This is a genomic window from Priestia sp. D3YE.R1 (assembly GCF_049199565.1).
GTDB classification, from domain to species: domain Bacteria; phylum Bacillota; class Bacilli; order Bacillales; family Bacillaceae_H; genus Priestia; species Priestia aryabhattai.
In genome coordinates, this window is sequence record NZ_JBLTHW010000001.1 from 575,382 (window position 1) to 690,724 (window position 115,343).

Sequence of the window (115,343 nt, forward strand, 5' to 3'; positions counted from 1 at the left end):
GAATTTAAACAAAAAAGGAATGTAGTGTACATTCCTTTTTTTTATTTTACTTGGCCTTAGCAAACGAATAGGCAGCGATGAGGTTATTGCATTGGCGGAATAAAGCGGTTCATTCGCAAAATGCCAATAAGGTGCTGATAGTATAGTGCTGTTTCTGGAAAAGTAGTAGATGGTTTGACATCGAGTACCACAATTTCTTTTCCCGCTTCCTCAGCAGCTCGTTTAAATAACTCAACGCGCTTGCTGTCGTTTTGTTTTAAAACAATTCCTTCTCGGCAAACGTAAAGCGGTTGGAAATTCCCTTCAGCTGTTGGATGCAAGACAGCGACAAAAGAAGCTACTTGTCGATCTTCTTTTACTGTTCGTAGCATAATAAGATGAGCAAGACGATGTTTGTTGCTTTTGACAATCTCTAACAGCTCATAAATATCTGAATACCCTTCTCCGAGCTCAATAAAACGCTGAATCATATGTATTTCCCCCTCTATGTATTAAAAAAGCAAACTCACGTAGTTTAATGTATCACTGAATATTTTAGGAGTAAATAAAAAAATCCCTACAACTACTCATTGTAGGGCCCTTCAACAAAGGGATGTAATCACCTCTGCGATTACAAGCACCTTGATGAAGGCAAAGGGAGAGGAGAAACCGGAGGAAGAACTTATGGGGAAACGTAAGTCTTCTCCGCGGTTGGCAACAACATCGGTTAGATGATGTTGTTACTAGTCAGTATGTCCGTTTTAAACGTTCATATACCTGTCTTGTGAAATTCACTTTTGAAACATAAAAGACTGATAATATGACAGAGAAAAAGGGTAAATTTACGTTTATGATGACATATTAAAGTAAAGGGAATCTGCTATGAACGAAATGCCGAATGATCTGCATAGGTGTATCTTTTAGAAAAGAATCAGTGTATCTAAGGACACGGTCGTAAAAGTCCAGCATAAAAGCAAGCTTCTGGGTTATTGCACAGAATGCATACAGCATTGAATAAATTGAGGATTTTTGCTAGTCTTTGTAATTCAAAATATGTTAGGATAATGAAGAATAAGGAAGTAAAAGTAAGGTAGTGATAAGGATGAGAGTAGTAGCAGGTTTATATAAAGGCCATGCGTTAAAGGCGGTTCCAGGATACTCAACCCGCCCTACAACAGATAAGGTGAAAGAAGCTATTTTTAATATGATTGGACCGTTTTTTGAAGGTGGAACAGCTCTTGATTTGTTCGGTGGAAGCGGTGGCTTGGGAATTGAAGCTCTAAGTCGAGGAATAGATAAAGTCATTTTTGTGGATCGGGATGGCAAAGCGATTCAGACGATTAAAGCAAACTTAGCATCCTGCCGCTTAGAAGACCGCGCTGAAGTGTATAGAAATGATGCAGAGCGTGCACTGAAAGCGATAAAGAAAAGGGAGCTGACTGTCGATTTACTTTTGCTTGATCCACCGTATAAAGCACAAAAGTTGAAAGCGCTTATCGAAACGGTAAGTGAAGAAAATCTTCTAGCAAAAACAGGAATTATTGTAGCGGAGCATTCTCATGATGTACATTTAGATAATGAGATTGGTTTATTTGAAAAAATAAAAAGCGAAACGTACGGTATCATTGGTGTTTCTATTTATACATACAAAAAAGAAGAATCAGTTGAATAAATCAATGAGCTGTTAGATGTAGAAAGGGGATACGTATGGGCAGTATAGCTGTTTGTCCAGGAAGCTTTGATCCAGTTACAAATGGACATTTTGATATTATTAAAAGAGGCGCAAATGTATTTGATACGATTTATGTGGTTGTTTTAAATAACTCCTCAAAAAGTCCTCTATTTACAGGGGAAGAGCGAGTAGCTTTGCTGAAAGAAGTAACAAAATCACTTCCTAATGTGGTAGTAGAGTCGTACAGTGGATTATTAATGGAATATGCAAAAGAAAAGCAGGCAAAGACCATTTTAAGAGGTTTGCGTGCAGTATCGGACTTTGAGTACGAAATGCAAATCACATCTGTAAATCGCGTATTAGATAAAGAAATCGAAACATTATTTATGATGACAAATAATCAATACTCGTTTTTGAGTTCTAGTATTGTAAAAGAGGTAGCTAAATATGGCGGGAATATTTCTGAATTAGTTCCTCCCCCTGTTAGAGAAGCGCTTGCGGAAAAATTTGAACAGCTGTCTCAAAAATAAGATAAAAAAAGAACGTGACGTTTTCTTTGCCGATAAGAAAACGTCACGTTCTTTTTTACTAGGAACGATGAAGAAACGCTCGTTTTGAATATATATAAATATAGCAGCACAGCGTAAAAATCGTTAAGAGCGGACCGTACACGTTTAGCCACTGCGATAGAATCGTAACGGACTCCAAGTGAGAAAAAACCGGCAGTGCTCCTTCAGATGCTTGAAAAGTAGTAATGGATTCTCGAAGAGGACCCCATAGAAAGATAGTGAATACTACCGCAAAACACCCGTGGAAAATGCGTGCAATAAAAAACGGGAAAAATCGAATATCTGTTTCGGCGAGTATGCTAGCCACTTGTGCTTGAACGGAGAAACCGCTAAAGCCTAATACAAAGCTAACGATAATAATTTGATGAAACAGCAGCGTGTCCGGTGCTTCGCTTGCTAGGCGGCTTCCTAGCGTGATTTCAAAAAGTCCCGAAATAAAGGGCAGGCTCAGTTCAGTCCCTATATGACAAAGGGAAAATAAATAAGCTAGACCACTGCTTAAAACGGCCGTGATATGAGTAACATATAAAAGTTTGTTTAATACAGAAAATAAAATGATAAAACCGCCAATCATTAAGAGAGATTGAACTGCAGAAGTAACCGCATCTCCTAAAAGCTTCCCGATAGGACGCTTATCTTTTAATCGCGTTTTATGCATTTCATGAAAAGCTAACGATAAAGAAGGTTTTTGAATTACTTGTCCTTTAGGTTTTGCTGATCCATAAAAACGCATCACCAGTCCTACACAAATATTCCCTATGTAATGAGAGAGAGCTAATATGATACCGACAGCTGGATTGTGAAAAAAGCCAACTGCCACAGCTCCAAAAATAAAAATAGGGTTAGATGAGTTAGTAAATGATACGAGTCTTTCAGCTTCAGTAGCTGTTAGCTGCTTTTCTTGGCGCAGCCGGGAAGTGATTTTTGCACCGGAAGGAAACCCAGAAGCCATGCCCATGGCTAAAGCAAAACCCCCTACTCCAGGTACTCGGAATAAAGGCCTCATAAACGGCTCTAATAAGATCCCAATGAACTTCACTACGCCAAACCCAATAAGCATTTCTGAAACAATAAAAAAGGGCAGGAGAGAAGGAAAGACGACCTTCCACCATGTGTTGAGACCTCTTACTGAACCTTCTAGCGCTTCTTTTGGATATACGATAAGCGCAATAGCGAGAAGTGTTACGCTCGTCCCGAGCAGAAGTGTTTTCACCATCGATTTATTCAACGAACGATTCATCTCCTTTTCTAAGCTCACGTCATTTTGATATGAATGAAATGAGGAGTTTTAGGCAAATGTACAAGTTCTTCTATATATCAATATACGAAGCTATGCATCGACTTTATGCCTATGTGTAAGGAGAAAATAAATTCATACTGAATAAAAAGGCGTCTTGTCACATTTGGAAATACAATTCATATACATAAATCAATGCACCTCTAGGATAGTCAAGGAGTAAAAAAACGTATACGCAGCAAGAGAAGAGTAAGAATTTCTTAAAACAACCTTCAGTATAGTATAATGCTTAATAACCACCGTGGATTGAGCAAAACATATCTTTAGCTTCATACCAAATGAACAAATAGAAAATGAAGAATAGTCCTACTGAAGACAGGGCAACAATGATAGAGAAGCTCATCAAATGTTTTTACATTTTTAGAAGTCTATAAGGTAAAACGAGGGGGCAGGTAAAGTGGAAAGCCCAAAAATAGGAGTTGCGTTAGGCTCAGGTGGAGCTAGAGGTTTTGCACATTTAGGAGTAATCAAAACGCTAACAGAAAATAACATTCCTATTGATTTTCTAGCTGGCAGCAGCATGGGAGCTTTAGTTGGTGCACTATATGCGTCAGGTATTGAACTGGCAACTCTTTATAAAATGGCGCTAACGTTCAAACGAAAGTATTATTTGGATTTTACCGTGCCCAAAATGGGATTTATTACGGGCAACAGAGTAAAGTCGTTGGTTCGCACCTTTACGCAAAATAGAAACATTGAACAGTTATCTATACCGTTTGCCATCGTAGCGACAGATTTGAAAACAGGAGAGAAAGTGGTGTTTAAAAAAGGACCTATCGCTGAAGCAGTGAGAGCAAGTATTTCAATTCCAGGAATCTTTGCTCCCGAAGTAATTGATGGGCGATTGCTTGTAGACGGCGGGGTAGTGGACCGTATTCCTGTATCGGTTGTAAAAGAGATGGGATCTGATATTGTCATTGGAGTCGATGTATCAAAAGCGAAAGTGAATGCAGAAATCAGCTCCATTTTTGATGTCATTATGCAAAGTTTAGATATTTTGCAAGATGAGCTAGTAGCTCATCGGACCATTGCTTCAGACATTATGATTCGCCCTAATCTCGATACCTTTAGTTCCAGGGCGTTTACAAACATTCAAGAAATGATTTCAATTGGTGAACAAGCAGCGCATGAGCAGTTGCCTTCTATTCTACAAGCAATTGATCATTGGAAGGAGAACAAAAAAAGTGAAATCTAGAATTAGAATTTTGGTATATTTGGCTGTTATTGCAGTGGTGGCAATGCTTTGTTTTTATCCATTGCCGTACTACATTACAAAGCCTGGAATGGCAGAAGAACTTGCGCCTATTATTAAGGTAGAAGATGGATACCATGAAAAAGGGACGTTTATGCTTACAACTGTAAGAATGGGCAGAGCAACTCCTCTTTCATATGGTCTTGCGAAAATACAGGACTTTCATGAAATTTTCCCTACAAAGCAAATTTTGCAGCAGGGTGAAAGCGATGAAGATTACTCGACAAGGCAATTACATATGATGGATACGTCAAAAAATGCCGCTATTTCAGTAGCATATGAAGCAGCTGGAAAGAGCGTTTCCTATCACAATAAAGGCGTATATGTTACATATGTTGTAGAAAATATGCCTGCACATGGAAAACTTCATGTTGGAGATGTAGTGACGAAAGTAGACGAGAAAAAAATTCAAACTGCTGAGGACTTAATCAACTATGTATCGACTAAAAAAGCAGGAGATTCAGTATCAATTTATGTAAAAAGAAATGGCAAAGAAAGCAAACATACTTTAAAAGTTAAAGCATTTCCTGACGAGCCGAAACGAGTAGGCCTAGGAATTGCCTTAGAAACGAACCAAGAATTAAAAGTCAAGCCAGGTATACATATTGATACTGAAAAAATAGGAGGGCCTTCAGCAGGACTGATGTTCTCGCTTGAAATCTATAATCAGCTTGTTAAAGAGGACATGACAAAAGGCCACCGCGTTGCAGGTACAGGGACGATCAATGATAAAGGAGAGGTAGGACCAATCGGAGGTATTTCGCAAAAGATTGTAGCCGCAGATAAAGAAGGAGCAGAGATTTTCTTTGCACCAAATGAAAAAGGAGCTGCTGGCTCTAACTACCGAGAAGCGGTGAAGACAGCTAAAAAAATAAACAGTGATATGAAAATTGTACCCGTAGATTCATTTTCGGATGCCGTAACATATTTAGAAAAGATGAAACCATAAAAAAATCGTCTCTTGCAGACGATTTTTTTATGGCCAAATGATAGGAGGCTGCGTATATTCTTGTTTCATAAACTGAGAGCGCAGAGGCTCTTGAAACGGCATACTATAAACATGTGTGGCTTTAATATCGGTATCAATTTCTTTTAGTTTACATTGCGATACAGTGGATACAATAGGAAGGGACAGCTTTTTCTTAATTGTTTTTAAATAGGCTTGTCCTGTCTTTGACATTCCCAATAAGCGAATATAAGGGTCAGCTTGCTGCATCTCACTTTTTGTTGTATTGGTTAAAAGGTGAACGCACATGCGCTGTAAACGGGTTCTCGTATATCGCTTCGTTTTAACATTTGTTAAAAAATCTTCAAATGAAGTAGATGAAGAAATATAAGATAGCAGCCGGTGTTCAATACCTTCTTCTATTTCATAAATACGCTGTAAGTCATAAAGTGGAGTAGTTAATAATTTGTATTTCAAAAATGGGAAATAGTGCTCCCAATGATGAAACTGTCCGTGTGCTTGTTTGTAAGCTGCTAATTCGTTTGCTGTACTAACTGGCATATGCTTGCTCAGGTCCCCATGGCTGCTGGTGTCAAAAATAGCTTTACGTATGCTTGTGGCACTTGAAATAAAAGAGGAAGACAGTGAATCATCGTGATAATGTGATTGAATTCGAGTGATTGTATATGGTTTAATAGATGCATGCTGTTTTTTAATGGCAGCTACATAGCTCATTCCAAGCACATTATTTGGCTGAGATAGATCAATAGGAGCCTCCGTAAAAAGCTGTGAGAAAGCATTGGAAGCTGCTTTTGGATAACTGTTTCCTTTTTTCATCTCTTGTTGAATTAAAGCGGATAGTTCTGATTCATGAGCTTCGAGCAAATCAGAGGTGCGGGTAAATGAGTCAATATTGCCATTTTCGCTCCCAAAGCATACAAAGTCAGCGTGAAGAGATTCTAAAATAGAAATAGCGCCGCTTGCGAATGTTTCAGCTTTTTGAGTAGAAAAAGCATAAGGTAATTCAACGACTAAGTCTGCACCAGCGGCTAAAGCCATTCTTGTGCGGGACCATTTCGATACAAGAGCAGGTTCTCCGCGCTGCAAAAAATGCCCGCTCATCACAGCAATCACACAATCTGCTCCGGTTTGTTGTTTCGCTTGCTGCAAATGATAAGCATGTCCGTTATGAAAAGGATTATATTCGACAATTATTCCAACTGCTTGCATAATGTCTCCTTTTAATTTATTATTTTTAGTCTAGCTCTTTGTTTTAAAAACATTTTTTTATGAAAGTAAGAAATTTTTACAAAAAAGCATATTTAAGTACATTATAGTGTAAAGAAAAAATATTGACAAATAATCTTGTGAAAGCTATAATAACCTTTGTTGCCTTGAGGTGATTAACAATGAAATGGACAATACATCAATTGTATCAGTTGCAAAATAAAGGTCTAACATTTGACGAAGTGATTGACGGCAAGGAGTTTATGAATGCTGATCCTCAAATTCGTAGAATGTCAGATGTAAACGTGAAAGGAAGAGCCGACATTAGCTCTTCGAAAGTAACGTTTCACCTTAAAATTTCAGGAGAAATGACGTTACCTTGTGCTCGTACATTAGTTGACGTTCCGTATCCGTTTGAAATTAACGCAACCGAAACGTTTTTATTGAATGTGAATGCTGATTATGAAGAAGATGCTGAAGTACGTGTTGTAGAGGGAGAAACGGTTGATTTACAACCTTTGATTCAAGAGTTAATTATTGTTGAAATTCCTCTGCAGGTATTTAGTGAAAATCAGCAAGCGGCAGGAGCAGCTCCACAGTCAGGAAAAGACTGGGAAGTTGTTACCGAAAAAGAACAGCAGGAAAAAGTAGATCCCCGCTTAGCCGTACTCGAAAATTTCTTTAAAGACAAAAAGAAATAAAAATGCGAAGATCCGGCTTTCGGGCCTTCATATGATTTTAAAATTCTTTTAAGGAGGTGGGAATAATGGCTGTACCTTTTAGAAGAACATCTAAAATGAAGAAAAGAACGCGTCGTACGCACTTTAAATTACAAGTTCCTGGTATGGTAGAGTGCCCAAATTGTGGTGAAATGAAACTATCACACCGCGTATGTAAAGCTTGTGGTACTTACAAAGGAAATGACGTAGTAAGCAAATAATTGCTTATTTAAATAAAAGACCCTTTTAAAGGGTCTTTTATTTTTTTGCCTTTTTTCCTTCTCTGCCCTTTGGAAGAGAAGGATTTTTCTTATAGAACAAGAACTCTTTTTAAATAAACAATTACTGTTATAAAAGGATTCATACCTTGTCTATAAGGAGGAAAAAGCATGAAAAAAAGCGAGCTGTTTACTACAAGCCAAGGCATTGCTACATTTGTGATTAATCGTCCTGAAAAGCGTAATGCTATTGATTATGATGTGATGAATGAACTGCAGCAAGCTGTAGAGTATGTGAAACATAATCAGTTAGTAAAAGCTTTTGTAATTACAGGTGCTGGTTCAGACGCATTTTGCAGTGGAGGAGATTTAAGCGTATTTCATGAGCTAAAGACTTCGAAAGAGGCGTCTCAAATGTTAACGAAAATGGGGAAAATTCTTTATGAGATCTTAACGCTCCCAAAACCAACAGTTGCCCTTTTGAATGGAACATCGGTTGGGGGAGGATGTGAGCTTGCGATTGCATGTGATTTCCGTATAAGTGCAACACATAGTGAAATGGGCTTTATTCAAGGGAATTTAGGAATTACAACAGGCTGGGGAGGAGGAACCATTCTTCTGGAAAAGCTGCGTTATCAAGAAGCGATGGAAATGATCTACAGTGCTCAGCTGTATGGAGTAGAACGAGCAAAGCAAATTGGGTTTCTTTCCTATGTCACGTCGTTTAAAGAGCTAACTATGAGGTGTGAGGAGTGGTTAGCGCCTATTACTCATAAATCGACCCAAGTATTGCAAGCTTACAAAGAAATCGCTATTGAAAAATGGGAGCAAAGCCGGGTTTGGAATCGAATGGAACAAGAAATTCATCGCTGTTCGATTTTGTGGGAGTCTCCTGAACATGAAGAAGCGGTTCAAAAGGTCATCGTTAAAAAAACATAGTTATGAACTGCATTTCCATAGCAATATAGTTAATAAGCGAAAGATGAAAGAATCACGGGTTTCCCATTTTGCTTCGAAGTATATGAAAGATTTTCTTGATTGAGAAGAGGAACAATAGTCTATCTTATCTAGTAGGTGCATATTCATTTAATAAGTACGGATAAGGAGGGATAGAAAAATGACTTCTTCTCGTCAAGATGCATGGACTCATGATGAAGATTTATTACTCGCAGAAATTGTACTGCGTCATATACGTGAAGGTGGCACTCAGCTAGCTGCATTTGAAGAAGTGGGGAAGAAACTTACACGAACATCAGCAGCTTGTGGCTTCCGCTGGAATTCTTTTGTGCGCAAACAATACAAAACTGGTATTGACCTTGCGAAAAAACAGAGAAAAGAATTAAAAGCAAGAACTGTTTCAAAAGACGACGAGCAGCCTGCACGCTTATCATATATGGAAGCAGAGAAACATATTTCGCTTAATGAAGTAATTAAGTATTTAGAAAATGTAGATCAAGGGCAAAAACACTCGTCGGAGCTTCTCGAAGCTAATGAAGAACTGCAGCAAAAGATTGAACGTTTACAAGAGAAAGTAACGATTTTGGAAAAAGAAAAAAAAGCTTTGCAAAACAACTTGTTAATTGTGGAAGATGATTATAAAGCTCTTATTGAAATTATGGAGAGGGCTCGTAAAATGGTTGTATTAAAAGAGGATGAAAAAAGTAGAAAAGTGAAATTTCAAGTGGATAAAAATTTAAATTTAGAAAAAGTTCAAAAGTAAAGCGATAGCTTGAATGCTTCCTACTTCATGTTAATTATATATACCACATAGATATAAAATAAACAGCTGAAAATCAGCTGTTTATTTTTGTTCGCTTACACCGTTTGGTAGCCAAATAAGAGGGTTTTCTCCCAAATCGCGATCGATATCATACGTTACAGGTACGAACCCCATTTTTGACCAAAAATCACTCGATTTTACTCGCGGGCTTGTTTTGATAGGTAATTGAAAGGACTTGGCATATTCAACGAGCGTTTGGCCTAATCCTTTGCGCTGAAAATCGCTGAGCACTTCAAGTTTCCACACTTCAATATACGTTTGAGGCGGCTCGAAATATTGATCGTACTGTTTGTTTCGCTTATAGAGACTCATGCGAGCCACTAAGCTATTTCCAAAATAAATGCCGTAAAACGGAGAATTTATTTCATTATCGGAAATCTTAGCATGTAATTCTTCTAGCATTGAAAGTTCTTGAATGCCATATTCTTTGAATTTCTTGAACTCTTCTAGCGTTTTAAAATTAATTTTTAAATGCTTCACTTCGTAATTCATCCCATATCCCCCTTGTTATGTCTCCTTGCTAGATGAACGAACCAAGCCAGTTCGTTCATCTAATATTATATAACAAAAATACAAAATATTCTGTTTTCAGGATTGGTGAACGAATAGTCAATGCGTATAAAGAAAAATGAATTCTTTCGGTTAAATATGAAGAATACATTACTATAAGCATCACTTTTTAGAAAGGAAGCAAAAGGGAAGCAGAATTCAGATAGAAAGCGTTTTCAAAAAATGTAGAGGAGTTTTAAAATTATTGTAGAATTATATGGGGGAAAGTAGAAATTTGAGGAAAGGGGAGAGAAAGGTGAAAAAAATACTGATTGCAAATCGAGGAGAAATTGCTCTTCGTATTATTCATACATGCAAACAAATGGGCATTGAAACGGTGGCTGTCTATTCTGATGCAGATGCAGAGCTTCCGTATGTTCAAGCGGCTACGAAGGCACGTCGAATTGGAGAACCTCCTGTGCAAAAGTCATATTTGAATGTAGAAGAGCTGCTGCGAATTAGTCATGAAGAAAAAGTAGACGCCATTCATCCTGGATATGGATTTTTATCGGAAAATAGTGCATTTGCTAAAAGAGCGATTGATGAAGGCTTTTGCTTTATCGGTCCTTCTCCCGAAATCATTTCGATAATGGGCGACAAAATTGCTGCCCGCGCTGCGATGAAAGAAGCGGGTGTACCGGTTGTCCCCGGCAGCGAAGGCGATGTGGCGTCAGTTGAAGAGGCTTGTAAAGTAGCGGGAGTAATTGGATATCCAGTTATGTTAAAAGCGAGCGGAGGCGGCGGAGGAATTGGGATGGTGCGCTGCGATAACGAAGAAGCAGTCAAACAAGTATATGCCTCAACAAAAGCAAGAGCAAAAGCATATTTTGGTCATGAAGGAATGTTTATTGAAAAGCTTATCACAAACGCAAAACATATCGAGGTACAGGTGTTTGGAGATCAGCATGGTAATGTCGTTCATCTTTTTGAACGCGATTGTTCCGTACAAAGAAGAAATCAAAAAGTGATTGAAGAAGCCCCGGCGCTTTCTTTAAAAGAAAATACGCGACAAGCTATGCAAAATCAAGCCGTTCAAGCGGCTAAAGCAATCGGCTATTATAACGCAGGTACGGTAGAGTTTATCGTGGACGAAGAAGAAAATTTTTATTTTCTTGAAATGAACACGCGGCTTCAAGTTGAGCATCCGATCACCGAGCAAATTGCAGGAGTCGATTTAGTTAAGTGGCAAATCTTAGCGGCTCGCGGTGAGAAGCTTCCCCGTGTACAAGAGGAAATAGCAGCTAATAACTACGCGATCGAATTTCGAATTTATGCAGAAGATCCGTTTACTTTTTTACCGGCTCCCGGAAAAATTACGGGTTATCACTTACCCGAACGAACTTATGCACGAGTAGATAGCGGTTACAGAAATATGAATGCGGTTACACCTTTTTATGATCCAATGATTGCAAAAGTTATCATTACTGGTCGTACGCGTTCAAATGCAATTGAACTAGCTAAATCATATTTTACAGAAGCTGTCGTAGAGGGAATCAAAACGAATATTCCTCTATTTAAGCAGTTGTTAAATGAAGAGTTATATGAAAAAGGCGCCTATAACACATCGTTATTATCAACCGTATTAAATAAAGGAGGAGCACCGCAATGAGTGAAATCAAAGCGACAATGGCAGGCATGGTATTTAATGTGTTTGTTCAGCAAGGTGCAAGTGTAGCTAAAGGAGAAGTTGTTGTTGTATTAGAATCTATGAAAATGGAAATTCCTATTGAAAGCGATCAAGCCGGTATTGCAGAGACTGTCCATATAGCGGTGGGGGATTTTGTGAACGAAGGCGACGTTTTGGTGACTATTTCATAACTCATAAAGGAGAGATATCATGATACATACAGGTGAATCTCAGAAAAAATATGATGAAAATCGTCAAAAAGTAGAGCGTGGCAACGCGGAAAAATATAAAGAGAAACTTGCAAAACAACAGAAGCTTTTTGTAAGAGATCGTCTAGCCCTTTTATTTGATGACGGGAAATATGAAGAAGACGGCATGTTTGCAAATAATAAAGCCGAAGGGTTGCCGGCAGACGGTGTTGTAACCGCAATTGGAAAAGTAAACGGTGAAACGGTTTGTGTAATGGCTAATGACTCTACTGTAAAAGCAGGGTCTTGGGGGGCCAGAACAGTAGAGAAAATTATTCGGATTCAAGAAGTAGCGGAAAAACTGCATGTGCCTTTGCTGTACCTAGTGGATTCTGCTGGAGCACGTATTACGGATCAATTAGATATGTTTCCAAACCGCAGAGGAGCTGGACGGATCTTTCACAATCAAGTAAAACTTTCCGGCGTCATTCCTCAAATTTGTTTGCTTTTCGGTCCGTCAGCAGCTGGAGGGGCTTATATCCCTGCATTTTGTGATATTGTTGTGATGGTAGATGGAAACGCTTCTATGTACTTAGGTTCGCCGCGTATGGCCGAAGCCGTTATTGGAGAAAAAGTTACGCTAGAGGAAATGGGAGGAGCACATATGCACTGCAGCGTTAGCGGGTGCGGGGATGTGTTAGCTTATTCAGAAGAAGAAGCTATTTCGTATGCCAAATCTTATTTAACGTACTTTCCGAAAAACTATCAAGAGAAGCCTAAAGTACAAAAAGCTAAAGAGCCTAAGCAGACAAAAGCGTTAGTAGAACTCATTCCGGAGAATCAAAATGTTCCGTTTGATATCTATGAAGCAATTGATACCCTTATTGACGAAGGGAGCTTCTTTGAAGTGAAAAAACTGTTTGCCGCCGAACTGGTAACAGGGCTTGCACGAATAGATGGAAAAGTAGTAGGGATTATTGCCAATCAGCCGAAGGTCAAAGGAGGAGTGCTGTTTGTAGATTCAGCAGATAAAGGCGCAAAATTTATTCAACTGTGCGATGCCTTCCATATTCCTTTGCTATTTTTAGCAGACGTACCTGGATTTATGATTGGAACCAAAGTAGAAAGAGCAGGCATCATTAGACATGGAGCAAAATTGATTGCAGCGATGAGTTCAGCTACAGTTCCTAAAATTTCCGTAGTCATGCGTAAAGCTTATGGCGCAGGGCTTTACGCTATGGCTGGTCCAGCTTTTGAACCGGATTGCTGCCTTGCATTGCCTACTGCTCAAATTGCCGTAATGGGTCCTGAAGCAGCAGTAAATGCCGTCTATTCTAATAAAATTAATGAAATTGAAGATCCGAAAGAGCGGTTTATGTTTGTTAAACAGAAACAGCAAGAGTATAAAGAACACATCGATATCTATACGCTGGCGTCTGAACTTATTATTGATGACATCGTTCCTGCTAACGAACTGCGTCGAACTTTAATTGACCGCTTTCGATTATATGAAACGAAGAATGTGACCTTTAGCCGTCGTAAGCATCCGGTGTATCCCGTATAATAGAAAAAAACGGGATCACTCTAAATAATTTACAATAAGCCCGGTGATTTTTAATCACGCGGGCTATATGAATAGGTAAAATTTAAAGAATGCATTTAATTCAAAGCATTTTTTTGCTAAAATGAAACTCAATAATAGAAAGAGGAACAAAAAATACGATGAAAACTATAGGTATTATTGGAGGCGGATCATTAGGTCTGTTGTTTAGCGCGTATTTATCAGATTGTTATGATGTAACCTTGTACACGAAAACACAAGCTCAAGCAAAGTGTATTAACGAAAATGGAATTACCTTACATAGACAAGGGGAACATCACACGAAAAAAGTCAGTGCTATCCCTCTGGAAAAAAACATAAAAGAAGCAGATTTAATCATTATCACTGTAAAACAGTATCATTTAAAAGAGATGATCCCTTTTATTAAAACCCTTACTATACATACTCCCCTTTTGTTTATCCAAAACGGTATGAGCCATATTGAAATTCTCAAAAACCTCCCGCAACTTACTCTTTATTTGGGTACAGTTGAACATGGGGCAATGCGTACAAATATGGATAGCGTCCATCATACAGGAATAGGAGCAACCCGTATTGCTTCGTACAGAGGAGAAATGGAGTCTATCTTACCAATTGTGAATTTTCCTTGGATGATTGAAACAGATTGGTATGCGATGCTGGTGAAGAAATTAGTTGTAAATGCGCTCATCAATCCTCTTACAGCGCTGTATCGCGTGAAAAATGGGCAGCTGATTCACAACAGCTATTTTTATAAAATGATGCGTCTATTGTTTGAAGAGATTGCGGATGTATTAAAGCTAGATTCAGCTTTTAATTATTGGGAAAATGCGCTGGGGGTTTGTTCCCGCACGAGTACAAATCAATCTTCTATGCTAAAAGATATACAGGAGGGGCGGCAAACCGAGATTGATGCTATCTTAGGTTATATCCAAACACAAGCTGCTGAAAAAAGAACGTCGACGCCTATTGTTGACTTTTTATATGGGTCAATAAAAGGAATCGAAGAAGAAAAGGGTGAGTAACATGGGAAGTTTTATTGCTGGAGTTTTTGCGACGTTTGTCACTCTGCCGCTCGTCGGTTTTTTTATTCTATACATGCTTTTACGCAAACTGACGAAAAATAAAAGGAAATCTGTCCACATAGCAACGTACATTACTACGGTTTTTCTTATTTTGTCCGTGCATTATGCAGCTGTGGAAATTTTCGGGCACTCTTTTTTGTGGTTGATTGCGTTAGTCCTTTTAGTTGTAGCAATGATTATGATGTTTGTACATTGGAAAGTCAAACATGACTTAGAAATGAAGCTTATTGCGAAAGGGTTCTTTCGGATGAATTTTGTTTTGTTTCTTATTGCACATATTGTATTAAATATAGGTGGAATCGCTTTTCGTATTTCCTCTCTGTAAAGCATGTTACTAGACGTGAGCAGTTACATTATGGATAATGAAGCTATATGTAGAGAATATAAGTATTAGGAAAAGAAAGGAAGTTCTTTCATGGAGATTACAGACGTCTCTTTAAAGGCGGGAAACAAACTAACGAACGATTACATAAAAGGTGAAAAGCAAGCACTTTCCTTTTTTCATTATAATATACACGAAAAAGACGTATATGAAAAACGTTTAGCGGATGTTCAAAAGCAGTCTTATCCAAGAGAACAGCTTGCTGAGTATCTGCTTGATTTTAATAAGCGCTACGGAGCATCTTCTAAGACGATTGAAAATATTGAAAAGCTAAAAGATCCTAACAGCGTAGTAGTCGTTGGCGGTCAGCAAGCGGGGCTGCTTACAGGTCCTTTGTACACCATTCATAAAGTGATTTCAATTGTGCTGCTAGCTAAACAACAAGAGGAAGCTTTAAACGTGCCCGTGCTTCCGGTATTTTGGATTGCTGGAGAAGATCATGATTTTGCTGAGATCAACCATGTATACACAGAGCATAAAAACCAGCTTTTAAAGAAAACGTTAAAGCATTCTTTAAAGAAAAAGCAAATGGTTTCTCAAATTGAGCTAGACCATGAAGCCTGTAGAAGCTGGGTTCGTGATGTTTTTCAAACGTTTAACGAAACGGCGCATACAAATCAGGTGTTACGCTTTGTTTTAGAGGCGTTAGATAAATCACGTACCTATGTCGATTTCTTTGCTCATTTGGTTACCACAATGTTTGCAGAGTCAGGTCTTATTTTAATGGATGCAGCTTCTAGAGAAGTGCGCAGCATTGAATCTTCTTTCTTTGTGACGTTAATTGAACAAAATGACAAATTATCGTCAGCCGTTATGGAACAGCAAACAGAGATTCAAAAACAGTACAAACGAATGATTGAAGTGGGAGAAGAAACGGCCCATCTCTTTTATTCACACAACGAAAACAGAGTACTTTTAGAAAGAGATGCAGAGCAAGAGCAGTTTGTTGGAAAGCTAAATGAACTCGCGCTGTCTAAAGAAGAGCTGGTTCAAATTGCTAAACAAACGCCAGAGCTTCTTAGTAATAACGTTGTGACTAGACCCCTTATGCAGGAGTACTTACTTCCTACCCTTGCGTTTATTGCAGGTCCCGGGGAAGTAGCGTATTGGGCAGAGCTTGAAAAAGCATTTTCTTTATTTAGCTTTAAAATGCCTCCCGTGGTTCCGAGGTTATCCTATGCAATCGTAGAAAGACATATCGAGAAGTATATGGATGAACTTCAGTTAGACCTTTCCAACGTAATGAACGAAGGCGTAGATGCAGAGAGGGAGCACTGGCTTAAGACAGAAGTTCACAACCCGTACGAAATGTATTTTGAAAAAGCGAAAGAAGATTTTGAAAAAATTCATAAAACTCTTCGTGAAAATATTCAAAAAGAAGACAAAACATTTGATGAAGTCATGCTTAAAAATCGAGCGATTATTCAAAAGCAGTTTGAAACCATTCAAAAGATTGTCGAATCCAAACAGCTAACGAAGCACGATGTGAAGCATTCAAAATATGCTCAAATTGAACTTGCTCTTCGCCCCTACAATGCTCCACAAGAACGTATGTGGAATATTATGTATTATTTAAATGGCTATGGTATGCAATTTGTGTCAGATTTACTAAGTGCTGAAGTCGAATTAAATCACCAGTTAAAAGTCTGCTATGTCTAATAAAATCCTGCTGAAAAGCAGGATTTTTATTTTGGAAAAGAGAACAAGTTTACAAGGTGAATGTCAACCAATTGGATCCTTATAAGGTATTTATTTCTAATCACACAAAAAACCTTATATTCCTTACATTTTATTCTACGAATATGTCCTACTTTTAACAAAATGACACTATTTGTGACAAAAAGACAAAATTCTACTTAATTCTTATATAAATAGCTGAAATAATGTTGAACTTTGATATATAATATAAACGTGTATATATATCAAAGAAAAACACCGTTTTTTGCTTTTTGTATACATAACTAAGTAGTTTAGAAAGAAGTAGGTGTCATAATGTTTAATCACACAACTGTTTTGCTTAAAGAAGCAGCGGAAGGCTTAAATATTAAGCCGGATGGAGTATATGTCGACTGCACGCTTGGCGGAGCAGGTCATAGTGAATATATCGTAAAACAGCTATCAGAAAAAGGGAAATTAATTGCGTTTGATCAAGACGATGTTGCTCTTGAAAATGCAAAAGAAAAATTAGCCCCGTATCTAGACAGAGTTATTCTAATCAAAAGTAATTTTCGCTATTTAAAAGAGCAGCTAATGAAACATGGAATTGAAGAAGTAGATGGAGTATTGTTTGACCTAGGCGTCTCGTCTCCTCAGTTGGATACACCAGAGCGAGGGTTCAGCTTTCATCATGAGGCCCCGCTTGATATGCGCATGGATCAAAACTCAAAGTTTTCTGCGTACAACGTAGTAAATGAATGGCCTTATGAAAAACTTGTGAAAATCTTTTTCCAATACGGAGAAGAAAAGTTTTCGAAACAAATTGCCCGCAAAATTGAGGCATATCGAGAGTCTAAACCAATTGAAACAACGCTAGAGCTGGTTGATCTTATTAAAGATGGTATTCCAGCGCCAGCTAGACGAACGGGTGGACATCCGGCAAAACGGATTTTCCAGGCTATTCGAATTGCTGTAAATGATGAGCTGCAAGTATTTGAAGATGCAATTGAACAGGCTATGGATGTGATCAAAAAAGGTGGACGTGTAAGTGTTATTACCTTCCATTCACTTGAAGACCGGATTTGTAAAGTAGCGTTTAAAAATGCAAGCACGGTTCCGCAGCTTCCTCATGGACTGCCGGTTATTCCAGAAGAATTTAAGCCTAAAATGAAAGTCATTACAAGAAAACCTATTTTACCTTCAGAAGAAGAGGTAGAAGAAAATAAGCGAGCGCGTTCGGCAAAGCTTCGAATTGTTGAGAAATTAGTCTAATAAAAGGGTTTAAACAAAGAGGAGGGGACGAGAATGAACAATGTAGCATACAAAGTAAGAGAGCAAGATCAGCAGCAGAAGCAGCAAAAGACGGTACGTCAAGTTGTTCGAAAGACAAAAAGAAAAATCACGGTTGGTGAAAAAATTGTGTATTCTGGGTTTGTCGCACTCATGCTGTTTGGGTCTGTGCAAATCATTTCAAATCAATCTTCGCTTTATAGCATCAGTGAAGAAGTGCAATCACTCGATGGAAAGATTGACAAGCAAGAAGCAAAAAACAATGAGTTAAAATTACAGGTAACAGAGTTAAGTGCATACGATCGTATTTGGACAAAAGCAAAAGAACTTGGACTAAAATTGAATGAAAATAACGTAAAAGTCGTTAACGATTAATTGCGATGACTACGCCAAGAAAAAATAGCAATATTAGTACAGGAGCAGCAATATTAATTTTAATATTTGCATTGCTCTTTTTTGTATTAGCCATCAGGTTCTTTTACATCCAAGCGACGGGCAAAGCAGACGGAGAAGCTTTAGCCGAAATTGCACAAAAACAGCATACGCGAACGTCTAAAATTGAAGGACAGCGCGGTACGATTTACGATCGAAATGGAGAAGCAATCGCCCAAGACACGGGTGCTTATACGGTTGTGGCGATTTTAGATAAAAAACAAACAAAAGACAAAGATCACCCGCAACACGTGGTAGACCCAGAAAAGACGGCTCAAAAATTAGCCCCATTGTTGAAGATGGATGAGTCTAAACTTGAAAAAATGATGTCTAAAGACGTCTTCCAAGTCGAACTTGGCCCAGGCGGACGTGACATTGATAACGTGCTAAAGCAAAAAATTGAGAAACTAAATCTCCCGGGCATCACGTTTTTACGCGATTCGAAGCGCTTCTATCCAAACGGTGTCTTCGCCTCAAGTATTTTAGGATACGCACAAAAAGATGATACGGGTAAAATCGTAGGGAAAATGGGAATTGAAAAAGTATTTGATAAGCAGCTTTCTGAAGAAGATGGATATGTAAAATACGAAGCTGCTAAAAATGGAATTAAGCTTCCGGATCCAAAAGAGTCAATTGTAGCTCCTAAAAACGGAGACAGCGTTACGCTTACGATTGATGAAAAAATTCAAACGTTTTTAGAGGATGCGATGACAGCTGCTGCTAAAGAATATAAACCAGAAGAGCTAATGGCAACAGTAGTGAATCCGAAAACCGGTGAAATTTTGGCCATGTCAAACCGCCCTTCATTTGACCCGAATATTCGCGATATCACTTCTTATCGTAATCCGTTTGTTGAAAACAGCTATGAACTTGGTTCAACGATGAAAATCTTTACGCTAGCAGCCGCGATTGATGCAGGCGTCTATAACGGTGAAGACCGCTATCAGTCGGGATCTTATAAAGTAACGAAAAACAGCGTTCCAATTAACGATCATAACGGCGGAGTCGGCTGGGGAGCTATTACATTTAATGAAGGAATTCAAAGGTCTTCAAATGTAGCGGTTGCCATTTTAGCCAACGAAAAATTAGGTACCGATCGTTTGTATAAATACTTAGACAAGTTTGGTTTTATGGATAAGACGGGAATTGACTTGCCGAACGAAGCTTCTAGCAAGTTAGTGACGAAGTACCCGAGAGACCGCGTAACCACTGCGTTTGGACAAGCGTCTGCTTTTACGCCTATTCAAGAAATTCAGGCGGCTACGGCAATTGCAAATGACGGCAAGATGATGAAGCCTTACGTGATTAAACAAGTAGTCGATGAAACAAATAAAAAAACGATTAAGAAAACAAAACCTACCGTAGTAGGCCAGCCTATTTCTAAAAAAGCAGCGAACGAAACGCTAGGTATTTTAGAAACCGTTGTTTCTTCTGATGACGGAACAGGAAAACCTTACGCGATTGAAGGATACGATGTCGCTGGAAAGACGGGAACAGCTCAAATTCCTGGTCCTAACGGAGGTTACCTGCATGGACACGGGAAAAATTTCATTTCCTTTATGGGCTTTGCACCTGCTAAAGATCCAAAGCTGCTTGTCTATGTAGCTGTTAAAAATCCAACTCTCACGCCTCAAGAAACGGGTACTGCGCCGCTTACGGCCGTATTTAATCCGGTGATGAAAAACAGCCTGCAGTATTTAGGAGTGGAGCCTCAAAAAACGGATGAAGACGGAAAAGAAACGAAAGAAAAGAAAGTGGATTCAGAAATCACGCTTAAATCTTACGTTAATGAATCAGTTAATAGTGCCGTGAAAGACTTAAAACAAAAAGGGCTTGTTCCTGTTGTAATAGGTAAAGGAGATACGGTAGAAAGCCAATCACCGACTTCTGATACCATTGTCGCTGGTCAACGCGTGTTCATTAAGACAAACGGAAAAGCCACAATGCCTGATCTAACAGGTTTTTCACATCGTGACGTTATTCGCTTTAGTGAATTTGTCAACGTTCGACCTAGCGCACTTGAAAATGGTTATGTTGTAAGTCAAAGTATTAAAGCAGGAGATCCGTTAAAAGCAGGAACGTACCTGAAAGTGGAACTTGAAACGCCTAAAGAATTTTCAAGCACGTTAAATAAGTTAAAAGAAACAGAAAAAAGTGAATCTGACAGTAAAAAAGACGATAAGCAACTTGACTAGAAAATAAGTTCTAGTGAATCCTGTACAAGCATATATTGGAACGAGCCGATTCAGAGGAGGTTCTAATATATGCGGGTATCAGGAGTCACAGTTCGTAAAAGGCTAGCCATTGTTTTGTTTGTCGGTTTTATTGTGTTTTTGATTATTGATACAAGGCTTGGATATGTACAGTTGCTGACTGGGGATACGCTAACTGAAAAAGCCAAAGACTTATGGAGTCGGAATATTCCTTTTGAACCAGAAAGAGGAAAGATACTAGATCGCAATGATGTGGCACTTGCTACAAATAAAAGTGCACCGACCGTTTTAGTTATGCCAAGACAAGTTGAGAATCCAGCTGTTACGGCTGAAAAGTTAGCAAAAGTGCTGGGAGCATCAAAAGAAAAAGTATATGAACAAATAACAAAAGCTTCTTCTAGCGTATATTTGCGTCCTGAAGGAAGAAAAATTTCACATGCGAAAGCAAATGAAGTGCGAAATTTAAATTTAAAAGGCGTATATATAGCTGAGGATTCGAAGCGGTACTATCCGTTTGGGAGTTATTTGTCGCATGTATTAGGCTTTGCGGGAGTAGATAATCAAGGGTTAACGGGCCTTGAATTATATTATGATAAAGAGCTAAAAGGACAAAAAGGTTCAGTTAAATTGTATTCTGATGCTAAAGGTAAAAAGATGCCTAATATAGCCGATGACTACACAGCCCCTGTGGACGGGCTCGATTTGAGATTGACCATTGATTCACGTGTGCAAACGATTATGGAGCGTGAGTTGGATAATGCTCAGACAGCTTATAATCCAGATGGTATGATTGCCATTGCCATGAATCCTAAAAACGGTGAAATTTTAGGTATGTCAAGCCGTCCGGGCTTTGATCCGACGGATTTTAAAAATGTGAAGCCAGAGGTGTATAATCGCAATCTTCCAATCTGGAGCGTATATGAGCCCGGATCAACGTTTAAGATTATTACACTGGCAGCTGCTCTTGAAGAAAAGAAAGTGGATTTACTAAAAGATCAATTTTACGATGATGGAGCCGCGGAAGTTGGAGGAGCGAGACTTCGCTGCTGGAAAAAAGGCGGACATGGACAGCAGTCTTTTTTAGAAGTTGTACAGAACTCATGTAACCCTGGTTTTGTGGAGCTTGGGGAACGTTTAGGAAAAGAGAAGTTGTTCAAATACATTAAAGAATTTGGCTTTGGTCAAAAAACAGGTATTGATTTACAAGGGGAAGCAAAAGGAATTTTGTTCCCGCTTGAGCGCGTAGGTCCGGTTGAACAAGCTACAACAGCTTTTGGGCAAGGGGTTGCTGTTACGCCTATTCAACAGGTAGCTGCTGTTTCCGCAGCCGTAAACGGTGGAACGCTTTATGAACCTTATATTGCAAAAGAGTGGGTGGATCCAACTACCGGAAAAGTTGTAAGCAGTCATAAGCCGGTTGCTAAGCGAAAAGTTATTTCCGAGGAAACGTCTAAGCAAGTGCGTTTTGCGCTTGAAAGTGTAGTAGCACAAGGAAGCGGAAAAGGAGCTTTTGTGGAAGGGTACCGCGTTGGTGGAAAGACGGGTACTGCGCAGAAAGCTCAAAATGGAAAGTATTTAAAAAACAATCACATCGTTTCTTTTATCGGTGTTGCACCAGCAGATAACCCTGAAATTGTCGTGTATGTTGCGGTTGATAATCCAAAAGGCACCATTCAGTTTGGTGGAGTTGTAGCAGCTCCGATTGTAGGTAAAATGATTGAAGACAGTTTGCGTGTGATGGACGTTAAACCGCGTAAAGGCCAAATCGAAAAAGAGTTAACGTGGCTGGACACACCAATGATAAAAGTACCAAATGTCGTAGGAATGTCAAAAAAAGAGTTACAAGAACAGCTACTTAATTTAAAATTAGATGTGAGTGGCGAAGGAGATAAAGTGGTCAAGCAGTCTCCTGCAGCCGGAACGAAAGTTAAAGAAGGCGAAACGGTTAGAATTTATATGGGAAAATAAAAAATCTCTATAAACCACTATTCTTCCTTGCATGATAATCAGCAGGTTACTCTGTGTGTGAACATGAAATCAACAAATAAGCCTAGGGGGTGTTCCCTCCGGGCTTCTTTTTCTGTAAAATGTAATAGGTTGGGTGCTAGAAAAAGAAGAATAGTTGCCATAGCGTCTTATAACAAACGTTTCACTTTACAAATAGAGAGGACATGGTAGGAATGGATTTACGAGAACTACTAACACATTTACATGATTTTGTTCAGCTTCCTGAACAGAATATTGATATTACGTCAATTGAAATGGATTCAAGAGAAGTTAAGCCCGGAGCATTGTTCATTTGTATAGACGGCTATACGGTTGATGGTCATAGCTTTGCACACATGGCTGTGGAAAAAGGGGCAGTAGCAATCTTAGCAGAAAAGCCTGTGGATGTAGACGTGCCCGTTGTACGCGTGAAGAGTACAAAGCGAGCGATGGCAGTGCTAGCGGATGCTTTCTACAATCAGCCCACACAAAAAATGCATTTAATTGGTGTAACAGGCACAAACGGAAAAACAACCATTACACATTTGATTGAGCATATCTTTAAATCACAACATAAAAAGACGGGTTTAATTGGAACGATTGAAATTCGTATTGGTGATACGTCTTATGATGTGAAAAACACAACGCCTGAATCGCTGACTCTTCAAAAAACATTTAATCAAATGGTGGAGGAGAATGTAGAAGTAGCGATGATGGAAGTGTCCTCTCACGCGCTTGACTTAGGACGCGTACACGGGTGCGACTTTGATGTGGCGGTATTTAGTAACTTAACGCAAGATCACCTGGACTATCATCATACAATGGAAGATTATCGTCGTGCGAAAGGGTTGCTATTTGCACAGTTAGGAAACGCTTATAACCATACTCGTCCTAAATTTGCTGTTCTCAATGCCGATGATGCGGCAACCGAGGAATATATTAAAAACACGGCTGCTACAGTGATTACGTATGGTATTGACCGTGAAAGTGATATTCGTGCAACAAATATTCAAATTACAAACAGCGGCACAACGTTTGACTTGACAACACCCACAGAAACGGTTCGTGTAGAAATGAAGCTTATTGGTAAATTCAGCGTCTACAACGTATTAGCGGCTACAGCTGCATGTTTAGTATCTGGTATCCCTCTGTCAGTTATTGTCGAGGAAATAAAAGTGTTAGAAGGTGTGTCTGGGCGTTTTGAAGTGGTTGATGCGGAGCAAGATTTTACGGTTATCGTTGATTATGCCCACACGCCGGACAGCTTAGAGAACGTGTTAAAAACTGTAAAAGAATTCGCAAAACGCAATATATATGTTATTGTTGGTTGTGGCGGAGATCGAGATCGTACAAAACGACCAATCATGGCTCGGATTGCAGCTGAATACAGTACACAAGCTATTTTGACATCTGATAATCCACGAAGTGAAGATCCATTGGCTATTTTGAAAGATATGGAAGAGGGTTTGGATACAGATAACTATGTGACGATTGCTGATCGTGCAGAAGCGATTCGCTATGCAGTGGAAGCAGCGCATGCAGATGATGTTATTGTCATTGCTGGAAAAGGGCATGAGACCTATCAAATTATTGGTAAAAAAGTATTCGATTTTGACGATCGAGAAGTAGCACGCAAAATGATTGAGGAGCGAAAGTAGTAATGAAATGGGTAGAGAACAAAATGAGTCGGAATGAGTTGGAAGTTAAGGAGGGGACATCGTGCTAGAACAATCAATTTTATTGACAATCGGCGTAGCCTTTTTGATTACGGTTGTATTGTCGCCGATTTTTATTCCCTTCTTAAGAAGATTAAAGTTTGGTCAAAGTATTCGTGATGAAGGCCCGAAATCTCACCAGAAAAAATCAGGTACACCTACAATGGGCGGTATCATGATTTTATTATCTATTATTGTGGCAACTCTTATTATGGTCAATCAGTATGCAGAACTTACATATAAGACGTTTCTATTATTATTTGTCACAATCGGATTTGGTTTATTAGGATTTTTAGATGATTTTATAAAAGTAGTGTTAAAGCGTAACCTTGGATTAACATCTAAACAAAAGTTTTTAGGTCAGGTTGTCATTTCAATTATTTTTTACTTTATTGCAAGACAGTTTGAGTTTTCAACTGAAGTGACGATTCCAGGAATTAAAGACCCAATCGATTTAGGTTGGTTTTATGTTGTTTTCCTTATCATCTGGCTTGTTGGTTTTTCAAATGCGGTTAACTTAACGGATGGATTAGACGGACTTGTATCTGGTACAAGTGCGATTGCTTTTGGTGCATTTGCAGTTCTTGCCTGGAATGCAGAGCAGTTTGAACTATCTATTTTCTCAGTTGCTGTAGTAGGAGCTGTGTTAGGATTTTTAGTTTTTAATGCCCATCCTGCAAAAGTATTTATGGGAGATACGGGTTCTTTAGCGCTAGGAGGAGCTATCGCTACGGTGGCTGTCTTAATGAAAATGGAATTCTTGCTTGTTATTATCGGTGGTGTGTTTGTCATTGAAACACTATCGGTTATTATTCAAGTCGCATCTTTCAAAACAACAGGAAAACGTGTGTTTAAAATGAGCCCGCTTCATCACCATTACGAGCTAAGCGGCTGGTCGGAATGGCGCGTAGTTATGACTTTTTGGGCTGTAGGACTATTATTTGCAATGCTTGGAATTTATATCGAGGTGTGGATTTAAATGAAATCAGTCAATACGTATCAAGGTAAACAAGTACTTATTTTAGGATTAGCCAAGAGCGGTTTCGCAGCCGCTCAGCTAGTTAAACAGCTTGGTGCTAAAGTAGTCGTTAATGATCAAAAACCGTACGAAGAGAACACAGCAGCACAGGAATTAGAAAAAACGGGCATTGAAGTTGTCTGTGGGCATCATCCGCTTGAACTTTTAGACAAAGCGGATGTTATTGTAAAAAACCCTGGCATTCCGTATTCAAATGTTCTATTGCAAGAAGCATTAAAGCGAAATATTCCGATTTTAACAGAGGTAGAATTAGCTTATGAAATTAGCGAAGCTCCTTTTATCGGAATTACGGGAAGCAATGGGAAGACAACAACAACAACGCTAATTTATAAAATGTTAGAAGAAGATCAAAAGCAGCCGTTGATTGCTGGAAATATTGGAACAGTAGCTTGTGAAGTGGCGCAAAAAGCAACAAAGGACAATGTCATTGTCACGGAGCTTTCTTCTTTTCAGCTGATGGGAATTGAAAAATTCCGTCCGAAAATCTCTTTATTATTGAATTTGTTTGATGCTCACTTAGACTATCATGGCACAAAAGAGGAATATATCAAAGCGAAAGCAAATCTCTTTAACAATCAAACAAGTGAAGATTTTGCCGTTATTAATGCAGATGATGAGCTAGTGATGAAAGCTAGTGCAGATATTAAAGCCACAAAAGTACCTTTTTCGGTTACAGCTCAAACGACAGAAGGAGCGTACATTAAAAACGAAACGATTTTCTTTAAAGATGAAGAAGTGATGTCGTTAAAAGATGTGGTGCTGCCAGGCAAACATAATCAAGAAAACATTTTAGCAGCTGTGTCCGTTGTGAAGCTGTACGGCTGTTCAAATGAAGCTATCTACCGCGTGCTCACAACGTTTGCTGGTGTTAAACACCGCGTTCAATACGTTACGACAATCAACAAACGCAAGTTTTATAATGACTCTAAAGCTACGAATATGCTTGCTACAAAAGTAGCTCTTTCCGCTTTTTCGCAGCCGACGATTCTACTTGCAGGCGGACTCGATCGCGGCAATGAGTTTGATGATTTAAAAGAAGAGTTTAAGAATGTGAAAGCTGTTATTACGTTTGGGGAAACGGCTCCTAAAATTGAACGCGTAGCCAAAGAAGAGGGAATACAAATTGTAAAACGTGTCGATAATGTTAAACAAGCAGTTTCAGAAGCATATGCTTGTTCAGATGAAGAAGATGTTATTTTATTATCTCCTGCTTGTGCAAGCTGGGATCAATTTAAAACTTTTGAAGAACGTGGTGACATCTTTATTGAATCTGTGCATAAACTGAAATAAGGGCTTGTCTAAACACCTAGAAAATACACTAGCCCTAATCTATTTTTAGAGGTGTGTGACAGTGTCGACAAAAAGGTCTACCCCAGATTTTTTTCTCATAATCGTTACGCTTTCCTTGCTAACCATCGGCCTTATCATGGTATACAGCGCAAGTGCGGTATGGGCTACATACAAGTTTAATGATTCTTTTTTCTTTGCTAAACGCCAGCTCTTATTTGCAGGGCTTGGAGTATGCGCGATGTTTGTCATCATGAATATTGATTATTGGATGTGGCGTACGTGGGCAAAGCCAATTGTAATCATTTGCTTTGTTATGCTGGTACTTGTATTGATTCCGGGAGTAGGGCTAGTACGGAATGGGTCGCAAAGTTGGATAGGAGTTGGAGCGTTTTCGATTCAGCCTTCAGAATTTATGAAGTTTGCTATGATTATATTTTTAGCGAAATATTTATCAGAAAACCAGAAGAAAATTACATCCTTTAGAAAAGGAATGTTACCGGCGTTATTACTGGTTTTCTTACCGTTTGGCATTATTATGATGCAGCCGGATTTAGGAACTGGAACGGTGCTTGTTGGAACTTGTTTAGTCATGATTTTTGTTTCAGGAGCAAAAGTAAGTCACTTTGCAGGTCTTGGGTTGCTTGGCGTTGCCGGTTTTGTAGGGCTTGTTTTATCAGCTCCTTATCGGATTAAACGCATCACCTCATTTTTAAATCCTTGGGAAGATCCGCTTGGAAGCGGGTTTCAAATCATTCAATCTCTTTATGCAATTGGGCCCGGGGGATTGCTTGGATTAGGGTTAGGGCAAAGTAGACAAAAGTTCTTTTATCTGCCGGAGCCTCAAACTGATTTTATTTTTGCTATTCTAGCAGAAGAGCTCGGTTTCATTGGCGGAACGCTTGTTCTGATTTTGTTTAGCTTATTGCTTTGGAGAGGAATTAAAGTAGCGCTCGGAGCACCTGATCTTTACGGAACGTTTTTAGCCTTAGGAATTATTTCAATGGTGGCGATTCAAGTCATGATTAATATAGGCGTGGTAACAGGTCTTATGCCTGTTACGGGAATTACGCTTCCATTTTTGAGTTACGGCGGATCGTCGCTCACGCTCATGCTGGCAGCAGTTGGAGTTTTGTTAAATGTTAGTAGATATTCTCGCTATTAATTGAAAAAAATTGTATAATGTCAAGTAGGCAATGGTCTACTGAAGTAAACCGTCATCTTAAATCCAAGTGCACGCCGGATTTTGTTGGCGGTTTATTTTCGATTTTTTACAGGTAGATGATATTTTTGTATGAAATGTTTTTAAAATGTAATGTTGTGATAACCAATTTTGAGTCCAACTATGGTATGATGTGTAAGGTTAAATATTTTATCTTAGTGATTAGGTGAACGTATGTGCACTTATGAGCGTAGCGTTTTTTTATGACTGTCAGCATGTGTTTAACTTCTAAATGAAAAACGATAAAAAAACAATCAAAATTACTTTATATAGCAGATGAACGTACATTCTATGGGTGAATGTCATACGATAAATAAAAATGATGAAATTGACAACAGAATAGAGTGCCTTCGTAGAAAAAAGGTATCTTACAAGGTGCTGCTGCTTAGTTATGAATCTGTTCTTATTATTCTTATGCATTAGAAGTAAGGGCGCATTGACATGAAAGTTTTATAACAGCAAAGAGGGTTTTAGGAGGTTCTTATGGAAGCGTTAGTAAAAGAGTTAGTCGAAGCGAATATTGGAAAGGTTCGTGAAAATGAACCGCTAGCAAAACATACAACAATGAAAATTGGTGGTCCAGCAGATGTGCTTGTAGAACCTGATTCTGTTGATCACTTAAAAGTTACAATGGATATTATTAAAAAACACGGCGTGAAATGGAGAGCGATTGGTCGGGGGTCTAATCTTCTGGTTTCTGATAAGGGAATTGAAGGTGTGGTCATTAAGCTCGGAGCCGGATTAGATGATTTAACAGTAGATGGAGAGACGGTTACTGTAGGTGGGGGATACCCTAGCATCAAGCTTGCAACAGTTATTACAAAACAAGGTCTGTCAGGCTTGGAGTTTTCAAGTGGAATTCCTGGATCTGTCGGAGGCGCTGTTTATATGAATGCAGGTGCCCATGGTTCTGATATGTCTCATGTAGTCGAAAAAGCGCTGATTTTATTTGAAGATGGCACTCTGGAGTGGCTGACAAATGAAGAGCTTCAATTTTCGTATCGTCATTCAATTCTACAAAAAGACCGTCCTGGAGTATGTGTAGAAGCCGTGCTGCGTTTGAAAAAGGGAACGAAAGATGATATTGTGGCGGTCATGCAGAAAAATAAAGACTATCGCCGCGAAACACAGCCTTGGAATTTCCCTTGTGCAGGAAGTATTTTTAGAAATCCGCTTCCAAATTATGCAGGAGACTTAATTGAAAAGTCCAACTTAAAAGGTTTTTCAGTAGGCGGTGCGCAAATTAGTGAGCAGCATGCGAACTTCATTGTCAATACAGGAGATGCAACGGCTTCAGACGTGCTGAATTTAATTGCTCATGTCAAGAAAACAATTAAAGAGAAATTCGATATTGATATTCATACAGAAGTTGAGATTATCGGTCGCTAATTACTCAGCCCGTCGCTGTATGGTTATGCGTGAAAAGGTAGCTTTTATGTGTTTATTCTATGCTATAATGGGGATATTCTCATGAAGCAAAGATTGGAAATAAATAGATGGTAATTCCTCGTTTATTTTCTCAAATGGATAAGGGTGAAAAAAATGGAAAAAGGTAAGTTAATTGTTTTAGAAGATCGTGTACCGAAACTGCAAGAACAGCGAAAGCAAAAAGCAAATAGACGGCTTATTTTGTATTTATCACTCTTTTTCATCCTTATTTTATTTATTGTATATTCTCAATCTTCTCTGAGTAATGTTTCTAACATTGAAGTACAAGGGAATAAACATGTAAGTGATAAGGATATTGTCAAAGCGAGTGGTCTGTCCAAAAAAACCAGCTACTGGAAAGCTGATGCTGATCAAATTCAAGAAAAAGTCGAAAAAAACCCTGAGGTAAAGGAAGCTGTCATTCACAAAACATTTCCTAATAAGGTCGTAATCGACGTAAAAGAGTACGCAAGAATTGCATATGTAACCTCGGGGAATAAATATTTCCCTGTGAATGAAAATGGAAAAGTTTTAAAAGAAGTAAGTGCTAAGAAAGTGTCATCCGACGCTCCGCTGCTAATTGACTGGAAAGACGGAGACGCTATACAAAGCATGGTTCAAGAATTAGCTAAAACGCCTAAGAGCATAAAAGGGGCTATTTCTGAGATTTACTATGCGCCGACAAAATCAGAACCTCTTCACATCGAGGTATTTATGAATGATACGCGTGAAGTAAGCGGGAAAATTAGCAACTTCTCTGATAAAATTGTTCATTACCCAGCTATTGCAAGTAAATTGAGTGATGATCAAAAAGGCATTATTGATTTAGAAGAAGGATATGCATTTAAACCTTATAAAAAGAGCAAGCAGTAATTATTTTTTATAAGTGTTAATTAAAGGAAATAGATGAGTTGAGACTGGCAAACTAGCCCTTGTACATTGTATAATCACATGCAAGTATTCTGCATACATATGATTTTCTTCTCCGGTGCTGTGAAATGGAAATGTAATATTTGTTCTAGGTAAGTTTCGCTTTTCTCAGTGTACATCTTAGTGTAGACTTGTAGTTAAATAGCTTTTTTTCAGTGAATTTTAGGCTTAAATCTAAAAAAAAGTCAAAACAAGAACGTTTTGTTCTTTGAAAGAGATAAAGTCTGTGAAAAACTTGAAAAAAATTGATTTTACAAAAGGGAAACAGATGTATTTGTTGAATATTTTCATATAATAAAAAATTAATATTGTTGTTCTTCTTAATTTATTTAAGATGACATGTGCAGAAAGAAAAAGGAGGTGCCAAAGAATGAACAGCAATGAAATATACGTTAGTTTAGACATCGGTACATCCAGTGTGAAAGTAATCATCGGAGAGATGAGTAACGATTCATTGAATATCATTGGTGTAGGGAATGTTAAATCACACGGACTAAAAAAAGGTTCTATCGTTGATATAGATGCAACAGTTCAATCTATTAGAAAAGCAGTAGAACAAGCTGAACGAATGGTAGGCATTACAATTAAAAAGGTTGTAGTGGGCATAAGCGGAAATCATGTATTTTTACAGGATTGTCACGGGGTAGTAGCCGTGTCAAGCGAAAATCGTGAAATTACAAACGAAGATATTCATCGAGTAATTGATGCTGCTCAAGTCATGTCTATCCCGCCAGATCGTGAAATCATTGATGTTATTCCAAAGCAATTTATTGTAGATGGCTTAGAAGGTATTAACGATCCTAGAGGTATGATTGGGGTACGTTTAGAAATGGAAGGCACAATCATAACAGGATCTAGAACGGTTTTACATAACTTATTACGCTGTGTAGAAAGAGCTGGTTTAGAAATCAGTGATATTTGTTTACAGCCTCTAGCCGCTGGTTCAATTGCATTATCTCGTGATGAAAAAAACTTAGGTGTCGCACTGGTAGATATCGGCGGAGGTTCAACAACGGTTGCGATCTTTGACCAAGGACATTTGAAAGTAACAAATGTACTAGCTGTTGGCGGAGAGCACATTACCAAAGATTTATCGATTGGCCTTCGCACATCGACTGAAGACGCGGAAAATATTAAGATAAAGCATGGACATGCTTTCTACGATCATGCTTCTGAAGAAGAAGTATTTAGTGTACCGATCATTGGAAGCGATCAGCATCAGCAGTTTAATCAGCTCGAAATCTCTGATATTATTGAAGCTAGATTAGAAGAGATTTTAGATATGATTACGCAGGAGGTAAATCGCCTAGGATACAAAGATATTCCAGGAGGATTTGTTTTAACAGGCGGAGTAGTAGCGATGCCTGGTATTCTTGAGCTAGCTCAAGTGATTTTAAAGAATAACGTGCGCATAGCAGTGCCTGATTATATTGGAGTACGTGAGCCGCATTATACAACAGGCGTAGGATTAATAAAATTTGCATACAAAAATGCTAAAATACAAGGCCGGGAAATTGGAGCGCCAGTTGTGGAAGAAGAGCCGATTGAGCAAGAAATGATCAAACCTAGCCCGAAACCACAGCAGCCGCAACAATCAGCTGAGCAGCCGAAAAAGAAAAATGACCAAAATTTAATGAAGAAGTTTTTTGGATACTTCTTTGATTAACGTTACGGATTGGTAATTTCGAAGAATTAGGAGGAACTATCATGTTGGAGTTTGATACAAGTGTAGACCAATTAGCGACGATTAAAGTAATCGGTGTCGGAGGCGGCGGTAACAACGCGGTTAACCGAATGATTGAACATGGCGTCCAAGGTGTAGAATTTATTGCAGTTAATACAGATGCACAAGCATTAAATTTATCAAAAGCTGAAACAAAAATGCAAATCGGCGCTAAATTAACAAGAGGATTAGGTGCAGGTGCTAATCCAGAAGTTGGTAAAAAAGCAGCTGAAGAAAGTAAGGAACAAATCCAAGAAGCACTAAAAGGTGCAGATATGGTTTTCGTAACAGCTGGTATGGGTGGAGGAACTGGAACTGGTGCAGCTCCAGTCATTGCCCAAATTGCTCGTGAGCTAGGAGCACTAACGGTAGGCGTTGTTACTCGTCCGTTTACGTTTGAAGGCCGTAAGCGTTCTACTCAAGCGGCAGGCGGCATTGCGTCAATGAAAGAAGCAGTAGATACGCTGATTGTTATTCCAAATGATCGCTTATTAGAAATCGTTGATAAAAACACGCCAATGCTAGAAGCGTTCCGTGAAGCGGATAACGTATTACGACAAGGTGTGCAAGGTATTTCAGATTTAATCGCAGTTCCTGGATTAATTAACTTAGACTTCGCTGACGTAAAAACAATTATGTCTAACAAAGGATCTGCACTTATGGGTATCGGTATTGCGACTGGTGAAAACCGCGCTGCTGAAGCAGCTAAAAAAGCTATTTCAAGTCCACTTCTTGAAACATCTATCGACGGAGCTCAAGGTGTATTAATGAACATTACAGGCGGTACGAACCTAAGTCTTTACGAAGTACAAGAAGCTGCAGATATCGTTGCTTCTGCTTCTGACCAAGAAGTGAACATGATCTTTGGATCTGTTATTAACGAAAACCTAAAAGACGAGATTGTTGTTACAGTTATTGCAACTGGCTTTAGTGACCAAGATTTATCACAGCCAAAACCAGGTCGTCCTTCGTTATCGGCGAATCGCATGCAGCAATCGACACAGCAACCGGCTCCGCAGCCGAAGCGTGAAGTAAAGCGTGAAGAACCTGTACAGCAAGAATATACGCGTCCATCTCAGCCACAGTCTGAAGATGCGCTAGATATTCCAACATTCTTACGAAACCGTAATCGTAGACGCTAAGAAAATAAAAAGCTAAGACCTCTGTTTTATACAGAGGTCTTTTTTTATGCAATGAATCTAGAAAACTCAAAAAGAATACAAAAAACATTCGACATGGTCAATATGATGCCTTCAAAGGGTTTGTGTTTTCTTCCTAAAAGTGGTGTGACAAATATCGAATGATTTCCTCAAAAATACTGCTTGTTTCTCGGCATGAACTGACAGACTTTCTAATAGGATGTACTATATACTAATTTTTAACAGAAAAATTCAGAAAGAATGGAGAGGTTATAAACATTGCCAATCTATTTAGATTTAATATGGATGCTGAATTTTGGGTTAGATACGATCTTACTAATGTTATGTGCTGTTGTACTTAAGCGGAATTACAAGTGGTGGCGGCTTTTGCTTGGCGGCTTTATCGGTTCACTGATTGTCCTTCTTATGTTTACGCCTTTTTCTCATCTTATGGTTCACCCTGCTATTAAAATTTTATTCTCTTTTTTTATGGTATTGATGACGTTTGGTTATAAACGACTGCGCTTTTTCTTTGAGAATTTATTAACGTTTTATTTTGCAACCTTTGTTGTTGGCGGAGGGTTAATGGGCGTTCACTTTTTATTTCAAGATCAGTTTCTTGTTCTTAATCAAATGGTTGATACGAAATCTCCACAGTTTGGTGATCCTATTAGCTGGATATTTGTTCTTATTGGCTTTCCGCTATTATCTTATTTTTCAAAAGCACGAGTTGATGATTTGCGAATGAAAAATATTACATTTGATCAGCTGGTAGATGTAGAAGTTATTTTAAACGAACAGATGCTGTCGATGAAAGGACTTATTGATAGTGGAAATCAGCTTGTAGATCCGCTGACGAAAACCCCGGTTATGATTGTTACAGCAGATTCTTTAAAAGAAATATTGCCTGAAGGCTTAATGGAATTAAGCAAAAATGTCCAATCCTTTTCACACAGCGAAGATATTGATCAAGAGTGGTATTCAAAAGTCCGCTTTGTCCCTTATCGAAGCGTGGGCCAAGCCAATCAGCTGCTGCTTGCTCTAAAGCCAGATATGGTAAGGCTGGTGCATCAGTCCAACACGATTGAAGTCACTAAAGTATTAGTAGGTATTAGTCATACAACGCTTTCAGTGGAGAAGCAATATGAATGTATTGTTCATCCGAAGCTTATCGTTATTGGAGAAGTAAGTTCCGCATCGTAAAAGGTGTGAACAAATAAAGGAGGATACAGAATGGCTACATATCGAATTCGATTTCAATTATGGTGGTACAAATTATTAATTAAACTTAAGCTGAAAACAGATGAAGTGTACTATATAGGAGGAAGTGAGGCTCTTCCACCACCTTTAACAAAAGATGAAGAAGAAGTGCTCTTGAAAAAACTTCCATCAGGAGATGAAGCAGCACGTTCACTGTTGATTGAGCGTAATTTGCGACTTGTTGTTTATATTGCCCGAAAGTTTGAAAATACGGGAATCAATATTGAGGATTTAATTAGCATCGGCACCATCGGTTTAATTAAAGCAGTAAACACGTTTAATCCTGAAAAGAAAATTAAGCTAGCGACGTACGCCTCTCGCTGTATTGAAAATGAAATTTTAATGTATTTGCGCCGCAACAATAAAATTCGATCTGAAGTTTCATTTGATGAGCCGTTAAATATTGATTGGGATGGAAACGAATTGTTATTATCTGACGTGATGGGAACCGAAGAAGATATCATTACAAAAGACCTAGAAGCGAATGTAGATCGAAAACTTTTGTTGAAAGCACTGCACCAATTAAATGATCGTGAAAAGCAAATTATGGAGCTGCGCTTTGGGCTAGCCGGCGGAGAAGAAAAAACGCAAAAAGATGTAGCTGATATGCTAGGCATTTCTCAGTCTTATATTTCAAGGCTCGAAAAACGAATTATTAAACGGCTACGAAAAGAATTTAATAAAATGGTTTAAGTAAAAAAGCTGATAGCATAAGGGCTGAGAAGCACCTTATACTATCAGCTTTTTTAGTGGAGAATTGTCAGAATTGTAAAAGTGCATATTTTTTCCTCCGGAGGAGATACTGAATTCAGAACATCATCTCCTGTTAGGAGGGAAAGAGTTGACAAGAAATAAAGTAGAAATTTGTGGAGTAGATACTTCGAAACTTCCCGTATTAAAAAATGAAGAAATGCGAAAGTTGTTTAAACAAATGCAGGCTGGAGATGGAACAGCAAGAGAAAAGCTAGTAAGCGGAAATTTACGTCTCGTACTCAGCGTGATTCAACGTTTTAACAATCGTGGAGAATTTGTTGATGACTTATTTCAGGTTGGGTGTATTGGATTAATGAAATCCATTGACAATTTTGATTTAAGTCAAAACGTGAAGTTTTCTACATATGCTGTCCCAATGATTATAGGGGAAATTCGCCGCTATTTACGTGACAATAATCCAATCCGTGTTTCTCGTTCCCTTCGTGATATTGCTTATAAAGCTCTTCAAGTTCGTGAAAGGCTTATGAGTGAAACATCCAAGGAACCTACAGCTGAGGAAATTTCAAAAGTCCTAGAAGTGCCGCATGAAGAAATTGTGTTTGCTTTAGATGCTATCCAAGATCCGGTTTCTCTATTTGAACCTATTTACAATGATGGTGGAGACCCAATCTATGTCATGGATCAGCTAAGCGATGAACGAAACCGTGATTCAACTTGGATTGAAGAAATTGCTTTGCAAGAAGGTATGAGAAGATTGAACGAGCGAGAAAAACTCATTTTACGAAAGCGCTTCTTTCAAGGTAAAACACAGATGGAAGTTGCTGAAGAAATTGGTATTTCTCAAGCGCAGGTTTCACGTTTAGAAAAAGCTGCTATTAAACAGATGAATAAAAATATTCAAAGTTAACAAAAGCTCTCTAGACTGGCAGCCGCTCGCGTTCATACTATCAATACCATTCACTTTATTTGATGTTCAACTTAATAAGCATCGTGTCTATAAAAACGGACACGGTGCTTATTTTGTATGTATCAATGAATACATGACCAAAAGATATTCATATCAGATTTCCTATTGCTGTAAGGACCTCTAGCTACTTGTTGAGAATGTCTCTTGATGAAAAGCTGTGTAATTGGTGAACAAAATGCTTATAGAAAGAGAATGGGAGAGAAAAAATAAGCTTTTCCTTCATGAAATGAAAATTTGAAAATATATATAGGCTAAGCAATAAAGTTGGCTATAGGAGGAGAGAGCATGTTAAAGATTTCAGAATTTCAGCTGAAAGATGTAGTAAATGTAGCTGATGGCAAAAAACTTGGAAATGTAGGGGATATTGATATTGACTTAACAACGGGAAAAATACAGGCCGTCATTATCGGAGGCTCTCGTGTATTGGGCTTCTTTGGAAAAGATGATGAAATTGTGATACCGTGGAAAAATATTGTGAAAATTGGTTCTGACGTCATTTTAGTACGTTATAAAGACGCATTTCAGCCTGAAGAGAATTAGTTTTTTGTCAACAGCACCTAGCAATCTGTGGTACAATATGTGAGAACAAATGAAACAAGGGATGTGTCACATACATGAATCCTGAGCCATTAAAAAAAAGCCATCACGAGTCGTTTATGTGGCTGAGCCCTTGGGTAGAAAAGAATGATATACTTGTTGCTGGTTTCACCACAAAAAATGGTGGCGTGAGTAAACCTCCATTTGCTTCTTTTAACCTAGGGCTTCACGTAAACGATAACGTAGAAGATGTTATTACAAATAGAAAAATTTTAGCAGCCGAACTAGACATGTCTTTTGAAAGCTTTGTATGTGCTGAACAAGTACATGAAGCAACTGTTCAAAAAGTAACAAAAGCCGACTGTACAAAAGGACTCTACAAGTATGAAGAGGGCATAAAAGCAGCGGATGGCATTTATACAAATGAATCTAATATTTTGTTAGCTTTATGTTATGCAGATTGTGTTCCGCTGTACTTCTATGCGCCTGATTACCATTTAGTTGGTCTTGCTCATGCTGGGTGGAAGGGAACAGTAAAAGATATTGCAGGAAATATGATTCGACGGTGGGTAGAGCAAGAAAATGTTCCGGTTGAAGATATTTACGTGGCGATTGGCCCTTCGATTGAAGATTGCTGTTATGTTGTCGATAACCGCGTCATTACACAAGTAAACGAAGTAGTGGGCCAAAATGGATATCAAGAAGTAAGCCCTGGACAATACGCGCTTAATTTAAAAAAAGTCAATAAGCTGCTGATTCAAAACGCAGGCGTATTGCCCGAACGAATTTTAACATCGTCGTATTGTACAAGCTGTGAAGATGACCTGTTCTTCTCACATCGCCGCGACCAAGGGAAAACAGGACGCATGTTTAACTTCATAGGCTTTAAGGAGGAGTAATTACATAGTGACAGCTAGCGTAAGTGAAAATCTAGAAGCAGTTCAACAAACAATTGCTGAAGCGTGTAAAAAAGTTAATCGAAATCGAGAAGATGTAGAGCTGATTGCTGTAACCAAATATGTTTCCACAAAACGAGCAGCAGAAGCAGTGGATGCAGGCATTTTACATCTTGGAGAAAACAGGGATGAAGGTCTTCTAGAAAAGTATGAATCAATCGGTGAGAAAGCGACCTGGCATTTTATCGGAAGCTTACAAACAAGAAAAGTAAAAAATGTGATTGATAAAGTTGACTATATTCATTCACTAGACCGATTATCTTTAGCAAAAGAAATTGATAAACGTGCAGGACATCGTATAAAATGTTTTGTACAAGTTAATGTTGCCGAAGAACAATCAAAGCATGGCCTTGCTGTGGAAGAGGTAATTCCATTTATTCAATCTCTTGAAACATTTACAAATATCCAAGTAGTTGGATTAATGACTATGGCTCCTCACACAGATGACGAGTCCTTGCTTCGCAGCTGTTTTCAAGGTCTAAAGAAATTGCAGAATCGCATACAAGAACTAAACCTCCCGTATGCACCTTGCACGGAGCTATCAATGGGAATGTCAAACGATTATGCAATTGCAATTGAAGAAGGAGCAACATTCATTCGACTAGGAACCACGTTAGTTGGGAATGAACGTTAAGGAGGTGTAGTTCAAGATGAGTATGAAAAATCGCTTTAGAAGTTTTTTTGCTCTTGATGACGATACTGAATATGTAGAAGAACACTACGAACAAGAAGAGTCGGTAGAAGAGCCTGTACAGCAGTCGAGACCAGCGAAAGCTAGTCAGCAGCCAAATCAGCAGCAAAACGTGATTAGCTTGCAAAGCGTTCAAAAATCATCAAAAATGATGCTTTGCGAACCTCGCGTCTATGCCGAAGCACAAGAAATTACGGATCATTTAAAGAATCGTAAAGTCGTAGTTGTTAATTTACAGCGCATTCAACGAGATCAAGCAGTAAGAATTGTCGACTTTTTAAGTGGTACAGTTTATGCTTTAGGCGGGGACATTCAAAAAATTGGAACCGACATCTTTTTATGTACACCTGATAATGTAGACGTAAGCGGAAGCATTTCAGATATGATGGGAGAACATGATACAACAAACGTAAAGAGGTGGTAGTTTTTGGACATCGTTTTTGGGATTCTCGCAAAATTGATTGGGCTTTACTCATGGGCACTGATTATTTACATTTTGATGTCTTGGGTACCCGATGTAAGAGCATCTAAGTTTGGTCAGCTGCTTGGCAGTATTTGTGAGCCTTACTTAGAGCCTTTTCGTAAAATCATTCCGCCTATTGGCATGATTGATATTTCACCTCTTGTTGCAATCTTTTTACTACGATTTGCAGAAAGAGGCGTGTATTCACTTAATAATGTGATGGGGTTTATTTAAAAAAGGAATCGCTGGATTCCTTTTTTACATACCGATAGTAGGAGTAATAATATGTCTATTTATGAACATTTTAGGCAAGAAGAACATGGGTTTATTGATCAAGTTCTTCAGTGGAAAGAAGATGTCCTACATCAATACAGCCCAAAATTAACGGACTTTTTAGATCCAAGAGAGCAGCAGATTGTGACGGCTATTGTCGGGACTGAAGGAGAGGTTCAAGTTTCATTTGATGGTGGACAACCGTTTGCTGAACGCAAGCGTGCGCTGCTATATCCGGATTACTATGTGCCTGGAAGCGAAGATTTTCAGTTGCATATGTACGAACTGAATTATCCTAAAAAGTTTGTGACGATTGAACATCCTCAAGTTCTTGGTTCGGCGATGTCTTTAGGACTGCGCCGTTCAAAATTTGGCGATATTTTGGTCGCGGGAGACGATATTCAGCTTGTAGCCGCAGAGGAAATTTCTTCTTATATTGAGATGAATTTAACATCAATTGGAAAAGCCAAAGTTTCACTTTCTTCTATTCAAAGAGAGCAGCTGCATGTGGTAAAAGAAGAGCTGATTGAACACGTTTATACAGTTTCTTCAATGAGGCTTGATGTTTTGCTGTCGACCATTCACAATTTATCAAGACAAAAAGTCCAGCCGTTTATTGCAAATGGAGCGGTAAAAGTAAATTTTAAAGTCATTGAACAGCCTTCTTTTGAATGTCATGAAGGTGATATTTTGTCGCTTCGTGGTCACGGCAGAAGTCGTATCGTTTCACTTGAAGGCAAAACCAAAAAAGAAAAATGGCGAATTGTTGTAGGAAAGCAGAAATAAAGAAATCTACTAGCAGGAAATTTTAAAAATATGTCGAATAAACCATTACTAATGATGTAATGAGACAACACGGAGGTGGCCTAGATGCCTTTAACCCCTTTGGATATTCATAACAAAGAGTTTAATCGCGGGTTTCGCGGATATGATGAAGATGAAGTGAATGAGTTTCTTGACCAAGTAATTAAAGACTATGAGCTGGTAATGCGTGATAAAAAGGAGTTAGAAGGAAGAGTATCTGAATTAACAGATCGTCTTGGACATTTTACTAACATCGAGGAAACGTTAAATAAATCAATTTTAATTGCTCAAGAAGCAGCCGAAGATGTGAAGCGAAACGCTGAAAAAGAAGCGAAGCTTATTATAAAAGAAGCAGAAAAAAATGCGGACCGTATTATTAATGAAGCACTGTCTAAGTCTCGTAAAATTGCGATGGACATTGAGGAGACGAAAAAGCAGTCTAAAGTATTTAGAACTCGTTTCAAAATGTTAATCGAAGCGCAGCTTGAAATGTTAAACAGCGATGACTGGGATCAGCTGATGGATTATGAGATGCCAGCGCTAGAAGAAAAAATTGACTAGTCAAGACATCATCTTGACTTCTCACGTTTTGTTGTCATATAATTTGGTAACAGATGAAATTTCATATCAAACAGTACGGAGACAGGGACAGTAGCTTTTTTAGTTTGTCAAAGCGAATCGAGGATGGTGAGAGCTCGATAACAAACAAAGAAGTGAAAATCACCCTAGAGTACCATTGCTGAACCGATGATAGTAAGCAATGGCGGTTTATTCACGTTACGAATGCAAAGAGGATTTGCGTGCAGCAAATCTACTAGGGTGGTACCGCGGGAGGCCTTCTCGTCCCTTTTTGGGATGAGGAGGTCTTTTTGTTATGGTGCAAAAAGATATGAAATTTACGTTTTTTTTGGAGGGTAAAACATGGAATATAAAGATACATTATTGATGCCAAAAACTGAATTTCCAATGCGTGGAAATTTACCGAACCGCGAGCCTAAAATGCAAGAACAGTGGGCTGAAATGAACATTTATGAAAAAGTACAAAAACGTACGGAAGGCCGTCCGCTATTCGTCCTGCATGATGGACCTCCATATGCGAATGGCGATATTCACATGGGACATGCCTTAAATAAAATTTTAAAAGATTTTATCGTTCGCTATAAGTCGATGTCAGGCTTCTGCGCACCTTATGTGCCAGGCTGGGATACACACGGTTTGCCAATTGAAACAGCTTTAACAAAAAATAAAAAAGTAAACCGCAAAGAAATGACGGTAGCTGAGTTCCGTAAGCTTTGCGAACAGTATGCTTGGGAACAAGTAAACGGCCAGCGTGAGCAGTTCAAGCGTTTGGGTGTACGCGGAGATTGGGATAATCCATATGTAACGCTTCAGCCACAGTACGAAGCTCAGCAAATCAAAGTATTTGGCGATATGGCGAAAAAAGGCTATATCTACAAAGGATTAAAACCTGTGTACTGGTCCCCTTCAAGTGAATCTGCTTTAGCGGAAGCGGAAATTGAATACTATGACAAGCGTTCAGCTTCTATTTACGTAGCGTTCAATGTGAAAGATGGTAAAGGTGTGCTTGAACAAGATGAAAAATTCATCATTTGGACGACAACACCATGGACAATGCCAGCTAACCAAGGGATTGCTGTTAATCCTGAGCTTCAGTACAGCGTAGTTGAAGCAGATGGAGCAAAATATGTAGTGGCAACTGAACTTATTGAAACAGTTGCTAAAGAAATTGAATGGGCTGACTATAAGACAATTCGTACAGTAAAAGGTTCAGAACTTGAACGCGTGGTAGCTGAACATCCAATCTACAAGCGTGATTCTTTAGTTGTTCTTGGCGATCACGTAACAACTGATGCTGGTACTGGCTGTGTTCATACAGCACCGGGACACGGGGAAGACGACTTTATCGTTGGTCAAAAATACGGTTTGGAAGTTCTTTGTCCAGTTGATAGTAAGGGTCATATGACGAATGAAGCACCAGGATTTGAAGGATTATTCTATGATAAAGCGAATAAGCCGATTACAGACAAACTAGAAGAAGAAGGCGCGCTGTTAAAATTAAGTTTCATTACCCACTCATATCCACATGACTGGCGTACAAAGAAACCAACAATTTTCCGTGCAACAGCACAGTGGTTTGCGTCTATTAAAGATTTCCGTGAAGATTTATTAAAAGCAGTAGAAAAAACAGAATGGGTGCCTACTTGGGGTGAAACGCGACTTTATAACATGGTGCGTGACCGCGGAGACTGGTGTATTTCCCGTCAACGTGCATGGGGCGTTCCGATTCCAGTATTTTATGCTGAAAATGATGAGCCAATCATTACGGACGAGACAATTGAACACGTATCAAATCTATTTAGAGAACATGGATCAAACGTATGGTTTGAGCGTGAAGCAAAAGACTTGCTTCCAGAAGGCTTTACTCATGAAGGAAGCCCAAATGGCCGTTTCACAAAAGAAACAGACATCATGGACGTATGGTTTGACTCTGGTTCTTCACATCAAGCTGTTCTTGAAGAGCGTGAAGACTTACAGCGTCCGGCTGATTTGTATTTAGAAGGTTCTGACCAATACCGCGGCTGGTTTAATTCAAGTCTTTCTACAAGTGTAGCTGTAACAGGTGAAGCACCTTATAAAGGCGTACTTAGCCACGGATTTGCTTTAGACGGTGAAGGGCGCAAAATGAGTAAGTCATTAGGAAATGTTGTAATTCCAGAAAAAGTAATGAAACAACTAGGTGCAGATATTTTACGTCTATGGGTAGCTTCTGTAGATTACCAAGCTGATGTTCGTGTATCTGATAACATTTTAAAACAAGTAGCAGAAGTATACCGTAAAATCCGCAACACGTTCCGTTTCTTACTAGGAAACCTAGCGGACTTTAATCCAACAACTGACGCTGTAGCCGTTGAAGACCTTCGTGAAGTAGACCGCTACATGCTTGTGAAGCTGAACAAATTAATTGATAAAGTGAAGAAATCTTATGATTCATATGAATTCTCAAGCATTTATCACGCAGTGCATAATTTCTGTACAATTGATATGAGTTCATTCTACTTAGACTTTGCAAAAGATGTATTGTACATTGAAGCAGAAAATAATGTAGAGCGTCGCAGCATTCAAACGGTCCTTTATGAAACGTTATTATCGTTAACGAAATTAGTGTCTCCAATTCTTTCTCATACAGCAGACGAAGTATGGGTTCACATTCCAAATGTAACGGAAGAAAGCGCGCAGCTAGTTGATATGCCAGAGGTTCAAGAAATTGAAGGAGCAGATCAATTAGTAGAGAAATGGGATGCGTTCATGGAGCTTCGCGATGAAGTCTTAAAAGCGCTAGAACAAGCTCGTAATGAAAAAGTAATCGGTAAGTCTTTAGAAGCAAAATTAACGCTGTATCCAACAGCAGATACGAAAGAGCTGTTAGCATCTATTTCTGAAAATGTAGGTCAACTCTTCATCGTTTCAGATCTCGAGGTAGCAGAAGGTGAAGCGCCTGCTGAAGCACAAAAATTCAGCTATGCTTCAATTGTTGTAAGTAAAGCTGAAGGTGAGAAGTGTGAGCGCTGCTGGGTAGTATCACCAACAGTTGGCGAAGATCAAGATCATCCGACTTTATGTACACGCTGTGCGGATGTTGTAAAAAATCACTACGTTCAGCAGTAAGTAACAAAAGCACGTCCTTTTTGGGCGTGTTTTTTGCTGTACGAAATTCCCAAATACAATGGTATAAAGCATTTAAAGCCTTAGGAAAAACTTGTGTTGTAGATTCGATGGAAAACTCGGTAAACCTAACATCATTAATACTTCATCTTATCAGCACAGGAGGCGTTTGCATGTATGAAAATTATCTTTCCATTGGACAGGAATTAGCTCTTATCAAAGAAGAATTACAAGATCGCCTAGTGAGATATGCTACAGAACAATCTGGTTATATAGATGAAAAGGAACGTTACGTAATAGAAATGATTAAAGCGGATTTAAAAGATGTAGAACACGCGTTAGCAAAGCTTGACGTTGGTGCGTTTGGAATTGATGAACTAACTGGCGAAGTGATGTCTATTCATAAATTAAAAGTAATGCCTACAGCCCGCACAAATGAAGATTTATTTGTTTTATGGTGAGAAGCGAGAAAAAAAATGAATTATGTGCTAAAATGCTTTAGTATGGATTCGTTTGATTTTATTGCGGGAGGAAAACGTTTGTGTTTTATTATCTTATCGCTTTAGCTGTTATACTTATTGATCAGGTAACAAAATGGATGATTGTAAAAGAAATGTATTATGGACAAAGCATCACCGTAATTGAAAACTTTCTTTACATTACCTCTCATCGTAACAGAGGAGCCGCGTGGGGGATCTTACAAGGACAGATGTGGTTCTTTTATCTTATTACGGTGGTTGTGGTAGTCGGTTTAATAATTTATATTCAAAAGCTCAAAAAACAAGATAAATGGTTCGGTGTTGCGCTAGCATTAATGTTAGGTGGCGCCATTGGAAACTTTATTGATCGAGTGGTCCGTAAAGAAGTAGTTGATTTTGTAAATACATACATCTTTACGTATGATTTTCCGATTTTTAACGTAGCTGATTCGGCACTTGTCGTCGGAGTAATCATCATGTTTATTATGACGCTGTTTGAAGGGAAAATGAAGAAGGAGCACAAAGAATGAATGTAATTGAAACAGTTATAAATGAAGAACAAGCGGGAGAACGTATTGATAAAGTACTTTCGACTGTAAATGCAGAATGGTCACGTTCACAAGTGCAGCAGTGGATCAAAGAAGGTCATGCAAAAGTGAACGATAAAACCGTTAAAGGAAACTATAAATGTAAAACAGGAGACGCTATTATTATTGAAGTGCCTGAACTAGAAGAGCTTGATGTGGTAGCGGAAGAAATGGACTTAGATATTTATTATGAAGATCAAGATGTGCTTGTTGTAAATAAACCTCGCGGCATGGTTGTACATCCAGCTCCAGGTCATCATAGCGGCACGCTTGTAAACGGCCTAATGGCTCACTGTAAAGATTTATCCGGTATTAACGGCGTTATGCGCCCTGGTATCGTTCATCGAATTGATAAAGATACGTCAGGTTTACTTATGGTTGCAAAAAATGATTTAGCTCATGAATCACTAGTTAGTCAGCTTGTAGCTAAAACAGTGACGCGTCGTTATAAAGCTATCGTTCACGGAGTAATTGCGCACGATCACGGTACAATTGATGCGCCAATCGGCCGAGATAAGCAAGATCGTCAAAGCATGACGGTGACTGATGAAAACAGCCGTGATGCAGTGACGCACTTTACTGTATTGCAGCGTTTTAAAGATTTTTCACTAGTCGAATGTAAGCTAGAAACGGGGCGAACACACCAAATTCGCGTTCATATGAAGTATATTGGCTTTCCGCTTGCTGGAGATCCGAAGTACGGACCGAAAAAAACGCTTCCGATTGACGGACAAGCGCTTCATGCAGGTGTATTAGGCTTTATTCACCCTCGTACAAATGAATATATGGAATTTGAAGCACCGGCTCCAAAAGAGTTTAATGAGATGCTAGAGCTTATTGAAAAAAGAAGTTGACAACTGCCATAAGTGATGGCATACTTGTATTAACTTAATAAGAACCTTTAAGAACAGTCCAGAGAGGCTGAGAAGGAAACGGTGCAGAAAAGGCATGTTTATAGCCTTTTTGAAGAAATATGTCTAAAACCAAATCCTCTTGCCTCAAGGCAAGAGGATTTTTTTATGTCAACAACTTGAGGTGAAAAACAGTGAACGTAAAAGCTACCGTACTTGACGAACAGGCTATCCGCCGCGCTTTAACTCGAATTGCACATGAGATTATTGAAAAGAATAAAGGAATCGAAAATTGTGTGCTAGTGGGGATTAAAACGCGAGGTATTTATATCGCAAAACGTTTAGCAGAACGAATTGCACAAATTGAAGGAAACACATTGCCAGTCGGAGAACTAGACATCACGCTTTACCGGGATGATTTATCGAAAGTGACAAGCAATGACGAGCCTCTCGTAAAAGGATCAGATATTCCGACAGATATTGCAAATAAGAACGTCATCTTAGTAGACGATGTGTTATATACGGGCCGTACGGTTCGAGCAGCACTTGATGCACTGATTGATATCGGTCGACCGGAACTCATTCAGCTGGCTGTTTTAGTGGATAGAGGACACCGCGAGCTGCCGATTCGAGCAGACTATGTTGGTAAAAACGTACCGACAGCTAAAAGTGAAAAAATTGCGGTGCATTTGATGGAAGTAGACGAAAAAGACCACGTGTCTATTTACGAAAAATAAATTATATACCCTTTTAAATAGTAGTCCCGTGAGGCTGCAAAAGGGGGGTCACTATACAAGGAAAACTATACTGCGGTATAGCGTCTTCCTTGTATGCTGAAAACCTCTTTGCCTCTGCGTAAAGAGGTTTTTTAATAGTGATAGGAGGAAAAACATATGAGTCAACAACGAGATTTTGTACTTGATATACATGATAAACCAAAAGCAGTAAATTGGTTAACATTGAGTCTGCAGCATTTGTTTGCAATGTTTGGGTCGACGGTGCTAGTGCCGTTCCTAGTGGGATTCAGCCCGGCAATTGCTTTGATTTCAAGCGGGGTAGGAACGCTTGCTTTCCTGCTCATTACAAGAGGTCAAATTCCTTCTTACCTTGGTTCATCGTTCGCGTTCATCACGCCAATCATTTTCGCAAAAGCTTCGTTTGGACCTGAAGAAACGATGGTTGGCTGTTTCTTAGCCGGACTTGTGTATGGAATCGTTGCTTTGATTATAAAAGGAACAGGAATTAATTGGATTATGAAGCTGCTTCCTCCGGTTGTAGTAGGACCAGTTATTATGGTTATAGGCTTAGGATTAGCTAATACAGCAGTAGGCATGGCTATGAACGATGCAAAAGGAAATTACAGCTTAACTTACCTGATGGTTGCGCTTGTGACACTAGCGATAACAGTGGCTTGCTCAATCTTCTTTAAAAACATTATCAGTCTGATTCCGGTACTGATGGGAATTATCGGCGGATACATCTTCGCTTATACACAAGGATTGGTAGACTTTTCAAAGGTAGTGAAAGCAGAGTGGATTGAAATACCTCACTTCTACGTGCCGTTCGTCACATACACGCCCTCCATTTCATTAGGGATTGTGCTTATCATGGTACCTGTAGCAGTCGTAACACTCTCAGAACATATCGGACACATTCTTGTCTTAAATAAGATTGTGGATCGAAACTATATTGAAAAGCCAGGGCTGCACAGATCGATTTTAGGAGACGGAGTAGCCACTATGCTTGCTGCGCTGATCGGCGGACCTCCAAATACAACATACGGTGAGAACATCGGAGTGTTAGCCATCACAAAGGTGCTTAGCGTATTTGTAATAGCAGGAGCAGCAGTCTTCGCGATTTTGTTCGGGTTTGTCGGCAAAATTAACGCTCTTATTTCAAGTATACCAACGCCGGTCATGGGCGGGATTTCAATTCTCTTATTCGGAATCATTGCTTCATCAGGCTTGCGTATGATGGTGGATGCAAAGGTAGACCTTGGATCAAAACGAAACTTAATGATTGCTTCGATTATCTTAGTGTTAGGAATCGGAGGAGCACACTTAGATATCTCGGAACATGTAAAGATTGATAGCATGGCCCTGTCTGCTATCATGGGAGTTCTGCTGAATCTAGTTCTGCCGAAAGAGAAGATAAAAGAAGCAGAAAACGTTCAACAAACGTCAGCACGAAAAATTTCATAGAACGCCTTTTAATTGAAGTCCAGAGAGGTTTCTAAGGGTGTATAAAAAGCGCGTTATAGACGAAGCTTGTTTTCTTACACCCTTTCTAAGTTAGAAAGGGTGTTTTTTATAAAGAAATGCGAGGAAAGCAAAAATGGAGGGAATCGATATGAAACATTTAGTGACAGTCTCAACACTAGAAACAAATGAAATTCTAGAGATTTTAGACAGCGCTGAAAACTATCGAACGAATAAACAAGGATGGAAACCGGAAGAGAAAATGTTTGTTGCCAACTTATTTTTTGAAGCGAGCACGCGTACTCGATGCAGCTTTGAAATGGCAGAACAGCAGCTAGGATTAACAACAATTCCGTTTGAAGTAACAACTTCAAGCGTCCAAAAAGGAGAAACGCTTTATGACACGATTGAAACATTAGCTTCAATCGGCGTTCAGTCAGTTGTTATTCGCCACCCGCAAGATCGTTATTATGAAGCACTGCAGGAAAAAGTATCGATTCCCATCATTAATGCAGGAGACGGATGCGGTCAGCATCCAACTCAGTGTCTGCTTGATCTACTGACGATTCGCCAAGAGTTCGGCTCGTTTAAAGGATTAAAAGTCGCAATAGTCGGAGATTTGCGACATAGCCGCGTAGCGAGATCGAATGCTGAAATGCTGACAAAACTAGGGGCGACCGTATATTTTGCGGGACCTGAAGAATGGAAAGATGAAGAGAACAGACACGGTACATATCTTGATATCGATGAAGCAATCGAAACGGTCGATGTTGTGATGCTACTGCGTATTCAATTTGAAAGGCATGAAGAGAACACTTCAGAGCTTGCACAAAACTACCATAGCCGCTTCGGATTAACCGTTGAACGAGAGCGAAAAATGAAATCACATAGCATTATTCTTCATCCAGCTCCTGTGAACAGAGGAGTCGAAATTGCAGATGAGCTCGTTGAATGTGAACGCTCAAGAATTTTTAAACAAATGCAAAATGGCGTGTACATTCGCATGGCAGTATTAGCAAGAGCGCTACAACCAATTGAAAGGGGACTTAATAATGACAACAATTATCAAAAATGCTACATGGTTAAATGAAGGGAAAATTGAAAAAGTCGAACTGAAAATTGAAAATGGTGTAATTGCTGAAATAGCTTCACACATTGACGTACAGAATGAAGAAGTCATTGATGCAGGCGGGAACTTCTTATCACCGGGTTTAATCGATGTTCACGTTCACTTGCGTGAGCCAGGAGGAGAAAAGAAAGAAACGATTGAAACAGGTACTCTAGCAGCTGCAAAGGGCGGTTTTACAGCAATTGCTGCAATGCCCAATACTCGTCCAGTTCCTGATACTGTTGAACAAATGGAGTGGGTAAACAAGCGCATTGAAGAAACAGCACATGTGCGCGTATTGCCGTACGCATCAATTACTACTCGTCAATTGGGAAAAGAACTAACGGACTTTGAAGGCTTAAAAGAAGCGGGAGCATTTGCTTTTACAGATGATGGAGTAGGGGTTCAGTCGACAGGAATGATGCTAGAAGCGATGAAAAAAGCCGCTTCATTGAACAAAGCAATCGTTGCACACTGTGAAGATAATGATTTAATTAACAAAGGCTGCGTACACGACGGGAAATTCGCAAAAGAACATGGACTAAACGGTATCCCTTCTATCTGCGAAGCCGTTCAAATTGCACGAGATGTCCTGCTTGCTGAAGCAGCAAACTGTCACTATCATGTGTGTCACGTAAGTACAAAGGAATCCATTCGCGCCATTCGTGATGCGAAAAAAGCAGGGATTCGCGTAACCGCAGAAGTAACGCCTCATCATCTGTTACTAAATGAAGAAGATATCCCGGGACTTGATTCGAATTTCAAAATGAATCCGCCCCTTCGAGGAAAAGATGATCAACAGGCATTAATTGAAGCTTTATTAGACGGAACGCTTGATTTTATCGCCACTGATCACGCACCGCACACAGCGGACGAAAAAGCAGAAGGCATGGAGCTTGCGCCTTTTGGGATTGTGGGACTTGAAACAGCTTTCCCGCTTCTTTATACAAACTTGGTATTAAAAGAAGTAATGACGCTAGAGCAGCTAGTATCGTATTTAACAAACAAGCCGGCTGAAACATTCAATCTTCCTTATGGCACGATTGAAGCGGGGAAAACAGCGGATTTAACCATCATTGATCTTGAAACAGAAAAAGCAATTAATCCAGAAGAATTTGTATCCAAAGGTAAAAACACGCCGTTTGCTAACTGGGTATGCAAAGGTTGGCCGGTAATGACATTAGTAGAAGGTAAACGAGTATGGGAGGATGTTAAAGCATGCAACGTCAACTAATTTTAGAAGATGGAACAGTATTTATCGGAAAAGGATTCGGCAGCGACAAAGAAATGACAGGAGAAGTTGTTTTCAACACGGGAATGACAGGATATCAAGAAATTCTATCTGATCCATCATACTGTGCACAAATTGTGACATTAACATATCCTTTAATCGGAAACTACGGTATTAACCGCGATGACTTTGAGTCGATTGAACCAGCTGTACACGGTTTGATTGTAAAAGAAATTTGTGATGCTCCTTCAAACTTCAGAAGTGAACTATCAGTAGATGAATTTTTAAAACAAAAAGATATTCCAGGATTAGCTGGAATCGACACGCGAAAATTAACGCGAAAAATTCGTCAGCACGGTGCGCTTCGCGGACGCGTGTGCAGCATGGAAGTCAATGTAGAAGAAGTGGTAGCACAGCTTCAAAATCATGAACTTCCGACGGATTCAGTTAAAAAAGTATCAACGGTGAAGCCGTACCCAAGCCCAGGCAGAGGTAAAAAAGTGGTACTCGTTGACTTTGGAATGAAACACGGAATTTTACGTGAATTAACAGCTCGTCAATGCGACGTGATTGTGGTTCCTTATAACGTAACTGCGCAAGAAATTCTTCAATTAAATCCAGATGGAATCATGTTAAGCAACGGACCTGGAGACCCAAAAGATGTACCTGAAGCAATCGAGATGATTCAAGGGGTTTTAGGGAAGGTTCCGCTTTTTGGAATTTGTTTAGGACATCAGCTGTTTGCCCTAGCATGCGGAGCAGATACAGAAAAAATGAAATTTGGTCATCGTGGATCCAACCATCCTGTAAAGGATCTAAAAACTAATAAAGTAGCTCTTACATCTCAAAACCACGGCTATACAGTGTGTGAGCCATCTCTTGTCAACACGCCATTAGAAGTGACACACGTTGCGCTTAACGATGGAACAGTTGAAGGAGTAAAGCACAAAGAATATCCGGCATTTACGGTTCAATATCACCCTGAAGCATCACCGGGACCTGAAGATGCAAACGGATTGTTCAACGAATTTATGGATCTTATGAAAAACAATCAGAAAGTAGGTAATTGCTAATGCCAAAACGTCAAGATATTAACACAATTCTCGTAATCGGATCAGGACCAATCGTCATCGGACAGGCGGCAGAGTTTGACTATGCAGGAGCGCAAGCATGTATTGCGTTAAAAGAAGAAGGATACAAAGTTATTCTTGTAAACTCCAATCCTGCAACAATCATGACAGATTCAGAAATGGCAGACAAAGTATATATTGAACCTCTAACGGTTGAATTTGTAAGCTCAATTATTCGTAAAGAACGCCCGGATGCACTGCTTCCAACGCTTGGCGGTCAAACGGGGCTGAACTTAGCGGTAGAATTACATGAAACAGGCATTTTAGAAGAATTTAATGTAGAAATTCTCGGGACAAAATTATCGGCGATTGAACAAGCTGAAGACCGTGAGCAGTTCCGTTCATTAATGAATGAACTAAATCAGCCTGTCCCAGCAAGTGAAATCATTCATTCGCTAGACGAAGCATATGCGTTTGTTGAACAAGTAAACTATCCGGTAATTGTGCGTCCTGCTTATACGCTTGGCGGTACGGGAGGCGGAATTTGTGACAACGAGCAAGAGCTGATTGAAATTGTAACAAGTGGATTAAAACACAGTCCTGTAACACAGTGCTTACTTGAGAAAAGCATTGCAGGCTTTAAAGAAATTGAATATGAAGTAATGCGCGATGCAAACGATAATGCGATCGTAGTATGTAATATGGAAAACTTTGACCCGGTCGGTATTCATACGGGAGATTCAATTGTTGTAGCACCAAGCCAAACGCTAAGCGACCGTGAGTATCAGCTGCTTAGAAATGCGTCACTAACAATTATCCGAGCGCTTAAAATCGAAGGCGGATGTAACGTTCAGCTAGCACTAGACCCAGAAAGCTTCCAGTATTACGTAATTGAAGTAAACCCTCGTGTAAGCCGCTCGTCGGCTTTAGCATCAAAAGCAACAGGGTATCCAATTGCAAAATTAGCAGCAAAAATTGCGGTAGGCTTAACATTAGATGAAATGATGAACCCGGTAACTGGGAAGACATACGCATGTTTCGAACCGGCACTAGATTACATCGTATCTAAAATTCCACGCTGGCCGTTTGATAAATTTGAATCAGCTAACCGTAAACTAGGTACACAGATGAAGGCAACAGGGGAAGTAATGGCAATTGGCCGCACGTTCGAAGAGTCAATTTTAAAAGCCGTACGCTCACTTGAGTCAAACGTTCATCACTTAGAGCTGAAAGATGCGCATGAATTTGATGATGCCATTATTGAAAAACGTATTCGCAAGGCTGGCGATGAGCGATTATTCTACATCGCAGAAGCCATTCGCCGCGGCGTAACAATTCAGCAAATTCACGAGTGGAGCAAAATCGATCTTTTCTTCCTCGTAAAACTTGAAAAAGTGATTGCTTTTGAAAATGTGTTAAAAGAAGAGATTCATAACGTAGAAGTTTTACAGGAAGCAAAAGAAATGGGATTTGCAGACTGCACGATTGCTAAGCTATGGAAACAAACAGAGCGTGAAGTATATGACTTCCGCAAACAAAATGGCGTGATGCCAGTATACAAAACGGTAGATACATGTGCAGCAGAATTTGAATCTACAACACCATATTTCTACGGTACATTTGAAGATGAAAATGAATCGATTGTTACAGATCGTAAAAGCGTTGTAGTGTTAGGATCAGGTCCGATCCGCATCGGGCAAGGAATTGAGTTTGACTATGCAACGGTTCACTCGGTGTGGGCGATTAAAGAAGCTGGATACGAAGCGATTATTGTCAATAACAATCCAGAAACAGTATCAACTGACTTCAGTATTTCAGATAAATTATACTTCGAGCCGCTGACGATTGAAGATGTGATGCATATCATCGATTTAGAAAAACCAGAAGGTGTGGTTGTACAGTTCGGTGGTCAAACAGCAATCAACTTAGCGGATGAGCTAGAAGCAAGAGGGGTCAAGATCTTAGGTACGTCGCTTGAAAGCTTAGATGCAGCGGAAGACCGTAAAAAATTCGAAGCGACGCTAGCGCGTTTAGAAGTACCTCAGCCGCTTGGAAAGACGGTTACTTCAGTTGAAGAAGCAGTGGTTGTCGCAAAAGAAATTGGTTATCCGGTGCTTGTACGTCCTTCGTACGTACTGGGCGGACGCGCGATGGAAATTGTGTACAAAGAAGAAGAGCTGCTTCATTATATGAAACACGCGGTGAAAGTACACGCTGATCATCCTGTATTAATCGACCGCTACTTAACGGGAAAAGAAATTGAAGTCGATGCCATTTCAGACGGTGAAACAGTGGTTATCCCAGGGATCATGGAGCATGTAGAGCGCGCGGGTGTCCACTCAGGCGACTCCATCGCTGTATATCCACCGCAAACTCTGTCACAGGACGTAAAAGATACAATCATTGATTACACAACACGAATTGCAAAAGGCTTAAACATTATTGGACTGCTTAACATTCAGTTCGTCTTATCAAAAGGAGAAGTGTTTGTTCTTGAAGTAAATCCTCGTTCAAGCCGTACGGTGCCGTTCTTAAGTAAAATCACGCGTATTCCGATGGCGAATGTGGCAACAAAAGTCATTTTAGGAACAAGTTTAAAAGATCTTGGCTATGAATCAGGCATGCACCCTGAAGAAGAAGGCGTCTACGTAAAAGTGCCGGTCTTCTCATTTGCAAAGCTGCGCCGCGTAGATATTACGCTTGGACCTGAAATGAAATCTACTGGAGAAGTAATGGGGCAAGATTCAACGTACGAAAAAGCATTATATAAAGGACTAATTGCGTCAGGTATGTCCATTAAGCCGTACGGTTCAGTACTTATGACAGTAGCGGATAAAGATAAAGAAGAGGCAACAGCGTTAGCAAAGCGCTTTGCTAATATTGGCTACCAAGTGATTGCAACGGAAGGAACAGCTTCAACGTTTACAAAAGAAGACATTCGCGTAAAAATAGTAAATAAAATTCATCATGAAGATCACAATCTTTTAGATGTGATACGAAAAGGTGAAGCGCAGCTGGTCATCAACACGCTAACAAAAGGAAAACAGCCTGCGCGTGACGGATTTAAAATTCGCCGTGAAGCAGTTGAAAATGGCGTACCTTGCTTAACATCACTTGATACAGCAGAAGCAATTTTACGAGTGCTTGAAACGATCAGCTTCCATACAACGCCAATGAAAAAAGTTCGTCCAACCAAAGAGGTGACAACCGTATGATCAAACATGAAATGATGCAAGTCGTCAGTCAGCGACCGTTAACACACAATGTATATGAATTAACCCTTCAAGGCGAGCTTGTTCGTTTCATGAATGAGCCGGGGCAGTTTGTGCATATCCGCGTCAACAACGACTATTTGCCACTGCTTCGCAGACCAATCAGTATTGCAGAAATTGACCAAACGCACGAACAGTTTACGATGATTTACCGTGCAGAAGGGGCGGGAACATCGCTGCTCGCTGAAAAACAAGCCGGACAGTCGATTGACGTGTTAGGTCCCCTTGGCCACGGTTTTCCATTAGATGCGATAGAGTCGGGTCAAACGGCTTTATTAGTAGGGGGAGGCATTGGAGTGCCTCCGCTCTATGAGCTTTCAAAAAGACTTCGTGAAAAAGGCGTGCAGGTTATTCACGTCCTAGGTTTTCAATCAAAAGCAGACGTATTTTATGAACGAGAGTTTTTAGCTTTAGGAGAAACATATATTGCAACGGTAGACGGCTCTTACGGAACAAAAGGTTTTGTCACAACGGTGATTGACGAGCATCAATTTTCATATGACGTTATGTTTTCATGCGGTCCAACTCCGATGTTAAAAGCACTAGAAAATAATTATACAAACAAGCCGCTTTACATTTCTTTAGAAGAAAGAATGGGCTGTGGAATCGGCGCTTGCTTTGCATGTGTATGCAGGGAAAGTGAAGATTCTACGGCGTATAAAAAAATCTGCAGCGACGGTCCCGTCTTTCAAGCAGGGGAGGTGCTTCTATGAGTATGCTAAAAACGACATTGCCAGGGTTAGATTTGAAAAATCCAATTATGCCAGCATCCGGCTGCTTTGGATTTGGGCGTGAGTATGCTCAATTTTATTCACTTGATGCACTTGGAGCCATTATGATTAAAGCGACTACTGCTGAAACTCGTTTTGGCAATCCAACTCCTCGCGTAGCGGAAACATCTGCAGGAATGTTAAATGCGATTGGATTACAAAATCCTGGGCTAGAAAAAGTAATGAATGAAGAGCTCGTTTGGCTTCAGCAATATGATGTGCCGATTATCGCGAACGTAGCCGGCGCTTCAATTGAAGAATATGTGCACGTGGCAAAACAGATTTCAACCGTATCAAATGTGAAAGCACTTGAATTGAATATTTCATGTCCTAACGTAAAGGAAGGCGGAATTGCGTTTGGCGTAGATCCTGTCATCGCTGCTCGTTTAACAAAAGCAGTAAAAGATGTTTCAAATGTTCCAGTTTATGTTAAACTATCACCAAACGTATCCAATATTGTAGACATGGCAATGGCTGTTGAAGAAGCTGGAGCGGATGGCTTAACGATGATCAATACGCTTCTCGGGATGCGTCTGGATTTGAAAACAGCGCAGCCAGTTTTAGCGAACGGCACAGGCGGACTGTCAGGACCTTCAATTAAACCGGTAGCGATTCGAATGGTGTATGAAGTGAGCCAAAAAGTAAACATTCCAATTATCGGTATGGGCGGAGTGACGAATGCTGAAGATGCACTTGAATTCTTATATGCAGGTGCAAGTGCAGTAGCGGTTGGTACAGCAAACTTTGTTGATCCGTATGTATGCCCAACCATCATTGACGAACTGCCAAGGCTATTAGCATCATTAGGGTACGAGCATGTTTCAGAATGTATCGGAAGGAGCTGGAAAAAGCGTGAAGCAACCGTTAATCATTGCTCTTGATTTTTCATCAATTAACGATGTACAGCAGTTTTTAATGCCTTTTCAACAAGAGTCATTATTTGTGAAAGTAGGCATGGAACTGTTTTATAAAGAAGGGCTATCCATTATTTCTGCATTAAAAGAGCAAAACCACCAGATTTTCTTAGACTTAAAGCTTCATGATATTCCAAATACGGTAAAGCAAGGAATGAAGTCTTTGGCTTCTCTTGAAGTGGATTTGGTTAACGTTCACGCAGCCGGCGGAACGAATATGATGCAAGCAGCCGTTGAAGGACTTGACTTAGGAACCGCTGCTGGCAAAAAGCGTCCGGATTGTATTGCGGTTACTCAGCTAACGAGTACATCGGATGAAATGCTAAAAGAGCAGCAGCTCATTACCCACTCGATGCAAGAAGTGGTTACGCATTATGCAGCGCTTGCTAAAAAAAGCGGACTAGACGGCGTTGTATGTTCTACTCATGAAGTGCCTTCGATTCGAAAAGCAGCAGGAGAGGACTTTTTGACCGTAACGCCGGGTATTCGTATGGGCGCAGATTCAGTAGATGACCAAGTCCGCGTAGCAACGCCTCAGCTAGCGAGAGAATATGGCTCAAGTGCCATTGTGGTTGGACGTTCTATTACTAAAGCAAAAGACCCGCTTAAAGCATATTATGAGATGTTACAGCAGTGGAAAGGGGAGCGTATTACGCGATGACAAAACTACGAAAAGAAATTGCAAAACAATTAATTGATATTGAGGCAGTCAGCCTTCAACCGAACGATCCGTTTACGTGGGCCTCTGGAATTAAGTCGCCTATTTATTGTGACAACCGTCTAACGCTTAGCTACCCAAAAGTGCGAAAAGAAATTGCAAAAGGTCTGCAGCATTTAATTAAAACGTATTTTGCCAATGCAGAAGTGATTGCTGGTACAGCTACAGCTGGCATTCCTCATGCAGCATGGGTAAGTGAAGCGCTAGAGCTTCCAATGTGCTATGTGCGAAGCAAAGCAAAAGAACATGGTCAAGGAAACCAAATTGAAGGAAAAGTAACAAAAGGTCAAAAAGTAGTTGTGATTGAAGATTTGATTTCAACTGGCGGAAGTGTGTTTACCGCAGTCGACGCATTAAAAGCGCAGGGTTGTGAAGTACTGGGAGTTGTTTCTATCTTTACATATGAGCTGGAAAAAGCTCGTCAGCTGTTTAAAGAAAAAGAACTTCAAGTTTATTCTTTAACAGACTACTCTACGCTAGTAGAGGCGGCAAACGAAGCGGGATACATTGAAGAAGCAGCGATGGAAAAGCTATTTAAATGGCGTGAAAATCCTTCAGATCCTTCATGGATGAATTAAACTAAAAAAACCCCCTTTCTATATTTTATATAGAAAGGGGGTTTTTATTATGACTGACGCAGCTTCAGTACAAGTTCTTCGCTAGGCGTTACGTACACCGTTTGCTGATTATCGTACGTCACAAAACCAGGTTTAGCACCGCTTGGTTTTTTTACGTGGCGAATTTTTGTATAGTCCACTGGTACCGAACTTGAATTCTTGGCTTTACTAAAGTAAGCAGCAAGGTGAGCCGCTTCTAAAATTGTTTCTTCTGAAGGCTCTTGGCTGCGAATAACAACGTGAGAACCCGGTATATCTTTCGTATGAAACCAAACGTCATCACGAGCAGCAAGGCGATTTGTTAAATACTCATTTTGCTTATTGTTTTTTCCAACTAAAATCGTCGTGCCGTCGCTTGAAACATATTGTTCAAGTGAAGGAGTTGTGTTCTTTTGTTTTTTTGCTTGTTTTTGCTGACGGTTGCGCAAATATCCTTCTTCCACAAGCTCTTCGCGAATCTCTGCAATGTCTTTGTGAGAAGCGGTATCCATTTGCTGAATAAGCGATTCAAAATACTGTACTTCTTCGTTTGCTTTTTCAATTTGTTCGATTACAATCGAAACGGAATTTTTCGCTTTTTGATACTTTGTAAAATAGCTTTGAGCATTTTGAGACGGTGATTTTTGCGGATCTAATGAAATCGTAAGTGTACCGCTATTTTCATCATAATAATTAATAACATCCACTTTCGCATCTCCTTTTTTGACAAGGTGTAAATTTGCCGTAAGGAGTTCACCGGCTAGCTGATAATCAGATGCTTTTTCTGCATTTTGCAGCGTTTGCTCAAGTTTCTTTATTTTTTTCTCATTTTTCTTTTTCTCAGTGGAAATAAACTGTACTAAATCATGCGCTTGCTGCTTTACACGATCTCGTTCTGCTTTCCCGTAGTAATAGCGGTCAAGAAGCTCGCTGATGGTTGCATACGTTTTTTTCGTACCCTCTAAATGCGTTAATTCCAGTAAATAAAAATAGTCTTTTTGATTAACGGTTGTCAGAGTCGGTGTAAACTGACCTTCTTTGATCAGCGTCATGGTTTCGACAAATGATTTTGGAAGGGTAGAACGATTCGCTAAGCCAGAGCGAAACACCACTTCATTTGCAATTAAAGGAGAAAGCCCCGAGAAGGTCTGCACTAGCTGACTGGCTAACTTTCCGCTATTAAAATCGATTTTTTTAACCACCGTTTCTTCATCGGCTTCAAATGGATGAAGCTTATCTTGGCTAGGAGGCAGTACGTAAGGAGCTCCGGGTAGAAGCGTACGGTGCCTGTTCAAGGCCATTGGAACATGCTTAATACTGTCGATAATCGTTTGTTTTTCTTTATCTACCAGTACAACATTACTATGTCTTCCCATGATTTCAATAATAAGCTGCTTGTACGTCACGTCGCCGATTTCATTTCGTCCTTTTGTTTCAATGACTAAAATGCGGTCTAATCCAAGCTGATACACTTGTTCAATAATGCTTCCTTCTAAATGTTTGCGAAGAAGCATACAAAACATAGGAGGCTCAGATGGATTTTCATAGGGCTCATTTGTAAAATGAACGCGTGAATAGTTAGGGTGAGCTGAGATTAAAAGTTTGCGGTTTTCACCTTTAGCGCGTACTTGTAAAATCAACTCGTTTGGAAACGGCTGATATATTTTTGAAATTCGTCCTGAAACCAAGGTCTCAGATAATTCTTGTAAAATGCCATATGTAAAAATACCATCAAATGACATAGTGCTCACATCCTTAAGTAATTGAAAATTGTCCTATAGAAAAGTATAGCATTTTTTAGGACGAGTCTGAATAAGCATACGATATAAGATTGTAACAATCTAATAGGTGCATTTACAAATAAAAGGGTGTGAAAAGATGCAATGAAATGGTATGAATTAGGTGAAAAAGCAATAGTAGAAGTAACAAAAACAGACAGGCAGCATGGTCTTACACACAAAGAAGTAAAAGCACGTCAGCAGCAACAAGGGTTTAATGAATTGACTGAAGGAGAGAAAAAACCAGCCATTCTTGTGTTTCTAGAGCAGTTTAAAGATTTTATGGTACTGGTTTTACTAGCTGCCACGCTTATTTCAGGGCTTTTAGGAGAATACATCGATGCGATTGCTATTATTGCCATTGTGGTAATTAATGGATTTTTAGGGTTCTTCCAAGAAAGAAAAGCAGAGAAATCTCTTCATGCATTAAAAGAGCTTTCTGCTCCTCAAGTAGCAGCCATGCGTGAAGGGAAGTGGGTTAAGTTACCATCTAAAGAGCTGGTAGTAGGAGACATTGTAAAGTTTTCGAGCGGAGACCGTATCGGAGCTGACGTTCGGATTATGGAAGTCAAAAGTCTAGAAATTGAAGAATCAGCGCTTACGGGAGAGTCTTTGCCTGTTGCTAAGCAAATAAAAGCATTGTCAGGAGATGAAGTACCGCTTGGAGATCAGGACAATATGGCGTTCATGGGTACCCTTGTAACGCGAGGAAGCGGAACAGGTATCGTTGTAGGGATTGGAATGAAAACAGCAATGGGACAAATTGCTGATTTACTTCAAAATGCTGAAGCCATGATTACTCCTCTTCAACGGAAATTAGAGCAATTAGGCAAAATTTTAATCGTTGTAGCTCTTGCACTTACTGTATTAGTTGTCAGTATTGGTGTGCTGCAAGGCCATGATTTATACAGTATGTTCTTAGCGGGAGTGTCCTTAGCTGTTGCTGCCATACCCGAAGGTCTTCCTGCCATCGTAACCGTAGCGCTATCTCTTGGTGTACAGCGCATGATTAAGCAAAGATCCATTGTTCGCAAACTTCCTGCTGTTGAGACACTAGGGTGCGCGTCAGTCATTTGCTCAGACAAAACGGGCACATTAACGCAAAATAAAATGACGGTTACTCACCTCTGGTCGGGAGGGATGACGTGGAGAGTATCAGGGACAGGGTATGAACCTACTGGCATATTTTCACGAGAGGAAAGAGAAGTGGATACACGGAGTGAAAAACCGCTGCAGCAGCTTTTGGTGTTTGGTCTGCTTTGCAATCAAACGTCCATTTCGAGAAAAGATAAAGAATATGTTATCGACGGGGACCCTACTGAAGCGGCTTTGCTTGTTGCCGCGATGAAAGCAGGGCTGACAAAAGAAAATATTCAAAAACAGTTTACGATTATTGAAGAGTTTCCATTTGATTCAACGCGTAAAATGATGAGTGTAGTCATTGAAGACGCATCTCATAAGCGCTATGTTATAACAAAAGGTGCTCCGGATGTGCTGCTTATAAACAGCAAAAATGTTCTGTGGGAAAGCAGACAACAAACGCTGTCGGTAACGGTTCATAATGAAGTAAAAGGAGCGATTGATCAGTTAGCTAGCCAAGCGCTTCGAACCATTGCTATTGCTTATCGGCCGTTAGGAGACCATGAGAGTGTTCATACAGAGAAGGAAGCAGAAAAAGACCTGACTTTCCTCGGGCTTCAAGGAATGATTGATCCGCCAAGACCAGAGGTCAAGCAAGCGGTCAAAGAATGCCGAGACGCAGGCATCAAAACCGTTATGATTACAGGGGACCATGTTATTACAGCACAGGCGATTGCAAAACAGCTCGGAATTTTACCGAAAAACGGTCAAGTCTTGGAAGGAACGGATTTATCCAAAATGACGCAGGAAGAGCTAGAAGAAGTAGTAGATGATGTTTATGTATATGCGAGGGTATCACCTGAGCATAAGCTTAAAATTGTTAAAGCTCTTCAAGCAAAAGATCACATTGTAGCGATGACGGGCGACGGCGTAAATGACGCACCGGCTATTAAAGCAGCAGACATAGGCATTGCGATGGGCATCACCGGGACAGACGTAGCAAAAGAAGCGTCTTCGCTCGTTTTGCTTGATGATAATTTTGCCACTATTAAATCAGCGATCAAAGAAGGGCGAAATATCTATGAAAATATTCGGAAGTTTATCCGTTACTTGCTTGCATCAAATGTAGGAGAAATTTTAGTTATGCTCTTTGCGATGATTTTAGCACTTCCGCTTCCGCTAGTGCCGATTCAGATACTATGGGTAAACTTAGTAACAGACGGTTTGCCTGCGATGGCTCTTGGCTTAGACCAGCCAGAGGACAACGTGATGAAGCGCCATCCAAGGCATCCGCGCGAAGGTATCTTTGCAAGAGGATTAGGATGGAAAGTAGTCAGCCGTGGATTTTTAATTGGAGCTGCTACACTTGCTGCGTTCATGATTGTCTACGACAATGATCCAGATCGGCTGCAGTATGCTCAGACGATTGCATTTGCCACGCTTGTCATGGCACAGCTTATTCACGTATTTGACTGCCGAAGTGAAAAATCAATTTTTGATCGGAATCCATTTCAGAACTTATATCTTGTAGGAGCTGTTATTTCATCTATTATCCTTATGCTGGTGGCCATCTACTATCCGCCGCTGCAGCCTATTTTCCATACAATGGCCATTGCACCGCGGGAATGGCTCGTTATTTTAGGACTTGCAAGCCTTCCAACTTTTTTACTTGCTGGTTCACTTTTAACAAGAAAACCTTCATAAATTGTGCTATACTTTAATACAGGCTGTCCCAAATGAGAAAACTCATGAAGGCAGCCTTTACAGGTTGAATAAAGAAGAGAGATTTCTTTTTTTTGCTAACACTTTCTTTTATGATACTTTTTATGTAAGATGTACATAGTGGATGTGATGATAATGATAAAAAGTATGACTGGTTTTGGCCGCGGAAAAGCGGAAGTGGAAAATCGATCAGTAACAGTGGAAATGAAGTCTGTTAATCATCGTTTTTGTGAAATTGTTATCCGTATGCCAAGACAATTAATTGAAATTGAAGATAAAATAAAAAAAATCGTTCAAACATACATAAAACGTGGTAGAGTAGAAGTATTTGTTACTATTTCAGGTGAAGAAATGGCAAAAAAGAAACTGCAGACGGATTGGCAGCTGCTTGATGAATACATGAATGCATTGCAGCAAGTGAAAGAAAAGCACGGGCTATCACAATCTGTTCAAATTCGAGACATTTTACACATGCCTGAAGTGATGACAACTTATGAAGAAGAAGCTGATCAGACGAGTATTCATGGTGCAATCTTTGAAGCCGTTGAAGCTGCTGTTCATCAGTTAGTGGATATGCGGAAACGAGAGGGATCAGAGCTGTATCACGATTTAATGGGATACTTACAGGATATTCAAGACATTCGCGAAAAAATCACACAGCTTGCTCCTGAAGTTGCTGAACAATATCGCGAGCGTATTAAAAGAAAGCTGAGCGACTATTTAGAAGGTACTTTCGATGAGCAGCGAGTGCTGACTGAAGTAGCTATTTTTGCTGAAAAAGCAGATATTAGCGAAGAACTTACGCGAATTCAAAGTCATGTATCACAATTTATTCAAGCATTAAATACACCTGATTCAGTAGGACGCAAGCTGGATTTTCTTGTTCAAGAGCTGAATCGTGAAATGAATACAATCGGTGCGAAGGCAAACAATGGTACTATTGCTCAGTATGTTATTAGTATGAAAACACAATTAGAACGCATAAAAGAGCAAGTTCAAAATATTGAATAGCCTTCGTGGAAGATAAAGATTATATTGGTATAGCAGGAGGCTTCTTATGAGCGGTAAATTAGTGAACGTTGGATTTGGGAATTTTATTTCTTCTAATCGTATAATCTCTGTCGTTCATCCTGAATCAGCTCCAATCAAACGCATTATTCAAGATGCAAAAGATCGAGGCTCTTTAATAGATGCAACGCAAGGACGCAAAACACGATCTGTTATTGTTATGGATAGCGATCATGTTATTTTAGCTCCTGTACAGCCAGAAACTGTGTCGCAGCGACTTATAAACAAAGAAGAATTATTAGAAGGGTAGGTCACTTGAACCGATGATTGAAAGAGGTTTATTAATTGTTCTTTCCGGACCATCAGGTGTTGGAAAAGGAACGGTACGAAAAGCATTGTTTGAGCAAGAAGACATTAAATTGCAGTATTCTATCTCTGCAACAACAAGAAAGCCCCGCGAAGGTGAAGTAGACGGCGTTGACTATTTCTTCAAACCACGCGAAGAGTTTGAGCGCATGATTGAAAACAAGAAATTATTAGAGTGGGCTGAATACGTAGGCAATTACTACGGTACCCCGGTTGATTATGTAGAACAAACGTTATCTGAAGGAAAAGACGTATTTCTAGAAATTGAAGTGCAAGGTGCTCTTCAAGTGAAAGAAGCATTTCCAGAAGGTTTGTTCATCTTCTTGGCACCGCCGAGTTTATCAGAGCTTAAAAGTCGTATCGTAAACCGCGGTACTGAAACAGAAGACTTAATCAATAACCGTATGCGCGTGGCAAAAGAAGAAATTGAACTTATGGACGCCTACGATTATGTTGTAGAAAATGACAAAGTAGAAAATGCTTGTGCTCGCATCCGTGCTATCGTAACGGCTGAACACTGCCGTCGTGATCGTATTTCTGCGCGCTATAAAAGAATGCTGGAGGTAGAATAAACATGCTTTATCCATCAATTGATTCTCTAATGGAAAAATTAGATTCTAAGTACACGCTTGTGACAGTAGCTGCAAAACGTGCTCGTCAATTACAGCTTCACAATGATACGCCGATTGAAAAGCCGGTTTCTTATAAGTTTGTAGGCTGTGCTTTAGAAGAAATTAATGCTGAACAATTAAGCTATAAGCAAGGTGTAGCAGAAGAAGACTCTAAACATCAGTAAGTGAAAAAATAACAACCTACTTTATAGGTTGTTATTTTTTTGATGCTTTTGTTTGTATTCAAGCAGGATAGTGAATGTCTCACTACAAAAATGGTATAATAATTGAATTGAAAAGCTTTAGATAGTTACCCGAGTAAACAAGCGGATGCTGGTTGAGCGGGATAAATAGATGGGGGCATAATGATGAAGGGAAAACGAATTTTATTATGTGTTAGCGGCGGAATCGCCGTATATAAAGCCGCAGCTTTAACAAGTAAATTAGTACAAGCAGGAGCGGAAGTTAAAGTAATGATGACTGCTTCAGCACGCGAGTTCGTAACGCCGCTTACGTTTCAAGCTCTGTCTCGAAACCCAGTTTATACAGATACGTTTGATGAAAAAGATCCATCTGTAATTGCACATATTGATTTAGCAGATTGGCCCGATTTAATTTTAGTGGCTCCTGCTACGGCTAATATGATAGGGAAAATAGCAAATGGTCTTGCAGATGATATGATTTCCACAACGCTGCTGGCCGCTACTGCACCTGTGTGGATTGCGCCTGCAATGAATGTTCATATGTACGATCATCCCGCTGTTAAAAAAAATATGAGCACTCTTTCATCATTTGGTTACTCTTTTGTAGAACCAGGAGAAGGGTATTTGGCATGCGGTTATGTAGGAAAAGGTCGCCTTGAAGAGCCAGAAACAATTGTTTTACTAATCGGCTCTTATTTTTCCAAAGTATCAGATACACAAAAAATCCTTGAAGGTATTAATGTATTGGTTACAGCAGGACCTACGGTAGAACGCATTGATCCCGTCCGATTTTTCACCAATCGCTCTACCGGGAAAATGGGCTATGCCCTTGCAGAACAAGCTGCTAAGTTAGGTGCATCGGTAACACTTGTAACGGGACCGACGAATTTAGAGTATCCAAAAGGGGTCCAGGTTGTTCAAATTGAAAGTGCGCAGCAGATGCTTGAAGCTGTTATGCAGCGCTATCATGAAGCAGATGTTGTCATTAAATCAGCCGCAGTGGCAGATTACCGGCCAAAGCATGTGTTTGATCAAAAGATGAAAAAGCAGCCTGGTGAAGCAGTATTAGAGCTAGAGAGAACAACAGATATTTTACGCACGCTTGGAGAGCGAAAAGAACACCAGCTTTTAGTCGGCTTTGCAGCAGAAACAGAACAAGTGGATGAATATGCACAAAAGAAACTTGCATCTAAAAACTTGGATATGATTGTAGCCAATAACGTGACGACAGAAGGAGCAGGTTTTGGGACGGACACAAATATTGTGACGCTCTATAAGCGAAGCGGAGAGTCTAAAGAACTTCCCATTCTTTCAAAACACGATGTAGCTACCGAGGTGTTAAAAGAAGTGAAGGAAATGTTAGAAGGGCTGAGAAAATGAGTGTAGCTAGTGTAATTGTGGACGTGGCTGCTAAACAAACAGATCGTGCTTTTGACTACGCTATTCCTGACAAATGGAAAGGGATTATTGTTCCGGGTATGCGAGTTGTCGTTCCGTTTGGTCCTAGAAAAGTTCAAGGGTTTGTGGTGGCCCTTAAAGAAGAGGCCGAAGTCAAGCGTGTTAAACCAATTGCTGACCTGCTTGATTTAACGCCGGTTCTGACTCCTGAACTGTTAGAGGTTGGGCACTGGCTAACCGAAAAAACGCTTTGTTTTATGATATCAGCTTTTCAAGTCATGCTGCCTGCGGCGATGAAAGCAAAATATGATAAAGAACTGTCACTCCTTTCAAAAGAGGCATACGAACAGCTTCATGAGCAAGTCAAGCCGTTTTTTCAGTCAAGATCCTCGCTGAAGTGGAGTGAAGTAGAAAAAACAGCTGCTGCTCCTGCTTTTTACCGTGATATTCAAAAAGGTCTAATTGAAGTCGTCTATGTCGTGAAAAACAAAGGAAACAAAAAAACGGCAAAAGGCGTAAAACTGAATCAAGGCCTTGAAGACATTCAGCAGTTTATGAGCGAGTTAAATAAGCAGGCAGAAAAGCAAAAACAAGTGCTGTCTTTTATGCTCGATCGAAATGAAGAAGTAGCCATAAAAGAAATAGCGGAAGGTTTGCAGATTACCTCGGCTCCTATAAAAGCGCTGATTACCAAAGGACTCTTAGCGGAAACGGAAATTGAAATATACCGTGATCCTTATCAAGACCGATACTTTACACCATCAAAGCCTTTTCAATTGACGGATGAACAAGCTGAGGCAATCGCACCAATTCTGCATGACATCGAAGAAAATCTTCACGATGTGTTTTTAATGTACGGAGTAACCGGGAGCGGAAAAACGGAAGTGTATCTCCAATCAATTGATCAAGTGTTAAAAAAAGGGAAAGAAGCGATTATGCTTGTTCCGGAGATTTCACTTACTCCTCAGATGGTCAAGCGTTTTAAAGAGCGATTCGGCTCAAAAGTTGCTGTGCTTCATAGCGGCTTGTCTACTGGAGAAAAATACGATGAATGGCGAAAAATTCAGCGAAAAGAAGTATCCGTTGTGGTAGGGGCCCGCTCTGCTGTATTTGCTCCATTTGAAAACTTGGGCCTTCTTATTATCGATGAAGAACATGAGACGAGTTATAAACAAGAAGAAAACCCCCGCTATCATGCAAGAGATGTAGCCATTTACCGAGGGCAGCATCATCAGTGTCCCGTCATTTTAGGAAGTGCAACGCCAACGCTTGAGTCCTTTGCAAGAGCGCAAAAAGGTGTGTATAAGCTGCTGACGTTAAAGCAAAGAATGAATAAGTCATCAATGCCGTCGGTGGATATTGTTGATATGAGAGAAGAGCTTCGCGGCGGCAATCGCTCTATGTTTTCGACTATGCTGTTTGAAAAGATGAAAGACCGTTTGGAAAAAGGAGAGCAAATCGTTTTATTTTTAAATAAAAGAGGTCATTCTTCTTTTGTTATGTGCAGGGACTGCGGTTACGTTCCGACATGTGAGCACTGTGAAATTTCACTAACGTATCACCGCTATCAAAATAAATTAAAATGCCATTACTGCGGACACGAAGAGCATGTGCACACTGAGTGCCCAGAATGCCACAGCGAACATATCCGCTTTTTTGGATCTGGTACACAAAAAGTGGAAGAAGAATTAACAAAAGTGCTGCCTGAGGCTAGAGTCGTTCGAATGGATGTTGATACGACAAGCCGAAAAGGCGCGCATGAAAAGCTCCTGAACAAGTTTGCAAGTGGAGAAGCGCAAATTTTACTAGGGACGCAGATGATTGCGAAAGGACTAGACTTTCCAAACGTCACGCTTGTAGGAGTTTTAACAGCAGATACGATGCTGAATTTACCTGACTTTCGTGCATCTGAAAAAACGTTTCAGCTTTTAACTCAAGTAAGCGGGAGAGCAGGACGCCACAAGCTTCCAGGAGAAGTAGTGATTCAAACGTACACGCCTGAGCACTACAGTATTCAACTTGCGAGTCAGCATGATTACGATGCGTTTTATAAGCAGGAGATGGAAATTCGTAAAATGCATAAATATCCGCCTTTCTTTTACTTGGCGCTTGTAACGGTATCTCATGAAAATATTGCAAAAGTGGTGTCTGTTACAGACAAAATCTCGCAGTATCTGCGTCAGAAACTTTCGCCGCAAACAACGATCTTAGGGCCAGTCGCATCTCCGATTGCTAAGATAAAAGATAGATATCGCTATCAATGCATGTTAAAATACAAGCTGGAACCAAGCCTGATTCCGCTGTTGAAATATATATTAGAACGTTATCAAGCGGAAATGCAGAAAGAAAATTTAACGATTACCATTGATTTGAATCCATACTCGATGATGTAACTAGTCGTCTTGATGGCGTTAAAGAAGAAGCTTTTTGGATATAAATAGAAAGAATAAAGGAGGTGCCTATTTGGCTAAGCTTAAGCTTGTTTACCATCCTAATGAAGTACTTGAACAAGAGTGTGAAGTCGTTAAAAACTTTGATAATAAATTAGCGAAATTACTAAACGGCATGTATGATTTAATGCTTGAAGCAGACGGTGTGGGTCTAGCTGCTCCTCAAGTAGGAGTGCTGCAGCAAGTGGCAGTGGTAGACGTGGACGACCGACACGGTAAAATTGAGTTAATTAATCCGGTAATTATTGAGCAACGAGGCGAACAAATCGGTCCAGAAGGCTGCCTAAGTTTTCCGGGCCTTTTTGGTGACGTGGCTCGAGCTGATTATGTGAAAGTGCGTGCGCAAAACCGTAAAGGAAAACCTTATTTTATAGAAGCAAAAGGTTTTTTAGCACGAGCAATTCAACATGAAATTGATCATTTACACGGCGTATTGTTCACGGAAAAAGTAACAAAGTATTACGAAGAGGATGAACTAGAAGGGTAGGTTTTACACGATGAAAGTCGTATTTATGGGAACGCCGGATTTTTCAGTGCCGGTTTTACAAACATTACTTAAAGATGGATATGAAGTGGTCGCAGTGGTTACACAGCCGGACCGACCAAAAGGACGCAAGCGCGTATTAACACCTCCTCCTGTAAAAGTGGAGGCGTTAAAACATGAAATACCTGTACTGCAGCCAGAAAAGATTCGTTTAGAAGAAGAATATCAGCAAGTGTTAGCGTATGAGCCTGACCTAATTGTAACAGCGGCTTTTGGTCAAATTTTACCAACTCCTATTTTAGAAGCGCCTAAATACGGCTGTATTAACGTGCATGCTTCTCTGTTACCTGAACTGCGCGGAGGCGCGCCGATTCACTATTCAATTCTACAAGGTAAGCCGAAAACTGGTGTTACAATTATGTATATGGTAGAAAAATTAGATGCAGGTGATATCTTAACACAGGTAGAAGTTCCGATTGAAGAACGTGATCACGTGGGCACACTTCATGATAAACTCAGCGCGGCTGGTGCAAAATTGCTTTCAGAAACCATTCCTTCTCTTGTGAAAGGTGAAATTACGCCGGTTAAACAAAACGATGATGAAGCGACATTTGCTTCTAATATTAAGCGTGAACAAGAGAAAATTGATTGGGCCCGTACAGGAGAAGAAATTTATAACCATATCCGCGGACTTCATCCTTGGCCCGTTGCTTATACAACAGCAGACGGTCAAGTCATGAAAATTTGGTGGGGAGAGAAAGTATCCGCATCAGGCAAACCGGGTACCGTTTTATCACTTGAAGAGGACGGATTTGTAGTAGCAACTGGAAATGAAACAGCTATTAAAGTGACGGAACTTCAGCCGGCTGGAAAAAAACGTATGGATGCAGCGCAGTATTTACGAGGTACATCTGTTGAAGTCGGAACAGTATTAGGGGATGTCAATGAGTAAGTACAACGTTCGAGACATAGCTTTAGATATTTTACTAGCTATTGAAAAAAATCAAGCATTCAGCAATTTATTGTTAAATAACAGTATACAAAAACGTGGTATTCAAGGGAAAGATGCAGGGCTGTTAACGGAAATTGTGTATGGAACGATTCAAAGACGCGATACGTTAGATTACGGGTTAGCCCCTTTCTTGAAAAATCCCAAAAAACTTCAGCCTTGGGTGCGAGTGCTGCTTCGTTTATCTCTTTATCAGATGATGTATTTAGACCGGGTACCTGACCGGGCAATCCTTCATGAAGCAGTAGAAATTGCTAAAAAACGAGGTCACAAAGGAATTGCCTCGATGGTAAACGGCGTTTTACGAAATATTCAGCGCAGCGGCACGCCTTCTTTAGACGAAATACAAAATCCTGTGGAACGCTTGGCAATCGAAACGAGTCATCCAGTATGGCTTGTAAAACGCTGGGTGGAACAATATGGATTGGACAAAACACGCGGAATCTGTTTAGCTAATTTAATGGCCCCTAAACAAACAATCCGAGTAAACAGTGCACGCTTTACGCAAAATGAAGTAAAAGAAGCGCTTGAAAAAGAAGGTATTGTTGTAGAACCAGGCCATTTTGTAGAAGAAGCGCTAGAAGTTCAAAAAGGAAATGCAGCTCATACACAAGCATTTCGTGAAGGAATGTTTACCGTTCAAGATGAAAGCTCTATGTTAGTAGCTCATGCGCTAGGTACAGAGGCAGAAGAGCTGATTTTAGACAGCTGTGCTGCACCGGGAGGAAAATCAACTCATATTGCAGAGCAGCTTAAAAACAGTGGTAAAGTTATTTCCTTGGACATTCATGACCATAAAGTAAAGCTGATTGCCCAGCAGGCAGAGCGTCTGCATCTTACCAATATTGAGCCGACGGTTCAAGACAGCCGCAAAGCCGGCGAACAGTTTGATAAAGAGATGTTTGACCGCATTTTAGTAGATGCTCCGTGCTCAGGTTTTGGTGTGATGAGACGTAAACCTGATTTGAAATATACAAAAACTGAGCAGGATGTAAAGCAGCTGGCGCGTATTCAACAAGATATTTTAAATGCGGTTGCGCCTTTATTAAAAAAAGGTGGGACCCTTGTATATAGTACATGTACAATTGACCGGGATGAAAATGGGGATGTTGTAGCAGCATTTTTAGCAGATCATGCTGATTTTCAAAAAGACGAAACGCTTGCTGCACGCATGCCGCAAAAGCTTAAACAAAACGTAGAACATGGTGAAATTCAATTGCTGCCAGATGCACAAAGCGATGGATTTTATATTGCATGTTTACAGAAGAAGGTGTAAAAATGGAAGAAGTAGCTAAAAGAAAAGCAAAAGCAGAAGAAAAAACGCAAAAACCATCTATTTATTCATTAGAAATGCACGACCTAGAAAATTGGTTAGTGGAACATGGTGATAAGAAGTTCCGTGCTAAACAAATTTTTGACTGGTTATATGTTAAACGCGTAACGGACTTTGACGATATGTCAAACTTATCTAAAGGGTTACGTGAACAATTAAAAGACAAATTTGCACTAACGACATTAAAAACAGTCGTTCAGCAAACGTCTGGAGACGGCACGATGAAGTTTTTATTCGAACTTCATGACGGTTATACGATTGAAACAGTGCTTATGCGTCATGAATACGGAAATTCTGTCTGCGTAACGACTCAAGTTGGATGTCGCATCGGCTGTACGTTCTGTGCGTCTACTCTTGGAGGTTTAAAGCGTAACTTAGAAGCTGGAGAAATCGTAGCGCAAGTAGTAAAAGTACAAAAAGCGCTAGATGAACAAGGAGAACGCGTGAGCTCTGTCGTAATTATGGGTATTGGGGAGCCGTTTGATAACTATGATGAAATGATGCGCTTCTTAAAAACAATTAACAGTGATGATGGATTAAATATTGGTGCACGTCATATCACGGTATCGACAAGTGGAATCATTCCGAAAATCTATAAGTTTGCTGATGAAAAAATGCAAATCAATTTTGCGATTTCACTTCACGCTCCAAACAATGACATCCGCTCACGCTTAATGCCGATTAACCGTGCGTATAAACTTCCTGATTTGATGGAAGCCATTAAATATTATACGGATAAAACGGGAAGACGTATTAGCTTTGAGTATGGTCTATTCGGAGGAGTAAACGATCAAGTAGAGCATGCGGAGGAATTAGCGGATTTGATTAAAGACGTTAAATGTCACGTGAACTTGATTCCGGTAAACTATGTGCCTGAGCGTGATTATGTTCGTACACCGCGTGAACAGATTTTTGCATTTGAACGTACGCTTAAAAAGCGTGGCGTTAACGTGACTATTCGACGTGAGCAAGGTCATGATATCGATGCAGCTTGTGGCCAATTACGTGCGAAGGAGCGTAAAGAAGAGACGAGGTGATTGTATGGCAACTGTCTTCATGACAGACCGAGGGAGAGTTAGACAACACAATGAAGATAACGGAGGGGTATTTTTGAACCAACACAATCAGCTGCTTGCAATTGTGGCTGATGGTATGGGAGGTCATCGAGCTGGCGACATCGCCAGTGAGATGGCGGTTCAAAAATTGCAAATAGCGTGGGAAGAAGCGGACAAAGTAACGTCTCCTGATGAGGCGACCCAGTGGATTCGTACGCATGTTTCACAAATTAATCAAGATATTTATCAGTATGCTCAGGAGCATGAAGAGTGTAAAGGCATGGGTACGACAGTTGTACTTGCTTTATGCGCCGATACGTTTTGTGCGATTGGGAATATAGGAGACAGCAGGTGCTATATTTCCAATGAATATGGATTTCAACAAGTAACAGAAGATCATTCTCTTGTGAATGAACTCGTAAAAAATGGTCAAATCACAAAAGAAGATGCTGAGCATCATCCACGAAAAAATATCTTATTGCGAGCACTAGGTACCGAAGAAAATGTTAGTTTAGATGTAAAAACAATTGAAGTGGAAAAAGAAGATCGATTATTATTATGTTCAGATGGACTGACAAATAAGGTAACGGAACAAAAGCTGAACGAAACGTTATCAACAAGTTCATCACTTCACGAAAAGGGTACGAGCCTGATTCAATTAGCAAATGAGCTTGGTGGAGAAGACAATATTACACTTGCAATTGTGGACTTTACATCTGAAAGTGGGTGAGAGTGTTGCTAATAGGTAGACGGCTAAACGACCGTTATAAGGTATTGCAAGTAATTGGTGGAGGCGGAATGGCAAACGTCTATTTAGGTCGCGACATGATTTTGGATCGTGATGTGGCAATTAAAGTGCTTCGCTTAGACTTTGCAAGTGACGATGCGTTTATAAAGCGTTTCCATCGAGAAGCACAATCTGCTACGAGTATTGCTCATCCTAATATTGTCAGCATTTATGATGTTGGAGAAGAAGAAGATATTTACTATATCATCATGGAATATGTACCGGGTATGACATTAAAGCAATACATTCTGCAAGAATCACCATTATCTCTTGATAAAGCCATACATATTATGACGCAGATTACATCAGCTATTGCCCATGCTCATCAGTACGGAATTATTCACCGGGATATTAAGCCTCAAAATATTTTAATTGATCATGATGATACCATTAAAGTTACTGACTTCGGCATTGCCGTAGCACTAAGTTCTACAACAATTACGCATACTAATTCTGTTTTGGGCTCTGTTCATTATTTATCTCCTGAACAGGCAAGGGGAGGGCTTGCGAATAAGCGTTCTGATATTTATTCGCTTGGCATCGTCCTATTTGAATTGCTAACAGGTCGAGTCCCTTTTTCTGGGGAATCGGCTGTGTCAATTGCATTAAAACATTTACAGACAGAAACACCTTCTCCAAAAAGGTGGAATCCATCTATCCCTCAAAGCGTGGAGAATGTTGTATTAAAAGCAACAACTAAAGATCCATTTTACCGATACAGTTCCGTCGAAGAACTCGAAGCGGATTTACAGTCTGCTGTTCATCCAAATCGTTATAATGAACAAAGGTTTACGGTGCCTGATGATGAAGAAGTGACAAAAGCCATTCCAGTTATTAAGGAGGATTTTGTTGAATCTGAAGAAACGCATGTACCTGTGAGAAAACCACCTCACTTAGAGCGTGAAGAACAAGAGGAAGAAGAATTAAAGCCTAAGAAAAAAAAGAAGAAAAAGAAAAAAGGCAAAAGCAAGCTGATTGTAACGCTTGTTTTAATTTTTTTGCTGCTGGCAGCTGCTAGCGTAGCCGCCGTTACATTTATTCCGGCTTTATTACTGCCAAAAGACGTAAAGGTTCCTGATTTACATAATCAAGATTATGAATCAGCAGTAACCGATTTAGTTTCTTTAGGCTTTAAAGTGAAGAATCCTAAAGATATATCCGATAATGAAGTGGAAGAAGGCGACGTGGTTAAAACGATGCCAGAAGCGGGAGACGTTATCAAAGAAGGATCTAACGTCATTATTTATCGAAGTACAGGAAAGAAAAAAGAAGCATTTAACCGGTACATTGGAAGAAGCTTTACGGAAGTAAAGAGTCTGTTAGAAAAGCAGAATTATAAAGATATCCAATCCATCGAAGTTGAAAGCACAGAGCCAAAAGGCAATATTACAGATCAGACGCCTAAAGAAACCGAACAAGTCGTGCCCGAAGATACAACGGTTACGCTATGGGTAAGTAAAGGTCCGCCGAAGATTACATTAAAGGATTTCTCGGGCTGGACGGAAAAAAGCGTAAAAGATTATGCATCAGATGAAGATATCGAAGTGGACGTGAAAACCGCGTATTCCGACACCGTTGAAAAAGGTCTTGTGATGTCTCAAAAGCCTGCAGCGGAGCAGAGTATCGAGCAAGGTGATAAGCTCAGCATTACGGTCTCAATGGGCAAAGAGCCAAAAGCTCCTCAAACGGTGTCAGTGGATGTGACTATTCCGTATAAAGAAGAGGCTGACACCGAAGCAAGTACGGAAGAAGGCGACGCAACGGAAACAGGCGATGTCACCGAAACACAAGAGGAAAAGCCGAAGCCGCAAAAAGTACAAATTTATATCGAAGATGCAGATAACGATATGTCGGTTCCTGCTAAAGAACTAACGATTACTGAAACAACAAAAGAATCATTCGATGTTTTAGTTGATGAAAATGAAAAAGCGTCTTATAAAATTGTCCGAGACGGGGAAGTTATTGAAGAAAAAGACGTTGAATATCCAGAGTGATAGGAGTGAGGTTATGCCAGAAGGAAGAATTATTAAATCCCTTAGCGGATTTTATTATGTTCTTCATGACGGACAAGTAACGCAATGTCGAGGACGAGGTGTTTTTCGTAAAAAGAAGGTAACGCCTTTAGTCGGTGACAATGTAGTATTTCAGGCGGAAAATAAGCTTGAAGGATATATACTTGAAATTAAAGAACGTAAAAATGAATTAGTTCGTCCCCCTATTTCAAATGTTGATCAGGCGCTGCTTGTTTTTTCAGCGATTGAACCTGATTTTAGCACAATGCTTCTTGACCGATTTTTAGTGTTAGTGGAGTCTAATCATATTGAACCTATTATTTGTATTTCAAAAGTAGATCTTTTATCACAGCAGCAAAAGCAAGAAATCGAGCAATATGCCGAAGAATATCGTAAAATAGGATATGAGGTCATTTTAACGTCGACAGTCACAGAAAAAGGCATGGAACAAATTCAGCCGTTATTTGAAGATCGCGTAACGGTTATTGCCGGACAGTCAGGTGTAGGTAAATCTTCACTGTTAAATACACTTAAACCAGAGCTTGAGTTAAAGACAAATGATATTTCAATGTCACTTGGAAGAGGAAAGCATACAACACGTCACGTAGAACTGATTTCGTTTGGTGAAGGGTTAGTAGCCGATACGCCAGGCTTTAGCTCACTGGAATTTTTAACGTTAGAAGTAGAAGAGTTAACCGATTGTTTTCCTGAAATGTCGCGTTTGAGTGAACAGTGTAAATTTCGAGGTTGTTTGCATGTGAAAGAACCAAAATGTGCGGTGAAAGAAGCATACGAACAAAAAGAAATTCCGAGTTATCGCTACGAACATTACTTGCAATTTGTTGAGGAAATTAAGCAAAGAAAGCCGAGGTATTAAAAATGACAAAAATCGCACCTTCCATTTTATCTGCCAATTTTTCAAAGCTTGCTGAAGAAATTCGTGAAGTTGAAGCAGGTGGAGCAGACTACATCCATATAGACGTTATGGATGGCCACTTTGTTCCTAATATTACAATTGGACCGCTTATCGTTGAGGCTGTACGCCCTGTCACAACACTGCCATTAGATGTACATTTAATGATTGAAAACCCAGATCAATACGTTCCAATGTTTGCAAAGGCAGGTGCTGATATTTTAACGGTACATGCTGAAGCGTGTACTCATTTGCACCGCACCATTCAATTAATTAAAGAGCACGGCATGAAAGCAGGTGTTGCTTTAAATCCTGCAACGCCAATTGACGTGGTGAAGCATATCTTAGAAGATATCGATCTTATTTTATTAATGACGGTGAACCCAGGCTTTGGAGGACAAAACTTCATTCCAAGTGTACTGCCGAAAATTGAGCAAATCTCTCAGCTTATTGAAATTCGTCACCTTTCTATTGAAGTAGAGGTTGATGGAGGAATTAATGAAGAAACAGCAAGAAAATGTGTGGAAGCAGGAGCAAATGTTTTAGTGGCTGGCTCAGCTATTTACAATCAAGAAGATCGAGCTGGCGCAATCAGTCAAATTCGCACAACTGTCCAAGCGTAAGTAATAAAAGCTGCTGTGTACAACGGGTAGAACTTGTACACAGCAGCTTTTTCTTTTAGGATAAAGAAAACATATTGATTTCGTTCATTTTTTAATAGAAAAGGAGCATATACATAATGAAAATTCATATTCTAGCAGGGGGACCGGATGAACATATGCCACTCCTGCACCAATCAAATGATGTAAAGTGGGTAGGAGTAGACCGCGGCGTATTCCTTCTTCTTCAACAAGACATTTTGCCTGTAAAAGCATTCGGAGATTTTGATTCCATTACAGATGAGCAGCTTAAGCTAGTGAGAGAAGCATTACAAGATGTTGAATTGTATCCTGCGGAAAAAGATGCAACGGATTTGGAACTTGCTTTTGAGTGGGCAATAGAGCAAAAACCGGACAGTATTTGTATCTTTGGAGCAACAGGTGGAAGGCTTGACCACATGTTTGGAAGCATTCAGCTCCTGTACAAAGGGTTAAAAAAGAAAGCGAATGTACAAATGATTGACAATCAAAACGTCATTCAATTGTTTGAACCAGGCACTTATCATGTTGATCGTTTAAAGGAGTTTCACTATATTTCATTCGTTCCTTTTGCAGGAGGTGTAAAAGAGCTTACGCTAGAAGGTTTCAAATATCCGCTCAATAAGCATGAAGTAGAACTCGGCTCAACTTTATGTATTAGCAATGAACTTATTCAACAAAGAGGTACTTTTTCATTTACAAAAGGCATATTAATGATGGTAAGAAGCAATGATAAACGTTGCTTGTGATGAAGTATGGAAAATGAGAGCCGGATATAGGGCTTTCTTTAAAAGGAGATAAAGTGTGGAGACGGTTAGGAGGGACAGTATGAAATTCTATACAATCAAACTTCCAAAGTTTTTAGGTGGCATCGTAAAGGTCATGCTTAATTCGTTTAAAAAAGATTAACAGCGCCGGAATAATAAAAGAAGCACCATAAAATATGGTGCTTTTTCATTATAAAGATTAAACGCGTTGAACTTTACCAGACTTAAGGGCTCTAGCTGAAACGTACACACGTTTTGGTTTACCGTTCACTAAGATACGTACTTTTTGAACGTTAGCACCCCATTTACGCTTAGTAGCGTTCATTGCGTGAGAACGTGCGTTACCTGAACGAGCTTTTCTACCAGTTACTACACATTTGCGTGCCATGATTTTCCCTCCTAACACCAAAAAAACTACTCAATTCTGTTTTGAGAAATACTATATTAATTTATCACAGCCTTAAAGAGAATGCAATAGTTCTGGAGAAAAGCTTTCAAGAAATTTTCCTTGACATATAAAATGAATCTATGTTCAATAATATAGAGAGTAGAAATAGGTATAACTTGGCTATTACTTAATTTTAAGACAAGTTGATACCTGATACTGTCATCTTTAAAAGGGACAAGCTGGACGCCTCTTTTAAAACGAGATTGATTATAGTAGAATATTTATAACCTATGAAAGTAGAAAGGGGAACGAGTATGTCCATCGAAATGAAAACGAAGTATGGTCAAATTGATATCTCTACAGATGTAATTGCAACAATTGCTGGAGGAGCAGCTGTTGATTGTTACGGGATTGTCGGAATGGCTTCAAAAAATCAGCTTAAAGATGGTCTTACAGAAATTCTTCGCAAAGAAAACTTTACACGAGGTATTGTGGTAAGACAAGAAGAGGATGACGTACATATCGACATGTACATTATCGTAAGCTATGGAACAAAAATTTCTGAAATTGCTCATAATGTGCAAACAAAAGTAAAATACACACTGGAACAAACGGTTGGTCTAACGGTTGATTCAGTAAATATTTATGTGCAGGGTGTTCGTGTAACGAACGTTTAATTAAGGAGGAAGATTCGTGTCAATGACAACGTTGGACGGAAAGCGGTTTAGAGAAATGGTGCTTCAAGGAGCCCAGCATCTATCTAACAATGCAGATTATGTAGATGCGCTGAACGTTTTTCCTGTACCAGATGGTGATACTGGAACAAATATGAACTTATCGATTACGTCTGGTGCTAAAGAAGTAAAAAATAAACTATCTGATCATATCGGCCAAGTGAGTCAAGCTTTGTCTAAGGGCTTATTGATGGGGGCGCGCGGTAATTCAGGAGTTATTTTATCTCAATTATTCCGCGGTTTTGCGAAATCGGTTGAGCAAAAGTCAATGATTACAACAGTTGAGTTTGCTGAAGCTCTTGAGCTTGGTGTAGAAACTGCTTATAAAGCTGTTATGAAACCAATCGAAGGAACCATTTTAACAGTAGCTAAGGATACTGCTAAAAAAGCAGCGGCTGTTGCTAAAAAGCAATCTGATATGATTCTGTTCATGGAAGAAGTACTTAAGGAAGCTAATGCTTCGTTAAATCGCACGCCAGATCTTTTACCCGTGTTAAAAGAAGTAGGCGTAGTGGATAGCGGAGGTCAAGGGCTTGTTTTAATTTATGAAGGGTTTTTAGCTGAATTAAAAGGTGAAAAACTTCCGGGTGTACCCATGTCAGCTCCTTCGATGAATGAACTTGTAAATGCTGAGCATCATAAGCATGCGCAAAGCCATATGAATACAGAAGATATTGAATTTGGCTATTGTACAGAATTTATGGTAAGGCTGGAAGAGGATAAGCCCGCGGCTAAAACATTTTCTGAAGAAACGTTTCGCCAAGATTTAAGTAAATGGGGCGACTCATTGCTTGTAGTATCTGATGATGAAATTGTGAAAGTTCATATTCACGCCGAGCATCCTGGAGAAGTGTTAAACTACGGGCAGCAATATGGAAGTTTAATTAAAATGAAGATTGAAAACATGAGAGAACAGCATAGCAGCATCGTTTCAGATGAAGAAAAGCCTGCAGTAAAAAAGGCTGAGAAACAGCCCTTTGGCATTGTTACTGTATCAATGGGAAAAGGAATTGCTGAATTGTTCAAGAGCCTTGGGGCAACGGTTGTCATTGAAGGCGGACAAACAATGAATCCAAGTACAGAGGATATTGTCAAAGCGATTGAAGAAACCAATGCTGAACAGGTACTGATTTTACCTAATAACGGAAATATTGTGATGGCTGCTAACCAAGCTGCTGCTGTTGCCGGCAGTCACGTTTCGGTTGTCCCGTCTAAAACGGTTCCTCAAGGAATGACAGCGCTGCTATCATTTAATCCTCAGCAAAGCTTAAAAGAAAACGAGGAAGTAATGACAGAAGCTCTGCAGCACGTAAAAACAGGACAAGTAACGTATGCAGTTCGCGATACAAATATTGATGGTCTTGAATTAGCTAAAGGCGATTTTATGGGTATTGCCGAAAAGAAAATCGTCGTAAAAGATTCAGAGAAATTGGAAGCAGCGAAAAAGCTATTGACTTATATGATTGATGACGAAGCGGAAATCCTTACGATTCTTCAAGGAGAGGATGTCTCAGACGATGAAGCTGAAGCGCTAACATCGTTTGTAGAAGAAATGTTTGAAGAAGTTGAGGTAGAGCTTCATAAAGGAGATCAACCTTTATATTCTTACATTTTTGCAATTGAATAACAAAAAAAGAAGCACTCCTCTCAAGGGGCGCTTCTTTTTTGTGTTTTTTAAGTTAAATACGAACTATTTTATTTTTATATGTTGTAATCGTTCGTCATATTAGGTATATTAGTTGAAAAGAACCCGTTTGTATGGTAGTTTTGAAAACTGATTGAGTCAAATGTGAAAGAAAACAGCATGAGAGGAGAGGCAACAGTGGATATTTTAAAAGGAACAGGTTTATTATTATTAGTTTTATTTTTATTTTGGTTGTTTAGCAACAAGGCACCTTATGGCATGAAAGCAATGGGGGCTCTGGCAAGCGGAGCGGTAGCTGCGTTTCTCGTAGAAGCCTTTCAGTCATATGTAGGAGGAGATTTACTAGGTATTTCATTCTTAGGTGAAGTTGGAAAGGCTGCAGGAGGAATGGGAGGAGTTGCAGCAGCTGCACTAGTTGCTTTGGCGTTAGGAGTATCCCCAGTATATGCTCTTATGATGGGGGTGGTGTGTTCAGGGCTAGGCTTGCTCCCTGGATTTTTTGCGGGATACCTCATGGCATTTGTAGTGAAATTTATTGAGAAAAAGGCACCTGCTGGTCTAGACTTATTAGGCAACATCTTAATTGCAGCACCTTTAACAAGATTAATTGGTAATGCATTCTCACCTATTGTAGATGCGACTCTTTTAAATATTGGAGGAATTATTAAAGATACAACAAGTGCTAGCCCTATTTTGATGGGAATTATTTTAGGGGGAGTTATTACAGTAGTAGCAACGGCTCCGCTTAGCTCAATGGCTTTAACGGCTATGCTAGGGTTAACGGGATTGCCTATGGCGATTGGAGCTCTTGCTGTGTTTGGTTCTTCTTTCATGAACTATGTGCTGTTTGATCGATTAAAAATTGGGGATCGCCGTACAACCATTTCAGTTGCAGTTGAACCTTTAACACAAGCGAATATTATTTCAGCAAATCCGATTCCTATCTACATTACAAACTTTGTTGGAGGTGCACTAGCCGGTGTGGTTGTGGCTCTGTTCGGATTGGTAAATGATGCTGCAGGCACGGCAACGCCAATCGCAGGACTTGCAGTGATGTTTGGGTTTAATGACCCTGTGAAGGTCACAATTTGTGCAGTACTTTGTGCACTAGCGGGAGCATTAGCTGGGTTTATAGGTTCAGTTGTTTTTAAAAACTTTAAAATTAAAACAGTAGACGATGTAGCTTCCGAGCAAGAAGCAGCTTAAACAATTCATCTTTTCCTGTATAATATAGCAAAAAACGCGGTGTGCTTATCCTATTTTTATGGATAAATACACCGCTATTTTTTTGCGTGAATCTCTAATAAAAATGAGAATTTTTAAATTTTTTAAGAGCGTGAAACAAAGCTTCCAAAAAGTCAAAAGCTCAAGTAACATATAAGTAATAACAATGTCTAAATAGCAGGGGGAAAATCCTTATGAAATATAAATCTGTCTTTGATATTATTGGTCCGGTCATGATTGGACCATCTAGCTCACATACGGCTGGTGCAGCGCGTATTGGACGCGTTGCCCGAACACTTTTTGGCAAGCAGCCGACAAAAGTTGTGGTTTCATTATACGGTTCTTTTGCTCAAACGTATAAAGGGCACGGAACAGACGTAGCGTTGATTGGCGGTATTTTAGATTTTGATACATTCGATCAGCGTATTCCGGAGTCTTTGGACTTGGCTAAAAAAGAAGGAATCGACGTCACATTTGTTGAGGAAGCGGCAATCACCGATCATCCGAATACTGCTCGCATCAAAATGAGCGACGGATTAAAGGAAATTGAAGTTGTTGGAATTTCAATTGGCGGAGGAAAAATTCAAATTACGGAGCTGAACGGATTTGAATTAAATTTATCAGGCATGAATCCAGCTATTCTCGTTGTGCATAATGACCGGTTTGGTGCCATTGCGACCGTTACAAATATTTTGATGAAACATTCAATTAATATCGGACATATGGAAGTATCTCGCAAAGAGCGCGGCGAAGTAGCGCTTATGGCAATTGAAATGGATACGAATATTGAAGATGATGTAATTGAAGAGTTAAAAACATTGCCTCATATTATCCAAGTAACAAGAATGGTTGAGTAGGATAGAGCGAATAGGAACGGCTTGAGAGAATAACTGGAGCCGAGTGGTTATAGATGATTCTAAAGTGAAAATAAGACAGAATAATAGCGGAGGTTACTATGTTTCGAAACGTAGCAGAACTAGTAGAATTAGCAGAAAGTCAAAATGTAAAAATTGCAGAGATTATGATTCAACAGGAAATAGATATCACGGGAGTTACTCGTGAAGAAATCATGGAAAAAATGGATCGGAACTTAACGGTTATGGAAGAAGCGGTTGAACGCGGTTTAAAAGGGGTACAGTCTGTTACAGGTTTAACAGGCGGAGATGCAGTGCTGCTTCAAAACTATATTCAAAGTGGAAAATCTTTATCTGGAAATTTAATTTTAGATGCAGTCAGCAAAGCTGTAGCGACAAACGAAGTAAATGCGGCAATGGGGACAATCTGTGCAACGCCTACTGCTGGATCTGCGGGGGTAGTGCCAGGAACGCTGTTTGCAGTGCAAAATAAGCTAAACCCAACTCGTAAAGAAATGATTGAATTTTTATTTACATCAGGTGCTTTTGGGTTTGTTGTAGCCAATAATGCGTCTATTTCAGGAGCAGCAGGCGGATGTCAAGCAGAAGTTGGTTCAGCTTCAGGAATGGCAGCTGCAGCGATTGTTGAAATGGCAGGAGGTACACCGAGTCAGGCAGCTGAAGCAATGGCAATTACTCTCAAAAATATGCTAGGATTAGTATGTGACCCAGTAGCGGGGCTAGTAGAAGTTCCATGTGTGAAACGAAACGCAATGGGAGCGGCGAATGCAATGATTGCAGCAGATATGGCCTTAGCAGGCATTACGAGTCGTATTCCATGTGATGAAGTCATTGATGCTATGTATAAAATTGGTCAAACGATGCCGGTTGCATTACGAGAAACTGCACAAGGAGGCTTAGCGGCAACACCAACAGGTCGCGAGCTTGAAGCGAAGATCTTTGGTATTGCATTAAATAAAAGTGAATGAACTAACAACTATTTCAATTAAAACCATTAAAGGTATTGGAGATGAAACAGCACAAGCATTAGAGGATATGCATATTCACAGTGTGCATGACTTGTTAGAACATTTCCCATACCGCTATGAAGATTATGAGTTAAAAGATTTGGCTGAAGCAAAGCACGACGAAAAGGTCACCGTAGAAGGAAAGGTTCACAGCGTCCCCTCGCTTACGTATTACGGAAAAAAACGTTCGCGCCTTACGTTTCGGCTGCTAGTAAACCGCTATTTGATTACGGTTACTTGTTTTAATCGCCCTTACTATAAATCAAAGTTAGAAATCGATCAAACTGTTACGGTTACGGGGAAATGGGATCAGCATCGGCAAACGATTAACTTGCAGGAGCTTCAATTTTCTCCGTTTGTTAAAAATCAAACGATTGAGCCTGTTTACTCAGTTAAAGGCAGCTTAACGGTCAAAGGAATGCGGAAGTTCATCTCTCTTGCGTTGAAGAATTATGGCAGCAGCATTCAGGATATGCTCCCGGCCTCTATTCGTTCTAGGTACAAACTAGTAACGCGTGAAGAAGCGGTTAGAAGTATTCACTTACCTCGTGATCATGAAGATTTAAAACAAGCAAGACGTCGATTTGTCTATGAAGAATTTCTACTTTTTCAATTAAAAATGCAGGCGCTGAGAAAGCGCGAAAGAGAAGAAACGCCTGGAATGAAGCAAGCTTTTGATTCAACTGAGCTGGTAAACTTCACGAACTTGCTGCCTTTTCCGTTAACAAGCGCTCAAAAACGTGTAGTAAACGAAATTACGCACGATATGAAATCGCCTTATCGCATGAATCGTTTGCTGCAAGGTGATGTAGGGTCAGGTAAAACAGTCGTAGCAGCGGTTGCTTTATACGCTACTGTTTTAGCGGGACATCAAGGTGCTTTAATGGTACCGACTGAAATTTTAGCTGAACAGCATGCTGAGTCATTAACTGCGATGCTTGAAAAGGTAGGCATCAGCGTAGGCCTGCTAACAGGATCTGTTAAAGGAAAAGCAAGAAGAGAGCTGCTTCAGCGAGTGAAAGACGGAGATGTTCATGTATTAGTAGGTACACATGCCTTAATTCAAGATGAAGTTATATATAATAGTTTAGGGCTCGTCATTACGGATGAACAGCACCGCTTTGGAGTTGGACAGCGTCGGGTTTTACGTGAAAAAGGAGAGAGTCCGGATGTACTGTTTATGACGGCCACTCCTATTCCAAGAACCCTTGCTATTACGGTGTTTGGAGAAATGGATGTGTCCATTATTGATGAAATGCCAGCAGGGCGTAAGGCCATTGAAACGTACTGGGTAAAACATGACATGCTGGAACGTATTTTACATTTTGTTGAAAAAGAAATACATGACGGCAGACAAGCTTACGTTATTTGTCCATTGATTGAAGAATCGGACAAGCTGGATGTTCAAAATGCAATTGATGTGCATGCAACACTCACTCACTACTTTAATGGAAAAGCAAGCGTTGGTCTCATGCACGGAAGATTGTCACCTGATGAAAAAGAAGAAGTGATGAAACAGTTTAGCGTAAATGACGTGCAGATTTTAGTATCGACAACGGTTGTAGAAGTAGGAGTGAACGTACCGAATGCAACTGTGATGGTCATTTACGATGCAGAGCGCTTTGGGTTATCACAGCTTCATCAGCTAAGAGGGCGCGTAGGGCGAGGAGATGCACAGTCGTATTGTATTCTGCTCGCGGATCCGAAATCAGAAGTTGGAAAAGAACGAATGACCATTATGACGGAAACAAACGATGGATTTGTATTATCAGAAAGAGACTTAGAGCTTCGTGGGCCTGGTGATTTCTTTGGTAGAAAACAAAGCGGAATGCCTGAGTTTAAAGTAGCTGATATGGTGCACGATTACCGTGCGCTTGAAGTAGCTCGAGAAGATGCTGCTAAGCTTGTAAATTCCGACAGCTTTTGGACAGAAGATCAGTTTGCACTGCTGAGAATACAATTAGAAGCAACGGGCGTATTAACTGGAGAAAAGTTTGATTAATAAAAGAGACTGAAACAAAGTATTTTAGTTGAAGGGAAATCCGAACGATCAATCGTTCGGATTTTTTTCTTGTGATGATGAACGTAGATTCCGTGTATATGATGGTATATAGGTGCTTCTAACTGTTGAGTGTAAGGGACGAGGAGGGTCACCGGCTGCCCGAGGAAAGCGAAGTCTTGCACGGAAATCAGCAGCGATGTAACAAGCAATCTATACAAGCTTCTTTATCCCATTTGTTCATCTTTAGATTGAAGTGATTTAGTTATGTCTCAATCTCTTTTCGTCTATAAAGATAAAAAGCGGCTTAGAGTGAAAGAGTTAGTGGCTGGTGGCCATTAATACGACGTCAATGCACAGAATACAGCATGTGAAAAATGTTGCAATTAGAAGGTAATGATTATATACTGCTATTAGTACCTAGTATTAAAAGTTCGGATGGTGGACAATGAAGCGCAGTAAAAAAGAAAGACAGCAGCTATTAAAAACGACAATTGAAGAAAACCCATTTATTACGGATGAAGAACTAGCAGACCGTTTTTCAGTGAGCGTTCAAACAATTCGATTAGACCGCCTAGAGTTGTCGATTCCTGAACTGCGAGAACGTATTAAGCATGTAGCTTCAAAACAACTAGACGAGGAAGTGCGTTCGCTTCCGATTGAAGAAGTAATTGGAGAAGTTATCGACATTGAACTAGATCAATCAGCGATATCTATTTTTGATGTGAAAACAGAGCATGTGTTTCAGCGTAATCAAATTGCTCGTGGTCACCACCTTTTTGCGCAAGCTAATTCGTTAGCTGTCGCTGTTATTAACAACGAACTAGCGCTCACAGCAGATGCGTCGATCCGTTATCATCGCCCTGTTAAGCTTCATGAACGAGTGATAGCAAAAGCGAAAGTTCTGTCAACTAGTGAAGTGCGAACCACCGTTGAGGTAAACAGCTATGTAGGACAAGAGCAAGTGTTCTCTGGCACTTTTAAAATGTATCGTTCTACAAAGGATAAATAATAAAAAGGATGAGACGCAACATGAAACTAGCTATTGATGCAATGGGCGGAGATCATGCACCGAAAGCCATTATTGAAGGTGTAGAAAAAGCTACTGCTCAATTTAAAGAATTACATATTACGTTAATTGGAAACGAATCAGAAATAAAAAAGTATTTAACGAATTCAGATCGTATTTCGATTATTCATACAGAAGAAACCATTGATGCAACTGATGAGCCAGTGCGAGCTGTGCGCCGTAAAAAACAAGCATCTATGGTATTAATGGCAAATGAAGTAGTCGAAGGTCGTGCTGACGCTTGTATTTCAGCAGGAAATACAGGTGCGTTAATGACAGCGGGACTTTTTATTGTAGGTCGCATCAAAGGCATTGAGCGTCCAGCACTTGCTCCGACGCTTCCGACACTAGATGGAAAAGGCTTTTTAATGCTAGACGTTGGTGCAAACGTTGATGCCAAGCCTGAACATTTGCTCCAGTATGCTGTGATGGGGTCTGTGTATGCCGAAAAAGTACGCGGCATTCAAGCTCCTAGAGTGGGACTGTTGAACATTGGAACTGAGGATAAAAAAGGAAATGACTTAACAAAACAAGCTTTTCAGCTACTAAAAAACGCTGATCTCAATTTTGTAGGCAACGTGGAATCCCGTGATTTGCTAAACGGCGTAGCGGATGTGGTTGTAACAGATGGTTTTACAGGGAATATGACTCTTAAGAGCATTGAGGGAACGGCGCTTTCCTTGTTTTCAATGATTAAACAAGAATTAATGAGCACGTTAAAAAGCAAGTTAGCCGCAGCGGTGCTAAAGCCTCAGCTGCAGGGGTTAAAAGCGAAAATGGATTACAGTGAATATGGAGGAGCAGGGCTGTTTGGATTGCATGCGCCTGTTATCAAAGCGCACGGTTCGTCGGATGCGAATGCAGTATTTAGCGCGATTAAGCAAGCTGTGAATATGGTGGAAAACAATGTGTCCTCCACTATTCAAAAAGCAATCGAACAAACTGCGAATGAAGAAAAGGAGAGATAAGAAATGGGGAAAATTGCTTTTATCTTTCCAGGCCAAGGGTCACAAACTGTTGGTATGGGAAAAGATTTATATGATGGAACAGAGGAAGCGAAAAAGCTGATTCATACAGCGGACGAAGCTTTAGGATTCAGTCTTTCAAACATTATTTTTGAAGGCCCTCAAGAAGAATTGACTTTAACTTATTACGCTCAACCTGCTCTTTTAACAACGAGTACAATGCTTCTTGAAGCATTTAAAACGAGCGGAATTACACCCGATTTTGTTGCGGGTCACAGTCTAGGAGAATACAGTGCGCTTGTGGCTGCTGAGGCTTTATCGTTTAAAGATGCTGTTGTTGCTGTCCACAAAAGAGGTCGCTATATGGATGAAGCTGTGCCAGCAGGTCAAGGTACAATGGCAGCAGTGCTTGGCATGTCAGCGGAAGATTTAGAAGCTGTTACCGCTCAAATTACAAGCGAAGGCGACGCTGTTCAGCTTGCAAATATTAACTGTCCGGGTCAAATTGTTATTTCAGGTACGGTAAATGGCGTAGAAAAAGCTGGAGCTCTTGCCAAAGAAAAAGGTGCAAAACGCGTGATTCCTCTAGTGGTAAGCGGTCCGTTCCACTCTAGTTTAATGAAGCCAGCTGCCGAAAAATTACGTGATACGCTAGAAACAGTGGGCTTTAGCGATGCGAAAGTTCCAGTCATAGCAAATGTAACAGCAAAGCCGGTTACTGACAGTCAAGATATTCAAAACAAGCTAGTGGAACAACTGTATTCTCCAGTGAGATGGGAAGAAACAGTTGAGACGCTTCTTGCAGAAGGTGTAGATACATTTGTTGAAATTGGACCAGGAAAAGTATTATCAGGTCTTGTGAAAAAAGTAAATCGCCGTGCGGCTGTTTATGCTGTTAATGATCTTACATCATTAAAATCAACGATTGACGCACTAAAAGGGGGAGAATAACATGTTACAAGGGAAAGTTGCGGTTGTAACAGGCGCTTCTCGCGGAATTGGTCGTGCCGTTGCAGTTGAGCTGGGAAAGCTTGGTGCTAAAGTAGTTGTAAACTATTCTGGCAGCGAAGCGAAAGCTCTTGAAGTTGTGGACGAAATTAAAGGATTAGGAACGGATGCAATTGCTGTACAAGCAAATGTAGCAGAAAGTGATTCTGTACAAGCAATGATAAAAGAAGCGATTTCTACATTTGGTTCAGTAGATATTTTAGTGAACAATGCGGGCATCACACGTGATAATCTTCTTATGCGTATGAAAGAAGACGAATGGGATGATGTTATTAATACAAACTTAAAAGGCGTATTTTTGTGTACAAAAGCCGTTACTCGTCAAATGATGAAGCAGCGCGCAGGACGCATCATTAATATTTCATCAATTGTCGGCGTCAGCGGTAATGCTGGACAAGCAAATTATGTAGCAGCAAAATCAGGCGTGATTGGTTTAACAAAAACAACTGCCAAAGAATTAGCAAGCCGCAATATTACAGTGAATGCAGTTGCTCCTGGTTTCATTGCAACAGACATGACGGATAAATTGAATGAAGAAGTGCAGGCGGAAATGTTAAAGCAAATTCCTCTTGCAAGCTTCGGCCAGCCAGAGGATGTTGCGAACGCAGTTGCGTTTTTAGCATCAGATGCAAGCCGTTATATTACGGGTCAAACGATTCACGTTGACGGCGGAATGGTGATGTAAAAAATGCACTTTACGAAAAGTGTATTTTGGTGATAAAGTACAAAGGGACGTTTACTAGGCGACCGATAAACTTTATTATTCAACCATAGTATTTTAGATGGAAATCATCTATAATGACTTGAGGGGAGGTGAAGAACAATGGCAGAGGTACTAGAACGCGTAACAACAATCATTGTTGATCGTCTTGGTGTAGACAAAAGTGAAGTGAAACTAGAATCTAGTTTCAAAGAAGACTTAGGTGCTGACTCTCTAGACGTAGTTGAATTTGTAATGGAGCTTGAAGAGGAATTCGATATCGAAATTTCTGACGAAGAAGCTGAAAAAATTTCAACTGTAGGAGATGCAGTTAATTACATACAGAGCCAAATTTAATCTGTAGTATATGTATGAAAAGCCCCGTTAAACAGCGGGGCTTTCTCTTCTTTTTAAGAATTTCAAAAAAAGACCTCTTTTTTTTGAAAAGGTAGTGTATCTTTTAGGATACCTCGTTTTATAATGAGAGATGTTAGGAAAAAACTACGAAACAATTGAAGCAGGTAAGCGGAGGTATTTTATGCCTAAACAATATTCAAATCGAGATCGAAAGATGAACGTGAAATTCAAGCAAAATTTTGCAGAGTTTCAAAAGGAAATTGGTATTCAGTTTACAAATGAAGCGCTTCTTTTTCAAGCATTTACACATTCATCCTATGTGAATGAGCATCGCAGAAGACCGTATGAGGACAACGAGCGTCTTGAGTTTTTAGGAGATGCCGTATTAGAGCTAACCGTATCACAATTTTTATTTAAAAAGTATCCAACGATGAGTGAAGGTGAGTTAACGAAGCTTCGCGCAGCAGTTGTGTGTGAACCGTCGCTTGTTACTTTTGCAAATGAAATGGATTTTGGTAAACTAGTGTTACTTGGAAAAGGTGAAGAGATGACAGGCGGCCGATCTAGACCGGCTTTACTGGCCGATGTGTTTGAAGCATTTATCGGAGCTCTTTATTTAGACCAAGGGCTTGATACGGTAGTGACGATTCTAAAAAAAGTTGTCTTTCCAAAAATTAATGAAGGTGCTTTTTCTCATGTGATGGATTTCAAAAGCCAGCTTCAAGAAGTGATTCAGCGTGATGGAGTTGGACAATTAGAATACAAAGTTTTGCAAGAAAAAGGTCCAGCGCATAATCGCGAATTCTTATCTCGCGTATCGTTAAATGGTGAAGAGCTCGGCATTGGTGTAGGCCGTTCGAAAAAAGAAGCAGAGCAAAAAGCAGCTCAAGTAGCTATTACGAAAATTAGAGCAAGTCAAACGAAATAAAATGATCCCCCTCTTAACGCATTCGTTATAAAGGGGGATTTGCTATGAAAAGATTACATGTGTGAGGGGGGATTTCTATGTTCCTCAAACGATTAGATATTGCAGGGTTCAAATCGTTTGCAGAAAAAGTATCGATAGATTTTGTGCCAGGTGTAACGGCGGTAGTAGGACCGAATGGAAGCGGAAAAAGCAACATTACGGATGCTATACGCTGGGTGCTTGGAGAACAGTCAGCCAAATCGCTTCGCGGAGGGAAAATGGAGGACATTATTTTTGCAGGAAGCGAATCACGCCGTGCGGTAAACGTGGCTGACGTAACGCTGACTTTGGAAAATGATGACCAGTTTCTTCCGCTTGATTATCATGAAGTTAGTATTACAAGGCGCGTGTACCGCTCAGGAGACAGTGAATTTTTTATTAACAACCAGCCGTGCCGTTTAAAAGATATTGTCGATTTATTTATGGACTCAGGACTTGGAAGAGAAGCTTTTTCTATTATCAGTCAAGGAAAAGTAGAAGAAGTGCTGAGCAGTAAATCTGACGAGCGCCGTAAAATTTTTGAAGAAGCAGCAGGGGTATTAAAATATAAAACGCGTAAACGAAAAGCGGAGCTTCGACTTCTCGAAACGCAAGAAAATTTAAATCGAGTGGTAGATATTCTGCATGAAATTGAAGGTCAGTTAGAGCCTTTACAGATTCAATCGTCGATTGCAAAAGATTATTTGCAGAAAAAAGAAGAATTAGAGCACATTGATGTGGCTGTTACGGTATTTGAAGTTGAAGATCTTCATCAGAAATGGGAAAAGTTAAAAGCTGAAATGGCTCAGCACGAGCAGCTTGAAGAGTCTCTCGCGACGAATATTCGCACGCGTGAAGGAGAAATCCAGACTCTTCGTTTGCATATTCAGCAAATCGATGAACAGCTAGACTCTTTACATAAAAAACTACTATATGTAAGTGAAGAAGTGGAAAAGCTAGAAGGCAAAAAAGAAGTATTAAAAGAGCGCAAGAAAAATGCTTTTCAAAATAAAGAGCAGCTGGAACGTTTAGTAAAAGAGTATACTCATAAGCATCAAGAATTAAGTAAAGCAAAAGATAATGAAGGAAAAGATCTTGAGCAGTCTCAAAAAGAAGTGCAAGAGATACGTATGAAGCTTACTGAGCAGGAGCAGTTGTTCAGGCAGTACAGTGAGAATTTAGAAGAAAAACTTGAACAGATGAAAAGCGAGTATTTTGAATTAGCGAACGCTCAAACATCCGCTCGAAATGAAATATCATTTTTAGAGCAGCAAAAAATGCAAACGTTTGAAAAAGAGCAGCGCTTAACAAAATCCAACGAGCAATACGTCGAACAGCGCCGTGAATTAACGCAGCGAAAAGAAGCGGCGATCAAAAGGCTCGCTCAGTTTCGTCAAGAGCTTCAGCAGGCTGTACAAGTGTATAAGCAGCAAGGAGAGAAGCTTGAGTCCTTAAGACAAGCCTACCGTAAACAAGAGTCTACGCTTTATCAAGCTTATCAGTACGTTCAGCAGACAAAATCGCGTAAAGAAATGCTTGAAGAAATGCAAGAAGACTATGAAGGTTATTTTCACGGTGTAAAAGAAGTGCTAAAAGCGCGTGATGAGAAGCTTGCAGGTATTAAAGGTGCCATTGCGGAGCTAATCAATGTCCCAAAAGAGTATGAAACAGCGCTTGAAATTGCGCTTGGAGGAGCAGCTCAGCATATTGTCGTTCAAGACGAACAAAGTGCACGTCAGGCAATTGGTTTTTTGAAACAACACGGTTACGGAAGAGCTACGTTTTTGCCACTGACGTCTGTCAAAGACCGTTATATTCCGGCTCAAACTATCTCTATGCTAGAGAGTCACGACTCTTATGTGGGAATTGCTTCATCTCTTGTTAAATATGAAGCTACCTACGACCGAGTTATTAAAAATTTGCTTGGAACCGTTATTGTTGTCAATGATTTAAAAGGTGCAAATGAACTTGCCCGTCTTGTGCAGCATCGCTATCGTTTTGTGACCGTTAAAGGAGATGTCGTCAACCCCGGTGGTTCGATGACAGGCGGTTCAATGAAGCAAAAGTCCAACTCTTTGTTAGGCCGCCAGCGTGAAGTGGAAGCCATTACGGCAAAAATAGAAGAGATGGAACAAAAGACGCTTGTGCTCGAGCAAGATGTAAAAGACAAAAAGTCACAGATCGAAGAGCTTCAACAGGAAATTAATAAACAGCAGGCATTTGTGGAACGCTTGAAAGACAAAGAGCAGGAATCTGACCGAGAAGTAAAGCAGATTGACATCGAAGAAAAAGCAGTGAATGACCGCTTAACGATGTACGATCATGATATTGCTAGCTTTAGACAAGACCAAACGAGCTTGTCCGCTCGAATTGATGAGCTGCATACGAGTTTGCAGGGAAATCAGCAGCAGGCAAATGTATTAGAGAAAAACATTGAAGAGTTAGCTGCACGCAAGCATACGCAGCAAACGTCTAAAGAAACGGTTCAACATGAGCTTACAGAAGTAAAAGTGCTTCTTGCCAAAAAAGAACAGTTCCTCACAAATCAGCAAGAAAAATATGAAAGAGTGTGCTTTGAGCTTGATCAAACCATTCAGCGTTTGTCCGAAGCTACAGATGATCTTTCTCTTTTAACGAGTGAAATCACGAGCAACGACTCGGGTGAACTTCAGCTCGAAGAAGCGGCGCATGAGCGAATAAAAGAAAAGACAGAAACGTTACAATTAATGGATGACTGCAGATCAGAGCGGTTGAAAGCCCAGAATAAACTTGAAGACGAAGAGAGAATTGTAAAAGAGCTGCAGCGCCAGTACAAACAAATTACGGATGCTTTAAAAGATGAAGAAGTCAAAATCAATCGAATTGACGTAGAGCTAGACAGCCGTCTGCAGCAGCTGACAGAAGAGTACGAAATTAGCTTTGAAGCAGCAAAAGAAAAGTATCCTTTAACATTGGATATTCAAGAAGCGAGAAAAAAAATCAAGCTCATTAAGCTGGCAATTGATGAATTAGGAACCGTAAACATAGGTTCCATTGAACAATATGAACGCGTTTCAGAGCGCTATGAATTTTTAAATACACAGCGAGCGGACCTCGACGAAGCGAAAAATACCCTGTATCAAGTGATTGAAGAAATGGACGAGGAAATGAAGAAACGTTTTTCTGATACGTTCTCTCGTATCCGCAATGAATTTGGTACAGTGTTCTCTTCACTATTCGGAGGAGGGAAAGCGGATTTGAAATTAACAGATCCGAAAGATTTATTAAATACAGGGGTGGAAATTGTTGCCCAGCCTCCTGGGAAAAAACTTCAGAATCTAGGGTTGCTGTCAGGCGGCGAGCGTTCGTTAACAGCTATTGCCCTCCTGTTTTCTATTTTGAAAGTACGTCCAGTGCCATTTTGTGTGCTAGATGAGGTGGAAGCGGCGCTTGATGAAGCAAACGTTCATCGCTTCGCTACGTATTTACGCAAATTTAGTAATCAAACACAGTTCATTGTTATTACTCACCGAAAAGGTACAATGGAAGAAGCTGATGTACTGTACGGTGTGACGATGCAGGAATCTGGCGTATCGAAATTAGTCTCTGTTCGTTTAGAAGAATCAAAGCAATATGTTTAACTCATAGAATGAAAGGGTGGTACGAATGAGCTTTTTTAAGAAACTAAAAGAAAAAATTACAATGCAAACCGATTCTGTTACACAAAAATTTAAAGATGGACTATCAAAAACGCGCAATTCTTTTTCAGAACGCGTGAATGATCTAGTGTCTCGCTATCGTCAAGTAGACGAAGAGTTTTTTGAGGAATTAGAAGAAATTTTAATTAGTGCTGATGTCGGTGTTGCTACCGTGTTGGATTTAATTGATGACTTAAAATCGGAAGTGAAACGCCGTAATATTAAGGATCCTCAAGATGTACAGGCAGTCATCTCTGAGAAATTAATTGATATTTATGAATCTGGTGAAGAGCAGATTGGTGAACTGAATATGCAGCAAAATGATTTAACGGTGATTTTGTTTGTAGGGGTAAACGGCGTTGGGAAAACAACAACAATTGGGAAAATTGCGCATAAATTCAAGCAAGAAGGCAAAAAAGTCGTAATGGCGGCAGGAGATACGTTCCGTGCCGGTGCGATTGAGCAGTTAGAAGTATGGGGAGAACGCGTTGGTGTTGATGTTATTAAGCAATCTGCAGGCTCTGATCCTGCCGCTGTCATGTATGACGCCGTTCAGTCAGCCAAGGCTCGAAAAGCAGATGTTTTATTATGTGATACAGCAGGGCGCCTTCAAAACAAAGTGAATTTAATGAAAGAATTAGAGAAAGTAAAGCGTGTTATTGAGCGAGAAATTCCTGGTGCTCCTCATGAAGTACTCCTGGTGCTTGATGCGACGACGGGTCAAAACGCTTTAAGTCAGGCTAAAACATTCTCAGAAGCAACGAACGTGACTGGAATTGTGTTAACAAAACTAGATGGTACGGCTAAAGGCGGAATTGTTCTTGCCATTCGAAACGAACTGAAGCTTCCTGTTAAATTCGTTGGACTTGGAGAAAAAGTAGACGACCTTCAGCCGTTTGACACAGAGCAATATATCTATGGATTATTTGCCAATGCTGTAGAAGAAGAAACAGAAAAAGAGGCATAAGCTCAAAAGAGGCTGGGATAAAAGTATCTAAGTTGAAGGAAGATCCGAACGATGAGTCGTTCGGATTTTTTCATTGGTAGGGTGGACGCAGGTTTCATATTTATTCGTCTTTAAACTGAAGTAATTTAGTTATGTTTCCATCTCTTTTAAGTGGAAAAATGTGAGGTGTTAAGGAAAAAACTTGACATTCAAACCTAGCCTAGTTAAACTAATAACATGTAAAGGCTTTTCACTTAACAAGGGGGCGGTCAGATGGTTGAAAAGAGCGTGCATATGCTCGAGAAAACAACAAGAATGAATTACTTATTTGACTTCTATCAGGCGCTGTTGACGCCCAAACAAAGAAGTTATATGTCACTTTATTACTTGGATGATTATTCCCTCGGTGAAATAGCGGAAGAATTTGATGTGAGTCGTCAAGCAGTTTATGATAATATAAAACGTACAGAGCAAATGCTTGAACAATATGAGGAAAAGCTATTGTTATTTCAACGGTTTCAAGAGCGTCAATCAATTGTTCAACAACTGAAAGACGAACTTGCAGCCGATTTAAACAAGAACAGTAAGCTTTCTTCTCTTCTTGATTCGCTCGAGAAATTAGATTAGGGGGCGGCGCATATGGCATTTGAAGGATTAGCCGACCGTTTGCAAAGCACACTGCAAAAGTTAAAAGGAAAAGGAAAAGTTAACGAAGCTGATGTTAAAGAAATGATGCGTGAAGTTAGACTTGCCCTTTTAGAAGCCGATGTAAACTTTAAAGTAGTAAAAGACTTTGTTAAGCGCGTAAGCGAACGTGCTGTAGGTCAAGACGTTCTTAAGAGCTTAACGCCTGGACAGCAAGTTATTAAGGTTGTACAAGAAGAATTAACTGCACTTATGGGCGGAGAGCAAAGCAAGATTGCAGTAGCTCCAAAAGCTCCAACTGTAATTATAATGGTTGGGCTTCAAGGTGCAGGTAAAACAACAACAACTGGTAAACTTGCTAATTTATTACGTAAAAAATATAACCGTAATCCATTGCTTGTAGCAGCAGATATTTATCGTCCGGCAGCTATTAAACAGCTTGAAACACTAGGGAAACAGCTTAGCATGTCTGTTTTTTCATTAGGTGATCAAGTAAGTCCTGTGGAGATTGCGAAACAAGCTATTGCTCATGCGAAAGAAGAGCATCACGATTATGTATTAATTGATACAGCGGGACGTTTGCATGTTGATGAAAATCTAATGGAGGAGTTAGAACAGATCAAAGAGCTTTCTAACCCAGACGAAATTTTCCTTGTTGTCGATGCGATGACGGGTCAAGATGCAGTAAACGTTGCGGATAGCTTTAATAAGCAATTAGGATTAACTGGAGTTGTATTAACGAAACTAGACGGCGATACGCGCGGTGGTGCAGCGCTTTCTATTCGTGCAGTAACTGATACACCAATTAAGTTTGTCGGTCTTGGAGAAAAGATGGATGCTATTGAAGCATTCCACCCAGAGCGTATGGCTTCCCGTATCTTAGGTATGGGTGATGTGCTGACGCTTATCGAAAAGGCTCAGGCAAATGTAGATGCTGAAAAAGCAAAAGAGCTTGAAGCTAAGCTGCGCACGCAGTCATTTACATTTGATGACTTTTTAGATCAACTTGCTCAGGTGCGTCAAATGGGACCGCTTGATGAGTTAATTGGTATGCTTCCGGGCGCCAATAAAGTAAAGGGGCTCAAAAACCTGCAGGTTGATGAAAAGCAAATTAATCATGTAGAAGCAATTATTCGTTCGATGACGAAAGCGGAAAAAACAAACCCTGAAATCATTAATGCAAGTCGAAGAAAGCGTATTGCAAAAGGAAGCGGACGTTCTGTACAAGAAGTCAACCGTTTGCTTAAACAATTTGAAGACATGAAAAAAATGATGAAACAAATGACAAATATGTCAAAAGGCAAGAAAAAGGGTATGAAACTTCCATTCTTTTCATGATAAAATGCTTGATTTGGACTGAAAAACCAAAGAAAATAAAATATTTTTCTAGTGTTAAGAAAAAAACCTTTACAAACATTTTACCTATTTGATATTATATTATCTTGTTGAAACATATTCGGAGGTGCTTTATAAAATGGCAGTAAAAATTCGTTTAAAACGTATGGGAGCTAAAAAATCTCCTTTCTATCGTATCGTAGCAGCAGACTCTCGTTCACCACGTGATGGACGTTACATCGAAGTAGTTGGAACTTACAATCCTGTAGTTCAACCAGCTGAAGTTAAAATCGATGAAGAGCTAGCTCTTAAATGGTTACAAAATGGTGCTAAACCATCTGATACAGTTCGTAACCTTTTCTCTAACGAAGGCATCATGGAAAAATTCCATAATGCTAAATTAGGAAAATAATTTCACTCGAGATGACATCACTAATCGAAACAATTGTAAAGCCGCTTGTGGATTATCCAGCTGATGTTAAAGTGGAGGAACAAGAAGATGAACGTCAAGTGACATACATCCTCACCGTTCACCAAGAAGATGTCGGCAAAGTAATCGGCAAACAAGGCCGCGTTGCAAAAGCGATTCGAACTGTTGTGAATGCAGCAGCATCACAGCAAGGTAAAAAAGTGTATGTGAAAATTCAAGAGTAATCAAAAAGGGAGAGGGATAACCTCGCCCTTTTTTTATGTTATGATAAGATGAACGTTTTGATCACAGTAAGTCTTTTGCGAGCAAGAAGCAGCTATTTCAATATGCATGTAAAAAGCACAAGGTCACTATCTTGAGGGCGGAGGGAACGTTTTGAACATTATTCAAAAAGTGGTTGTGAAACAAGTGTTAACTGAAGCAAGCAAACAAGATCTTGAAAATCGTTTTATAAACCGCAAGCAGGCGCTTGAAAAAGAAATGGAACAGCTGAAATTTCAGTTAAAGCACATGGAAAAAGCCAATAAAGGTTCTTCTTTATTACATAGTCAATTTGAAAAAGAAAAATCCGCTCGCCTTGAAAAAATTGAAGTGTTGAACTTTCAGCTGACGCAATTAGAAAAGCTTCCTTTAGGGAGCGAACTCGTTGAAACGGAACTGGATGCCTTAGTAGAGGTAAAAATCGGCGACGATTGGGAAAAGATAAAAGAAAGTAAAACAATTATTATAAAAGATAGCAAAGTTGTTGAGATTAGATAGAGGTGAAGAAGCATGAAATGGTTTAAGGTTGGAAAAATTGTGAATACCCATGGTGTAAAAGGAGAAGTTCGTATTGTATCAACTACGGATTTTGCGGATGAGCGCTATGAAAAAGGAAATAAACTTTATATCTTCAAAGAAAAGCAAAGCGAGCCGGTGGAAGTAACGGTAGCAAGCCATCGCAGGCATAAAAATTTTGATCTGCTTACATTCGAAGGCTATCACAACGTAAATGATGTTGAGCAGTACAAAAACTGCGAAGTGAAAATTCCTGAGGAGCAGCTAACGGATTTAGAAGACGGTGAATTCTATTTCCATGAAATTATTGGCTGTACAGTAAAAACAGAAGACGGAGTAGAGGTAGGAACGGTCAAAGAAATTTTAACGCCGGGAGCTAATGATGTATGGGTTGTTAAAAAAGGCGGAAAAGAAGTTCTTATTCCTTATATCGACGACGTGGTACAATCTATTGATATAGATGAAAAAGAGATCGTTATTACAGTAATGGAAGGATTATTGGACTAATGAAAATTGATGTACTGTCGTTATTTCCTTCTATGTTTGACGGTGTTTTTGGCGAATCAATTTTGAAAAAAGCACAGGAAAAAAATGCGGTTGAACTGAATGTGGTTAATTTCCGAGAATATTCTACGAACAAACATCAAAATGTGGATGATTATCCTTACGGCGGAGGTGCTGGAATGGTATTGACGCCGCAGCCTATTTTTGACGCCGTAGAAAAGCTCACTGAAACAGCAAAAAAGCCCCGGGTGATTTTGCTTTGTCCGCAAGGAGAACGCTATACGCAGGCAAAAGCAGAAGAGCTAGCAGCAGAAGAGCATCTAATTTTCATTTGCGGCCATTATGAAGGGTATGATGAACGAATTCGTGAGCAGCTGGTAACCGATGAAATTTCAATTGGTGACTATGTATTAACCGGAGGCGAGCTTGGTGCAATGGTTGTGATCGATAGCGTTGTTCGCCTGCTTCCTGATGTGCTTGGCAATAATTACTCAGCTGTACAAGACTCACACAGCACCGGTTTATTAGAGCACCCGCACTATACGCGTCCTGCTGATTTTAGAGGCTTAACAGTTCCTGAAGTACTTATGTCAGGAAATCATAAAAAAATTGAACAGTGGCGCCAAAAAGAGTCTTTAAAGCGCACGTTGCTTCGAAGACCGGATATGCTTGAAAAAATGGAGCTAACAGAAGAGCAAAAGAAACTAGTAGCTCAATTAAAAGAAGAAAATCAGCTTTCATAAATCCATAAAATTTATGCATAAACTCTGTTGCATACGGTATAAGAGTGTGCTAAGATAGATTTTGTGGCTTGGGCAGATGTCTGGTCACCTATAACGATGTTCCGCTGCAATGATTGAAAAGCATTGGTATGAGCGTCTGTTGGAAGGAGTTGAAACACGCGATGCAAAAATTAATCGAAGAGATTACAAAAGAACAATTAAAAACAGATCTTCCTACGTTCCGTCCTGGTGATACTGTACGTGTACACGTAAATATCGTTGAGGGTACTCGTGAACGTGTTCAGGTATTTGAAGGTGTTGTTATTAAGCGTCGTGGCGGTGGTATCAGCGAAACATTTACAGTACGTAAGATTTCTTACGGTGTAGGTGTAGAGCGTACATTCCCACTTCATACGCCAAAAATTGCAAAAATCGAAGTAATGCGCCGCGGTAAAGTACGCCGTGCGAAACTTTATTACCTACGTGAATTACGTGGTAAAGCTGCGCGTATTAAAGAAATTCGATAATAGTAAAGGGGAGCTTGTTCATACAAGCTCCTTTTTTCAAATGTTTTTTTAGAACGATTCGTTCTCTGACAGGAAAAAATAGACGTACAAGTCATCATTTTTTTATTCTATTTATTTATTAGGCGTTTCAAACATTATCGTTTAAAATAAAGGTATGACATAAGAGTTGGAGGACTGAAGATGGCTCGAAAGAAAAATGAACTGTGGGAATGGATAAAAGCAATCGCCATTGCCGTACTGTTAGCTGTTGTAATTCGCTATTTTTTGTTTGCCCCGATTGTAGTAGATGGACTTTCTATGATGCCTACGCTGCATGATCAAAATCGAATGATTGTAAATAAGTTCTCCTATAAGATTGGTGATCCTGATCGCTTTGATATTATTGTTTTTCATGCTACAGCGGAAAAAGATTACATAAAACGTATTATCGGACTGCCGGGTGATCATATTGAGTATCGAAATGATACGCTGTATGTAAATGGAAAAGCTTATAAAGAGCCCTATTTAGATCAGTATAAAAAAGAAGTGATTGACGGTAATTTAACCGAAGATTTTAAACTAGAAGACGTAACGGGTAAAAAGACCGTGCCAGAAGGCTATTTGTTCGTGATGGGAGACAATCGACGCTACAGTAAAGACAGCCGTCAGATTGGCTTTGTGAGCATGGACAAGGTGCTTGGTAAAACGAGCGCTGTATACTGGCCGATTAAAGAAGCGCGTTTTGCAAAGTAAAATATAAAAGGTGAGTAAAATATGACAATTCAATGGTTTCCTGGTCATATGGCCAAGGCCAGAAGACAAGTAACTGAAAAGCTAAAATTGATTGATATTGTATACGAACTGGTTGATGCACGCATTCCGCAATCATCGCGAAATCCGATGATTGATGAGATTATTGTGAACAAGCCGAGAATCGTATTGCTGAATAAAGTGGACAAAGCGGATCCGCGTGTTACTCAGCAATGGTTAGATTATTATAAAGAACAAGGTATTTATGCCTTAGCTATTGACGCACAAGCAGGTAAAGGAATGAAACAAATTGTTTCGTCTTCCAAAGAACTTCTTCAAGAGAAGTTTGACCGCATGCGCGCAAAAGGAGTTAAAAAACCCCGTGCTATTCGTGCGATGATTGTAGGGATTCCTAACGTCGGTAAATCAACGCTGATTAATCGCCTTGCCAGCAAAAAAATCGCCAAGACCGGAGATCGTCCAGGCGTGACGCAGGCACAGCAGTGGATTAAGGTAGGAAATGAGCTGGAGCTGCTTGATACGCCAGGTATTTTGTGGCCTAAGTTTGAAGATGAAACAGTTGGATATAAGCTTGCGACAACGGGTGCTATCAATGATACCATTTTAAATATGCAAGATGTCGCTGTTTATGCTCTGCGCTTCTTCTCTAGCCATTCTCCGGAACAGTTAAAGCAGCGTTATGATTTAAACGAAATCCCTGAAGATATCGTGGAACTGTTTGATGCAATTGGAGCGCGCCGCGGCTGTTTAATGGGTGGCGGCATGGTGGATTATGATAAAACAGCTGAGCTTGTTCTTCGAGAAATTCGAACGGATAAAATTGGCACTTTTACATTTGATAACCCAAATGAAGCTGAACAACAGCTGTAAGCAACACATTGCGAACTGAAGCAAAAAAACGCCTCTGCCTTTTCAGCATGAGGCGTTTTTTATGTGAAAAGGCCGTGTGAAAAAGTTGAGATAAAGAAGGTGGAGCTAATGAAAAAGAGTATTAAGGAAATAAAAGAGGAACTAAAGCAAGTGAGAAGCCCGGAAGATGCTTTATTTAAGGCATATGCGCAAGATGAGCGTAAAGGTGTGCAACAGGTTATTATTCAAAAACAAAGGCAATTTGAAGCTGCTGAGCGCTTGAAGCAACAGTTTGATGAAATGATGACATATGAAAATGAATTATACAGTCAAGGAGCAACTTATATTGCCGGAGTAGACGAAGTAGGAAGAGGACCGTTAGCAGGGCCTGTAGTAGCGGCTGCTGTTATTTTACCTTCTGATTTTTTTCTCCCTGGTCTGACGGATTCAAAGAAGTTATCAGAAGCAAAGCGAGAAGCGTTTTATGAAGAAATTTGTAAAAAAGCTGTCGCTATCGGTATAGGGATTATAGGCGCAGAGGTCATTGATTCTATTAATATTTATGAAGCAACAAAAAAGGCAATGATTGAAGCAATTGAACTGCTGGCTGTTCAGCCTGATGAACTGCTTATTGATGCGATGAAGCTGCCGGTGCCTATTTCGCAGCAGTCAATCATTAAAGGCGATGCTACAAGCATTTCGATTGCTGCAAGCTCTGTTATTGCAAAAGTGACGCGAGATCGAATGATGAAAGAACTTGGTGAACGCTATCCTGCATACGGATTCGAAAAACATATGGGGTATGGAACAAAACAACATTTAGAAGCAATCGAACAACATGGAATTTTGCCAGAACATCGCCGATCTTTTGCACCGATAAAAAACCAAGTAAACTAGAACATGATACCCGAGCATATCTCTGCTTTTTAGCGCATGTTTCAATGCGGGATTCTAGGCTTAAAAAGAATATAGCCTATGTAAGCGGAGATATTGCAGCGGGAAAAGTTCGTAAATTCTTTTCCTCTCAGCTTGCTTTAGTTATGAGAGTTGATTTACATGATCAACCCCACGTTTAACGTCCCCGGAGTCTCACCATCTTCATAAGGTATGGTTAAGTACTATCTCCATAAAAATATCAATTTTCTTATTATTTCAATATTTTTCACTAGAATAGTAGACAATTAGACAATTATTTTTATACAATGAAAGCGCAGTCTATTTTGTGCAGTATAGTTTTGTGGTTGATTATGTTAGGAGGATGGGAAATGAATATCCATGAGTATCAAGGAAAAGAACTACTCAGAAAATATGGGGTTGCAGTACCAAACGGTCGAGTAGCTTTTACTGTTGAAGAAGCAGTTGAAGCAGCAAAGGAATTAGGTTCACAAGTATCAGTGGTGAAAGCACAAATCCATGCTGGTGGACGCGGTAAAGCGGGCGGTGTCAAAGTAGCAAAAAACTTAGATGAAGTTCGTACATATGCACAAGATATTTTAGGAAAGACCCTCGTAACGCACCAAACAGGTCCTGAAGGAAAAGAAGTTAAGCGCTTGTTAGTTGAAGAGGGATGCGATATTAAGAAAGAATACTACATCGGTTTAGTTCTTGATCGTGCAACATCTCAAGTTGTATTGATGGGTTCTGAAGAAGGTGGAACTGAAATTGAAGAAGTGGCGGAAAAAACGCCTGAAAAAATCTTTAAAGAATATGTAGATCCTGCGATTGGTTTACAAGCATTCCAAGCTCGCAGACTTGCATTTAATATTAATATTCCAAAAGAATTAGTTGGAAAAGCAGTTAAATTCATGACAGGTTTATATACAGTATTTGTTGAAAAAGACTGCTCAATTGCAGAGATTAACCCTCTAGTTGTAACAGGTGACGGAGACGTTATGGCATTGGATGCGAAGTTAAACTTTGATTCAAATGCGCTGTATCGCCAAAAAGATATTCTTGAATATCGTGACCTTGAAGAGGAAGATGCTAAAGAAATTGAAGCATCTAAATACGACTTAAGCTACATTTCACTAGACGGTAATATCGGTTGTATGGTAAACGGTGCAGGTTTAGCGATGGCAACGATGGATATTATTAAGCATTACGGAGGCGACCCTGCTAACTTCCTGGATGTTGGGGGCGGCGCAACTGCTGAAAAAGTAACAGAAGCATTCAAAATTATTTTATCTGACCAAAATGTAAAAGGTATTTTCGTTAATATTTTCGGTGGAATTATGAAATGTGATGTTATTGCAACAGGTGTTGTTGAAGCAACGAAACAAGTTGGATTAAGCCTTCCATTAGTTGTTCGCTTAGAAGGAACAAACGTTGAACTTGGAAAAGAAATTTTACAAAAATCAGGCTTAAATATCACAGCTGCTGAATCTATGGCAGACGGCGCACAAAAAATCGTTTCACTAGTGAAATAGAAAGGCTGGGGGATAGGAATGAGCGTATTTATTAATCAAGATACAAAAGTAATTGTACAAGGAATTACAGGCGGAGTTGGCCTTTTTCATACACAGCAAATGTTAGAATATGGAACAAAAATTGTTGGTGGCGTAACGCCAGGTAAAGGCGGCTTAGAAGTAGAAGGTGTTCCGGTATTTAATACGGTTGCCGAGGCAAAAGAAAAAACAGGCGCAACGGCTTCTGTTGTATATGTTCCACCAGCATTCGCAGCTGACTCCATTATTGAAGCAGTTGACGCAGATTTAGATTTAGTTATTTGTATTACGGAAGGTATTCCAGTATTAGACATGGTAAAAGTAAAGCGTTATATGGAAGGAAAACGTACGCGCCTTGTAGGACCTAACTGCCCAGGTGTTATTACACCGGAAGAATGTAAAATTGGAATTATGCCAGGGTACATTCACAAAAAAGGTCATGTAGGTGTAGTTTCACGTTCTGGTACATTAACATATGAAGCTGTTCACCAACTTTCTGAAGCTGGCATTGGCCAATCAACAGCTGTTGGTATCGGCGGTGACCCGGTGAATGGCACGAACTTTATCGATGTATTAAAAGCGTTTAATGAAGATGAAGATACGTATGCAGTAATTATGATTGGGGAAATCGGCGGTACGGCAGAAGAAGAAGCGGCAGAATGGGTAAAAGCAAACATGACAAAACCTGTTGTCGGCTTCATTGGCGGTCAAACAGCGCCTCCAGGAAAACGTATGGGCCATGCTGGTGCGATTATTTCAGGTGGTAAAGGGACAGCGTCTGAAAAAATTAAAACAATGAATGAGTGCGGTATCCAAGTAGCTGAAACACCATCTGTTATGGGAGAAACACTTATTAAAGTGTTAAAAGAACAAGGCATTTACGAGCAGTGTAAGACTCATTAATAGAAGACATATAGCCTCCTTTGACCGGGGGCTATTTTGTCCATTTAAAAAGGAGATTGTAGAATGTCTGGTTTACGGGAAAAATTAATTCATTTAGCACATTGTCCATCTGTTAATTGGAAACAAATTTTTACGCTACTTCAACAGAATTCTTCATTACAAAATCTCTACGAGTACTCTCCATCACAGCTTCAAAAACTATTGACTCTCTCGATTGAACGTGCTAATCAAATAAAAAAAGATTTGCAAACTATTCCAATACGAGATATTCTAGATAAATATGACGCTGAGAATATTCAATGTGTCACCATCCTAGATGATGAATATCCTGAACTTTTGCGCCATATTTATGATCCGCCTTGGGTATTATTTGCAAGAGGAAACTTGTCTCTTCTACACGCTTCGGCAAGCTTGAGCGTTGTAGGAACAAGGAATCCCACTTCATATGGAACTGCAGCTCTGACTCATATTGTAAAGCCGATGCTGCATGAAGAATTTGTTGTTGTAAGTGGACTAGCCTTAGGAATTGACCAGGCTGCTCATGAACTGGCTATCGCTGAAAAAGCTAAAACGATTGCAGTTTTAGGCGGAGGGTTTTATAATATTTACCCAAGAGGAAACCAAAATTTAGCAAGAGAAATTGCGCAGCATCATTTGCTGCTTTCTGAATATGCCCCGTTTATGAAGCCGACGAAATGGTTTTTCCCTCGCAGAAACAGAATCATTAGCGGATTAACAGGAGGCACGTTGGTGGTGCAAGCAAAAGAAAGAAGTGGATCTTTTATTACCGCCGACCAGGCGCTTCAGCAAGGAAGAGAAGTATTTGCCATACCGGGTTCTATTTTTGAAGAAACATCATGTGGAACGAATAAGTTAATCCAATTAGGGGCAAAACTTGTGCAAAGCGCTGCTGATATTACAGATGAAATGATGTATATAAGATGAATGTTTCAAAGTAGTCATATTCTTGCATGGTATGAAATACTAGTGAGATACGTAGGGAAATCGTATGACTTATCTTTTTGACATTTGACAAACAAGAACCAAATATTTAATAATAATGAAGATTTTATTCTACCTCTTGAGGAGGAACAAATAGATGTCTGACTACCTAGTAATTGTAGAATCGCCTGCAAAGGCTAAAACAATTGAACGTTATTTAGGAAAGAAATATAAAGTAAAAGCATCGATGGGACATGTTCGCGATTTACCTAAAAGTCAAATGGGAATTGATATTGAACAAGATTACAATCCGAAATATATTACAATTCGCGGGAAAGGCCCGGTTTTAAAAGAACTAAAAACAGCGGCTAAAAAAGCAAAAAAGATTTACCTAGCAGCCGATCCAGACCGTGAAGGAGAAGCGATTGCATGGCATTTGGCGCACAGTTTGGATGTAGACATTGCATCGGACTGTCGCGTAGTATTTAACGAGATTACAAAAGAAGCGATTAAAGAATCTTTTAAACATCCACGAGCAATTAATATGGATTTAGTAGATGCTCAACAAGCACGCCGTATTCTTGACAGGCTGGTTGGCTACAACATCAGTCCATTGCTGTGGAAAAAAGTGAAAAAAGGATTAAGTGCCGGAAGGGTTCAATCAATTGCAGTGCGGTTAATTATTGATCGTGAAAAAGAAATTGCAAAGTTTATCCCAGAAGAATACTGGACGGTAAAAGCAACCTTTCAAAAAGGAAACGACCAATTTGAAGGCCAGTTAATCGAATATCAAGGAAAAAAAGTAGAGCTATCAAATGAAGATGATGTAACCAACATTGTCAAACAATTAGATGGAAATGAATTTTCAATTTCTAAAGTAACAAAACGTGAGCGAAAGCGTAATGCGGCTCCTTCTTTTACCACGTCTTCATTACAGCAAGAGGCAGCGCGGAAACTGAACTTCCGAGCGAAAAAAACAATGATGATTGCGCAGCAATTATATGAAGGAATTGATTTAGGAAAAGAAGGTACAGTAGGTCTTATCACGTATATGCGTACCGATTCTACTCGTATTTCAGAAACAGCTCAAACAGAAGCTAGAGATTACATTACGAACGCGTACGGAAATCAGTTTGTGGCAACGGAAAAGCGTAAAGAAAAGAAGAGTTCAAATGCGCAAGATGCCCACGAAGCGATTCGTCCAACTTCAGCTCTTCGTAAACCAGGAGAGGTAAAAGAGTTCTTATCGCGTGATCAGTATCGACTGTATAAGTTAGTATGGGAGCGCTTCGTTGCTAGTCAAATGGCACCTGCAATTATGGATACAATGGCTGTAGATTTGAAAAATGGAGACGTAACATTTAGAGCGAACGGCTCAAAAGTTAAATTTCCAGGCTTTATGAAAGTGTATGTTGAAGGCAATGATGATCAAGTGGAGGAAAAAGAAAATCTTCTTCCAGACTTAGAAGAAGGAGAAGTAGCTTATTCTAAGGACATCGATGAAAAGCAGCACTTCACACAGCCGCCGCCAAGATATACAGAAGCTCGTTTAGTCAAGACATTAGAAGAGCTAGGCATTGGCCGACCGTCTACATATGCTCCAACACTTGATACGATTCAAAAGCGCGGATACGTAGCGCTCGATAACAAGCGTTTTGTTCCAACAGAACTTGGAGAAATTGTACTAGAGCTTGTATTGGAGTTTTTCCCAGAAATTTTAGATGTAGAGTTTACAGCTAAAATGGAAAACGATTTGGATGAAGTGGAAGATGGTAATGTTCAATGGGTGCGTGTTATTGACGAATTTTACAGTGATTTTGAAAAACGCTTAGAACATGCTGAAAAAGAAATGCGCGAAGTTGAGATTAAAGATGAACCTGCCGGAGAAGATTGTGAAGAATGCGGTTCACCTATGGTATACAAAATGGGACGCTATGGAAAATTTATGGCATGCTCTAATTTCCCTGACTGCCGCAACACAAAGCCAATTGTAAAAGAGATTGGCGTAAAGTGTCCGAAATGTGAAGAAGGAAATATCGTTGAGCGAAAATCGAAGAAAAAGCGTACATTTTATGGCTGTGATCGATTCCCGGGCTGTGACTTTGTATCTTGGGATAAGCCGATTGCAAGAAAATGTCCGAAATGTGAAAATCTGCTTGTGGAGAAGAAACAGAAAAAAGGAACTCAAGTCGTCTGTACAAGTTGTGATTATAAAGAGGAAGCTCAGCAGTAAAAGAGAATGGGATGAATTCCCACACTTTAAATTTAAAAATAGCAGTTATATAAGATGCGGCGACATTGCTTCATGTGCTAAAATGGAAACGTTATTAGCGACATTGAGTAATGTCGCATTTTCTTTGTCCCGTTAAAAAAGGAAAAGACAAGTGAATGTATAAGGAAAATGATAGAAAAGATAGAAATGAAGTTGGAGGATTTACAATGAATGAACAAGTAATTAATGTTATCGGAGCAGGTCTTGCTGGAAGTGAAGCAGCTTGGCAAATCGCAAAGCGCGGTTTGAAAGTCCGTCTTTATGAGATGAGACCAGTGAAGCAAACACCTGCTCATCATACGGACAAATTTGCTGAATTAGTATGTAGTAATTCACTGCGTGCGAATACACTAACAAATGCAGTTGGCGTTTTAAAAGAAGAAATGCGATTATTAGACTCTGTAATTATTCGTTCAGCAGACGAGTGTGCGGTTCCAGCAGGTGGAGCATTGGCTGTTGACCGTCACGAATTTGCCGCTCGTGTGACGGAAAGCGTTAAAAACCATCCAAACGTAACGGTTGTTAATGAAGAGATTACGGAAATTCCACAGGGACCAACTGTTATTGCAACAGGTCCGTTAACGTCAAAAGATTTATCGGAAAAGCTGCGCGCGTTAACAAGTGAAGATTATTTATATTTTTACGATGCGGCTGCACCTATTATTGAAAAAGACAGCATTGATATGGATAAAGTATATCTTAAATCTCGCTATGATAAAGGGGAAGCTGCCTATTTAAACTGTCCGATGACAAAAGAAGAATTCCAGCGTTTTCATGAAGCATTAATCAATGCAGAGACAGTTCCTTTAAAAGAATTTGAGAAAGAAATTTATTTTGAGGGATGTATGCCAATTGAAGTAATGGCTTCACGCGGAGAAAAAACAATGCTCTTTGGACCAATGAAACCAGTTGGGTTAGAAGATCCGAAAACAGGAAAGCGACCTTATGCAGTTGTTCAGCTTCGTCAAGATGATGCAGCAGGTACACTATATAATATCGTAGGTTTCCAGACACATTTAAAATGGGGAGCACAAAAAGAAGTATTAAGCTTAATCCCAGGTTTAGAAAATGCAGAAGTAGTGCGCTACGGAGTTATGCATAGAAATACGTTTATTAATTCTCCTAAATTGTTAAAGCCTACGTATCAATATCGTGAGCGTGATGACTTATTCTTTGCTGGACAAATGACGGGAGTAGAAGGATATGTAGAATCAGCTGCGAGCGGATTAATGGCAGGAATGAACGCAGCTCGACTTGTGCTTGGTGAAGAATTGGTTGTATTGCCGCAGGAAACGGCGATTGGCAGTATGGCTCACTATATCACTCATACAAGCGCTAAAAACTTCCAGCCGATGAATGCCAACTTTGGCTTATTCAAAGAATTGGAAGTGCGAATCAAAAACAAACAAGAACGAAATGAAACGCTTGCTAAACGAGCATTGGAAACTATTCAGAATTTTACAACAAAATAATCAAAATTGTTTGCAAGGGCTACTTAATTGTGATAATATTTAGTAGCCCTTGTGAGGTGATAACATTGGAATTTGTTAAAGATGTATTAAATTCCTTTCTAGAATATTTACAAATTGAGAAAAATTATTCAAAATATACAGTTGACTGCTATGAAAAAGACATAGGTATCTTCATGTCTTTTATGCAGGAAGAGCAAATACAAAACCTACAAGGTGTTACATATGCTGATGCAAGGCTGTTTTTAACACGCCTATATGAAAAGCAGTATTCAAAAAGATCGATGTCACGCAAAATTTCTTGTTTGAGAACGTTTTATCGGTACTTAAATAGAGAAGAATTAGTAGAAGATAATCCATTTGCGCTCGTTACCCTTCCTAAAAAGGAAGAGCGAAATCCTCGCTTCCTGTATGAAGAGGAGATTGTGAAATTATTTCAAATGAATGACTTAACAACTCCGTTAGGGCAGCGTAATCAGTCTCTATTAGAATTGCTGTATGCCACCGGAATACGAGTGAGTGAATGTGCATCTATTAAGCTTAGCGATATAGATTTTTCACTTCAAACTTTGCTCGTATATGGCAAAGGGAAAAAACAACGGTACGTGCCATTTGGCTGTTATGCCAAGGACGCTCTTAGAGTATATATAGATAATGGAAGAAAGCTTCTTTTAAAAAAGGCTCCTTCTGATACTCATTCGCTCTTTTTAAATTATAAGGGGACACCGTTGACAGACCGAGGCATACGCTTAGTCATTGATCAGTTAGTAAAGAAAACCGCTGAGAATATACATATTAGTCCACACGTTTTGCGGCATACTTTTGCGACTCATATGTTAAATGAAGGGGCAGATTTACGTACAGTTCAAGAAATGCTAGGTCATGAACATTTATCAACCACTCAAATATACACACATGTGACGAAGGATCGTTTAAAGGCAGTTTATATGAATCACCATCCTCGCGCATAAAAGGAGGAGTTAATTTGTCTACTTTCCATGCTACTACGATTTTTGCGGTTCAGCATAACGGTCAATGTGCCATGTCTGGGGACGGACAAGTAACGTTTGGAAATGCTGTTGTGATGAAACATACTGCTCGAAAAGTAAGACGTCTATTTCAAGGGCAAGTTCTTGCCGGCTTTGCAGGTTCAGTAGCTGATGCATTCACTCTTTTTGAATTATTTGAAACGAAGCTTGAAGAGTATAACGGAAATCTTCAGCGTGCAGCCGTTGAGCTTGCTAAACAATGGAGAAGTGACAAAGTATTGCGAAAGTTAGAAGCAATGCTTATTGTTATGAACAAAGATAACTTACTGTTAGTATCAGGAACGGGTGAAGTTATTGAACCGGACGACGGCATTTTAGCAATTGGATCAGGCGGAAATTATGCTTTATCAGCGGGACGTGCATTAAAACAACATGCAGGCGAACATTTAACAGCTAAAGAAATTGCAAAAGCAGCTTTAGATGTAGCAAGTGAGATATGTGTTTATACAAATGATCATATTATTGTAGAAGAACTGTAGGAAAGGGGATTTTTTTATGAATTCTCATTTAACACCTCGACAAATTGTAGAAAAGCTCGATCAGTATATTATTGGTCAAACGAAGGCAAAGAAAGCGGTCGCTGTTGCGCTGCGAAACCGCTATCGACGCGGTCTGCTAGACGAATCTTTACGTGATGAAGTTGTGCCGAAAAACATTTTAATGATTGGTCCTACAGGTGTGGGTAAAACCGAGATTGCACGCCGCTTAGCTAAGCTTGTCGGTGCACCTTTTATTAAGGTTGAGGCAACAAAATTTACGGAAGTTGGCTATGTAGGACGCGATGTAGAATCAATGGTTCGTGATTTAGTGGAAACGTCAGTTCGACTTGTAAAAGAAGAAAAAATGAACGGCGTGCGTGATCGCGCAGAAGAAAATGCAAACAAGCGGATAGTGGAGCTTCTTGTTCCAAGCAAAAAGAAGCAGCAATCGTTTAAAAATCCGTTTGAAATGATTTTTTCAAACGGTACACAGTCAAGCGATGCGGATCCTGATCAAGATGAGGAAACGAATATTGCCACGAAGCGCAAGCAGATTGCTCATCAGCTTGCTTTAGGAGAGCTTGAAAATCATTATGTCACAATTGAAGTAGAAGAGCAACAGCCTTCTATGTTTGATATGTTACAAGGTTCGGGTATGGAACAAATGGGCATGAACATGCAGGATGCTTTAAGCAATTTTATGCCTAAGAAACAAAAAAAGCGCAAACTTACTGTTAAAGATGCACGAAAAGTATTAACAAATGAAGAAGCGCAAAAATTGATTGATATGGATGAAGTGACTCAAGAAGCTGTGAATCGGGCAGAACAATACGGAATTATCTTCATTGACGAAATTGATAAAATTGCTCAGAAAAGTGGTAATTCATCTTCAGCTGATGTTTCACGTGAAGGCGTGCAGCGAGACATTTTACCAATTGTAGAAGGATCAACGATTGTGACCAAATATGGCGCAGTCAAAACTGATCATGTTTTATTTGTAGCAGCCGGTGCTTTCCATGTATCAAAACCGTCGGATTTAATTCCAGAATTGCAAGGCCGATTCCCAATTCGCGTTGAATTAACGAAGCTAACCGTTGAAGATTTTATAAACATTTTAGTAGAGCCCGATAATGCGTTATTAAAGCAATATGCGGCATTATTGGAAACTGAAGGTATACAAATTGAATTTTCTGACGATGCTATACGTAAGATTGCAGAAATTGCATATCAGGTAAATCAAGATACAGACAATATTGGTGCAAGAAGGCTTCATACGATTTTAGAACGTTTGCTAGAGGATTTATCGTTTGAAGCACCAGAAGTAACATTAGAGAAAATTGTGATTACTCCGCAGTACGTGGAAGAAAAATTAGAAAAAATCGCTAAAAACAAAGATTTGAGTCAATTTATCTTATAGAACTGAAATCGCAGGAGGAAGAGTACTAATGGATTTATTAGGGAAAACTAGAAAGATTAATGCAATGCTACAAAAAGCAGCTGGTAAACCAGTAAACTTTAAAGAAATGGCTGAAACACTTTGCGAAGTGATCGAATCAAACGTATTCGTAGTAAGCCGTCGCGGTAAATTATTAGGAATCGCTGTTAAACAGCAAATTGAGAATGCGCGTATGAAAGATATGTTAGAAGCACGCCAGTTCCCAGAAGAGTATACTCAAAGCCTATTTAACATTCAAGAAACATCTTCTAACTTAAACATTGAAAGTCAATATACAGCTTTCCCAGTTGAAAATAAAGACTTATTTGATGCAGGACTAACAACGATCGTTCCAATTATCGGGGGCGGAGAGCGTCTAGGTACGCTTGTACTATCTCGTTTAGACCGTCAGTTTGAAGACGATGATTTGATCCTTGCTGAATACGGTGCAACGGTAGTAGGTATGGAAATTCTTCGTGAAAAAGCAGAAGAAATTGAAGAAGAAGCGCGTAGCAAAGCTGTTGTACAAATGGCCATTAGCTCATTATCATACAGTGAGTTAGAAGCTATTGAGCACATCTTTGAAGAGTTAAATGGAAATGAAGGACTATTAGTAGCAAGTAAAATTGCTGACCGCGTTGGAATTACACGTTCAGTAATCGTAAATGCGCTACGTAAATTAGAAAGTGCTGGCGTTATCGAATCACGTTCTTTAGGAATGAAAGGAACTTACATTAAAGTTCTTAACAACAAATTCTTAGTAGAGCTTGAAAAATTAAAATCTAACTAAGTTTATGAACCAAAAAGCACACGGGCTTTGCCCGTGTGCTTTTTTTGCATGCTCTCAGTACGAAAAGATTCGCTGTGGGTTAAGACGATTCGTTCACTATTTTATAAATCTTTAACAAACTCCATATAAAAATCTAAAAATTATATTATAGAATCTTTAAATAGTAAAAAGATACTAGTTGATTACAAATCGTTACTTTTATTACATATTATTCAGGACTTATGGTGTATATTTTGATTTTTAATTTAAAAAATAGAGCTAAAGTATAGCATTGATGTTAAAATATGCTTGGAAAACGGAAGAAAAATTTGGTTTATAGTCCAAAAGTTCTTAAAAAAGGATAGACATTGCATGAAGTTTTTCTTACAATAAGTTCTATGGTACTAAAGTCGAAATTTGTCTCATTTTTGAGGAAAATAGAATAGATAAGCAGGTGTAAGAATTGAGTTTGTTTTCAACTACTTTTCAAACAATTGAAAATGGAATTAGCTATGCGTCACAAAAGCAGCAGACGATTGCACAAAATATCGCAAACGTTGATACTCCAAATTATAAATCGAAAACAGTATCGCGTACGAGTGAATTTCGAGATTTATTACATAATGAGTTAGAAGCATATCAGACTGATTCAAAACATATCCCATTTTCCGGGTCATCTCAGGGAGTAATTACCCAGCAAGGAAACACTTCCTATCAAGCAAATGGAAACAATGTGGATATGGATAAAGAGATGGCGGATATGGCTGAAAATCAAATTTACTATGAGGCGCTAGTAGATCGTTTAAATGGAAAATTTAATTCTCTTCAAACAGTCATTAGAGGAGGTAAATAAGTTTGACTATTTTTCAAAATATGAATATTACATCTTCAGCTTTAACTGCCAATCGTTTAAGGATGGACGTTGTTTCATCTAACATGGCGAATGCTGAAACGACAAGAGGGACGTACGTTAATGGTGAGTGGCAGCCTTACAAAAGAAAAATGGTTGTCATACAGTCTGATCGTTCGCCTTCTTTTTCGTCTCTCTTACACTCCGAAATCAATAAAAATCAAAACAATGGTGTAAAAGTCACAGATATCGTAGAAGATGATACTCCTTTTAATTTAGTATATAATCCGACGCATCCAGATGCGAATGACCAAGGGTACGTGCAGATGCCGAACGTAGATCCCTTAAAGGAAATGACGGATTTAATTAGTGCTACTCGATCCTATGAAGCAAACGTGACGGTCTTTAATACAAACAAAAGTATATTAACAAAGACGTTAGAAATTGGAAAATAAAGGAGAGGTAAAATGATTAACGGTATCAGCAATCAAATAGCAATAGCAAAAACAGCAGCTTCTACTAGCACTGGACAAACAACTCAACAGTTTTCAACGTTTTTAAAAGACTCAATCAATGAGTTGAACAATACTCAAAGTGCTTCGGATATAGCGACTGAAAAGCTTGCTAAAGGAGAAAATGTCGAACTCCAAGATGTGATGATTACTGCTCAAAAAGCAAGTATTACGATGCAAACGGCTCTTGAAATACGCAATAAAGCTGTTGAAGCCTATCAGGAAATGATGAGAATGCAAATGTAATTGAGCGGTTATTAAAGAAAATGAAAATAGTAATAACCGGAGGAATACCATGAATGAAAGAATAGCTCTTTATCGAGATAAGATGAAAGTCTTTTGGAATAACCGCAAAAAAGGACAGAAAATAGCCCTTATCGCTGCTCCTCTTACGGCTGTTCTAGTCATTAGTTTAGCATCTGTTTTCTTAAACAAGGATAAATTTGTCCCTCTTTATAGCAATCTATCGGCTCAAGAAACAGGACAAATCAAAGCAGAGCTTGATGCTAGAAGCGTTCCTTCAGAAATCTCTGATAACGGAACGACCATTTCGGTGCCTGAACAAAGCGTTGACTCGCTAAAAGTTGATTTAGCTGCACAAGGAATTCCTGATAGCGGAAGTATCGACTATTCGTTTTTTGGAAAAAATGCCAGCTTTGGTATGACAGATAACGAATTTGATGTGTTAAAACTCGATGCGATGCAAACTGAATTGGCTAACTTAATGAAAAACATTCAAGGAGTCAACGATGCAAAGGTGATGATTACCCTTCCCAATGAAAGCGTATGGGCGAATGAAAAGCAGGGAGAAGCCTCTGCATCGATTGTGCTTAATACAAAGGCTGGTTATAAATTTGATGATCAGCAAATTAAATCTCTTTATCATTTAGTATCCAAAAGTGTGCCAAACCTTCCTACAGATAATATCGTCATCATGAACCAATATTTTGAGTACTTTGATTTAAAAGGTAACGAAACGAATTCAGCTTCTAGCTCATTTGCTTCGCAGAACGAAGCGAAAAAAGAAGTTGAGCGAGATATTCAGCGTCAAGTACAGCAAATGCTAGGAAGACTGGTCGGTCAAGACAAAGTGATGGTCTCTGTTACAGCAGATCTTGATTTTACACAGGAAAATCGCGAAGAAAAGCTAGTAGAGCCTGTTGATAAAGATAATATGCAAGGAATTGCCGTTAGCGCTGAAAAAATTAATGAAACATTTTCTGGTAAAAATGCTCAAGATGGAGGCGTTGCTGG

General features: G+C 39.7%; 112 protein-coding genes and 1 other annotated feature (2 of these 113 cut by a window edge). Of the genes, 106 read left to right on the top strand and 6 right to left on the bottom strand.

Going from position 1 to position 115,343, the window contains the following annotated elements; genetic code table 11:
- Positions 1–8: the 3' end of a YlbG family protein gene (locus tag ACOZIR_RS03025; protein WP_013058985.1), read on the top strand. It extends 268 nt beyond the left edge of the window; 8 of the gene's 276 nt are visible here — the last part of the coding sequence; its start codon lies beyond the left edge, outside the window; its stop codon occupies positions 6–8.
- Between the two features lie 75 nt (positions 9–83).
- Here the strand turns inward: ACOZIR_RS03025 and ACOZIR_RS03030 are convergent, their stop codons facing one another.
- A complete protein-coding gene (locus ACOZIR_RS03030) occupies positions 84–470 on the bottom strand; it encodes a DUF7147 family protein (RefSeq protein WP_013084871.1) in 387 nt (128 codons plus the stop codon).
- A gap of 611 nt (positions 471–1,081) precedes the next feature.
- On the opposite strand from ACOZIR_RS03030, the gene rsmD reads away from it, so the two are divergent.
- Positions 1,082–1,651: a 16S rRNA (guanine(966)-N(2))-methyltransferase RsmD gene (gene rsmD, locus ACOZIR_RS03035; protein ID WP_013084870.1), complete on the top strand. Its 570-nt coding sequence runs from the start codon at positions 1,082–1,084 to the stop codon at positions 1,649–1,651.
- 35 nt (positions 1,652–1,686) lie between these two features.
- On the top strand, positions 1,687–2,181 hold the full coding sequence (coaD, locus tag ACOZIR_RS03040; RefSeq protein WP_013058982.1) for a pantetheine-phosphate adenylyltransferase: 495 nt from the start codon (positions 1,687–1,689) through the stop codon (positions 2,179–2,181).
- Between the two features lie 58 nt (positions 2,182–2,239).
- Here the strand turns inward: coaD and ylbJ are convergent, their stop codons facing one another.
- Positions 2,240–3,448, bottom strand: coding sequence for a sporulation integral membrane protein YlbJ (ylbJ, locus tag ACOZIR_RS03045; protein WP_045292864.1), 1,209 nt, complete (start codon positions 3,446–3,448; stop codon positions 2,240–2,242).
- 466 nt (positions 3,449–3,914) lie between these two features.
- On the opposite strand from ylbJ, the gene ACOZIR_RS03050 reads away from it, so the two are divergent.
- Positions 3,915–4,712, top strand: coding sequence for a patatin-like phospholipase family protein (locus ACOZIR_RS03050; protein WP_045292862.1), 798 nt, complete (start codon positions 3,915–3,917; stop codon positions 4,710–4,712).
- On the top strand, positions 4,702–5,718 hold the full coding sequence (locus ACOZIR_RS03055) for a SepM family pheromone-processing serine protease (RefSeq protein ID WP_310878416.1): 1,017 nt from the start codon (positions 4,702–4,704) through the stop codon (positions 5,716–5,718). Before ACOZIR_RS03050 ends, ACOZIR_RS03055 begins: the two co-directional genes overlap by 11 nt.
- 27 nt (positions 5,719–5,745) lie before the next feature.
- Here the strand turns inward: ACOZIR_RS03055 and ACOZIR_RS03060 are convergent, their stop codons facing one another.
- Positions 5,746–6,945: a nucleotidyltransferase gene (locus ACOZIR_RS03060; protein ID WP_310878417.1), complete on the bottom strand. Its 1,200-nt coding sequence runs from the start codon at positions 6,943–6,945 to the stop codon at positions 5,746–5,748.
- Between the two features lie 179 nt (positions 6,946–7,124).
- On the opposite strand from ACOZIR_RS03060, the gene ACOZIR_RS03065 reads away from it, so the two are divergent.
- The 4 genes from ACOZIR_RS03065 to ACOZIR_RS03080 all read left to right on the top strand — a co-directional run bounded on the left by ACOZIR_RS03065 (position 7,125) and on the right by ACOZIR_RS03080 (position 9,599).
- Positions 7,125–7,643, top strand: a complete 519-nt coding sequence (locus ACOZIR_RS03065) for a DUF177 domain-containing protein (RefSeq protein ID WP_310878418.1) — start codon at positions 7,125–7,127, stop codon at positions 7,641–7,643.
- Between the two features lie 65 nt (positions 7,644–7,708).
- A complete protein-coding gene (rpmF, locus tag ACOZIR_RS03070; RefSeq protein WP_013058976.1) occupies positions 7,709–7,882 on the top strand; it encodes a 50S ribosomal protein L32 in 174 nt (57 codons plus the stop codon).
- A 168-nt stretch (positions 7,883–8,050) separates the two neighbouring features.
- On the top strand, positions 8,051–8,818 hold the full coding sequence (locus ACOZIR_RS03075; protein ID WP_045290233.1) for an enoyl-CoA hydratase/isomerase family protein: 768 nt from the start codon (positions 8,051–8,053) through the stop codon (positions 8,816–8,818).
- 178 nt (positions 8,819–8,996) lie between these two features.
- The gene (locus tag ACOZIR_RS03080; RefSeq protein ID WP_028411482.1) at positions 8,997–9,599 is read left to right on the top strand and encodes an RsfA family transcriptional regulator; all 603 of its coding nucleotides are present in this window, start codon (positions 8,997–8,999) and stop codon (positions 9,597–9,599) included.
- Positions 9,600–9,680: 81 nt separating this feature from the next.
- On the opposite strand, the gene ACOZIR_RS03085 is transcribed toward ACOZIR_RS03080, so the two are convergent.
- The gene (locus ACOZIR_RS03085; RefSeq protein ID WP_013058973.1) at positions 9,681–10,151 is read right to left on the bottom strand and encodes an N-acetyltransferase; all 471 of its coding nucleotides are present in this window, start codon (positions 10,149–10,151) and stop codon (positions 9,681–9,683) included.
- Positions 10,152–10,464: 313 nt separating this feature from the next.
- On the opposite strand from ACOZIR_RS03085, the gene ACOZIR_RS03090 reads away from it, so the two are divergent.
- From ACOZIR_RS03090 to pyrE, 42 genes are all read left to right on the top strand, one after another.
- Positions 10,465–11,817 (top strand): acetyl-CoA carboxylase biotin carboxylase subunit, encoded by a 1,353-nt coding sequence (locus tag ACOZIR_RS03090; RefSeq protein WP_310878419.1) that lies wholly within the window; start codon positions 10,465–10,467, stop codon positions 11,815–11,817.
- Entirely contained in the window at positions 11,814–12,026 is a 213-nt protein-coding gene (locus tag ACOZIR_RS03095) for a biotin/lipoyl-containing protein (protein WP_013058971.1), read from the top strand. The genes ACOZIR_RS03090 and ACOZIR_RS03095 overlap by 4 nt, the downstream gene beginning before the upstream one ends.
- A gap of 19 nt (positions 12,027–12,045) precedes the next feature.
- Positions 12,046–13,587 carry an acyl-CoA carboxylase subunit beta gene (locus tag ACOZIR_RS03100; RefSeq protein WP_310878420.1) on the top strand — a complete coding sequence of 514 codons (1,542 nt, stop codon included), beginning with the start codon at positions 12,046–12,048 and terminating at the stop codon, positions 13,585–13,587.
- A 158-nt stretch (positions 13,588–13,745) separates the two neighbouring features.
- Positions 13,746–14,627: a 2-dehydropantoate 2-reductase gene (locus ACOZIR_RS03105; protein WP_045290228.1), complete on the top strand. Its 882-nt coding sequence runs from the start codon at positions 13,746–13,748 to the stop codon at positions 14,625–14,627.
- Position 14,628: 1 nt separating this feature from the next.
- Positions 14,629–15,012 carry a DUF3397 domain-containing protein gene (locus tag ACOZIR_RS03110; RefSeq protein ID WP_013058968.1) on the top strand — a complete coding sequence of 128 codons (384 nt, stop codon included), beginning with the start codon at positions 14,629–14,631 and terminating at the stop codon, positions 15,010–15,012.
- Between the two features lie 90 nt (positions 15,013–15,102).
- Complete coding sequence (gene bshC, locus ACOZIR_RS03115; RefSeq protein ID WP_045290226.1) at positions 15,103–16,728, top strand: bacillithiol biosynthesis cysteine-adding enzyme BshC; 1,626 nt, start codon at positions 15,103–15,105, stop codon at positions 16,726–16,728.
- A 333-nt stretch (positions 16,729–17,061) separates the two neighbouring features.
- Entirely contained in the window at positions 17,062–17,997 is a 936-nt protein-coding gene (gene rsmH / locus ACOZIR_RS03120; RefSeq protein ID WP_028411477.1) for a 16S rRNA (cytosine(1402)-N(4))-methyltransferase RsmH, read from the top strand.
- A 33-nt stretch (positions 17,998–18,030) separates the two neighbouring features.
- Positions 18,031–18,390: a cell division protein FtsL gene (gene ftsL / locus ACOZIR_RS03125; protein ID WP_013058965.1), complete on the top strand. Its 360-nt coding sequence runs from the start codon at positions 18,031–18,033 to the stop codon at positions 18,388–18,390.
- 5 nt (positions 18,391–18,395) lie between these two features.
- Positions 18,396–20,642: a penicillin-binding protein gene (locus tag ACOZIR_RS03130; RefSeq protein WP_310878421.1), complete on the top strand. Its 2,247-nt coding sequence runs from the start codon at positions 18,396–18,398 to the stop codon at positions 20,640–20,642.
- 69 nt (positions 20,643–20,711) lie between these two features.
- Positions 20,712–22,628, top strand: coding sequence for a stage V sporulation protein D (locus tag ACOZIR_RS03135; RefSeq protein ID WP_013084856.1), 1,917 nt, complete (start codon positions 20,712–20,714; stop codon positions 22,626–22,628).
- Positions 22,629–22,840: 212 nt separating this feature from the next.
- Positions 22,841–24,304: a UDP-N-acetylmuramoyl-L-alanyl-D-glutamate--2,6-diaminopimelate ligase gene (locus ACOZIR_RS03140; RefSeq protein ID WP_310878422.1), complete on the top strand. Its 1,464-nt coding sequence runs from the start codon at positions 22,841–22,843 to the stop codon at positions 24,302–24,304.
- A 61-nt stretch (positions 24,305–24,365) separates the two neighbouring features.
- Complete coding sequence (gene mraY, locus ACOZIR_RS03145) at positions 24,366–25,340, top strand: phospho-N-acetylmuramoyl-pentapeptide-transferase (protein ID WP_013058961.1); 975 nt, start codon at positions 24,366–24,368, stop codon at positions 25,338–25,340.
- The gene (gene murD / locus ACOZIR_RS03150; RefSeq protein WP_045290219.1) at positions 25,341–26,690 is read left to right on the top strand and encodes a UDP-N-acetylmuramoyl-L-alanine--D-glutamate ligase; all 1,350 of its coding nucleotides are present in this window, start codon (positions 25,341–25,343) and stop codon (positions 26,688–26,690) included.
- Positions 26,691–26,751: 61 nt separating this feature from the next.
- A complete protein-coding gene (gene spoVE, locus ACOZIR_RS03155) occupies positions 26,752–27,852 on the top strand; it encodes a stage V sporulation protein E (protein WP_045290217.1) in 1,101 nt (366 codons plus the stop codon).
- Positions 27,853–28,392: 540 nt separating this feature from the next.
- On the top strand, positions 28,393–29,298 hold the full coding sequence (murB, locus tag ACOZIR_RS03160; RefSeq protein WP_013058958.1) for a UDP-N-acetylmuramate dehydrogenase: 906 nt from the start codon (positions 28,393–28,395) through the stop codon (positions 29,296–29,298).
- A 153-nt stretch (positions 29,299–29,451) separates the two neighbouring features.
- Entirely contained in the window at positions 29,452–30,210 is a 759-nt protein-coding gene (locus ACOZIR_RS03165) for a cell division protein FtsQ/DivIB (RefSeq protein WP_016765445.1), read from the top strand.
- Positions 30,211–30,637: 427 nt separating this feature from the next.
- Entirely contained in the window at positions 30,638–31,933 is a 1,296-nt protein-coding gene (ftsA, locus tag ACOZIR_RS03170; RefSeq protein ID WP_013058956.1) for a cell division protein FtsA, read from the top strand.
- A 41-nt stretch (positions 31,934–31,974) separates the two neighbouring features.
- The gene (gene ftsZ / locus ACOZIR_RS03175; protein ID WP_013058955.1) at positions 31,975–33,132 is read left to right on the top strand and encodes a cell division protein FtsZ; all 1,158 of its coding nucleotides are present in this window, start codon (positions 31,975–31,977) and stop codon (positions 33,130–33,132) included.
- Positions 33,133–33,408: 276 nt separating this feature from the next.
- On the top strand, positions 33,409–34,332 hold the full coding sequence (spoIIGA, locus tag ACOZIR_RS03180) for a sigma-E processing peptidase SpoIIGA (RefSeq protein WP_045290215.1): 924 nt from the start codon (positions 33,409–33,411) through the stop codon (positions 34,330–34,332).
- 30 nt (positions 34,333–34,362) lie between these two features.
- Positions 34,363–35,082 (top strand): RNA polymerase sporulation sigma factor SigE, encoded by a 720-nt coding sequence (sigE, locus tag ACOZIR_RS03185; RefSeq protein WP_013058953.1) that lies wholly within the window; start codon positions 34,363–34,365, stop codon positions 35,080–35,082.
- A 148-nt stretch (positions 35,083–35,230) separates the two neighbouring features.
- Positions 35,231–36,010, top strand: a complete 780-nt coding sequence (gene sigG, locus ACOZIR_RS03190) for an RNA polymerase sporulation sigma factor SigG (RefSeq protein ID WP_013058952.1) — start codon at positions 35,231–35,233, stop codon at positions 36,008–36,010.
- Between the two features lie 345 nt (positions 36,011–36,355).
- Complete coding sequence (locus ACOZIR_RS03195; protein ID WP_013058951.1) at positions 36,356–36,610, top strand: YlmC/YmxH family sporulation protein; 255 nt, start codon at positions 36,356–36,358, stop codon at positions 36,608–36,610.
- A 74-nt stretch (positions 36,611–36,684) separates the two neighbouring features.
- Positions 36,685–37,506: a peptidoglycan editing factor PgeF gene (pgeF, locus tag ACOZIR_RS03200; RefSeq protein ID WP_310878423.1), complete on the top strand. Its 822-nt coding sequence runs from the start codon at positions 36,685–36,687 to the stop codon at positions 37,504–37,506.
- Between the two features lie 7 nt (positions 37,507–37,513).
- Entirely contained in the window at positions 37,514–38,197 is a 684-nt protein-coding gene (locus ACOZIR_RS03205) for a YggS family pyridoxal phosphate-dependent enzyme (protein WP_045290212.1), read from the top strand.
- Positions 38,198–38,213: 16 nt separating this feature from the next.
- Entirely contained in the window at positions 38,214–38,678 is a 465-nt protein-coding gene (locus tag ACOZIR_RS03210) for a cell division protein SepF (RefSeq protein WP_045290211.1), read from the top strand.
- A 3-nt stretch (positions 38,679–38,681) separates the two neighbouring features.
- Positions 38,682–38,951, top strand: coding sequence for a YggT family protein (locus tag ACOZIR_RS03215; RefSeq protein ID WP_028411469.1), 270 nt, complete (start codon positions 38,682–38,684; stop codon positions 38,949–38,951).
- 51 nt (positions 38,952–39,002) lie between these two features.
- The gene (locus ACOZIR_RS03220) at positions 39,003–39,776 is read left to right on the top strand and encodes an RNA-binding protein (RefSeq protein ID WP_310878424.1); all 774 of its coding nucleotides are present in this window, start codon (positions 39,003–39,005) and stop codon (positions 39,774–39,776) included.
- 84 nt (positions 39,777–39,860) lie between these two features.
- Positions 39,861–40,355, top strand: a complete 495-nt coding sequence (locus tag ACOZIR_RS03225) for a DivIVA domain-containing protein (RefSeq protein ID WP_013058945.1) — start codon at positions 39,861–39,863, stop codon at positions 40,353–40,355.
- A 69-nt stretch (positions 40,356–40,424) separates the two neighbouring features.
- Positions 40,425–40,645 (top strand) — a binding site (T-box leader).
- Positions 40,646–40,715: 70 nt separating this feature from the next.
- Complete coding sequence (gene ileS / locus ACOZIR_RS03230) at positions 40,716–43,481, top strand: isoleucine--tRNA ligase (RefSeq protein WP_071270955.1); 2,766 nt, start codon at positions 40,716–40,718, stop codon at positions 43,479–43,481.
- A gap of 170 nt (positions 43,482–43,651) precedes the next feature.
- Positions 43,652–43,939, top strand: a complete 288-nt coding sequence (locus ACOZIR_RS03235) for a conjugal transfer protein TraR (protein WP_013058943.1) — start codon at positions 43,652–43,654, stop codon at positions 43,937–43,939.
- A gap of 80 nt (positions 43,940–44,019) precedes the next feature.
- The gene (gene lspA, locus ACOZIR_RS03240) at positions 44,020–44,487 is read left to right on the top strand and encodes a signal peptidase II (RefSeq protein WP_310878425.1); all 468 of its coding nucleotides are present in this window, start codon (positions 44,020–44,022) and stop codon (positions 44,485–44,487) included.
- Positions 44,484–45,398: an RluA family pseudouridine synthase gene (locus ACOZIR_RS03245; protein ID WP_013058941.1), complete on the top strand. Its 915-nt coding sequence runs from the start codon at positions 44,484–44,486 to the stop codon at positions 45,396–45,398. The genes lspA and ACOZIR_RS03245 overlap by 4 nt, the downstream gene beginning before the upstream one ends.
- A 191-nt stretch (positions 45,399–45,589) precedes the next feature.
- A complete protein-coding gene (gene pyrR, locus ACOZIR_RS03250) occupies positions 45,590–46,132 on the top strand; it encodes a bifunctional pyr operon transcriptional regulator/uracil phosphoribosyltransferase PyrR (RefSeq protein WP_013058940.1) in 543 nt (180 codons plus the stop codon).
- A gap of 156 nt (positions 46,133–46,288) precedes the next feature.
- A complete protein-coding gene (locus tag ACOZIR_RS03255; protein WP_045290206.1) occupies positions 46,289–47,596 on the top strand; it encodes a uracil-xanthine permease family protein in 1,308 nt (435 codons plus the stop codon).
- Positions 47,597–47,744: 148 nt separating this feature from the next.
- A complete protein-coding gene (locus ACOZIR_RS03260) occupies positions 47,745–48,683 on the top strand; it encodes an aspartate carbamoyltransferase catalytic subunit (protein WP_013058938.1) in 939 nt (312 codons plus the stop codon).
- Positions 48,646–49,935 (top strand): dihydroorotase, encoded by a 1,290-nt coding sequence (locus ACOZIR_RS03265; protein ID WP_310878426.1) that lies wholly within the window; start codon positions 48,646–48,648, stop codon positions 49,933–49,935. Before ACOZIR_RS03260 ends, ACOZIR_RS03265 begins: the two co-directional genes overlap by 38 nt.
- Positions 49,920–51,005, top strand: coding sequence for a carbamoyl phosphate synthase small subunit (locus ACOZIR_RS03270; RefSeq protein WP_028411464.1), 1,086 nt, complete (start codon positions 49,920–49,922; stop codon positions 51,003–51,005). The genes ACOZIR_RS03265 and ACOZIR_RS03270 overlap by 16 nt, the downstream gene beginning before the upstream one ends.
- Positions 51,005–54,217, top strand: a complete 3,213-nt coding sequence (gene carB / locus ACOZIR_RS03275) for a carbamoyl-phosphate synthase large subunit (RefSeq protein ID WP_045290203.1) — start codon at positions 51,005–51,007, stop codon at positions 54,215–54,217. Before ACOZIR_RS03270 ends, carB begins: the two co-directional genes overlap by 1 nt.
- Positions 54,214–54,987, top strand: a complete 774-nt coding sequence (locus tag ACOZIR_RS03280) for a dihydroorotate dehydrogenase electron transfer subunit (protein ID WP_034265289.1) — start codon at positions 54,214–54,216, stop codon at positions 54,985–54,987. The genes carB and ACOZIR_RS03280 overlap by 4 nt, the downstream gene beginning before the upstream one ends.
- Positions 54,984–55,925, top strand: coding sequence for a dihydroorotate dehydrogenase (locus ACOZIR_RS03285; RefSeq protein ID WP_045290200.1), 942 nt, complete (start codon positions 54,984–54,986; stop codon positions 55,923–55,925). The genes ACOZIR_RS03280 and ACOZIR_RS03285 overlap by 4 nt, the downstream gene beginning before the upstream one ends.
- Positions 55,897–56,619 carry an orotidine-5'-phosphate decarboxylase gene (pyrF, locus tag ACOZIR_RS03290; RefSeq protein WP_028411462.1) on the top strand — a complete coding sequence of 241 codons (723 nt, stop codon included), beginning with the start codon at positions 55,897–55,899 and terminating at the stop codon, positions 56,617–56,619. Before ACOZIR_RS03285 ends, pyrF begins: the two co-directional genes overlap by 29 nt.
- Positions 56,616–57,254 (top strand): orotate phosphoribosyltransferase, encoded by a 639-nt coding sequence (gene pyrE / locus ACOZIR_RS03295; protein ID WP_045290198.1) that lies wholly within the window; start codon positions 56,616–56,618, stop codon positions 57,252–57,254. Before pyrF ends, pyrE begins: the two co-directional genes overlap by 4 nt.
- 47 nt (positions 57,255–57,301) lie before the next feature.
- Here the strand turns inward: pyrE and ACOZIR_RS03300 are convergent, their stop codons facing one another.
- Complete coding sequence (locus ACOZIR_RS03300; RefSeq protein ID WP_074677331.1) at positions 57,302–59,014, bottom strand: Rqc2 family fibronectin-binding protein; 1,713 nt, start codon at positions 59,012–59,014, stop codon at positions 57,302–57,304.
- Between the two features lie 141 nt (positions 59,015–59,155).
- Here ACOZIR_RS03300 and ACOZIR_RS03305 point away from each other — a divergent pair, with 141 nt between their 5' ends.
- The 17 genes from ACOZIR_RS03305 (at position 59,156) to spoVM (ending at position 77,028) form a co-directional block, all read left to right on the top strand.
- Positions 59,156–61,834: a calcium-translocating P-type ATPase, SERCA-type gene (locus ACOZIR_RS03305; RefSeq protein ID WP_310878428.1), complete on the top strand. Its 2,679-nt coding sequence runs from the start codon at positions 59,156–59,158 to the stop codon at positions 61,832–61,834.
- A 153-nt stretch (positions 61,835–61,987) separates the two neighbouring features.
- Complete coding sequence (locus ACOZIR_RS03310) at positions 61,988–62,863, top strand: YicC/YloC family endoribonuclease (RefSeq protein WP_310878429.1); 876 nt, start codon at positions 61,988–61,990, stop codon at positions 62,861–62,863.
- A gap of 46 nt (positions 62,864–62,909) precedes the next feature.
- The gene (locus tag ACOZIR_RS03315; RefSeq protein ID WP_013084831.1) at positions 62,910–63,170 is read left to right on the top strand and encodes a DUF370 domain-containing protein; all 261 of its coding nucleotides are present in this window, start codon (positions 62,910–62,912) and stop codon (positions 63,168–63,170) included.
- A 13-nt stretch (positions 63,171–63,183) separates the two neighbouring features.
- Complete coding sequence (gene gmk / locus ACOZIR_RS03320; protein WP_013058927.1) at positions 63,184–63,798, top strand: guanylate kinase; 615 nt, start codon at positions 63,184–63,186, stop codon at positions 63,796–63,798.
- A gap of 2 nt (positions 63,799–63,800) precedes the next feature.
- Positions 63,801–64,022: a DNA-directed RNA polymerase subunit omega gene (gene rpoZ / locus ACOZIR_RS03325; RefSeq protein WP_013058926.1), complete on the top strand. Its 222-nt coding sequence runs from the start codon at positions 63,801–63,803 to the stop codon at positions 64,020–64,022.
- Between the two features lie 180 nt (positions 64,023–64,202).
- The gene (coaBC, locus tag ACOZIR_RS03330) at positions 64,203–65,420 is read left to right on the top strand and encodes a bifunctional phosphopantothenoylcysteine decarboxylase/phosphopantothenate--cysteine ligase CoaBC (protein ID WP_045290190.1); all 1,218 of its coding nucleotides are present in this window, start codon (positions 64,203–64,205) and stop codon (positions 65,418–65,420) included.
- The gene (gene priA / locus ACOZIR_RS03335; protein WP_310878431.1) at positions 65,417–67,831 is read left to right on the top strand and encodes a primosomal protein N'; all 2,415 of its coding nucleotides are present in this window, start codon (positions 65,417–65,419) and stop codon (positions 67,829–67,831) included. The genes coaBC and priA overlap by 4 nt, the downstream gene beginning before the upstream one ends.
- A 70-nt stretch (positions 67,832–67,901) precedes the next feature.
- A complete protein-coding gene (gene def, locus ACOZIR_RS03340; protein ID WP_013084828.1) occupies positions 67,902–68,375 on the top strand; it encodes a peptide deformylase in 474 nt (157 codons plus the stop codon).
- Positions 68,376–68,385: 10 nt separating this feature from the next.
- Positions 68,386–69,324: a methionyl-tRNA formyltransferase gene (gene fmt, locus ACOZIR_RS03345; protein WP_045290181.1), complete on the top strand. Its 939-nt coding sequence runs from the start codon at positions 68,386–68,388 to the stop codon at positions 69,322–69,324.
- Positions 69,317–70,657, top strand: coding sequence for a 16S rRNA (cytosine(967)-C(5))-methyltransferase RsmB (rsmB, locus tag ACOZIR_RS03350; RefSeq protein WP_045290179.1), 1,341 nt, complete (start codon positions 69,317–69,319; stop codon positions 70,655–70,657). Before fmt ends, rsmB begins: the two co-directional genes overlap by 8 nt.
- Before the next feature lie 2 nt (positions 70,658–70,659).
- Complete coding sequence (gene rlmN, locus ACOZIR_RS03355) at positions 70,660–71,751, top strand: 23S rRNA (adenine(2503)-C(2))-methyltransferase RlmN (RefSeq protein WP_028411453.1); 1,092 nt, start codon at positions 70,660–70,662, stop codon at positions 71,749–71,751.
- Positions 71,752–71,755: 4 nt separating this feature from the next.
- A complete protein-coding gene (locus ACOZIR_RS03360) occupies positions 71,756–72,499 on the top strand; it encodes a Stp1/IreP family PP2C-type Ser/Thr phosphatase (protein WP_045290177.1) in 744 nt (247 codons plus the stop codon).
- A 5-nt stretch (positions 72,500–72,504) separates the two neighbouring features.
- Positions 72,505–74,550 (top strand): Stk1 family PASTA domain-containing Ser/Thr kinase, encoded by a 2,046-nt coding sequence (pknB, locus tag ACOZIR_RS03365; RefSeq protein WP_045290251.1) that lies wholly within the window; start codon positions 72,505–72,507, stop codon positions 74,548–74,550.
- A 13-nt stretch (positions 74,551–74,563) separates the two neighbouring features.
- Positions 74,564–75,445: a ribosome small subunit-dependent GTPase A gene (gene rsgA, locus ACOZIR_RS03370; protein ID WP_045290176.1), complete on the top strand. Its 882-nt coding sequence runs from the start codon at positions 74,564–74,566 to the stop codon at positions 75,443–75,445.
- Between the two features lie 2 nt (positions 75,446–75,447).
- Entirely contained in the window at positions 75,448–76,104 is a 657-nt protein-coding gene (gene rpe, locus ACOZIR_RS03375) for a ribulose-phosphate 3-epimerase (protein ID WP_013058916.1), read from the top strand.
- A gap of 116 nt (positions 76,105–76,220) precedes the next feature.
- Entirely contained in the window at positions 76,221–76,868 is a 648-nt protein-coding gene (locus ACOZIR_RS03380) for a thiamine diphosphokinase (RefSeq protein WP_045290175.1), read from the top strand.
- Between the two features lie 79 nt (positions 76,869–76,947).
- A complete protein-coding gene (spoVM, locus tag ACOZIR_RS03385; RefSeq protein ID WP_016765421.1) occupies positions 76,948–77,028 on the top strand; it encodes a stage V sporulation protein SpoVM in 81 nt (26 codons plus the stop codon).
- A 57-nt stretch (positions 77,029–77,085) separates the two neighbouring features.
- Here the strand turns inward: spoVM and rpmB are convergent, their stop codons facing one another.
- Entirely contained in the window at positions 77,086–77,274 is a 189-nt protein-coding gene (gene rpmB / locus ACOZIR_RS03390) for a 50S ribosomal protein L28 (RefSeq protein ID WP_013058914.1), read from the bottom strand.
- A gap of 314 nt (positions 77,275–77,588) precedes the next feature.
- Here rpmB and ACOZIR_RS03395 point away from each other — a divergent pair, with 314 nt between their 5' ends.
- The 38 genes from ACOZIR_RS03395 to fliF form a co-directional block, all read left to right on the top strand.
- Complete coding sequence (locus ACOZIR_RS03395; protein ID WP_013058913.1) at positions 77,589–77,951, top strand: Asp23/Gls24 family envelope stress response protein; 363 nt, start codon at positions 77,589–77,591, stop codon at positions 77,949–77,951.
- 16 nt (positions 77,952–77,967) lie between these two features.
- The gene (locus ACOZIR_RS03400; protein ID WP_045290173.1) at positions 77,968–79,635 is read left to right on the top strand and encodes a DAK2 domain-containing protein; all 1,668 of its coding nucleotides are present in this window, start codon (positions 77,968–77,970) and stop codon (positions 79,633–79,635) included.
- Between the two features lie 195 nt (positions 79,636–79,830).
- Entirely contained in the window at positions 79,831–80,859 is a 1,029-nt protein-coding gene (locus ACOZIR_RS03405) for a PTS sugar transporter subunit IIC (RefSeq protein ID WP_045290172.1), read from the top strand.
- 212 nt (positions 80,860–81,071) lie between these two features.
- Positions 81,072–81,734, top strand: coding sequence for an L-serine ammonia-lyase, iron-sulfur-dependent subunit beta (gene sdaAB, locus ACOZIR_RS03410; protein WP_028411448.1), 663 nt, complete (start codon positions 81,072–81,074; stop codon positions 81,732–81,734).
- Between the two features lie 98 nt (positions 81,735–81,832).
- Positions 81,833–82,720 carry an L-serine ammonia-lyase, iron-sulfur-dependent, subunit alpha gene (gene sdaAA / locus ACOZIR_RS03415; protein WP_014458410.1) on the top strand — a complete coding sequence of 296 codons (888 nt, stop codon included), beginning with the start codon at positions 81,833–81,835 and terminating at the stop codon, positions 82,718–82,720.
- Positions 82,713–84,761: an ATP-dependent DNA helicase RecG gene (gene recG / locus ACOZIR_RS03420; protein WP_340141714.1), complete on the top strand. Its 2,049-nt coding sequence runs from the start codon at positions 82,713–82,715 to the stop codon at positions 84,759–84,761. Before sdaAA ends, recG begins: the two co-directional genes overlap by 8 nt.
- A 445-nt stretch (positions 84,762–85,206) precedes the next feature.
- Positions 85,207–85,770, top strand: a complete 564-nt coding sequence (fapR, locus tag ACOZIR_RS03425; protein ID WP_013058909.1) for a transcription factor FapR — start codon at positions 85,207–85,209, stop codon at positions 85,768–85,770.
- A 20-nt stretch (positions 85,771–85,790) separates the two neighbouring features.
- Positions 85,791–86,795 (top strand): phosphate acyltransferase PlsX, encoded by a 1,005-nt coding sequence (gene plsX, locus ACOZIR_RS03430; protein ID WP_340141715.1) that lies wholly within the window; start codon positions 85,791–85,793, stop codon positions 86,793–86,795.
- Between the two features lie 3 nt (positions 86,796–86,798).
- Entirely contained in the window at positions 86,799–87,743 is a 945-nt protein-coding gene (fabD, locus tag ACOZIR_RS03435) for an ACP S-malonyltransferase (RefSeq protein ID WP_045290170.1), read from the top strand.
- A 1-nt stretch (position 87,744) separates the two neighbouring features.
- Positions 87,745–88,485: a 3-oxoacyl-[acyl-carrier-protein] reductase gene (gene fabG / locus ACOZIR_RS03440; RefSeq protein ID WP_045290168.1), complete on the top strand. Its 741-nt coding sequence runs from the start codon at positions 87,745–87,747 to the stop codon at positions 88,483–88,485.
- A gap of 138 nt (positions 88,486–88,623) precedes the next feature.
- The gene (gene acpP / locus ACOZIR_RS03445; protein WP_013058905.1) at positions 88,624–88,857 is read left to right on the top strand and encodes an acyl carrier protein; all 234 of its coding nucleotides are present in this window, start codon (positions 88,624–88,626) and stop codon (positions 88,855–88,857) included.
- Positions 88,858–89,038: 181 nt separating this feature from the next.
- A complete protein-coding gene (gene rnc, locus ACOZIR_RS03450) occupies positions 89,039–89,785 on the top strand; it encodes a ribonuclease III (RefSeq protein WP_045290166.1) in 747 nt (248 codons plus the stop codon).
- 77 nt (positions 89,786–89,862) lie between these two features.
- Positions 89,863–93,423 (top strand): chromosome segregation protein SMC, encoded by a 3,561-nt coding sequence (smc, locus tag ACOZIR_RS03455; RefSeq protein ID WP_045290165.1) that lies wholly within the window; start codon positions 89,863–89,865, stop codon positions 93,421–93,423.
- Between the two features lie 25 nt (positions 93,424–93,448).
- Positions 93,449–94,447 (top strand): signal recognition particle-docking protein FtsY, encoded by a 999-nt coding sequence (gene ftsY, locus ACOZIR_RS03460; protein WP_013058902.1) that lies wholly within the window; start codon positions 93,449–93,451, stop codon positions 94,445–94,447.
- A gap of 273 nt (positions 94,448–94,720) precedes the next feature.
- The gene (locus ACOZIR_RS03465) at positions 94,721–95,053 is read left to right on the top strand and encodes a putative DNA-binding protein (RefSeq protein WP_013058901.1); all 333 of its coding nucleotides are present in this window, start codon (positions 94,721–94,723) and stop codon (positions 95,051–95,053) included.
- Positions 95,054–95,065: 12 nt separating this feature from the next.
- Entirely contained in the window at positions 95,066–96,409 is a 1,344-nt protein-coding gene (gene ffh / locus ACOZIR_RS03470; protein ID WP_340141716.1) for a signal recognition particle protein, read from the top strand.
- Between the two features lie 136 nt (positions 96,410–96,545).
- Positions 96,546–96,818, top strand: coding sequence for a 30S ribosomal protein S16 (gene rpsP, locus ACOZIR_RS03475; protein WP_013058899.1), 273 nt, complete (start codon positions 96,546–96,548; stop codon positions 96,816–96,818).
- 11 nt (positions 96,819–96,829) lie between these two features.
- Positions 96,830–97,060 carry a KH domain-containing protein gene (locus tag ACOZIR_RS03480; protein ID WP_013058898.1) on the top strand — a complete coding sequence of 77 codons (231 nt, stop codon included), beginning with the start codon at positions 96,830–96,832 and terminating at the stop codon, positions 97,058–97,060.
- Positions 97,061–97,211: 151 nt separating this feature from the next.
- The gene (locus ACOZIR_RS03485; protein WP_013058897.1) at positions 97,212–97,595 is read left to right on the top strand and encodes a YlqD family protein; all 384 of its coding nucleotides are present in this window, start codon (positions 97,212–97,214) and stop codon (positions 97,593–97,595) included.
- Between the two features lie 12 nt (positions 97,596–97,607).
- Positions 97,608–98,120 carry a ribosome maturation factor RimM gene (gene rimM / locus ACOZIR_RS03490; RefSeq protein WP_045290162.1) on the top strand — a complete coding sequence of 171 codons (513 nt, stop codon included), beginning with the start codon at positions 97,608–97,610 and terminating at the stop codon, positions 98,118–98,120.
- Positions 98,120–98,860 carry a tRNA (guanosine(37)-N1)-methyltransferase TrmD gene (gene trmD, locus ACOZIR_RS03495; RefSeq protein WP_045290160.1) on the top strand — a complete coding sequence of 247 codons (741 nt, stop codon included), beginning with the start codon at positions 98,120–98,122 and terminating at the stop codon, positions 98,858–98,860. Before rimM ends, trmD begins: the two co-directional genes overlap by 1 nt.
- A gap of 161 nt (positions 98,861–99,021) precedes the next feature.
- Complete coding sequence (rplS, locus tag ACOZIR_RS03500; protein ID WP_013084808.1) at positions 99,022–99,366, top strand: 50S ribosomal protein L19; 345 nt, start codon at positions 99,022–99,024, stop codon at positions 99,364–99,366.
- 180 nt (positions 99,367–99,546) lie between these two features.
- Positions 99,547–100,098 (top strand): signal peptidase I, encoded by a 552-nt coding sequence (gene lepB, locus ACOZIR_RS03505; RefSeq protein WP_013058893.1) that lies wholly within the window; start codon positions 99,547–99,549, stop codon positions 100,096–100,098.
- Positions 100,099–100,119: 21 nt separating this feature from the next.
- Positions 100,120–100,986, top strand: a complete 867-nt coding sequence (ylqF, locus tag ACOZIR_RS03510) for a ribosome biogenesis GTPase YlqF (RefSeq protein WP_421535508.1) — start codon at positions 100,120–100,122, stop codon at positions 100,984–100,986.
- A gap of 108 nt (positions 100,987–101,094) precedes the next feature.
- Positions 101,095–101,862, top strand: a complete 768-nt coding sequence (locus ACOZIR_RS03515; RefSeq protein WP_045290156.1) for a ribonuclease HII — start codon at positions 101,095–101,097, stop codon at positions 101,860–101,862.
- Between the two features lie 368 nt (positions 101,863–102,230).
- On the top strand, positions 102,231–103,391 hold the full coding sequence (sucC, locus tag ACOZIR_RS03520) for an ADP-forming succinate--CoA ligase subunit beta (RefSeq protein ID WP_013058890.1): 1,161 nt from the start codon (positions 102,231–102,233) through the stop codon (positions 103,389–103,391).
- A gap of 18 nt (positions 103,392–103,409) precedes the next feature.
- On the top strand, positions 103,410–104,312 hold the full coding sequence (gene sucD / locus ACOZIR_RS03525; protein ID WP_013058889.1) for a succinate--CoA ligase subunit alpha: 903 nt from the start codon (positions 103,410–103,412) through the stop codon (positions 104,310–104,312).
- Between the two features lie 63 nt (positions 104,313–104,375).
- Positions 104,376–105,257, top strand: a complete 882-nt coding sequence (dprA, locus tag ACOZIR_RS03530) for a DNA-processing protein DprA (RefSeq protein WP_045290154.1) — start codon at positions 104,376–104,378, stop codon at positions 105,255–105,257.
- A 154-nt stretch (positions 105,258–105,411) separates the two neighbouring features.
- Entirely contained in the window at positions 105,412–107,487 is a 2,076-nt protein-coding gene (gene topA, locus ACOZIR_RS03535) for a type I DNA topoisomerase (protein WP_340141717.1), read from the top strand.
- A 206-nt stretch (positions 107,488–107,693) separates the two neighbouring features.
- A complete protein-coding gene (gene trmFO / locus ACOZIR_RS03540) occupies positions 107,694–108,998 on the top strand; it encodes an FADH(2)-oxidizing methylenetetrahydrofolate--tRNA-(uracil(54)-C(5))-methyltransferase TrmFO (RefSeq protein WP_013058886.1) in 1,305 nt (434 codons plus the stop codon).
- A gap of 65 nt (positions 108,999–109,063) precedes the next feature.
- A complete protein-coding gene (xerC, locus tag ACOZIR_RS03545) occupies positions 109,064–109,966 on the top strand; it encodes a tyrosine recombinase XerC (protein ID WP_340141718.1) in 903 nt (300 codons plus the stop codon).
- A gap of 14 nt (positions 109,967–109,980) precedes the next feature.
- Positions 109,981–110,523 carry an ATP-dependent protease subunit HslV gene (gene hslV / locus ACOZIR_RS03550; protein WP_013058884.1) on the top strand — a complete coding sequence of 181 codons (543 nt, stop codon included), beginning with the start codon at positions 109,981–109,983 and terminating at the stop codon, positions 110,521–110,523.
- Positions 110,524–110,539: 16 nt separating this feature from the next.
- Positions 110,540–111,940, top strand: a complete 1,401-nt coding sequence (gene hslU / locus ACOZIR_RS03555; RefSeq protein WP_013084801.1) for an HslU--HslV peptidase ATPase subunit — start codon at positions 110,540–110,542, stop codon at positions 111,938–111,940.
- A 28-nt stretch (positions 111,941–111,968) separates the two neighbouring features.
- A complete protein-coding gene (gene codY / locus ACOZIR_RS03560) occupies positions 111,969–112,748 on the top strand; it encodes a GTP-sensing pleiotropic transcriptional regulator CodY (RefSeq protein ID WP_013058882.1) in 780 nt (259 codons plus the stop codon).
- Between the two features lie 442 nt (positions 112,749–113,190).
- On the top strand, positions 113,191–113,580 hold the full coding sequence (gene flgB, locus ACOZIR_RS03565; RefSeq protein WP_045290152.1) for a flagellar basal body rod protein FlgB: 390 nt from the start codon (positions 113,191–113,193) through the stop codon (positions 113,578–113,580).
- 2 nt (positions 113,581–113,582) lie between these two features.
- Positions 113,583–114,032 carry a flagellar basal body rod protein FlgC gene (gene flgC, locus ACOZIR_RS03570; protein WP_045290150.1) on the top strand — a complete coding sequence of 150 codons (450 nt, stop codon included), beginning with the start codon at positions 113,583–113,585 and terminating at the stop codon, positions 114,030–114,032.
- A 12-nt stretch (positions 114,033–114,044) separates the two neighbouring features.
- A complete protein-coding gene (gene fliE / locus ACOZIR_RS03575; RefSeq protein WP_421535509.1) occupies positions 114,045–114,335 on the top strand; it encodes a flagellar hook-basal body complex protein FliE in 291 nt (96 codons plus the stop codon).
- A gap of 49 nt (positions 114,336–114,384) precedes the next feature.
- Positions 114,385–115,343: the 5' portion of a flagellar basal-body MS-ring/collar protein FliF gene (gene fliF, locus ACOZIR_RS03580; RefSeq protein WP_340141719.1), read on the top strand. It continues 634 nt past the right edge of the window; 959 of the gene's 1,593 nt are visible here — the first part of the coding sequence; the start codon lies at positions 114,385–114,387; its stop codon lies off the right edge, out of view.

Bases quoted from the DNA above. Each gene is read 5' to 3' on its own strand.
- ACOZIR_RS03030 (WP_013084871.1), bottom strand. From the start codon at position 470: ATGATTCAGCGTTTTATTGAGCTCGGAGAAGGGTATTCAGATATTTAT.
- rsmD (WP_013084870.1), top strand. From the start codon at position 1,082: ATGAGAGTAGTAGCAGGTTTATATAAAGGCCATGCGTTAAAGGCGGTT.
- coaD (WP_013058982.1), top strand. From the start codon at position 1,687: ATGGGCAGTATAGCTGTTTGTCCAGGAAGCTTTGATCCAGTTACAAAT.
- ACOZIR_RS03060 (WP_310878417.1), bottom strand. From the start codon at position 6,945: ATGCAAGCAGTTGGAATAATTGTCGAATATAATCCTTTTCATAACGGA.
- ACOZIR_RS03065 (WP_310878418.1), top strand. From the start codon at position 7,125: ATGAAATGGACAATACATCAATTGTATCAGTTGCAAAATAAAGGTCTA.
- rpmF (WP_013058976.1), top strand. From the start codon at position 7,709: ATGGCTGTACCTTTTAGAAGAACATCTAAAATGAAGAAAAGAACGCGT.
- ACOZIR_RS03075 (WP_045290233.1), top strand. From the start codon at position 8,051: ATGAAAAAAAGCGAGCTGTTTACTACAAGCCAAGGCATTGCTACATTT.
- ACOZIR_RS03080 (WP_028411482.1), top strand. From the start codon at position 8,997: ATGACTTCTTCTCGTCAAGATGCATGGACTCATGATGAAGATTTATTA.
- ACOZIR_RS03085 (WP_013058973.1), bottom strand. From the start codon at position 10,151: ATGAATTACGAAGTGAAGCATTTAAAAATTAATTTTAAAACGCTAGAA.
- ACOZIR_RS03095 (WP_013058971.1), top strand. From the start codon at position 11,814: ATGAGTGAAATCAAAGCGACAATGGCAGGCATGGTATTTAATGTGTTT.
- ACOZIR_RS03100 (WP_310878420.1), top strand. From the start codon at position 12,046: ATGATACATACAGGTGAATCTCAGAAAAAATATGATGAAAATCGTCAA.
- ACOZIR_RS03105 (WP_045290228.1), top strand. From the start codon at position 13,746: ATGAAAACTATAGGTATTATTGGAGGCGGATCATTAGGTCTGTTGTTT.
- ACOZIR_RS03110 (WP_013058968.1), top strand. From the start codon at position 14,629: ATGGGAAGTTTTATTGCTGGAGTTTTTGCGACGTTTGTCACTCTGCCG.
- bshC (WP_045290226.1), top strand. From the start codon at position 15,103: ATGGAGATTACAGACGTCTCTTTAAAGGCGGGAAACAAACTAACGAAC.
- rsmH (WP_028411477.1), top strand. From the start codon at position 17,062: ATGTTTAATCACACAACTGTTTTGCTTAAAGAAGCAGCGGAAGGCTTA.
- ftsL (WP_013058965.1), top strand. From the start codon at position 18,031: ATGAACAATGTAGCATACAAAGTAAGAGAGCAAGATCAGCAGCAGAAG.
- ACOZIR_RS03130 (WP_310878421.1), top strand. From the start codon at position 18,396: ATGACTACGCCAAGAAAAAATAGCAATATTAGTACAGGAGCAGCAATA.
- ACOZIR_RS03135 (WP_013084856.1), top strand. From the start codon at position 20,712: ATGCGGGTATCAGGAGTCACAGTTCGTAAAAGGCTAGCCATTGTTTTG.
- ACOZIR_RS03140 (WP_310878422.1), top strand. From the start codon at position 22,841: ATGGATTTACGAGAACTACTAACACATTTACATGATTTTGTTCAGCTT.
- murD (WP_045290219.1), top strand. From the start codon at position 25,341: ATGAAATCAGTCAATACGTATCAAGGTAAACAAGTACTTATTTTAGGA.
- murB (WP_013058958.1), top strand. From the start codon at position 28,393: ATGGAAGCGTTAGTAAAAGAGTTAGTCGAAGCGAATATTGGAAAGGTT.
- ACOZIR_RS03165 (WP_016765445.1), top strand. From the start codon at position 29,452: ATGGAAAAAGGTAAGTTAATTGTTTTAGAAGATCGTGTACCGAAACTG.
- ftsA (WP_013058956.1), top strand. From the start codon at position 30,638: ATGAACAGCAATGAAATATACGTTAGTTTAGACATCGGTACATCCAGT.
- ftsZ (WP_013058955.1), top strand. From the start codon at position 31,975: ATGTTGGAGTTTGATACAAGTGTAGACCAATTAGCGACGATTAAAGTA.
- sigE (WP_013058953.1), top strand. From the start codon at position 34,363: ATGGCTACATATCGAATTCGATTTCAATTATGGTGGTACAAATTATTA.
- ACOZIR_RS03195 (WP_013058951.1), top strand. From the start codon at position 36,356: ATGTTAAAGATTTCAGAATTTCAGCTGAAAGATGTAGTAAATGTAGCT.
- pgeF (WP_310878423.1), top strand. From the start codon at position 36,685: ATGAATCCTGAGCCATTAAAAAAAAGCCATCACGAGTCGTTTATGTGG.
- ACOZIR_RS03210 (WP_045290211.1), top strand. From the start codon at position 38,214: ATGAGTATGAAAAATCGCTTTAGAAGTTTTTTTGCTCTTGATGACGAT.
- ACOZIR_RS03220 (WP_310878424.1), top strand. From the start codon at position 39,003: ATGTCTATTTATGAACATTTTAGGCAAGAAGAACATGGGTTTATTGAT.
- ACOZIR_RS03225 (WP_013058945.1), top strand. From the start codon at position 39,861: ATGCCTTTAACCCCTTTGGATATTCATAACAAAGAGTTTAATCGCGGG.
- ileS (WP_071270955.1), top strand. From the start codon at position 40,716: ATGGAATATAAAGATACATTATTGATGCCAAAAACTGAATTTCCAATG.
- ACOZIR_RS03235 (WP_013058943.1), top strand. From the start codon at position 43,652: ATGTATGAAAATTATCTTTCCATTGGACAGGAATTAGCTCTTATCAAA.
- ACOZIR_RS03245 (WP_013058941.1), top strand. From the start codon at position 44,484: ATGAATGTAATTGAAACAGTTATAAATGAAGAACAAGCGGGAGAACGT.
- ACOZIR_RS03255 (WP_045290206.1), top strand. From the start codon at position 46,289: ATGAGTCAACAACGAGATTTTGTACTTGATATACATGATAAACCAAAA.
- ACOZIR_RS03260 (WP_013058938.1), top strand. From the start codon at position 47,745: ATGAAACATTTAGTGACAGTCTCAACACTAGAAACAAATGAAATTCTA.
- ACOZIR_RS03265 (WP_310878426.1), top strand. From the start codon at position 48,646: ATGACAACAATTATCAAAAATGCTACATGGTTAAATGAAGGGAAAATT.
- ACOZIR_RS03270 (WP_028411464.1), top strand. From the start codon at position 49,920: ATGCAACGTCAACTAATTTTAGAAGATGGAACAGTATTTATCGGAAAA.
- carB (WP_045290203.1), top strand. From the start codon at position 51,005: ATGCCAAAACGTCAAGATATTAACACAATTCTCGTAATCGGATCAGGA.
- ACOZIR_RS03280 (WP_034265289.1), top strand. From the start codon at position 54,214: ATGATCAAACATGAAATGATGCAAGTCGTCAGTCAGCGACCGTTAACA.
- ACOZIR_RS03285 (WP_045290200.1), top strand. From the start codon at position 54,984: ATGAGTATGCTAAAAACGACATTGCCAGGGTTAGATTTGAAAAATCCA.
- pyrE (WP_045290198.1), top strand. From the start codon at position 56,616: ATGACAAAACTACGAAAAGAAATTGCAAAACAATTAATTGATATTGAG.
- ACOZIR_RS03300 (WP_074677331.1), bottom strand. From the start codon at position 59,014: ATGTCATTTGATGGTATTTTTACATATGGCATTTTACAAGAATTATCT.
- ACOZIR_RS03305 (WP_310878428.1), top strand. From the start codon at position 59,156: ATGAAATGGTATGAATTAGGTGAAAAAGCAATAGTAGAAGTAACAAAA.
- ACOZIR_RS03310 (WP_310878429.1), top strand. From the start codon at position 61,988: ATGATAAAAAGTATGACTGGTTTTGGCCGCGGAAAAGCGGAAGTGGAA.
- ACOZIR_RS03315 (WP_013084831.1), top strand. From the start codon at position 62,910: ATGAGCGGTAAATTAGTGAACGTTGGATTTGGGAATTTTATTTCTTCT.
- gmk (WP_013058927.1), top strand. From the start codon at position 63,184: ATGATTGAAAGAGGTTTATTAATTGTTCTTTCCGGACCATCAGGTGTT.
- rpoZ (WP_013058926.1), top strand. From the start codon at position 63,801: ATGCTTTATCCATCAATTGATTCTCTAATGGAAAAATTAGATTCTAAG.
- coaBC (WP_045290190.1), top strand. From the start codon at position 64,203: ATGATGAAGGGAAAACGAATTTTATTATGTGTTAGCGGCGGAATCGCC.
- priA (WP_310878431.1), top strand. From the start codon at position 65,417: ATGAGTGTAGCTAGTGTAATTGTGGACGTGGCTGCTAAACAAACAGAT.
- fmt (WP_045290181.1), top strand. From the start codon at position 68,386: ATGAAAGTCGTATTTATGGGAACGCCGGATTTTTCAGTGCCGGTTTTA.
- rsmB (WP_045290179.1), top strand. From the start codon at position 69,317: ATGAGTAAGTACAACGTTCGAGACATAGCTTTAGATATTTTACTAGCT.
- rlmN (WP_028411453.1), top strand. From the start codon at position 70,660: ATGGAAGAAGTAGCTAAAAGAAAAGCAAAAGCAGAAGAAAAAACGCAA.
- ACOZIR_RS03360 (WP_045290177.1), top strand. From the start codon at position 71,756: ATGGCAACTGTCTTCATGACAGACCGAGGGAGAGTTAGACAACACAAT.
- rsgA (WP_045290176.1), top strand. From the start codon at position 74,564: ATGCCAGAAGGAAGAATTATTAAATCCCTTAGCGGATTTTATTATGTT.
- rpe (WP_013058916.1), top strand. From the start codon at position 75,448: ATGACAAAAATCGCACCTTCCATTTTATCTGCCAATTTTTCAAAGCTT.
- ACOZIR_RS03380 (WP_045290175.1), top strand. From the start codon at position 76,221: ATGAAAATTCATATTCTAGCAGGGGGACCGGATGAACATATGCCACTC.
- spoVM (WP_016765421.1), top strand. From the start codon at position 76,948: ATGAAATTCTATACAATCAAACTTCCAAAGTTTTTAGGTGGCATCGTA.
- rpmB (WP_013058914.1), bottom strand. From the start codon at position 77,274: ATGGCACGCAAATGTGTAGTAACTGGTAGAAAAGCTCGTTCAGGTAAC.
- ACOZIR_RS03395 (WP_013058913.1), top strand. From the start codon at position 77,589: ATGTCCATCGAAATGAAAACGAAGTATGGTCAAATTGATATCTCTACA.
- sdaAB (WP_028411448.1), top strand. From the start codon at position 81,072: ATGAAATATAAATCTGTCTTTGATATTATTGGTCCGGTCATGATTGGA.
- sdaAA (WP_014458410.1), top strand. From the start codon at position 81,833: ATGTTTCGAAACGTAGCAGAACTAGTAGAATTAGCAGAAAGTCAAAAT.
- fapR (WP_013058909.1), top strand. From the start codon at position 85,207: ATGAAGCGCAGTAAAAAAGAAAGACAGCAGCTATTAAAAACGACAATT.
- plsX (WP_340141715.1), top strand. From the start codon at position 85,791: ATGAAACTAGCTATTGATGCAATGGGCGGAGATCATGCACCGAAAGCC.
- fabD (WP_045290170.1), top strand. From the start codon at position 86,799: ATGGGGAAAATTGCTTTTATCTTTCCAGGCCAAGGGTCACAAACTGTT.
- fabG (WP_045290168.1), top strand. From the start codon at position 87,745: ATGTTACAAGGGAAAGTTGCGGTTGTAACAGGCGCTTCTCGCGGAATT.
- acpP (WP_013058905.1), top strand. From the start codon at position 88,624: ATGGCAGAGGTACTAGAACGCGTAACAACAATCATTGTTGATCGTCTT.
- rnc (WP_045290166.1), top strand. From the start codon at position 89,039: ATGCCTAAACAATATTCAAATCGAGATCGAAAGATGAACGTGAAATTC.
- smc (WP_045290165.1), top strand. From the start codon at position 89,863: ATGTTCCTCAAACGATTAGATATTGCAGGGTTCAAATCGTTTGCAGAA.
- ftsY (WP_013058902.1), top strand. From the start codon at position 93,449: ATGAGCTTTTTTAAGAAACTAAAAGAAAAAATTACAATGCAAACCGAT.
- ACOZIR_RS03465 (WP_013058901.1), top strand. From the start codon at position 94,721: ATGCTCGAGAAAACAACAAGAATGAATTACTTATTTGACTTCTATCAG.
- ffh (WP_340141716.1), top strand. From the start codon at position 95,066: ATGGCATTTGAAGGATTAGCCGACCGTTTGCAAAGCACACTGCAAAAG.
- rpsP (WP_013058899.1), top strand. From the start codon at position 96,546: ATGGCAGTAAAAATTCGTTTAAAACGTATGGGAGCTAAAAAATCTCCT.
- ACOZIR_RS03480 (WP_013058898.1), top strand. From the start codon at position 96,830: ATGACATCACTAATCGAAACAATTGTAAAGCCGCTTGTGGATTATCCA.
- rimM (WP_045290162.1), top strand. From the start codon at position 97,608: ATGAAATGGTTTAAGGTTGGAAAAATTGTGAATACCCATGGTGTAAAA.
- trmD (WP_045290160.1), top strand. From the start codon at position 98,120: ATGAAAATTGATGTACTGTCGTTATTTCCTTCTATGTTTGACGGTGTT.
- rplS (WP_013084808.1), top strand. From the start codon at position 99,022: ATGCAAAAATTAATCGAAGAGATTACAAAAGAACAATTAAAAACAGAT.
- lepB (WP_013058893.1), top strand. From the start codon at position 99,547: ATGGCTCGAAAGAAAAATGAACTGTGGGAATGGATAAAAGCAATCGCC.
- ylqF (WP_421535508.1), top strand. From the start codon at position 100,120: ATGACAATTCAATGGTTTCCTGGTCATATGGCCAAGGCCAGAAGACAA.
- ACOZIR_RS03515 (WP_045290156.1), top strand. From the start codon at position 101,095: ATGAAAAAGAGTATTAAGGAAATAAAAGAGGAACTAAAGCAAGTGAGA.
- sucC (WP_013058890.1), top strand. From the start codon at position 102,231: ATGAATATCCATGAGTATCAAGGAAAAGAACTACTCAGAAAATATGGG.
- sucD (WP_013058889.1), top strand. From the start codon at position 103,410: ATGAGCGTATTTATTAATCAAGATACAAAAGTAATTGTACAAGGAATT.
- dprA (WP_045290154.1), top strand. From the start codon at position 104,376: ATGTCTGGTTTACGGGAAAAATTAATTCATTTAGCACATTGTCCATCT.
- topA (WP_340141717.1), top strand. From the start codon at position 105,412: ATGTCTGACTACCTAGTAATTGTAGAATCGCCTGCAAAGGCTAAAACA.
- trmFO (WP_013058886.1), top strand. From the start codon at position 107,694: ATGAATGAACAAGTAATTAATGTTATCGGAGCAGGTCTTGCTGGAAGT.
- hslU (WP_013084801.1), top strand. From the start codon at position 110,540: ATGAATTCTCATTTAACACCTCGACAAATTGTAGAAAAGCTCGATCAG.
- codY (WP_013058882.1), top strand. From the start codon at position 111,969: ATGGATTTATTAGGGAAAACTAGAAAGATTAATGCAATGCTACAAAAA.
- fliE (WP_421535509.1), top strand. From the start codon at position 114,045: ATGATTAACGGTATCAGCAATCAAATAGCAATAGCAAAAACAGCAGCT.